We start from the raw sequence: 112672 nt of genomic DNA on the forward strand, positions 1-112672 counted from the left end.
GGCTCGCCCTGACTGAAAACAGAAATGCAAAAAGCCCGCTCGGGTTTCCCTGAGCGGGCTTTTCTAATTCTGGCTCCTCTGACTGGACTCGAACCAGTGACATACGGATTAACAGTCCGCCGTTCTACCGACTGAACTACAGAGGAATCGCTTGAACGGGGCGAATATTAGCGGCGCTAATCCCGCTTGTCAAAGCCCTGTTTACTGAATTGCGTTCAGATGCTCGTAAAAGCAGCGGATTGGTGATTTTTACCTGATTCTGATGGATTTTCAAACTGCCAGCAGGATCTCACTTTGCGGGCATTTCTCAGTAGATGTTAGAGGCATGTCAAAGTTTTGTTATTTGCCGATGTTAAAACAAGCGTTTCAGTGCTTTTATGATAAAAATTTCAAAACGAGATTAGATGGAATAAATAAACTGCTTATCATCACGTTCGTTATCATCGTCCGAAAGTGAAAGCGCATATTGAAACTAACTGTCGGTAGATCAAGTGATTGTGAAAAGGAGTGGTCGATCACAAAAATAGCCAGAACCTGAAGTCTTACCTCAAATTTCCCGAAACAGACGCCAGACAGGCTGGGTGAATGTAAAAGATATTTTTCATTCGCAGTCACAGCCGCTGAGCAAGTTAACAAATAAGAAGGGTCCCTATGAACATTAAAAAAACGATTGTCGCCTCACTGTTAGCCTGCATGTTACCTGCCGCGGTTATGGCAAAAGATATTTCCGTTGGCGTCTCGATGGCGCTGTTTGATGACAACTTCCTCACCATTCTGCGTACTTCAATGCAGAAAGAGATGCAGAAAGATGGCGTCAAAGGACAAGTTGAGGATGCAAAGGGCGACGTTTCACAGCAACTGCAGCAGGTTCAAAACTTCATCGGTCAGGGTGTTGATGCCCTGATCGTCAACCCGGTCGACACCAATGCGGTGAAACCGATTATGGATCAGGCGAGCAAAGCGGGGATTCCGCTGATCTTCGTAAACCGCCGTCCACAGGCTGAACTGACGGGCAAAATGGCCTATGTCGGTTCTGATTCAGAACTGGCCGGGCGCTTACAGATGGAAGCACTGGCTAAAGCAATGAACGGCAAAGGCAACGTTGCGATCCTGATGGGTGACCTGGCGAATGAAGCGACCCGCGACCGTACCAAGGGCGTAGAAGAAGTTGCGGCTAAATTCCCTGGCATCAAAATCGTGCAGAAACAGACTGCCAAATTTACCCGTAACGACGCGGTGGATGTGGTCAGTAACTGGATGACGGCGGGTGATCAGATCAATGCCATTGCCTCAAACAACGATGAAATGGCGATCGGTGCGCTGCAGGCCCTGGGTAAAAACCCGGACAAAATCCTGATCGCTGGCGTCGATGGTACCCCGGATGCGCTGCAGATGCTGAAGCAGGGCAAGATGGTCGCCACGGTATTCCAGGATGCGCAGGGTCAGGGTGAAGGTGCGGTGCAGACGGCAGTAAAACTGGTGAACGGTGAGAAAGTGCAGAAAGTGATCAACATCCCTTACCAGCTGATTACCAAAGATAATATGGAACAGTTTGCTAACCGTAACCTGAAATAATCGTTCCCGACCCAGCTGTACGGAGGTGATGTATGAACGCGTTTGCGCTTGAAGCCGAAGGCATCAGCAAGTTCTTCCCCGGCGTTAAAGCCCTCGACAATGTGTCGTTGCGGGTGCGTCCGGGAACGGTACATGCCTTGATGGGCGAAAATGGCGCGGGCAAATCCACTTTAATGAAGTGCCTGATCGGGATGTATCGTCCCGATCAGGGCACGATTAAAATTAAAGGGGAGCCAGTGCAGTTTCAGGACACGATGGACGCGTTGCGTTCCGGCATTTCAATGATCCACCAGGAACTCAATCTGGTGCCTTACATGACCGTCGCTGAAAATATCTGGCTGGGTCGTGAGCCGATGAGATTTGGTTTTGTCGATCACGCCCGCCTTAATCAGAAAACTCAGGAACTGCTCAACCGCCTGAATATTCGTCTGAAAGCCGAACAGATGGTGGGCGAACTCAGCATCGCGTCACAGCAGATGGTCGAGATTGCCAAAGCGGTCTCCTGGGATTCAGACATCGTCATTATGGATGAACCGACCTCAGCGCTGACGGAAACTGAAGTGGCGCACCTGTTTACTATCATTCGTGACCTGCGGGAGCAGGGCAAAGCGATCATCTACATCAGCCACAAGATGGATGAAATTTTCACCATCACTGATGAAGTCAGTATCTTCCGCGACGGCACCTGGATCGCCAGCGATCAGACGGCGAAATATACCCGCCAGTCGCTGATTACCCAGATGGTAGGGCGCGAACTGACCCAGCTGTTCCCGAAATTCAACAATGCCATCGGGGAAGAGGTGCTGACGGTGCGTAATCTCACCTGTAAGGATCGTTTCACCGATGTCAGCTTCAGTGTGCGCAGGGGGGAGATCCTCGGCGTTGCCGGACTGGTGGGTGCCGGTCGCAGTGAGGTGATGGAGAGCCTGTTCGGCATGGAGAGTTTCGACAGCGGCGAAATCTTAATTGATGGTGTTCCGGTGACGATCGACTCACCTTCAACGGCGATTGAGAAGGGCATGGCGTTCCTCACTGAGGACCGTAAAAAGTCCGGGCTGTTTCTGGTGTTATCGGTGATGGAGAACATGAGCATCGTCAACATGCCGGAGTACAGCGGCAAAAGCGGTTTTGTCAGCCATGTGAAGATGGCGCAGGACTGCATGGACCAAATCCGCCGCCTAAACATCAAAACCCCGACCATGGATCAAATCATCAACAACCTCAGCGGCGGTAATCAGCAGAAAGTCCTGATTGCCCGCTGGCTGCTGGCACAACCCAAGATTCTGATTCTGGACGAACCGACGCGCGGCATTGACGTCGGTGCAAAAGCGGAGATTTACCGCTTAATCAGTGAACTCGCCAACCGTGGCGTGGCTATCATCATGGTCTCTTCTGAATTGCCGGAAATCCTTGGCATGAGCGACCGGGTGATGGTGATGCACGGCGGGCGTATAACCGGCATCCTCAATAAAGAAGAAGCCGATCAGGAAACCATTCTGTCGTTGGCATCCGAGTGAGGCGCGAGAACACTATGAGCAATATGAAAGCCACTGCCACCCCGGCAGCCCCGCAGCAACCCTCTTTTTTTGCCAGCCTGCGTCATAAATTGCCGAAAGACACCGGCATTTTTGTGGTGATGGTGGGGATTGCGTTGATTTTTGAAATGTTCGGCTGGTACGTGCGTGACCAGTCTTTCCTGCTCAATACCAACCGTCTGATCCTGATTGTCCTGCAGGTGGCGATTATCGGGATTATCGCCGTTGGCGTAACGCAGGTTATCATCACTACGGGTATCGATCTCTCCTCGGGTTCCATCATCGCCCTTGCGGCGGTAGTGGCCGCGAGCCTGGCACAGACCTCTGACAGTCTGTCGCCGATGTATCCGTCGCTGGTAAATATGCCTGCGGTGATCCCTATTGCGGCTGGTGTTGGCGTCGGTTTGCTGGCGGGTGTGGTCAATGGTGTGCTGATTACCCGAACCGGTATTCCGCCTTTCATCGCCACGCTGGGCATGATGGTATCGGCACGCGGTCTGGCGCAGTATTACACCCAGGGCAATCCGATCAGCTTCCTTTCCGATGGCTTTACCTCAATCGGACAGGGTGCTATGCCTGTGGTGATTTTCCTGGTGGTGGCGCTGCTGTTCCACATCGCCCTGAAACACACCCGCTACGGTAAATATGTTTACGCCATCGGCGGCAATATGACCTCGGCGAAAGTCTCCGGTATCAACGTTAACAAGTATCTGATCATTGTTTACACCATTGCCGGCGCACTCTCTGGCCTGGCAGGTGTGGTACTGGCGGCGCGTGTCAGCAGTGGCCAGTCGAGTATGGGGATGTCCTACGAGCTGGATGCGATTGCCGCAGCTGTTATCGGCGGTAGCAGCCTGATGGGTGGCGTGGGACGGATCACCGGTACACTTATTGGCGCAGTGATCCTCGGCCTGATCAAAAGCGGCTTCACCTTCGTGGGTGTCGATGCGTATATTCAGGACATCATTAAAGGGATGATCATTGTGGCTGCGGTCTCTATCGACATGCACCGTAACCGTAAAAAACGTTAAGCAGCAGGCGTTGCCTTCTTCCACATGCGGGAGAAGGCAACGTGACTTTTTACCCTTTAGTATTTGTCAGCGATAAGAAATCCCGCTGATAACGGTTACATATTTACCCCCCTTCATCACGCTTCGCTTCAGGCCCCGCAGGCTTTCATCAGGTGCAATGCGTTTCCACTGCACTAAAACTGTACAGACTGTCATCACTTTTCTGCACGTCTGACTCGCAGCAACTGCACTGTCACAGTGCGCCCGACACCGTCACCCAACCTGATGAGGCATTCCTGATGCTTATTAACTCTTAAGAGGTAATCAGAAACGCTTATTTTCCGGGCCGTTAGGAAAAATCTGTCTGGCGAAAAGCGGGTGTCATTTAAACCTGGCCTGCATCTTGCAAAATCTCAGTTATCAGGGCGATGGGATCAGACCCATTTCGCTATTCGGGGTGAGTGACGGAGGCAAGATGAATTTAAGACGACTGAAGTACTTTGTGAAAATCGTCGATATCGGCAGTCTGACGCAGGCGGCAGAAGTGCTGCACATCGCACAGCCTGCACTCAGTCAGCAGGTCGCGACGCTGGAGAATGAGCTGGATCAGCAATTACTGATCCGCACCAAGCGCGGCGTCACGCCAACGGAAGCCGGTAAGATTCTCTATGGCCATGCGCGTACCATTCTGCGTCAGTGCGAGCAGGCCCAGACAGCGGTCATTAACGCCGGTCAGGTGCTGAGTGGTCAGGTATCCATTGGTCTGGCACCGGGCACGGCAGCCTCATCGCTGACTATGCCGCTGCTGCAAACCGTTCGCGATCAGTTTCCTGAAGTGCTGGTCTACCTGCACGAAAACAGCGGCAGCGTGCTGAATGAGAAAGTGATGAACGGTCAGCTGGATATGGCGGTGCTGTACGATCGCGCACCGACTGCCGGCATCAACAGCATGCCGCTGATGAAAGAGGATCTCTTCCTGGTGGGTGCCACCGACTACCCGGGTGCCAGCGTGGATCTGGCCGATGTAGCGCAGATGAGCCTGTTCTTACCGCGCGACTACAGTGCCGTGCGCAAGCGGGTTGATGAGGCGTTTTCTCTGCGTCGCCTGAGTGCGCGAATCATCGGTGAGATCGAATCAATTTCAACCCTGACTTCAGCCATTTCCAGCGGCATGGGTGTCACCGTATTACCTGAATCTGCCGCCCGTTCGCTGGTGGGTTCAACGGATGCCTGGATGTCACGCATCAATAGTCCGTCACTGAGCCTGCCGCTGTCGCTGAATATCTCTGCCCGTTTACCGTTGTCGCCTTCCGCACAGGCAGTAAAAAATATCCTGCTGTCGCTGCTGAATAAACCGCTGAGCGAGGAGCGGGAGTTGATGTTAGTCGGTTAGAGGAGGCGCTTGCAGCGGGCTGGCAACCAGCCGGTTTGGCTTTGCAGCGGGCTGGCAATTAAAAGGTTTCTCATTACAGCGTGTTAGCATTGAGCGGGTTACGCCCGCCAGGCGGTGGGCAGTTTCAGGTCGTCCGTGCAGGCGGACGCGTCAAGGGGCGGACGCCCGCCCCTTAACAATCCCGGCGTCCGGCTGCCTGCGCGCCCCGCTGTGCGGGGTGCCTTCGTCACGTCCTGCGGCCCACGGACCGTCCGGACGCGCCTTCCCTGGCGCGTTCCGTCCTTTCGCCGACGTCCTGTCGGCTCATCCTCGCCTCCGGTTGTTCCTCAGCGCTTCGGATGCCTCTCCCAACCCCCCGTCTGAATTTTCTTTAAGTTTTCTGTCATAAAGAGCTGCCTGCGGGTTCAGTAAGCTAATCCCTGATACTCACAGCGATAAATCACCCAACATAAAAATTAAGAGATAACCACGTGGGGTTCAGGGAGGCCGTCAGAACCGCTGAGCGGATGAGGGATTTCAGGACGAGCGGCAGGGATGGCGCGTCCCGCCGGTCCGTAAGAAATCCGGAAGAGGCGAAGGGACCGCGAAGCGGCGGTGAAGCAGGCCGGAGCGCGGGGTCAAGGGGGCGCGGCGACTGGCGCCCCATTGTTGGTCGCCTGCAGAGGCGTGACTGAAACTGCCCGGCTCACCAGGCGAACGAAACCTTCTCATAGCCCGTTCGCGCAGCGAACACCCGCAGCACCTGCGTGGACCTCAGCCCGTTCGCGCAGCGAACAATCCCACCCATTTATTCCCTAAAGTCATAAAGCCAAATTTTTTAGTATTTCCGGTTATCAATAATAGTTCTTACCATCAGGAAATCAGATTATGTAAAGGGAGGTAAATATCTTGAATTTCCAGCAGCTTAAAATCATCCGCGAGGCGGCCCGCTGTGAGTTTAATTTAACGGAAGTCGCTAACACGCTGTTTACCTCCCAGTCGGGTGTCAGTCGGCACATCCGTGATCTGGAAGATGAGCTGGGCGTGGAAATCTTTATCCGGCGCGGCAAGCGACTGCTGGGGATGACAGAACCAGGCAAAGCGCTGCTGACGATTGCTGAACGTATACTGGACGAAGCGGGGAAAGTGCGACGTCTTGCTGATGTTTTTACCAATGAAACCAGCGGCATCCTGACCATCGCCACCACCCATACTCAGGCACGCTACAGCCTGCCTAAAGTGATCAAAGCGTTCCGTCAGCTCTATCCCAACGTCCGTCTTGAGTTGAATCAGGGATCGCCGCAGGAAATCGTCACCATGCTGCTGGCGGGTGAAGCGGATATCGGCATCGCCAGTGAAATGCTGGTCAATAACAGCAGTCTGGCCGCATTCCCGTGGTTCAGCTGGCATCACGCCCTGCTGGTGCCTAAAGGGCATGAGCTGGTGCAGAACCAGCCGGTCTCGCTCAGCACCCTCGGCCGCTATCCACTTATTACCTACCGGCAGGGCATTACGGGGCGTTCGCGGGTTGACCGCGCCTTCCAGACGGCGGGCTTAAAACCCGATATCGTGCTCAGCGCTCAGGACTCTGACGTGGTGAAAACCTATGTAAAACTTGGTCTGGGCGTCGGGATCCTGGCCGATCAGGCGTGTGAAACCGAAGAGAATGAAGATCTGGAACGCCTGGATGCCACGCATCTGTTCGATGCAAGCACTGTATGGCTTGGCCTCAAACGCGGTCAGCTGCAGCGCAATTACGTCTGGCAGTTCCTGGAGCTCTGCAACGCCAACCTGTCGCTGGAGGAGATCAAACGCCAGGCACTCTCATACGGCAGTGACGATGAACCGGTTATCGACTTCCAGATTTAATTACACTGCGCATCCCGCCGGATGCGCCCCGTTCCCGCACGGCATAAAATTTCAAATCACTGCAAAAAACTCCTTCACGGACCTTTCTCACCCCGCATAACAACATCCTGCGCTGACCCGGCACGATAAAGTGGAATTAACTGACCACAAGGGGATGCTATGTCGCGATTAACACTTACAGACAGTGATCTGCTGCGCCAGCAGGCGCTGTTTGCCGGGCACTGGCAGGATGCGCATCAGGGCGCTACGCTGCCGGTCACCGATCCTGCTACAGGTGAAACGCTGGCCACCATTCCGGCACTTGGCCGGGCGGAGACGGAGCAGGCGATAGCCTATGCGGAAACGGTGCGCATCAGCTGGGGCAAAACCCCCAATGCCAGCCGTGCCGCGCTACTGGAAAAATGGCATCAGCTGATTGTTGAACATGCTGATGATCTGGCGATCATCATGACTGCCGAGCAGGGCAAGCCGCTGGTGGAAGCCAGAGGCGAGGTGCTCTACGGTGCCAGCTTTGTGAAATGGTTCGCAGAAGAGGCGCGTCGCATCTACGGCGACACCATTCCCGCGCCCAGCGAGGACCGCCGCATTCTGGTGCTGAAACAGCCGGTGGGGGTTGCCGCCGCCATCACGCCGTGGAACTTCCCGATTGCAATGATCACCCGCAAAGTTGCGCCAGCGCTCGCCGCCGGATGCCCGATTATTGTTAAACCTTCAGAGTTAACGCCGCTTTCGGCGCTGGCACTGGCAGTGCTGGCAGAGCGTGCGGGTTTTCCGTCAGGCGTGTTGCAGGTGCTGACCGGCCTGCCCACGGAGATTGGTGCGGCGCTGACTGAAAGCCGCACGGTACGTAAAATCTCCTTTACCGGTTCGACCCGCATTGGGCAGCTATTAATGCAGCAAAGTGCTAACAGCATAAAGCGCCTGAGTCTGGAGCTGGGCGGCAACGCGCCGCTGATCGTGTTTGATGACGCCGATATTGAGATTGCGGTCGCCGGCGTCATGCTCAGCAAGTTCCGCAACGCCGGACAGACCTGCGTCTGCGCCAATCGCATTCTGGTGCAGCGGAGTATCTATCCGCGCTTCACTGCCCGACTGCTGGAAGCGGTTGCGACGCTGAAAGTGGGCGATGGCTTTGCGCCGGACAGCACCATTGGTCCGCTGATCAACAGTCGCGCAGTGGAGAAAGTGAATGGTCACATCGACGATGCGCTGAGTCAGGGCGCAACCCTGCTGACGGGCGGCATCAGCCAGGGTAATGGCACGTTCGTAGAGCCCACAGTGCTCGGTGAGGTCACGTCCAGTATGCGGATCGCCCATGAAGAGACGTTCGGCCCGGTCGCGCCGCTGTTTGTCTTTGATGATGAAGAGGAGGCGATCGCGATGGCGAATGACACCCCTTACGGGCTGGGTGCCTATTTCTTTACCGAGAATATCCGGCGGGCATGGCGGGTCGCGGAAGCGCTGGAGTTTGGCATGGTCGGCTTTAATACCGGTGCTATTTCCCTGGAGGTCGCGCCGTTTGGCGGTGTGAAACTCTCTGGTATTGGCCGGGAAGGTTCCCGCTACGGAATGGATGAATATCTGGAACAGAAGACATTTCACATTGGCAGTCTGTAATTAAATAGTAATAGCACGCCAGCCGGGAAAACCGGCTGGCTTTTTTTTGTCTGATGCTCAGGATAAATTCTTCGGCGTCAAATAATAGTCTTAAAAAAAGAAAGAATTTATCAGGGTTGTGATGTGCATCGGTAAAGCGGCGGGGACCTGGCACTGTAATGAGCAGCCTGACCCGGAATATCCGCTGTGGTGCAATTTCCGTGCAGGTTGCACCAGCAGGGCGCATAAATTTTGTGAAGTAAATCATCTGTTTAATTGTTCGGCAATTCCGCAAAAAAACGCCTGACAATACGGCAGAAAATTTTTTTGCGCTGTTTTAAACGCATTTTTATTTTTTGCCCGGCTGGCATACTTTCTGCATTAGCTTATTAACACCGCAGAAACCGGCCGCTGAAAACGCTAATTAGGCAGCAACTTATGGGTGTAACAAATAAGGAATTCTTCCATGTTAAGTTTCGACCCTGAAAAAGTTTCTCTTCCGGCTGGCCATTATATTGGCGGCCAGCACTGCCAGAGCCAGGGCGCAGCCTTTGAGGTTAAACGCCCCTCTGATGGCAGCGTCTATGCCACGCTGCAGGACGCCACGCCGCAGGATGTTGATCGCGCTGTTACCGTCGCGCATCAGGCACTGAAAACCAGCGGCTGGTCCGGCTGTCCGCCGCGCGAACGCGGCCGTGTGTTACGCCGCTGGGCCGATCTGATTGAGCAGGACACCCTGCTGGCACAGCTCGAAGCGCTGGGCTCCACCCGGCCAATCAGCGACGTGGTGCTGCACGAAATTCCGTTTACCGCCGAAGCGATTCGCTTCTATGCCGAATGCGCCGACAAATACAGCGGCGACCTCTTTCCTACCCGCGACAGCAGCCTCGGCATGCTGATTGCCGAACCTTATGGCGTCATCGCCGCGATTACCCCGTGGAATTTCCCGCTGTCGATGGCGTCGTGGAAATGCGGACCGGCGCTGGCGGCGGGTAACGCAGTGGTGCTGAAACCCTCTGAACTGACCCCGTTTTCAACCGTGCGCATGGCCGAACTGGCGATCCAGGCAGGCTTGCCGGCGGGCGTGCTGAACATTGTACAGGGCAGCGGTGCGGTGACCGGCAGCGCGCTGGTGACCCATCCGCTGGTGCGAAAGGTCTCCTTTACCGGCTCGACCGTGACCGGAAAACGCATCATGAGCGATGCCGCGCAGCACGGTATGAAACCGGTGACGCTGGAGCTGGGCGGAAAAAGCCCGCAACTGGTGTTTGATGACGCGGGTGACCTTGAGGTGCTGGCTCAGCGCATCTTGCGCGGCTTTACCGCCAACGGCGGCCAGGCCTGTGTGGCGGGCACCCGTCTTATTGTGCAGCGCAATATTGCCGATCCGCTGGTTGAGCGCCTGGCTCAGCTCTGCCGCGAACTCAAACCGGGCGTCACCTGGCAGGAAGAGAGCCGCTATGCGCCGCTGATCGACGAACGTCAGGGTAACAAAGTCTGCTCGGTGATTGAGGCGGCTAAAGCGCAGGGCGCAGAGGTGCTGGTGGGCGGAGAGCGTTTTGCCCATACCGGTGATGGCTGGTTCTGGCAGCCCACGCTGCTGAGCCACGTGGCGCAGGATAATCCGGCGGTGCAGCAGGAGATTTTTGGTCCGGTGCTGACGGTACAGACGTTTGACGACGAAGAGCAGGGGCTGGCGATGGCCGCCCATGACACTTACGGCCTCTGCGCCGGTGTCCACACGCTGAGCCTGCCACGTGCTATGCGGGCGATGCGGGCCATTGACGCGGGCACCGTCTGGATCAACCGCTATGGCCGCTCCGGTGACTTCATCATTCCGACCGGTGGTTTTCTCGGTTCCGGCATTGGGAAAGATTTAGGGCGTCAGGCGTTTCAGGCCTGCCAGCGCCAGAAAAGTGTACTCATCGATTTCTAAGCGCAACTGACAATGACGAGGGTGTTACATGGCACTGTTTAAACCGAAATTCATCACGTTTGACTGTTACGGCACGCTGATTCGCTTCGATATGGCGGGCGCGGCACAGCGCTGTTTCAGCGACCGCGTCGACCCGGAAGCAATGAACGCCTTTACCACTGATTTTTCCAGCTACCGGCTGGATGAGGTGCTCGGCGCATGGAAACCCTATTACGACGTCGTCAGTAATGCGATTCAGCGCACCTGCAAAAAGTGGGGCGTGAAGTGGGATAAAGCCGACAGCGACTTTATCTACACCGACTGCGCCAGCTGGGGACCGCATCCCGACGTGCCCGCCGGGCTGGCAAAAGTCGCTAAAGAGTTTCCGCTGGTGCTGCTGACCAATTCGATGAAAGACCTGATTCCGCACCACGAACCGCGTCTGGGCGCACCCATTTACCTGACCATCACGGCGGAAGAGGCGGGCGCTTACAAGCCACAGATGAAAGGTTTTGAGTACATGCTCGATAAGCTCGGCTGCGGTCCGGAGGAGATCCTCCATGTCTCCTCCAGCTTCCGCTATGACCTGATGACCGCCCACGATCTCGGCATCAAAAACAAAGTCTGGGTCAATCGCGGTCATGAACCCGCGAATCCGTACTACCAGTACACCGAAATCAAAGATATCGGCGGCCTGCCTGGCGTCGTCGGACTCTGAGGAACACCCCATGAAACTGGAATCGTTCTGGCAGACCACCGCTCCGGCCTTTACCGGTGCCGCCCGCGAGCCGCTGCCCGCCCAGGCGGATGTGGTGGTAATCGGCGGCGGCTTCACCGGCGTCTCAGCGGCCCTTAGCCTGGCGCGTAGCGGCATCAGTGTGGTGCTGCTGGAGAGTAGCGACGTGATGAGCCAGGCCTCAGCGCGCAACGGCGGCCACTGCAACACCGGTGTGGCGCAGAACTTCGCCTCGCTGGTGGCAAGCCAGGGTCTGGAGCAGGCCAGCCGCTTCTACCGGGCATTTGACGATGCGGTGAGCTACGTCCAGCAACTGATCCAGGATGAAGCGATCGACTGTGACTTCCGGCTGTGCGGCAAGCTCAAACTCGCCAGCAAAGCGTCGCACGTGGCGGGGCTGCGGGAGGCGTATGAACTGATGCGCCGCACTGTCGACCCTGAGATTGAACTGCTCGACAAAACGGCGGTGCGCGACGAGATCGCCAGCGACGACTTCCACGGCGGCCTGCTGCAGAAGCGTGGCGGCCAGATGCACATGGGTAAGTTTGGCATCGGGCTGGCGGAAGCCGCCGCCCGCAGCGGCGCGAAGATTTTCCCACATCATGCTGTGACGAAGTTAGACCGCCTGCAGGGCTATCAGCATCGGATACACACCGCGCAGGGTACGATTCTGGCGGATAAAGTGCTGATGGCGACCGGCTGCTCCAATGTCGGTCCTTTTCCCTGGTTCCAGCGCCGCATCGTGCCGGTCGGCAGCTTTATTGTGGTGACCGAAGCCCTCGACCCGGCGTTGCTGCGCCTGGTGCTGCCCAATAATCGGACTTACGTCACCTCGCTGAATATCGGCAACTACTTCCGGACGACGGCTGACAGCCGTCTGGTGTTTGGTGGCCGCGCCCGGTTTGCCGTCAGTAACCCGACATCAGATTCGCGCAGCGGCGAAATTCTGCGCCACGCGATGACGCAGATGCTGCCGCAGCTTGGGCAGGCAAAGGTGGATTACTGCTGGGGCGGCATGGTTGACATGACCGCAGATCGTCTGCCACACGCGGGTGAACAGGATGGCCTGTTCTATTCGCTGGGCTACAGCGGCCACGGCACCCAGATGTCGGTGTGGATGGGGCGGGTGATGGCCGATCTGCTGGCCGAAAAACGCACTGAAAATCCCTGGCAGCGCGACGCATGGCCCGCGCTGCCCGGTTATCACGGCAAGCCCTGGTTTTTACCGCTCGCAGGACTCTATTACAAAGCAAAGGATCGCCTTTCATAACATCCCGTCGGGTGCTGGCCGCCAGATGTCCAGCACTGCCTGAAAAATGATCCCCGGTTCGCCTGACTATTGAGGGTACAGAGATGAGTAAATTTGATAATAACGACGCTGATGCGGTAAATCCGGCACTGACGCGCATGATCACCGAAGGCTCACTGTCACGTCGCAGCCTGATGAAAATCCTCTCCGCAGGCGCGGTGATGAGCAGCGGGATGATCGGTTTTTCCGGGGCGGCACTGGCAGACGACAAGCCGGTCAAAGGCGGTAAACTGCGTGCGGCGATGTCGAATGCTTCAGCCACCGATACGCTCGATCCGGCCAAAAGTAACAACAGCGCGGACTACACCCGGCAGTTCATGTTTTATAGCGGGCTGACCGAACTGGATAAAAACCTGATGGCGCAACCCGCGCTGGCCGAATCGCTGGACTCCAGCGACGGGATCACCTGGCATATCAAGCTGCGTAAAGGGGTGACCTTTCATGACGGCAAACCGCTGACCGCCAAAGATGTCATCTTCTCGCTCAGCCGCCACAAAGATCCGGCCATCGCCTCGATCGCCTTTAAGCTGGCCGATCAGTTCAAAACCTTCAGTGCCGTCAACGATAACGAGGTGCAGCTGGAGCTGAACAGCGCCAATTTCGACGTCCCTTATATGCTGGCGACGCCACCGTTTTTGATCGTGAAGGACGGCACGACCGACTTCAGTAAAGGCATCGGCACCGGTCCGTTTGTCTGCAAAACCTTTATGCCGGGAACGCGCACCATCGGCACCAAAAATCCCAACTACTACAAGTCTGGTCTGCCGCATCTGGATGAGGTGGAGCTGATTGGCGTCACCGACGGCGCAGCACGCGTCAATGCCCTGATGTCGGGCGATCTGCAGATGGTCTCAACCCTGACCGCCGCTGACTGCAAGCGCATTAAAGCCAGCGGTGAGTTTGGGGTGCTGGAGAGTAAATCGGGCATGTATACCAATCTGATTATTCGTACTGACGTGAAGCCAGGTAATAACGAAGATTTTGTGCTGGCGATGAAATACCTGCAGCCGCGCGAAATGCTGGTGAAAACGGTGCTGCAGGGCTACGGCGACGTCAGTAATGACACCCCGGTACCGCCGTGGCATCCGCTCTACAACGCCGACCTCAAACCCCGTCCGCTGGACGTGGAAAAAGCGAAGTTCCACATTAAAAAAGCGGGCATGGCTGGCTCCACAGTAGAGATCATCACCACACCGAATATCGAAGGGGCCAACGAAGGCGGTCAGCTGATCCAGCAGATGGCGCGCGGGGCCGGGCTAAACGTGAAAGTGCGACGCGTACCGTATGATGGTTACTGGTCTTCGCACTGGATGAAAGATCCGGTGGGATACGGCTCGATAAACCCGCGTCCGACGCTCGACATGCTCTTCTCACAGTTTTATCTCTCTACCGCACCAAATAACGAGTCGGGCTGGAAAAATCCCCAGTTTGATCAGCTGGTGGTCGCTGCACGCGGTGAACGCGATCAGGCAAAACGCAAACAGATGTATGGCGACATGCAGACGCTGATTTATGACCACTGCGGCACGATCATCCCGACCTTTATCAGCTCCACCGATGGCTACAGCAAAAAGGTCAAAGGCGTCGAAGCCTGGCCGTCAGGCATGATGATGGGCTATCGCTTCCATGAGTTTGCATGGCTGACCGCCTGATTTTATCTGAGTAAGTCTGAGTAAGGAGTACGCCGATGAACCGATACATGCTGTTCCTGATTGCCCGGCGGATTGGCGCGGGCATCCTGACTTTGCTTATCGTCTCGGCGGTGGTGTTTTTCATCACCAGCCTGCTGCCGGGTGACGCGGCGCAGATGATCCTCGGCCAGAACGCCACGCCGGAAACGGTGGCGGCGTTACGGCAGCAGCTGGGTCTCGATCAGCCTTTGCTGATGCGCTATATCCACTGGCTGACAGGCATGGTGCAGGGTGACTTTGGCACCTCGTTTGCCAGCCATCTGCCCGTCTCGCAGCTGGTGGCGCAGCGTATTCCCGCCACCTTTGAACTGGCGGGTATCACCACGCTGATCTGCGTGCCGATGGCGCTAATCATCGGCATTATCGCGGCAATGCATCGCGGTTCCCGGCTCGATCGGGCGCTGGTCATCGGCACCATGGCGACAGTCGCCGTGCCGGAGTTTCTGGTGGCGACGGTGGCGGTGCTGATTTTCGCCGTGAAGCTGCACTGGGTGTCGGCGATGTCGTTCGGCAGTCCGGATAGCGGCCTGCTGAGCTACCTCAAAGCGTATGCGCTGCCAGTGCTGACCCTCTGTTGCGTCCTGGTCGCGCAGATGGCACGCATGACGCGGGCCGCCATTATCAACCAGCTCGACAGCCCCTATCTGGAGATGGCGTTGCTGAAAGGGGTGTCACCGCTCCGCGCCGTGCTGCGTCACGCCTTGCCCAACGCCGTCGGACCCATCGCCAACGCGATCTCACTCAGCCTCTCCTATCTGTTTGGCGGGGTGATCATCATTGAAACTATCTTCAGCTATCCCGGACTGGCCAGCCAGCTGGTGGATGCGGTCAGTAACCGCGACCTGCCGGTGGTGCAGCTCTGCGTGATGCTGTTTGCCGCCTGCTACCTGGTACTGCTGCTGGCGGCCGACATTCTGACTATTGCCTTTAACCCGAAATGGAGAAGCGCATGAATACTCTCTTGTTGCCCTGGCGTTTCTTACAGTCGCTCTCCTGGTCGGGTCGGCTGGGTCTGATGATGTCGCTGTTCTGGCTGCTGATGGCCGTGTTCGGCACCTCGCTGGCGCCGCACAGCATTGATGACATCGGCGGCGGGCCGCTGATGGGCGGCCTGACGGCGGATAACCTTCTGGGCACCGACTATCTGGGACGCGACATGCTGAGCCGTATCCTTTATGGCGCGAAATTCTCTATCGGCCTGGCACTCAGTGCGGCGCTGCTGGCCAGCCTGATCGGCACGCTGCTGGCCTTGCTGGCGGCGGTGACGGGACGCTGGCTGGAGGAGTTACTCGGTCGCGTCAACGATGCCCTGCTGGTGCTGCCAGGCAAAGTCCTGTCGCTGATGATCGTTGCGGTGTTTGGCTCCTCGCTGCCGATGCTGATCCTGACGGCGGTGTTCACCTACTGGCCGGGCGCATTCCGCATCGCGTTTGCCATGGCCAGTTCGCTGCGCAGCATGGATTATGTTCGCGCTTCACGACTGCGGGGCGAAAGCCGTTGGTATATCGCCATACACGACATCCTGCCCAACATGGTGCATCCGATGCTGACGGACTTCGGCCTGCGCTTTGTCTACATCGTGCTGCTGCTGAGCGGCCTGAGCTTCCTGGGGCTGGGCGTGCAGCCGCCGTATGCCGACTGGGGCACGCTGGTACGTGAAAACATGCAGGGGCTGTTTGACGGTTCGCCTGCGGTACTGATGCCCGCGCTGGCGATTGCCAGCCTGACCATTGGTGCCAACCTGTTTATTGACAGTCTGCAGGCGATGCGTCCGATGACGCTGGCGAGGGAGGGAGCATGAACGTGACACCACATACTGCTATGCCGGTGATTTCGGTCGATAAACTGCGTGTCACCGCGCAGACCGATCGCGGTGAAGAGATCGACCTGGTTTCTGACATTCATTTTACCGTGCAGAAAGGTGAGGTGCTGGCGCTGATAGGCGAATCCGGCTCCGGTAAAACTACCATCGCCATGGCGGTAATGGGCTATGCCCGCAGCGGCTGCCGCATTGCCGAAGGGAATATTCACGTTGCTGGCACGGATGTTAACAGCCTGACGCCGGGCCAGCTGCGCGCCTTTCGCGGCAACAAAGTCGCCTATATCGCCCAGAGTGCGGCGGCGTCCTTTAATCCGGGGATGAAAATTCTCGACCAGGTGATTGAGCCGGTGGTTATTCACGGCACCCTGACGCGCAAAGCGGCGAAAGAGAAGGCGATAGGCCTGTTTCGCGAACTGGCTCTGCCAAACCCCGAGACCATTGGCGATCGTTTCCCGCACCAGGTATCGGGCGGCCAGCTACAGCGTCTGATGACGGCGATGGCGCTGATTGGCGATCCGGATGTGGTGATCCTGGATGAACCGACCACCGCACTGGATGTGACCACGCAGGTAGAAGTGCTGAAAGCGTTTCGACGCGTGGTGGTGCAGCGTGGCGTTACCGCGATTTACGTCAGCCATGACCTGGCCGTGGTGGCACAGATGGCTGATCGGATTCTGGTGCTGTTGCGCGGCAAAATGGCGGAGTATGGCAGCACTGAGCATCTGATTGGCGCCCCAAAGGCGGAGTACACCCGCTTACTGATGGATGCCGCGCGGCAGAAAGAGCGGCCCAGCAACTGGTGCCCGGCCGCTGCCGATATTCAGCCGCTGCTGGAAGTGCGCGACCTCAACGCAGGTTATGGCCCGCGCGACAGCGAAGGCCATTCGAAAGTGCGCATTCTTGAGGAGATTAACCTCAAACTGTGGAAGGGGCAGGCGATTGGCATTATCGGTGAATCAGGCTCGGGCAAAACCACCCTGGCGCACGCCATTGCCGGACTTAACGCCCCCAGTCACGGCCACATCCTGTTTAACGGCCACTACATCGCGGGCGATATGCATAAACGCCCTGACAACGAGCTGCGGCGCATTCAGTATGTGTTCCAGATGGCGGATACCGCACTGAATCCGGCCCACAGTGTTGAACGTATCCTGTCGCGACCGCTGACGCTGTTTCATGGCCTGAGCGGGGCGGCCCGCCAGCAGCGACTTTATCAGTTGCTGGATCTGGTCAAGCTGCCACGCAGTGTGCTGTGGCGACGTCCCTGGGCGCTTTCCGGTGGACAGAAGCAGCGCGTCAATCTGGCGCGTGCGCTGGCGGCAGAACCGGACCTGATTCTGTGTGATGAAGTGACCTCGGCGCTCGATACCGTGGTTGCCGCCGCCGTGCTCGACTTAATCAGCGAACTGCGCCGCGAGCTGGGACTCTCGGTGATCTTCATCAGCCACGACATGCATGCCGTTCGCGCGGTGTGTGACGAAATTGTGGTAATGAAGAGCGGTCGCATCGTCACCCAGCTGGCACGTAACGACTACGACAAGCCGACCAGTGAGTTGTATTTCGAGCGGCTGAAGCGCGCGGTGCCGGAGCTGCGTCAGGGCTGGCTGGATGAGCATGAAGAGATTTTAAAAGCAGAGTGAGTGAGCGCGCTCTGATTTACCCGCCTGAACAGCCTTTATCGCTGTGCAGGCGGCGCGGGTCAGCGTACGGCGGCGATGCCGCTCTGCGCCAGACCAGAGAATGACAACAGAGGTTATTGTGTTATGCCTGCACCGATTCGTTATGTACAGGACAGTGCGAATTTCCCCGAGTCCGCTGATGTGGTGGTGATTGGCGCCGGTATCGCCGGTGCCGCAGCCACCTGGGAGCTGGCGAAGCAGGGATTGAAGGTTGTGCTGATTGAAAAAGGCCTGGTAGGCGCAGAGCAATCAAGCCGCAACTGGGGCTGGTGTCGCCAGCAGAACCGCGATGAGCGTGAACTGCCGTTGATTATCTATGCGCTGCAACGCTGGGGTGAGCTGAACGATGAAACCGGCGAAGAGCTGGGGTTCCGCCGCAGCGGGCTGGTTTATGCCACGCAGGAAGAGTCGGACATCGCGGCCTGGGATAAGTGGATCCAGATGGCAAAAGGCTATGGCGTAAACAGTGCGATTCTCACGGCGGAGCAGGCCAAAGCGATGACGCCCGGCAGCACCACAAACTGGCGGGGCGGTCTCTCAGCGCCGACTGACGGTCATGCTGAGCCACGTCTGGCCGCGCCAGGGCTGGTGGCGGGCGCGCTGAAAAAAGGTGCGCTGCTGTTTCAGCAGTGCGCGGTGCGTGGGCTGGATATCGCTGGCGGCAGAGTCAGTGGCGTCTGGACTGAACGCGGTCTGATCAAAACCAGCCGGGTCATCTGCGCCGCCGGGGCCTGGACCTCGATGTTCTGCCGTCGTCATGGCATCGATCTGCCGCTGGGCAATGTGATTGGCACTGCTTTCCGTACGCAGCCCATTGAGCAGGCGATCGCCATGCCGCTCTACACGCCGGGCTTCGCCTGTCGGCCGCAAATGGACGGCAGTTACACCGTCTCAGTGTCAGGGCGCGGGCGTCTGGAGCCGGGCGCGCAGGGCCTGCGCTATGCCCGTCAGTTCTATCCGACCTTTAAAAGCCGCCGCAAGAATCTCACCCTGAATCTTGGCCTGTCGCCCTTCTTCAACGGCCCGGAAGCGATGGGCGGCTGGGCATTTGACCGCGAGTCGCCGTTTGAGCGCATGCGTATTCTCGATCCGGCTGCCGATGCAAACATCGTGGAAGAGGGCCTGGCGGCGATGCGGCGTGAATATCCGGCACTGGCAAATCTCCGGCTGGCGCAGTCATGGGGCGGCATGATTGACAGCACCCCGGACGCGATTCCGGTGATCTCTACCGTGGCGAAACTGCCGGGGCTGGTGCTCTCGGCGGGTTACAGCGCCCATGGCTTTGGTATTGGACCGGGTGCCGGACGGCTGGCAGCCGACCTTGCCACCGAAGCCACACCGATTGTTGATCCGACACCTTACCGCTACAGCCGTCTGGTTGACGGCAGCGGACTTGAAACGCCAGGCATGATGTAAGGAGACCTGTAATGAGCCTGATAATACGCGCAATGACGCCAGACGATATCGAGCAGTGTTACGCCTTAACGCAGGCGCTGAAATGGCCCCACCGACGCGAAGACTGGCAGCTGGCGCTGCAACTGGGCGAGGGCACGGTAATTGAAGAGCAGGGCAGGCTGATTGGCAGCGCCGTACTCTGGCGCTGGGGAGACAGGGCCGCCACGCTGGGAATGATTATTGTCGATAATCAGCAGCAGGGGCGCGGCCTGGGCAAACAGCTGATGCTAGCGCAACTGGAGAAACTGCCCGACTGTAATGTGCGTCTGCACGCGACTGAAATGGGCAAAGGTTTGTATGAAAAGCTTGGCTTTGTCAGCTGCGGTGAGATTCGCCAGCACCAGACCCGAGCAGTGACCACACTACCGGACATGGTGATCCCGGCGGGAATGCAACTGCGACCCGCGACTCAGGCCGATCACGCCACGCTGGTGACACGGGATCAGCAGGCAAACGGTATGCATCGTCCTGCGCTTATTGCGCATTTACTGCGCGACTGCCAGACGGTGCTTTTAGAGGACGCGGCACAGCAGATTCAGGGCTTCGCCAGCCTGCGCCGCTTTGGTCACGGCTGGGCGATAGGTCCGGTCATCGCGGCGGACTTCCCGACCGCTCAGGCGCTGGTCGCCTCGCTGATGCAATCGCTGCAGGGTGAATTCCTGCGCATCGACACGGATGCAACGCTGCCGATGGCCGCCTGGCTTGAGAGCCTGGGCATCCCTCAGGTCGATGCGCCCCCCACTATGGTGCGCGGCACGCCCTGGACGCCAAAGGGGATGCAGGCGTTTGGACTGATGACGCAGGCAATGGCCTGATGCATATCGTCTATAAATCGGAGCCGGAACGTGGCCGGATCTGGCAGCGCTGGCTGGCAGAGCATGCGCCTGACATTCAGCTGCATATCTGGCCTGAAACCGGCGATCCAGAGCAGGTTGAGGCGCTGGTTGCCTGGCAGCCACCCGCTGACATTCCGGCGCTGTTTCCCCGGCTGAAATTGCTGTTCTCGGTGGGTGCGGGCGCCGATCAGTTTGACTTCAGGGCGCTGCCACCGGACCTGCCAGTGATCAGAATGATCGAGCCTGGCCTGACGCAGGGCATGGTGGAATATGTCACTTTCGCCGTGCTTGGTCTGCATCGCGACATGCCACGCTATTTCCATCAGCAGCGCCAGCAGCAGTGGCTGACCCACGCGGCAAAACCGGCCGCGCAGCGTCGGGTAGGCGTGATGGGCCTGGGTGAACTGGGTCAGGCCGCATTAGCGCAGCTGGTGGCGCTGGGCTTTGACTGCGCAGGCTGGAGCCGCACACCACGCCAGATTCCCGACGTCCACTGCTGGCACGGTAACGACCAACTTGAGGCATTTCTGGCGCACAGCGAGATTCTGGTCTGCCTGCTACCGCTGACTGACACCACACACGGTTTACTTAACCGCAGCCTGTTTAATCAGTTGCCACAGGGCGCGGCGCTGGTGCAGGCCGGGCGCGGCCCGCAACTGAATCATGACGATCTGCTCGACGCGCTGGAGAGCGGTCAACTGAGTGCCGCCGTGATCGATGTGACTGACCCGGAGCCGTTACCGGCGGGTCATCCCTTCTGGCACCATCCCGCCATCTGGCTCACACCGCACATCGCCAGCCAGGCGCAGAACGAGAGCGCCATTGCTGCCCTGCTGGAAAACCTGCGGCGTTACCAGCGTGGCGAGCCGCTGCACGGTGAGATTGATCGTTCGCGAGGATATTAAGATGGAACATTTAGTGGCACTGCGCCGCGATCTGCATGCGCACCCGGAGCTGGGCTTTCAGGAGCAGCGCACCAGCGACATCGTGGCGAATTTCCTGCAACAGCTGGGCATTGAAGTGCATCGCGGTATCGGTAAAACCGGCGTGGTCGGGATACTGAAGAAGGGCAGCAGTGAACGCATGATCGGCCTGCGCGCCGACATGGATGCGCTGCCGATGCAGGATCAGAGCGGCACCGACTGGCAAAGCCAGGCAGAGCAGGTGAGTCACGCCTGCGGCCACGACGGTCACACCGTGATGCTGCTGGGGGCCGCTGAAAAACTGGTGCGCGATGTCAGCTTTGACGGCCGCGTCTGTTTTATCTTCCAGCCCGCCGAAGAGGGTCTGGCAGGCGCGAAAGCGATGATCGATGACGGCCTCTTCAGCCGCTTCCCCTGCGAAGCAGTCTACGCCATTCATAACTGGCCGGAACTGCCGCTCGGGCAGGTACAGACCCGGCCCGGCGCCATCATGGCGGCGGCTGACCGCTTTGATATCCGGGTGCTGGGCGGAGGCGGTCACGCCGCACAGCCTCACCTGACTCACGATACGCTGCTGGCGACCAGTGAGCTGGTGGTGCAGCTGAATACGCTGGTCTCGCGCGCCCTGGATCCGTGCGAAACGGCACTGCTCACCGTCACCCGGATGCAGGGCGGTTTTTCGCACAACATGATCCCGGCAGAGGCAAATATCACCGGCACGGTGCGCACTTTCAGCCCGGCGGCGCAGAATACGATTGAAACGCGGCTGCGCCAGATGGCGGAGCACATCACCGCCGCCCATGGCCTGCGCACAGAAGTGAACTATCTGCGTTACTACCCGGCAACCCTTAACAGCGCGGCGGAAGCGCAGTTTTGCCTGGAGGCGCTGAAGCAGGCGGGCATTCCGGCGGAGGCCGCGCCCAGACCCGCGCTCACGTCGGAAGATTTTGCTTTTATGTTGCAGGCGCGGCCCGGTGCCTATCTGTGGCTGGGATCGGCACCCTGCAAGCCGCTGCACCATGCTGCTTATGACTTCAACGATGCGCTGATCCCGCATGGCATTAACGTTTTTGTCACGCTGATTCGCCAGGCGCTGGCAGAGAAATTTCCCTGCTGAATGCAGCGGGATTTTGACAGGAAATGCCGCTGCCCGGGCAATTACGGCAGCGTGAGAAACCAGCAGATTGCGATACTTGAACCAACCGAACGATACGTGGATGAGGGTTTAAAATGCAGAATGTCATGGCAGAACAGCAAGCATATTCCGATAACAGCCTGTTACTGGATGCACGCGAGCAGAATGTGCCGCGCGGTGTCGTTACCGCCCATCCGCTGGTGATCGAACGCGCCAGAGGCAGTGAAGTGTGGGATGTGGAGGGTAATCGCTATCTCGACTTTGTCGGCGGGATTGGCGTGCTGAACGTCGGCCACAATCACCCGGCGGTGGTCAATGCGGTGACCCGCCAGCTCGGTCTGGTGTCTCACGCCTGTTTTCAGGTGGTGGCTTATCCGGGCTACATCGAGCTGGCGCAGCGGCTGAACAAACTGGTCGGTGGCGATGAAGCGTATAAAAGCGTCTTCTTCACCAGCGGCGCTGAAGCGGTAGAAAACGCGGTGAAGATTGCCCGCTCACACACTCAGCGCCCCGGCATCATTGCTTTTGATGGGGCATTTCATGGACGCACCCTGCTGGGGGTCACCCTGACCGGCATGTCCGCGCCTTACAAACAGAACTTTGGCCCGTTCCCTGGCGATATCTACCGTCTGCCGTTCCCGAACCCGCTGCACGGCATTACCGAAGCAGACTGCCTGAAGGCGATGGATCAGCTGTTCGCGGTGCAGATCCTGCCGGAGCGCGTCGCGGCCATTATCATCGAACCCGTGCAGGGCGATGGCGGCTTCCTGCCCGCCGGGCCAGCCTTTATGCAGGCGTTACGCCGTATCACCAGCCAGCACGGCATTCTGCTGATCTGTGATGAAGTGCAGTCCGGCTTTGGACGCACCGGCACGATGTTCGCCTTCCAGCAACTGGGAATCAAACCGGATTTAATCACCCTGGCGAAAAGCCTGGGTGGCGGGCTGCCGATTTCCGGCGTGGTGGGCCGTGCGGAGATCATGGATGCGCCGACACCCGGCGGGTTAGGCGGCACCTACGGCGGTAATGCGCTGGGCTGTGCGGCGGCGCTGGCGGTACTGGATCTGTTTGAGCATGAGAACCTGCTGCAGCGATCCTGTCAGCTCGGTGAACAGCTCAATGCCCGTCTGCGACAGCTGGCAGATAAATATGCCTGCATTGGTGATGTGCGCGGCGTGGGCTTTATGCAGGCGGTGGAAATTCTCGACTTCGAAACCGGCCGTCCGGATGCGGCGCTGACCCAGAAGATCCTCGACAGTGCCTGTCAGGAAGGATTGCTGCTGATCAAATGCGGCCTGCATCGCAACACCATCCGCTTCCTGGCGCCGCTGGTGACTACCGACTCACAGCTGGAAGAGGCGTTGCATATCTTTGATATTGCGCTGGCGCGAGCCACAGGACGGTTGGGTTAAACCTGTATTCCTCATTGATTTTGTTAAAGTAATTTTAAAACCTCCCGGTGGTATAACCACTGCGAAGCGCTGGCGCGTTTACGGTAAAGCGTGTTATATCTTCGGGAGGTTCTGAACATTTGATTAAGCGCCTGGCCCGACAGGCTCTGACAATGAGGGGGGTGCTATGAACGGCTTAATGAAACTCGACCGCATCGACATCAACATCCTGGTGCAACTCCAGAAAGATGGCCGTATCAGCAATGTTAACCTCGCCGACGCCGTAGGCCTTTCGCCCAGTCCCTGTCTTCAACGGGTCAAACGTCTGGAACAGGCTGGTTTTATCACCGGTTATGAAGCGCACATTAATCTCACCCGCATTACCGATTCGGTGACCGTTTTTACCGAAGTCACCCTGTCCGGCCACCGCCGCGAAGATTTCATGAAATTCGAAAGTGCAATGCGCGACGTTGATGAGCTGATGGAGTGCCATCTGATCACCGGCGGCTATGACTATCTGCTGCGCTTTATTACCCGCAGCATTGAACACTACCAGGAAGTGATTGAGAAGATGCTGGATGCGCAGATCGGCATCGACAAGTACTTCAGTTATATCGTGATTAAATCCCCCATCATGAAAAGCAGCGTGCCGCTGCGATCGTTGATCAGCAAGCACAACTCAGTGGAGTTCGGCGCATAACAGTCGGTCGCCCCTCTTTCACGTTCACCGGAGAGAGGGCCGTCACCGCTGTCCCGCTTTGTCACTGCTTTTTAGCTTTACCCCTTCACCTTGTTTACCGCTTAAATCTGCCCGATTCTCCTCAGCATAAAATTTCTTTCCGCTGCCAAATTCAACGGCTGTGCCAGGTTTTGTGGCGCGCTACAGCCTCAACCGTCGGGCAAACCCTTTTACACTGTTTTCAACCGATACAAGGAGTTGTCATGGACTCATTACAGATTGCTGACCAGCAGTGGCAGCGCGATGCGTTCACTGTCTCGACCGATCGCCAGCGGCTCGACCTGGACTGGATCCATGTCCAGCTGGCGGAAAAGTCTTACTGGGCTAAAGGCCAGCCGCAGGCCAAAACTGTGCGGGCGATTGCCGGTTCGCTGCCGTTTGGCCTCTATCACCAGCAGGCGCAGGTTGGCTTTGCCCGACTGATCACTGACTACACCCGTTTTGGCTGGTTGTGCGACGTGATCATTGATGAACACTGGCGCGGTCACGGGCTGGGCAGCTGGCTGGCGACCTGCGTCCGTGAACATCCGGAGCTGCAAACGGTGCATCGCTGGATGCTGTCAACCCAGGATGCCCATCAGGTCTATCAGCGGCTTGGCTGGCGTGTGGTGCAACATCCCGGAACGCTGATGGAATTTCCCCCTTCCTGACACTGGAGTTAACCCGATATGCGATACCGCGTTGGCGTGGATATTGGCGGATCTTTTACCGATTTCGCCGTGCTCGATCAGCAAACTAACCAGATCCACACACTGAAAGTTCTGTCGCGCCCGGACAAGCCCGGCAGTGAAATCGTGACCGGGCTGGCGCAGTTTCAGCAGCATCAGGGCATCGATCCCGCTGAGATTGGCTACTTCACCCACGGCACCACGGTAGGCATTAACGCCGTGATCCAGCGGCGCGGCGTGCGGCTGGCGCTGTTCGCCACCGAGGGCTTCTGCGATGTGCTGGAGCTGGCCAGGCTGAAAATTCCGCATATCCATGACCTTTTCTCACGGCGTGCCGCACCGCTCATCACCCGCGACAGGGTATTTGCCATCCGTGAACGCAGCGATGCCCACGGCAACGTGCTGCAGCCGGTGGATCGTCAGAGCGTGCTCGACGCCATTGAGCAGGCACGCGCCGCAGGTTGTCAGAGCATTGTCGTGTCGCTGCTGCACAGCTACCGCAACCGGCACAATGAAGCGGCAGTAAAGGCAATTATCGACGAGGTTGCGCCTGAACTGCTGACCTCCTGTTCCGCCGATATCTGGCCAATTATCCGCGAATATGAACGCACCATCACCGCCACCATTAACGCCTACGTGCAGCCGATGGTCATTCACTACCTCGAATCTTTTGAGCAGGCACTGAAACAGCTCGGTGTGAAGCCGCCGCCGCGCATCACCAAATCCAACGGCGGGGTGATGGGCGTTGATCAGGCGAAACGGGAATGCGTGCAGATGGTGCTTTCCGGCACCGCCTCCGGGGTGATTGGCGCCAGCTATCTGGCCAGCGCCTGCGGTTTTGACAAAATTCTCAGCCTGGATATCGGCGGCACCAGCGCCGACGTGGCGGTGATCATCGATGGCAAAGTGGCGCAGGGCAACGGCGAAATTATCGGAGATTTTCCGATCTTCATTCCTTCTGTCGCCGTTACCTCGGTGGGTCAGGGCGGCGGCTCGCTGGCGTGGATTGATGGTCAGGGCGTATTGCAGATGGGGCCGGACAGTGCCGGTTCGCTGCCGGGTCCGGTCTGCTTCCAGCGCGGCGGGACCCAGCCTACCGCCACCGATGCCTTTGCCGCCTGCGGCATGATGGGCCACGGTGCGCTGGGGTATAACGCGGTCACTGTGGATGTCGCCGCAGCCTGTGCGGCCTGGCAGCCGCTGGCCAATGCGCTCGATATTTCCGTAGAGGAAACCGCTGAGACCGCTATCCAGCTGGCGATCTCCAGTATGTACAGCGATACCAGTGGTTTGCTGTCGCGCTTTGGCCTCGATCCGCGTGAATTCTGGTTCCTCGCTTTTGGCGGAGCGGGGCCGATGATGGGCTGTTTTCTCGCCCGCGAGCTGAACATGAAAGGGGTGATTGTGCCGCCGACGCCGGGCGTGCTGTCCGCGCTGGGCGGGCTGGTCGCGGACATCCGTAATGACTTTATTCGCACGCTCTACGGCGACCTGACGCCTGCGTTAGCCGACACCCTGGCCAGTGAAGCCGAAGCCTTGCAGCAGCGCGCCTGCGGCTGGCTGGCGCAGGAGCACGGCAGCGACATGCCCTACAGCCTGCAATTCAGCGCGGATATGCGCTATCGCGGTCAGTCGTTTGAGATCGACGTGACGCTGGAGGCGAGCTGGCTGACGCAGGCGGATTTCCCAGCGCTGCATGACGCTTTTGACCGCCAGCACCAGCAGCTGTTTGGTCACTGCGATCCGCAGGCGCCGGTGCAACTGATCAACCTGCGGCTGGTCATTACCTCACCGACGCCAAAACCGGTGATTAACCGGCTGGATCCGGCCACAGAACCGGTACCGGTACTGAAGCAGACCCGGGCGTGGATGGATGGCGGCTGGCATCAGGTGGATTTAGTGCTGCGTTCGGTACTGCGTGCCGGGCATCAGATTGAGGGTCCGGTCATCATCGCCCAGGATGACTGCACCACCTGTGTGCCGCCCGGTATGGGCGTCACGGTCGATTCATTCGGTAATCTGCTGATCACGGCGAGCGAGGCATAACATGGCGATTGATGGACGTAATTTACAGATCCTGGCGAACTACTGCGCCGCCGCTGCCGATGCGATGGCCTTTACCCTGATGCGCACCGCACACTCGACGTTTGTTAAAGAGACGGAAGATTTCTCCTGCCAGATTGTCAGCCGCAGCGGGCTGGCATTTGCCTCGCCACGCAGCTTCGGCGCGCCCTGGTACAGCGGCATCGACTATGCGCCGGTGCTGGCGCTGATAGAAGAGTACGCCGACGGCGATATCTGCATCACTAACGACGCCTACGCCGGGAACGTCGCGACGCATTCGCCCGACATCCACATCTGGAAACCGGTGTTCCACCAGGGCGAAATCGTCTGCTTCGTGGTCGGTCATATTCATAACACCGACGTCGGCGGCGCGGTGCCTGCCTCGCTGTCGCGCTCGCTGACCGATATCGTGCAGGAGGGGATCCGTATTCCACCGCTGAAGATCATGCGTCAGGGTCAGCTCAACGAAGAGGTCGCCAGTATCATGCGCCTCAATGTGCGGGTGCCGGATCAGAACTGGGGCGATTTCAAGGCACAGCTGGCCTCGGTGAACGTGGGCGAGCGCAAAATTCATGACATCATCGCCCGCTTTGGCATCGATGATTTCCTGCAGGGCATCGAGGGCATTCTCGATTATGCCGAAGCGCAGGCGCGCAGCATTATCAGTACCATTCCCGACGGCGAATACTTTTATGCCGACTACGCCGATGAAGATGGCGAGGGCGGCTATCCCTGTCGTATTGCAATTACTCTGCGGGTGCAGGGGGAGCAACTGGAGCTGGACTACACCGGCAGCGACCCGCAGCTGGCCTCGTCACTTAACATGCCGACCGGCGGCCGTGAACGGCATCCGCTGGCGCTGGTGGGCGTCACTTATGTGCTCTCCACACTTGATCGTTCGCTGCTGCTGAACGCGGGAACACTGCGACCGACCCGGGCGATCCTGCCGCCCGGTACGGTGATGAATTGTGAAGCACCGGCGGCGGTGGGGATGCGCTCGCTGACCTGTGCGCTGTCGCAGATCGCCACTGTCGGCGTCTTCTCGCTGGCGATGCCGGACCGTCTGCCTGCGAATTCACCGGGCGGCAACTCCATCATGAACATTCGTACCCAGACGCAGAACCGGAGTGTGGTCGCCTCGCTGGGCCCGGTGGGCGGTGGCGCGGGCGGCACGCCGCGTCACGACGGGCCTGATGGCTCTGGCGGGCTTTCTGCTTTCCTGAAAAATACCCCGATTGAGATCAACGAAGCGGAAGTGCCGATTCGCTTTCATCGCTACGGACTGGCGCAGGACAGTGCCGGCGCCGGTCGCTATCGCGGCGGCTTAGCGACCGAAATGTCATTCGAGATTTTCTCGCCCAATACCACCATTACCGCGCGCAACCGCAACCGGTCGGTATTTGCCTCGGCGGGTGTGGTGGGCGGACAGAGCGGGGCGCTGTCATATTTCCGGACCCGGCGTGACGGTGAGGTTATCAATCACGGCAACACTGACGTGATCCAATGCCAGCCAGGTGACGTGGTCGACGTGCGCGGACCCGGCGCGGGCGGTTACGGTTTGCCGTCGCAGCGCGAGATTGAGGCGGTCATGCAGGATGTCCGTTGCGGCTATCTCAGCGTCGCGGCAGCCAGGGCGCAGTATGGCGTGGTGGTAACAGATAACCGCGTGGATCAGGCGGCAACAGCGCGCCTGCGCGCCGCCATGCCGCAGCAGGCCGCGCATCATTTTGAGCACGGCGAAGCACGACGTCGCTTCGAAACGCTCTGGACACCACAGCGGTATCACTTACTTACCCTTTTTCTTGCGGAAGCGCCGGTAAGCTGGCGTCACTTCCTGAAAACCCAGATATTCCGGGCGGTGGCGGAGACAGGCGAAACGGCGGATATGAATCAAATATTCAGTGCGTTGCGTCAGCGATATCCGGCAATGTCGAACAATTAAGAGTCCTGGTGCATCGTCTACTACGCTTTAAGTCTGCATGGACTACAAGGGACAACGCGACGATGAGCATGAAAACCAGTGATTTTTTTGTCCAGCGCCTGAAAGAGTGGGGCGTCACACGTATTTACGGCTATCCGGGAGACGGGATCAACGGCGTGCTGGGGGCCATTCAGCGCGCTAACGCCAAAGGCGATGGCATCGAATTTATTCAGGTGCGCCACGAAGAGATGGCTGCCTTTATGGCGGCCGGGCATGCCAAATTCACCGGAGAGCTGGGCGTCTGCCTTTCTACGGGCGGGCCGGGCGCAACCCATCTGCTGACCGGACTCTATGACGCCAAAATGGATCACGCCCCGGTACTGGCGATTGCCGGACAGGCGGAAGCGACCGCACGGGGAGCCAGTTATCAGCAGGAGATGAACCTGGATCGCATCTTCTCGGACGTGGCTAACTTTGTTCAGGAAGCCTCAACCCCGACGCAGGTGCGTCATCTGCTGGACCGTGGCGTGCGCATCGCCAAAGCGCAAAATGGCGTGGCGGTGATCATCATCCCTAAAGATATTCAGGATGAAGAGTGGCAGCCCCCGCAGCATCTGCACGGCTTCACCCATTCCGGCAGCGGCTATCAGCGTCCCAAAGTTATTCCTTACGAGGCGGATCTGCAACGCGCCGCCCAGGTGCTCAACGCCGGCAAAAAAGTGGCGATTCTGATTGGCGCAGGCGCACGCAACGCCGCTGTTGAAGTGGTGCAGGTTGCCAACGTGCTGGGCGCGGGTGTGGCAAAAGCACTGCTCGGCAAAGATGTACTGCCAGACGACGCGCCGTTTGTGACTGGCTCGATCGGTCTGCTGGGGACGAAGCCGTCGTCCGATTTAATGCAGAACTGCGACACCCTGTTAATGATTGGCAGCGGCTTCCCGTGGACGGAATTTCTGCCGGAAGAGGGCAAGGCACGTGCGGTGCAGATAGACATCGACCCCGCCATGCTGGGACTGCGCTATCCCAGCGAAGTGAACCTGCATGGCGATGCGGCAGAAACCCTGCGCGCGCTGCTGCCGCTACTGGAGCACAAAGAGGATCGCAGCTGGCAGGAGGATATTGCGGTTCAGGTACGTGACTGGTGGACGCTGATGGAAGAGCGTGCGATGGCACCGGCTAATCCGGTTAACCCGCAGCGGGTGGTGTGGGAGATGTCGCCACAACTCCCGGACAACGCCATTGTTACCTCGGATTCCGGCTCCTGCGCCAACTGGTTTGCCCGCGACTATCGGGTAAAACAGGGGCAGCGCGCTTCGCTCTCAGGCGGCCTGGCCTGTATGGGCGCGGCGGTGCCCTACGCGATTGCGGCTAAATTTGCGCACCCTGAAAAGCCGGTGGTGGCGCTGGTGGGTGACGGCGCAATGCAGATGAACAACATGGCCGAGCTGATCACCATTCAGAAATACTGGCAGCAGTGGGCCGATCCACGTCTGATCGTTTGCGTGTTCAACAACCAGGATCTTAATCAGGTTACCTGGGAGCAGCGCGTGATGGAGGGTAATCCCCGCTTCGATGCTTCTCAGCAGCTGCCGGACGTAAAGTATGCTGAGTTTGCGCAGTCGCTGGGGATGATCGGCATCTTTGTCGATAAGCCTGACGATCTGGCCGGTGCCTGGCAGCGTGCGCTCAGCGCCGATCGCCCGGTCCTGCTGGAGGTGAAAACCGATCCGGAAGTCGCCCCATTACCGCCACACATCACCTTTAAGCAGGCGAAAGCCTTTATGGCATCAATGGTGAAGGGTGATCGCGGCGCAGCGCAGATTATCAGCGACACCGCCAGCCAGCTGTTTCATAAAAAGCATTAAGGGCTAAGTGGGGCGGTCGCGCCTCGCTAATCTTGATCCCCGGATGCTCTCGCGTCCGGGTCTTATCCCCCTAATCACACTCAACGGGAGTCTTGTTATGACTGCTCATTCCAGCCCTGTCTGGTTAATCTCGGGATGTTCGACCGGTTTTGGTCGTGAACTGGCGCAGCAGACCATCGCGCGTGGCTTTAAGGTCGTCGTCACGGCGCGTGACACTTCGTCCATTGCCGATCTGGTTGAAGGACACGACAACGCACTGGCGGTGGCGCTGGATGTGACCCAGCAGGCGAGCATCGACCAGGCCGTCAAAGCGGCAATTGACACGTTCGGCACCCTTGATGTGCTGGTGAATAATGCCGGTTACGGTTACCAGAGTTCGGTGGAAGAGGGTGTGGAAAGCGAAATCCGCGCGCAGTTCGATGCCAACGTTTTCGGCCTGTTTGCCCTGACCCGCGCCGTGCTGCCCGCCATGAGAAAGGCGCGCAGCGGTCACGTCATCAACATTACCTCGGTGGCAGGCTTAATAGGTTTTGCCAGCTCAGGCTACTACTCTGCCAGCAAACATGCGGTGGAGGGCTGGTCCGATTCGCTGGCGCTGGAAGCCGGTCCGCTGGGTATTCACGTTACCTGTGTCGAACCTGGTCCGTTCCGCACCGACTGGGCCGGACGCTCACTGCATCAGACGCCGAGCACGCTCCCGGACTATGCAGAGACAGCTGCTGCGCGAATGAAAGCAACGTCCGAATACAGTGGCACTCAGAAAGGCGATCCCGCACGGGCTGCCAGAGCAATGATCGCCATCACCGAACATGATAATCCGCCACGCCATCTGGTGATGGGCGCCTGGGGACATGAGGCCGTGACCAGCAAGCTCAAAGAGCGTCTGGCTGAGATCGACGCGTGGAAAAAGACGTCTGTGGAAACGGATTTTCCGGAATAGAGGTGAATGCACTGTGGTGGGCGGAAAGCCGTCTGCAGGTGAGTCTGAAGTTGATAAAAATACGAAAGGCCCGTTTATCGGGCCTTTAAGAGCTAAGCGCTGATTTTAGCTTTCTGCATTTCACGCGCATTCAGCTCTTTCAGCTTGCGGCGTAACAGGGCAGACGACGATCGTTTTTTCGACTGCGCTAGCTGGGCTTTAATGGCGGGCAGATCGGGCCTGGCCAGCCATTCAGCGACCAATAGTGTCCTTAACTCCTTATATCTGGTTTCGACCGGAGCCAAAGGGGTTGTTTCATCGTGTTTATTGTAAAACGACATAGCAAGCTCTCCCTGTAGTCACTACTTTATAAGCCCGGAAACAGTCCGGGATTAAAGGTTGCGGCGCTTTCTTTGGCAACCCTGTCCGGCGATTGTAGCGTAGTTCATTTTTTAACCCAAGCATCGCGTCGTAGATCTCCTCAAGGGGGGTGGGACGATTACGGTCAACAATCTCTCCTGACGCAGGCTGGAAAACAAAACCGCCAATAGAGAAGCTTTCATGGTGTGTTATTAACGCGAGTACTACGCTTTTTAAAACGACAGCACTACCTAATCCGGCAATGTTGATATGGCGGAAATCACCCAGGCATTCCAGGCCATCGAACACGTCAAAACAGACCTCAGCCAGGCCGTTAACCGGAAAGGAAATACCGGGTGGCATCCGGTATCCGATACGGGTAAAGGTCTGTTCATCTATCCGGTCGCCAACGATGACGGTGTAAGCCTCATTACCGACAACAAACACATAGCTGTGATAAACCTGGCGATCGTAAATGAATCTTTTTCGCCTGAACTCGAAGTTTTCAAGATACATATCTTCTTCAATGCGCACTTATCATCCCTGCCGCAGCCTATGAATCCCTGAGACTCGATTTTCAGTGCCTTCTCAGTAACATCAAATATCCATATTAAAAAGGTGGCTATTCATTCCAGCGTTTCAGCCGTTGTTGCTGATTATCGACATTGTTTTGTAAGCCAGCCCGCAAACCATTCAGCTGTTACGCACCCTTATCGCGCAGCCCTGCGCCATCACTGTGCTGAAAAAATAAACAGCGGCCCGCTTCTGACATCATAAGAATTCGATCTTGTATCCCAGCCCGTATTCCACCTGGCATCCCTGTCTCAGACCCGTACTTTGCGGCTATCTGGCACGCTTCATGCACTCGCTGACAGGTACACTTTTGGCGAGGTAATCCATGTTTGACTCCTTATTAGACGAAGATGCCACCACGATGGCCGCGCTGATCCGCAGCGGGGAGGTCTCAGCCTGCGAACTGACCGGGGCGGCGCTGGCGCGGATGGCGCGGCGGGAGCCGGCAATACAGGCCTTTTGTACGCCGACGCCGGAACGGGCGATGGAACAGGCCAGAGCCGTGGATGCCCGACGGGCACGCGGAGAAACACTGGGCGCGCTGGCGGGCGTACCGCTGGCGGTAAAAGATCTCATCTGCACCGCAAACGTCAGAACCACCTCCGGTTCGGCGGCGTACAAAGTGTTCGTCCCGGAAGATGACGACATCACGGTGGAACGCCTGCTGGCCGCAGACGCTATTCTGCTGGGCAAAACCACCGCACCGGAATTTGGCTACAGCGGAGTCGGACACAATCCGCTGTTTCCGTCGCCACGCAATCCCTGGAATCTGGCGATGACGCCAGGCGGGTCCAGCGCCGGATCGGGTGCAGCGGTAGCGGCGCGGCTCTGCCCGATTGCGCTGGGCAGCGACGGCGGCGGCTCGGTACGTATTCCGGCGGCGCACTGCGGTATTTTTGGCTTCAAGGCGTCGATGGGCCGGGTGCCGCTGTGGCCCGGCTGTCGTGATGAACGCTACCCAGGCGTATCAAGCTGGGAGTCGCTGGAGCATATCGGGCCGATGACGCGCAGCGTACGCGATGCCGCGCTGATGATGTCCCTGATGGCGGGGCCAGATATGCGCGACCGCCACTCTATTCCCTGCAGCGACGTTGACTGGCTGGGCGCAACGCAACATCTGCCCGGCAAACTCCGCATCGCCTTCAGCGCCGATTTTGGCTATGTGGCTGTTGACCCGGAAGTACGGGCGGTGGTCACCGCAGCGGTGAAGCATTTCGCCGCTGAAATCGGGGCAGAACTGGCGCTGGCCGATCCTGGCTTTCCCGATCCGGCTGCCGCGTTTGGCGCGCTGGTGGCGATGGAGAGCGATCTCACCGGCATGCGCCAGATGATGGCGGAGCAGGGCAGCGAGATGTCGCCGCATCTGGTCGCCATGCTGCAGCGCGACTGGCGGGCGGAAAACTTCACCGATGCTATCGCCACCCGCAAAGCGGTCAGCAACAGCCTGTGGCGCTTTATGCAGCGCTTTGATCTGTTGATCACCCCCACGCTGGCGGTGCCGCCGTTTCCGCTGGGGATGCAGGGACCGGAGATCATTGATGGCCGTATGGTCCGTAACGATCACTGGCTCTCATTCTGTTACCCGTTCAACTTCACCGGTCAGCCCGCCGCGTCTGTGCCCGCCGGTTTCACCGCCAGCGGCCTGCCTGTCGGTCTGCAGATTGTCGGACGTCATCTTGATGATGCTTTAGTGCTGGCTGCCAGTGCCGCTTTCGAGCGCATTCAGCCGTGGAATCACCTTCAACCCGGAATCGCCCAATGAAAACCTCTGATACACCTGCGCTGGAGCAGGAGTTTGAACATGAGCCGGTGCCGTTGTCGCATCGCCATTCAACCCGCTCCGTCTCGGCGGTCTGGTTTGGATTCCCGATGATCCTCACCAATGCGCTGTTTGGCGGCATCATTACCTGGCATCTGGGCTTCTGGCCCGCGCTGATCGCCATTCTGCTGGGCAACCTGGTGCTGTTCGCCTATGTCGGCGCGCTGAGCTGGTACGCCGGTAACAGCGGGATGAACTTTGCTTTACAGGCCAGACGCACCTTTGGCAGCAAAGGCTACATTCTTGTCTCGGGTTTTCTCTCGACAGTGGTGATCGGCTGGTATGCCTTCCAGACCGGCCTTACCGGCACGGTGATTAATCAGACCTTCGGCTGGAATGCGCTGGCGGTGACGGCCTTTGCCATGATCCTCTACACCGGCATCACGTTTCTGGGCGTGCGGGCGCTGTCGGTGCTGGGGATGATCGCCGCGCCGCTGTTTGTGGTGCTCGGGATGGTGGCACTGTGGCTGATCAGCAAACAGCACGACTTCTCCATCGTGACGCAATGGAAGGGCAGCGCCAGCGCCGCCGGGGCAATGAGTATGGGCACCGCCGTCACCATGGTGGTGGCCGGGTTTGCCGACTCCGGCACCATGACTGCTGACTTTACCCGCTGGTCGAAGAATGGGCGCTCGGCCGTGATCGCGGCGTTCTCTGCCTTCCCGGTCGCTAACGTCATCTCCTATCTGTTTGGCGTGGTGATTGTCGCAGTGGGCGCGGCGGTTGATCCCCTGTCCAGTGGCGGTAACTTCCTGCCGATGCTGATGGGGCACAACGCCTTCCTGTCGGTGGTGGCCTGCCTGTTTGTCTTTATCAATCTGGGGTCGGTTTGCACCCACTGCCTCTACAACGGCGCGGTGGGTTTCAGCCATCTGTTCAGCAGCAAAATGCGGCTCTGGACGCTGATTCTGGGCGCCATTGGCGGCGCGCTGGCGCTAGCGGGCGTCTGGTCTTACTTCCTGGCGTGGCTCAGCCTGCTGGGGATTGTGGTGCCGCCGTTTGGTGCGGTGATGATTGTGGATTTAATCTTTATGGCGCGCATCAGTGAGCAGCGTCCGGCGCAGCGTTTCCGTGGAACCGCGTTTGCGGCCTGGGCGATTGGCAGCCTGTGTGCGGTGATCGCCCATGTGGCTTTCCCGCAGTTCGGTGAAGCAGTGATTGGTCTGGTGACCGCCGCTATCAGCTACAGCGTGATCAGCAAAATGCGCATGCCGCGCCCGGTAATGGAGAACAGCAATGCCCGACTACAGCGTTAATTCAACACCCTACGCCTGGCCGTTTGATGGCCGCTTTACCCCGACTGACACGGCACTGATCGTGATTGATATGCAGACCGACTTCTGTGGCGTCGGCGGCTATGTTGATAGCATGGGTTATGACGTCAGCCTGACCCGCGCACCCATCGCCCCGTTGCAGCAGGTGCTGGCGGCAATGCGCGCCCGGCAGTTTCCAGTTATTCATACCCGCGAAGGGCACCGGCCCGATCTCAGCGATCTGCCCGCCAACAAACGCTGGCGCTCTCGCCGGATGAATGCGGGAATTGGCGATGTCGGACCGTGCGGCCGTATTCTGGTGCGCGGCGAGCCAGGCTGGGAGATTATTCCGGAACTGGCCCCGTTGCCGGGTGAAGTGGTCATTGATAAGCCGGGTAAGGGGTCGTTTTATGCCACCGATCTGGAGTTAATCCTGCGCAGTGGCGGCATCCGTAATCTTATCCTCACCGGTATTACCACCGATGTCTGTGTCCATACCACGCTGCGCGAAGCCAACGATCGCGGCTTTGAGTGCCTGGTGCTGTCCGATTGCTGCGCTGCAACCGAGCGGCGGCATCATGAGGCGGCGCTGAGCATGATTCATATGCAGGGCGGCATCTTTGGCGCGGTTGCCACCTCTGCCGCGTTACTGGATAGCCTGGGCATTTAACCTTTCTGGCGGATAACCTGAGCGTATCACTCCGCTCAGGCTATCCCTTAAGGCGGTGACACCTGTCTCTGTGTTTCCACGCCTTCTGCTGTGACCATCAGGCCCATGACGTGACCCGGCTTCACCACCGATTTAATAATCGCTACGGCGTTTTCCGCTACGCCGGGCGGTATAGTCCGACGGCTCTCTTCGGCAACCGAGGTAAATCCACCGCGTCACCACGCATTTCCAGCCAACTTCGTCGCTATGGTTCATACTCATGGGCGCTAAATGATTTACGAACGGATAACCGTGAAGACAACGGTTACTGAGTTTGTTACTTCGCTGACAGCCTGAGGTTGTCAGCTGACCAGAAGGGAAAATAATGCCATTGTTATTCGGTGAGTTATCTGGCTTCCCGTCATGGGTGCCTGTTGTATTACTCGTCTCGCTTTCGTTTATCCTGGGCTTCCTGGCCCGGCTTATCCTGCTTGCCTTTATCCGCTACTGGCAGATTCGTGACAGAAAGCTGTTCAAATCTCTTGAGAAGCACCTTAGCGGTTCCATGTTCTTTTTCGTTCCGCTATTAATGATCAATGTCGGGATTAACTACATTAACTTTCATCCTGAGTCGCTTGAGTTAATCACGAATATCATCAACGTCTTTATTATTATGTCATTCTGCTCGGTCCTGATACGGCTAACCAATGTGGCGCAGGATATGCTGTATATCCGCTACGACATTAATATCTCTAATAATCTGCGTGCACGTAAAATCCGTACGCAGATTATCTATGTCAAAAAAGTCGTTATTGTCATCCTTGTGCTGTTCTGTGTTTCTCTGATTCTGCTCAGTTTTCCCGGCGTCCGGAAATTCGGCACCACTATTCTGGCCGGTGCGGGTGTTGCCGGTATCATTATCGGGTTTGCCCTCCAGAAATCGCTGGTTAACCTGTTTGCCGGTATTCAGATCGCTTTTACCCAGCCCATCAAAATTGATGATGCGGTTGTGGTGGAAAAAGAGTGGGGCTGGATTGAGGAGATCAACCTGACTTATGTGGTGGTGCGCATCTGGGATCTGCGTCGGCTGGTACTGCCGATCACCTACTTTACGGAGAATCCGTTTCAGAACTGGACACGCAACAACGCCCAGATTTTAGGCTCAGTGTTTCTCTACGTGGATTACTCCATGCCGCTGGAGCCACTGCGCAGGCAGTTTGAAAAAGTCCTCAGTGAAACCAAACTCTGGGATGGGGAAACGTCCGTGCTTCAGGTGACTGACACCACTGAGAAAACAATGACCATCAGGATGCTGATGACCGCGCAGAACTCCCCAATTGCCTTTGATTTACGCTGCTACGTGCGGGAAAAGATGATTGAGTTTATTCAGCAGACTTACCCTGAAAGCCTGCCACAGGTCAGAGCCTCACTGACGGATAGCGGGGGTGAAAAATCAGCAAGGGCAATGGCTGAATAGCGGGGTTTAAGGTGCGGAACGGCAGTGGACTGTTGCAAAAAAGCGTAAAGGTCCGATGCCCGAAAAAAAAGAGGAGCCAGGCTCCTCTTTAGTCATGCATAGGGATATTAACGAACGATATGCAGGAAGTGCAGATGCTTCTCATACTGGTCGAGAATATCGTTGATGATCTGCTCCTGGTTCCAGCCCATCACATCATAATCCTGCCCCCCTTCCTTGAGGTAGACAACCGCACGGTAATATTTCTGCTCTTCAGCTTTATCACTGTCAGACATGCCTGCCAGAGCAAAGGCGGGTTGCAGATAGGCGCGCGCACGAACTTCATAAACAAAGTTGAGTTCTTCACCCAAATCCACCTCAAAGCGCACGCGATCTTCGACCTCATCCTGGGTATGAGACACGGTATTCTGTTTCGCCAGTTCCTGCTCTACCATTTCCATAGCGGGGTAGATGACCTCAGTCATGAAGCGCTTTACCTGCGAGCGTTTCGGGAAGTAGGCAATATTACGCAATCGTCGCTGCCAGGGAATAGGGTTACGCGCTGCTGTGGGTGCGATGGTCGCAATCTGCTTACTGTCGCGCTTCCAGGCGTCAACGCGTAAAGCCTTGAACAAGCCATATATCGACATGAGCAGGATAACCGCGAAGGGCAGCGCACTGGCAATAGTTACCGTTTGCAACGCCTTCATGCCGCCTGCCAGCAGCAGCGTGACCGCCACGACCCCCATCATGGCAGCCCAGAATATGCGCTGCCAGACGGGAGTCTTGTCGGTGCCGCCCGATGCCAGCGTATCGACCACCATAGCGCCTGAGTCCGCAGAGGTGACAAAGAACACGACTACCATCGCCATGGCAATAAAGGAGAGCACCGAGCTGAAGGGGAAGTGCTCAAGGAAGTTGAACAGTGCCAGCGTCTGATCGCTCATGACCGTCTGCGCCAGGTCAGTGGCACCCTGCTGCATAATGAGCCAGATTGCGCTGTTGCCGAAAAAAGTCATCCAGAGCAGTGTAAAGCCTGCAGGCACAAACAGCACGCCCGTCACGAACTCACGGATGGTGCGGCCACGCGAGACGCGGGCGATGAACATACCCACAAAGGGCGACCAGGCCAGCCACCAGCCCCAGTAGAACAGTGTCCAGCCGCCGAGCCACTTACTCGATTTTGGCTCATATGCGTAGAGGTTGAAGGTTTTGGTGACCAGCTCGGAGAGGTAGCCGCCGGTATTTTCCACAAAGGATTTCAGCAGCAGAACGGTTGGACCGAGTGCACCCACCATAATCAGCAGCAGTACTGCCAGACCCAGGTTAATTTCCGAAAGAATACGGATACCTTTATCGAGCCCGGAGACCACGGAAAGTGTCGCCAGCGCGGTGATACCGACAATCAGAATCACCTGCATGGTCTGATTAACCGGCAGGCCAAACAGGTGATTCAGTCCGGCATTAACCTGCAGCACGCCGTAACCCAGCGAGGTCGCCACACCCAGTACTGTACCGATCACGGCAAAAATATCGACGGCATGGCCCATCCAGCCGTAGATGCGGTTACCGATAATAGGGTAGAGCGCCGATCTCAGCGTCAGCGGCAATCCGTGACGGTAGCTGAAGAACGCCAGAATCAGCGCCACAATGGCATAAATTGCCCAGGCATGCAGGCCCCAGTGGAAGAAGGTGATTCGTAGTGCTTCCCGTGCGGCCTCCACGGTCTCCGGCTGGCCGGTAGGGGGGGCCATGTAGTGCATCACGGGTTCCGCGACGCCGAAGAACATCAGTCCAATACCCATGCCAGCCGAAAAGAGCATGGCAAACCAGGAGTGGTAGCTGAAGTCGGGTTCTGCGTGGTCGGGGCCCAGTTTGATATCGCCATAACGGGAGAAACCTAAATAGGCTACCGTCAACAGGATCAATGCCACTGCGAGAATATAAAACCAGCTGGCGTTCGCAAACAGCGCGTTTTGCAGGGCACCGAACTGCTTATCAGCCAGTTCAGGAAAAAGGGCTGCAAAGGCAACAAGAATAAAAATAAGGGCGGCAGAGGTGAAAAATACCGGTGGATTAATCTGGCTTCTTTTGTGTGGCGTTTCGGTTTCTGATGAAGACATAACTATCCTGCTCAACGTGAATGAAGACCAAATGTAACAATCAGTATGGAGGAGTAAAAGCGAAACGACATTGTTTGAGCAAATATCCAGCAATTCATCGCGGTGTGAGGGTATCCGCCTGCCAGCGGGTAACATGCTCCAGAGCAGCCTTGTCCGCTTCACAGGTCATGGCGTGAGTAGCTCGCATCAGCGCAAGCTGTGCGTGGCGTTTTGCATCATTGGCGTAGCGATGAGGGGCAATCATCGCCAGCGCATACAGTGCTTTCTGCAGGCGCAACTGTACTTCAACCAGGGCGGCGCCATCACGTGCAATGCCGGTAAACATATCGTCGAACATATCGCTAATCTGAGCAGGCCGCATAAAGAGCTGAGAATACTGCGTCGTGACAGAATCTGCAGAAAAAGGCGGGCTGAACAACCTGACTGCCCGCCCGATAATATCGATGGCAGTGCCAGGATCGTTAACGGCCGGAGATAAGGCACGAGAAGCAATTTCAGACAGGACACAGAGTCCAAAGCGCGGATCCTGCTCAAAGGAACGCTGTTCACCCAGCGTAAACGCGTTACGTAGTCTCTGCTGCTCATCATCGGAAAGCGGCTGGTTACACCACAGGAGCGGGGCACCACAGTGAACAAAACTGCCTGGCTGTGAAGCAAGATAAAGATTACAACGCTGTTCCTGTGCAAAGTCAGAGAGATGCTGCAGGTCCAGATGCTGCAAATAGCCGGTCTTTAGCGGGTACACGCTTTGCCGTAAAGCCGCTTCCGGCAGGAAGCCGTCCCAGAAAGAACAGCCCATACAGGGTTCCTGCAGGCGATGATGAAGCGCCGCGGTCGTGGCTTCCTCAACGCGACGCGAAGTGTCAGACATACGACCAAACTGTGCCAGATGCTGTATCCAGCGCAGCAAGGTAATAACAATCATCGCAATGACCGCCAGGGTAACAAAAAACAGAACAACCCGCCCCTGTGAGCCATAAGCGCCCATGCCGAGTGCGATAATGCCCACCAGACTGTAAAGAAAGGAGCCGATAAAGGTTGCCAGTACATTCTGCGTCGTCCCATCTTCAAGTAACAATACCGTGGCGCGCGGTGTGACACTGCTGCTGGCAGAATTGTAAGCAGACACCATGATATTGAGCGAAAAGGTGGTCACAGCCAGCATGCTTGAGGCGAGAATGGCCAGTATTTTATCTACTGCGTCACTGCCCACGATGCCTGATACTGAAAGGGGTATGAAGGATTTAATCGCGATAGCCACCAACGCTGTAATAATCGCCAGCCCCGCAAATAACGAACTGCGAAACCAGAGTTGTCGGGTCAGCCGGTGAATCAGCCATTGCGTTTTAGACATCATGTCACCTGTTGTTATGAGCGGGTCAGTTGTAACTCACTAGGGTGCTTAACCCTGCGGCGCAAAACAGCGCGCCAGCACGGCGTCCATACAGAGCTTAACGCCCTGAAAAAAGTTTATTATCAGTGAGTTGAGGAGCAACTGCATAGCATTGCAGAACGTCGTCACATAGACAGTTTCAGTTATCGGCCGCGGCGGGGCTGCCTTCGCGCCTGTTTTCAGGCTTATTCTCCTGTATCTGGCTCAGGAATAAGAGTAGCCCTGCGATACAGTATTAACATCTGCACGCCCTGATAAAATCCTGCCGGACTGAACAAAATGAACGCGCCTGTGACGTATCCAGCGACGCCTCACAGGGCTTTCTTTTGCCCTTCAGCGCGCAGGTCTGGCCGGACAACGATTGAACTCATCGTACTTTCGTTTATAGTTATTTGCCTGTTCTGATCTGTTTTCCGCTGAGATCAGACTTCGCTGCCAGCGTCTATCTCCGCGATGCGCGGGTTAACCTCCGTCCTGAAGGCAGCCTGTTGCCGTAAAGGAGAAATCAAAAAATCATGCGTTTTACGCCACCCTGAGTCGTCACCCTCCTCTGTCGCACTGAGCAATCTCAGTCGCGAATCCGTAAACATCCCCTCTGCGGATGTGCTTTTTCGTCCCTGAAATTTTGTGCCCTGACGGGCTGACTTTATTCACAATCTGAGAAATGACTATGCTGCTGTCCTCGACGCGTAAGGACTGGCTGGGTAACGTCCGTGGTGACGTCCTTGCTGGTATTGTTGTCGCGCTCGCACTTATTCCTGAAGCGATCGCCTTTTCCATCATCGCTGGCGTAGATCCGCAGGTCGGACTCTATTCCGCATTCTGTATCCCCATCATCATGGCCTTCTTTGGCGGCCGTCCGGCGATGATCTCCTCCTCAACCGGCGCGATGGCGCTACTGATGGTCACACTGGTTAAGGACCATGGGCTGCAGTACCTCCTCGCGGCTTCGGTGCTGACCGGCGTATTACAGTTGCTCGCCGGATATCTGAAGCTCGGCAGCCTGATGCGTTACGTGTCCCGTTCGGTCGTGACCGGCTTCGTGAACGCGCTGGCGATACTGATATTTATGGCCCAGCTGCCAGAGTTGACCAACGTCACCTGGCACGTCTATGCGCTCACCGCTGGCGGTCTCGGGATCATTTATCTCTTCCCGTACCTGAATAAAACCATTCCCTCTCCCCTGGTCTGCATCATCGTGCTGACTGCTATTTCGATGTGGCTGCACCTGGACGTGCGCACTGTGGGTGACATGGGCAGGTTGCCGGACAGCCTGCCCGTGTTCCTGATTCCGGATATCCCGCTTAATGTTGATACCCTGCTGATCATTCTGCCGTACTCGGCGGGACTTGCCATCGTGGGACTGCTGGAGTCCATGATGACCGCCACCATCGTAGACGACATGACCGATACGCCAGGCGACAAGAACCGCGAATGTAAGGCGCAGGGTATTGCTAATATCTGTACCGCATTCATAGGCGGGATGGCGGGCTGCGCCATGATTGGTCAGTCGGTCATTAACGTGAAGTCTGGAGGACGGGGGCGGCTTTCCACACTCACGGCGGGCGTGGTGCTGCTGTTAATGGTGATATTTCTGCGCGAGTGGGTGTCGCAGATACCCATGGCGGCGCTGGTTGCAGTGATGATTATGGTTTCTATTGGCACCTTCTCATGGCGGTCCATTGCGAACCTGCGCACCCATCCGGTTTCAACCAGCGTCGTGATGCTGGCGACTGTTGCCGTGGTGGTGGCCACCCACAATCTGGCGTTTGGGGTACTGACCGGCGTGCTGATTGCGTCTCTGAACTTTGCCACCAAAGTGGCCCGCTTTATGACGGTCTCCTCGGTGCTAGAGGGCGAGACACGTACCTATACCGTAACCGGGCAGGTCTTCTTTGCCTCAGCTGACCGGTTTACCCATCATTTCGACTTCCACGAGACGCTGGAGCGCGTAGTCATCGACGTGTCGCTCGCCCATTTCTGGGACATTACGTCGGTCAGCGTGCTGGACCGCATCGTGATTAAGTTCCGCCGCGAGGGCACCGACGTGGACATCAGGGGCATGAACGAGGCGACCCGCACTCTCGTTGACCGCTTTGGTGTGCATGACAAACCCGAAGACGTTGAAAAGCTGATGGGCGGCCATTAATTCAGCGGAGATTCATCATAAATAACAGCGTTATTGCCTGAATTAACGGCTCGCCGTCAACCCGTTCTGTCTGTGAATATGCGGCCTGGGCAGCCGCAAAACCGGATGTGCCGCCAGCCCTGATGCACGAGCTGGAAAAAAAATCCTCCCGCAGGTTCCGGACTGAATGTTAAAGCAGGCCTGTTAATCGTTTTTCATTTACGTAATTGACTGCTTACAAAATCAAGTAACGCGCTGAACTCGCATTCTTATTCTGAAAGACAATAAGGCTGATATGCCCTTTATCCCTATCGTTACGGGAATAAATTTTCAGGTGAGCAGACAAAGCTTAATAAAACCTTAAGATCTGACGGCGATTTATCACTATTTATCCAGCTAACATCCCATTCTATCTCATGGCTTTTTTTTACAACAAAATCAGTATCCTGAGGAATAAGTTGTCGCTTTTCTTCACCAGAGTTATTCAGGGTAGAACCTGAATGATAACCTGGTAAATTATCAGGGGTCTTAATTTACACAGCCAAATGTAAATATTAAAAGAAGTGATCTGCATCAATAAATATCATTATTTAAGGGCGGGTGATGAGGGAGGGTGTAATAAATATCGTTTCTATGCCGATAGGTAATGTAATCCTGAGTAAATGTCAGTCTCAGGTTCTTTTCAATACCAGGGTTATTAAAATGAATATTATAAAAAAAGTGTCGAAATTCAATATAGGCAGAAAACTTACGCTGGGGTTTTTGCTGGTTATACTGGCGTCACTGGCTATATCAGCTCTTGCTGCCCTCTGTTTTTTAAAAATTCAGGATAACTCGGAAAAGCGCGATGTCACGGTACAAATGGTTGATGCACTGGCGAAAGCGAGGCTGAACCGCACGCTATTTCAGTACACCCGCGACACTAAATTCATCGAGCTCAACGGCGAGGCGATGAATCAGTTATCTGCTTTGTACAAAAATCTTGAGAAATATTCCTGGTCAACAGGCGGTCGTGAAAAGCTTTCTGCGCTCAGTACTGTTCTGGCTCAGTATCAGGAAAAGCGTCAGCACTTTCTCGCAAGCAACCACAGTGCAGCTCTTTCTCTGAATGACATTCAGGCTCTCGGACTGACGTCAGTGGCGGAAAAACTGGCTGGCCGTCAGGCTTATGTCCCGGCAGACCTTGCTGCACCCCTGCTGGCTCTCAGCCTCAAAACTGAACAGGCTGCATTTTATGTTCAGGCGTTCATGCAAAAGCCAGATGCTCCCACACTGAATAAGTTTAACGAAATCAAAGACGGTTTTTCACCACTTGTCAGTCAGCTTAGTGGTCTCGCTGACACCTCACTCGGTGCGCTTCTGGCCGATGTGGCGCAAAAAACCACCTCAGGCACCACGCTGTTAAATAATTATCTCCAGTCAGTGCAGGTCGAAAAACGCGCCTCAGATGAAATGACCGAAGCTGCGGGAAAACTGAATCAGTCAATCACAGACCTCGCGTTCTTTCAGTCTGAACAGGCTCAGAAGTATATGCATACCGCACTGTGGCAGATTGGTTTTGCCACCCTTGCCTGTATCACCCTCAGTCTCCTGATTGCCTGGAGAATGACCCGCAGCATCACCGTTCCGCTGAGAGAGACGCTTTCTTCGGCACAGCGTATCGCTGAAGGTGACCTGACCGCTGAAATAACCAGTTCCCGCACTGATGAGCTTGGCGAACTGATGACTGCCATGGGTGCCATGAACCAGAGCCTGCGTAACATCATCTCCCGGGTCCGGGATGGGGTGAATAACGTCGCCCGCGCCTCGTCTGAGATTGCAGCAGGAAACACTGACCTCTCATCACGCACAGAACAGCAGTCGGCTGCCGTGGTTGAGACGGCTGCCAGCATGGAGGAATTAACCTCCACCGTTAAGCTGAATGCGGAGAATGCCCATCACGCCAGTCAGCTGGCCACGGATGCGTCGCACAATGCCAGCTGTGGCGGGGAAATCATCAGTGAGGTGATAACCACAATGGGCGGAATAAGTCAGAGCTCAGGCAAAATCGGCGAAATCATCACTGTTATTAACGGTATCGCTTTCCAGACGAATATTCTGGCGCTGAATGCGGCAGTAGAGGCCGCACGCGCAGGTGAGCAGGGCCGGGGCTTTGCCGTTGTGGCAGGCGAAGTGCGCAATCTTGCACAGCGCAGTTCACTGGCTGCAAAAGAGATAGAGGTGCTGATTCGGGAATCACTGGACAGAGTAAGCAACGGTACTGAGCTGGTAAACCGTGCCGGTGTGACAATGGAGGGTATCGTCAGGTCCGTGACGCAGGTAAGGGACATCATGGGCGAAATTGCCGCTGCATCAGACGAACAGAATCGCGGCATTACCCAGATTGCGCAGGCCATGACGGAAATGGATAGCACAACCCAGCAGAACGCTGCGCTGGTTGAAGAGTCTTCCGCTGCGGCCAGCAGTCTCGAAGAACAGGCACTTGAGCTTGAAAAAACCGTTGCCGTTTTCCGTGTGCCGTCTTCCGGGGCGTTTACACCCAGGGCGCAGACCACCAGGCGCAACGTACAACCGTCAGTATCCCTGATGGCGTCGAAAGCAAACTGGGAAACCTTCTGATCATCGTTGTCCTGCATTCTGAGGGGCCGCCCGACGTCGTTTCTGGCATCCGGTGGTCTCCTTTCCGGGTTTATGTCATCGGAGGTGGTAAATGTGTGACGATAACGCCGTTAATGCAATGCATGTTCACATTGGTAAAGCGGTGGAGGCTCTTTTTTATGATGGCGAGCCAGTCACCCGTGCAAAAGTCATTGCCCAGTTATGTCTGCTGTTAGATGAAGAACCGGATTGCATCCTGCAAAACGAAATAGCAGGCGCAGTCAGCCTTCTCACTTACCCGTTCGCCACAAAGTGAGAGTGAACGGGTTGCTACAATCCCTGGTGACAGAATTTTGTGTGTGATGGGAGGTTGATCTGAAGAGGACGTGGTTAACCTCCGCACTGCATGAATGATCGGGCATATCCGCGTTGCGGTAGTGACAGAGATTCAGATTTATTCCTGTGATCCTCAATCTTCCTGGCAACGTGGCGCGTTCAGACGAGCATAGGGAAAGGGTACTGCTGAACCGGTGGCTGAACGTATTACCCGCTGGACGCTGTATCAGTCCGGATAAGCAAACCTGTGAAATCGCTGACAGATATCAGTAAGTATTCTGATGTATTCAGCAGGTCCGGGGCTGATGCATTCCGTTTTTTACAGTAATTTTATTAATTCAAACAGCCGCTTAAGGAGCAGGTAATTGACCTGCAGGTGAATTTTAGCTTTTTCCGCTCTGGGGTGTCTGGCAGTGATCTGCCAGCGTTTCTCGCTTATTCCCTTCATGGTACCGCGTTATGGACGGGCGTCGCTGGTCGTGCCGCGCCACCGGTTCATTCGAAAAAGGTCATGTTCTGTAATGAGTGAAAATTTTGGCACCTCTCAAAAACATAAAAATAACTGATTAGTTTTACCGTATGACCATAAAGTGTGTTTTAGGATAGCCGATAAACGAAAGGTATCTTGACTTCTCCCTCGGGTAACCTTTCATGACAATTTTAAAGAAACTTACGCTGGTCTTTACCTTTACGCTTCTGGCGCTGCTGTTCCTGGGCATCATCAGTATCCGCTCTCTGGGCGGCGCACAGGATCGGTTCGAGTATGTGGCGACCAACTCCCTGCCCAGCATCAACAAAATCAGTGAAATCTCTCAGCTTCGTGAAGAAGCAAGACGGCAGATTCTGATGGGTCTTCTGGTTACCGATAAAGCGATATTTGAAAAGCATATGGTCACCGCAAAGGAATATCTGACCAAAACGCGCGAGGCAATGGATTATTATAAATCCCACCTGATTACAGACGATAACGACGGCCAGATGATAAGCCAGACTATTCAGAATTTCGGGGTCTATCTTGAGAAAGTGAATAAGATGGCGGGCGTTTATCAGACCGGCGGCATTGATGCGGCCAGGGCTATGGTTTCCGATCAGGGAGAGACAGCGGCGGCTTCGGTTGTGGTGAGCCAGAATCTGAAGGACATCCTGGCTTATAACTATCAGGTTGCCAACAAATTTGCAGCGGAAAACCATGCCGAGTATCTGCATACGTTATGGCTTCTGAGCAGCATTATTGCAGCCGCGGTGTTACTGACAGCCCTTTCTTCGTACTCTGTCCTGAGCTATATCAGAAAAGGCCTGCAGAATTTACAGAGCACCATGAAAACCATCGAGGAAAACCTGGATCTGACTCTTCGGGTAAATCTCAATAAAAAAGATGAACTGGGCGCAACGGCGGGCAGTTTTAATGCCCTTGTGTCTAAGTTCCGGGAGGTTCTGTCAGGCGTCCGGGATGCCAGCAAAGAGGTGGATACGGCGTCAGAGGAAATCGCTCACAGCAATGATGATCTGTCATCACGCTCAGAGTCTCAGGCTTCTTCACTTGAGCAAACCGCAGCCAGTATGAACGAGCTGTCGGCCACCGTGAAACACAATATGGATAACGCGACAGAGGCGAATAACTTCATCGGAAAAGTGCAATCCATCGTCAATCACAGCAACCGTGAGCTGAATGATTTAACAAGTGCCATCAACGATATCTCTGTCTCTTCAAATAAGGTTTCAGAAATTATCTCCATTATTGATGGCATTGCGTTTCAGACCAACATTCTGGCGCTTAACGCCGCTGTAGAAGCGGCCCGTGCCGGTGAGCAGGGCAAGGGGTTTGCCGTGGTCGCCGGCGAGGTCCGCTCTTTGTCACAGCGTTCTTCTGTTGCAGCCCAGGATATCCGGGGCCTGATTGAGGAAGCCATCAAGAATGTGGACAAAGGCGTGGTATACGCAGCGAATGTGTCGTCGCGAATGAATGAAGCGCTGAGTGTTGTTGATGAAACGACGCAATTGATTAATCAGGTCAATACGTCATCTAAAGAGCAGAGTTATGGGATCGACCAGGTGAACATTGCGGTCACGCAGATGGAAAGCAATCTGCAGCAGAATGCCGCAATGGTAGAGCAGATGTCTGCCGCTGCGGGCTCACTGAGTCAGCAGGCGGGCAGACTGCTGACAGAGGTCAGCTCATTTAAGCTTTGATCCAGGCCGGATTCAGCCAGCGTTTTTACCGCACAGGCTAAGAGCATCGCGTGGCTGCCCCTGTTTTACCGGTTTCAATCCCGTGTAGGGCAGGGTGCAGCCTGAATGCCTCAGAACGGAAGGTTCGCTTTGAGAATGTTATCGACGCACGCAGCAGGCGATAATTTTGCGGTATCCAGCTGCAGATGATCCCTTCCCCAGGGTTCATAATCACGATCCATGACGGCCTGCCAGTCAGGCACTTTTAAGCCAGGAATTTCTGAGATTCTGTTCTCTACACGCGCCCGATGCTGTTCCGGATCCGAACAGAGGATTTCGATTTCCAGAAAGGGAACACCTGATGATAGTGCGATATCACGAAAACTATCCCGCACCAGATTAAGATCATTCACCGAGTCAGTGACAACAGGTAGTCCCAGTCTGAGATTCTCCCGCGCAAGCGCATAGAGGATAAAATAGCCTTCAGGGCCAATCTCTGTGAATGCTGCTGATTCATTACGCAGTGCCTGTTCGATCGTATCGACGCGTAAATACACCGCTTTTAATTTTTCAGATAACATTTTAGCGACCGTGCTTTTTCCACAACCGGGAAGGCCACTGAATATGTACAGCATAACGACTCCTGTTTAACTCCGCGCGCCAGCGTTAAATTCTGACCTGTTTGCACAGCATGCTGCGCGCGATTATCCATACACATTACGGGTGCGCATCACCCTTTGCCCGCAGCGAACGTGGGTGATTCTGCACAGCTATTTATCTGGCAAGGCTTCAACATTAGCAGAGAGGATTGCCGGGAGGTTTTGAGTAATCTTCTCCACAGGCCAGTTCCACCAGGCCAGCTTCCCGAGTGTTGATATGGCCTCATCGTTGAAACGCTGCCTGATAACCCTTCGCCAATACACGGGAAGTGATAAAGGACATTGCGCTCGACGTTTTCTGCGCCTTCAGGGTCATCATAATACGTAAAATCACCGATGATGATGTTGGGTTTTTTCACCCTGTTTTTTGTAAAACAAACCTGTGAAAAACTTCAGTTTCCTGATTGGCTGCTTATTAGATCCTGGATAAATAATACGCAAAATTTTCATTCCCTGTTCATCCCTTTATTATCACACATAGAGAATCAGAAACGATTTTATTAATGTCGTTTCGCCCGTGTGAAGCGCCACATGACGCCATTTTCATAGCGGCTGGTTTTAGATTTACCACTCAAAAAATAAAAATATTGCACTTTTGTCAGTTTATGCAAAGGCAAAGGGTTCTGATTCTCAGAATTTATATTCCATTTAAATCAAAGAGTTATTTAAATAATAATTTTAGCTACAGGGAGGGTTTGGTAGGAAAGCGAAACGCTGAGAAACATAACTTTACATTGGTTTTTTTATATCACGCTCAGAAGGCCAGTAAAAGACGTTAATTTAATCAGATTGCTTAAAATTAACAGGGAAAATTTCGCTCGCCGGGCAAATTATCTATATCGCCATATACTGACAGCATATTCGTTGCATGAATATAACCGTCTTTTATTAACGCTAATTCATCGCGGTATGGCTGGCACGATACCGGCGTCTTAGCACAGGAGAGAGTAAAATGGATCAAACCGCATTTATGATTGGGTTTTCGGTCATGGCCATTGCGTCACTGATTATTTACGCCACCGGTGACAAGAAATATCCCTTTGGTCACCATACACTCGTGCACGCGTCAGTGCCGTTTATTGCCGCCACGGCCTATCTGGCGATGGCGTTTGGGTTTGGCAATCTCACGCTGGACAGTGGCACGATAGTGTACCTGGCGCGTTATGCTGACTGGTCCATCACCACGCCTCTCTTACTGGCCGGTCTGGTCATGCTGGCTTTCCATGAACAGGGTAAACCCGGCGAAATGGGTGGCTTTCTGACCGCCATCATTGTGCTGGATGTGATGATGATTATTACCGGTCTGGTCTCTTCGCTGGCGGAAAATTCTGTCGCGAAATGGGTGTGGTATTCATGGTCGTGTGCGGCATTTCTGGGCGTTGTTTATCTGCTCTGGGGGCCACTGCGCGCACTGGCCGCGACCCGAGGCAACGCGCTGGCAGGTGCCTACAACAAGAATGTGGCCTTGCTGACCCTCGTGTGGTTTATCTATCCGATCGTTTTTCTGGTCGGTCCGGAAGGTCTCAGCATCATTACCGATGCGACATCTGTTCAGGCATTCCTGATTCTGGATATTATCGCTAAAGTTTTCTACGCCTTCTACGCTGCCGCTAACATGAAAAAAGCGCTCTCTCATACCACGCCTGTTGGTGCTGTGAGGAGATGACAGGTCCGGTGCGGTTCGGCTGGGCAGGACTCTGGGGGGCAGCGCTGGCTGCCTCTTTCAGCCCCCCTGCGGGGCAGGTGCTGTTTGCGACCCTGGCCATTGGCGTTATCGGTATGGCACACGGTGCCAGCGATCTTGACGTCGTTAAACGCGAGCGTCAGTTCCCGTTTCTTGCCGCCTATGGACTGGTCATCCTGATCTGTCTGTTCTGGTGGCACGGTGCTCCGGCACTGGCATTGCCCGTTTTTCTTCTGGCATCTGCCCTGCATTTTGCGCTTGAAGACGCTCCAGATGGACGCAGCCCCGAACGTCTGGCGCGGGGGATAAGTATGATAGCGGCCCCAGCGACACTGCACCTGCAGGCATTTAGCGCGATTCTGCATGAGGCGGCACCAGGATTTTCAATGCCGGACGCTCTTGCTGTGGGCATTGCCATTATGGGCGGGGCCTGTGCTTCAGGGCTGATTGCCGTGGGTTTAATCCGCCAGGACAGGCGTCTTGTTACGGGTACACTGGCGTTGTTGCTGCTTCCACCTTTCGTCGGTTTTTCAATGGGATTCTTAATTTTGCATGCGCTGCCGCAAACCCTACAGCGGCGCGATCAGCTGAACTGCACCAGCTACCTCCGCTACCTTCAGGCCACCTGGCCGGTACTGACGGCGGCCCTTTTGCTGGCTGCAGGAACCATTGTGGTGATGCATCCTGTGGGCAACGCGGGCATTCAGCCATTGTTTGCTGTACTGGCCGCACTGGCAATCCCGCATATGCTCATTACGCCCCTGTTTGAATCACGGCATCAGGCGTGAATCTGTCCCGCTAACAGGGTAAATGCCCCCCACATTCACCGCTCTTTCACCCGCGCGTCACGGTTCTGTCATCTGATCCCTTCAGGCTAACACCATCCCGCAGCGTCTTATCACTGCGTTCCCACTCTGTAACCCGTGAGGATTTCATCGTGATGGAGTTATCCAGACATCCGACCACTGTCTATCAGGCTGTTGCCGCACAACTGGAGCAGGCGCTGAAAGAGCGCTACCGCTGTGGCGACTATCTTCCTTCTGAGCAACAGCTGGCCGATCACTATGAGGTGAATCGCCACACCCTGCGCCGGGCTGTAGACGAACTGGTGCACAAAGGGCTGCTGCAGCGCCGTCACGGCGTCGGCATCCTGGTGCTGATGCGCCCTTATGACTATCCGCTGCATGCGCAGGCGCGCTTCAGTCAGAACCTGATGGAACAGGGCAGTCACCCGACCAGCGAACGGCTGCTGGCGGTATTACGTCCGGCCAGCAATGACGTCGCCAGTGCGCTGGGCGTCAAAGAGGGCGACAGCGTCATTCATCTGCGCACCCTGCGCCGCGCCAACGGCGTGCCGCTCTGCCTGATCAACCATTTTCTCGCCGACCTCAGCTGGTGGCCCCAGCTTCAGCAATTTAACAGCGGATCGCTGCACGACTTCTTAGTGGAGCACACCGGCAAACAGCTGGTGCGCACCCAAACCCGCATCAGCACCCGTCGGGCGCAGGCCAAAGAGTGCCGACAGCTCGACATCGCCCTGCACGCGCCGCTGCTCTGCGTGCGGACGCTCAACAAAACCCGTGATGGCGCGGTGGCGGAATACTCCGTCAGCCTGACGCGCGGCGACATGATCGAACTGACTCTGGAGCACTAATGGAACAGCAAACGGATCGCCAGCGCTGGCTGTCGGTGCTGGCACACAGCAGCGCCGCGTTACTTGAAGCGCACTGGCAGGCGCTTAACCTCCAGCCAGCCTTCACGCTGGTCCGTCCGGCAGAGATCGGGCTGACGCGGTTACAGGCGCGGATGGGGGCCACGGGCAAACGCTTTGTGATGGGCGACGCCACGGTAACACGCGCGGTGGTGCAGCTGGACGACGGCACGCTGGGTTACAGCTATCTGCTGGGGCGCGACAAAGCCCACGCTGAACGCTGCGCCCTGCTGGACGCGCTGTTACAGCAGCCGGAAACCCGGCAGTTGCTGGAAGAGAAGATTATTACCCCGCTGGCGGCGTGGCGCGATGAGCAGCGACAGCTGCGCGCCCGCGAAATCGTCAGCAGCAAAGTGGATTTCTTTACGCTGGTTCGCGGAGATAACTGATGACTTTACTGGCAAGTTTTAACCATCCGGTCGCGGATGCACAGCGCGCGTTTCGCCGCATTCTGAAAGCGATGAGTGAGCCGGGCGTGATGGTCTCGCTGCCGCTGCAGCAGGGCTGGGGCGCACTGTCACCGGCGGCCACAGCGTTGCTGCTGACGCTGGTCGATCAGGAAAGCCCGGTCTGGCTGGATGCGCAAATCGACAATGAACAGCTGCGTAATAATCTGCGCTTTCATACCGGCGCGCCCATCACCACGCAGCAGGACGCACCATTTGCCCTGAGCCATGCGGCGGCGCAGCCCGATCCGACGCAGTTCGCGGCGGGTGACAATATGTCGCCGGAAAAAAGCACCACGCTGATCATCGAAGTGCCGTCACTGAATGGCGGCCTGACTCTGCGCCTCTCCGGCCCTGGCCTGCGTGAGACACGCGCCATTGCGCCACAGCTGCCGGAGAGCGTACTGGAATATCTGCGTACCCGTCCGCATCCCTTCCCGCAGGGCGTGGATCTGATCTTCACCTGTGGCGAAGCGATCATGGCCGTGCCGCGCACCACCGTTGTGGAGGTGTGCTGATGTATGTCGCGGTGAAAGGGGGCGAAAAGGCCATCTTTAATGCCCACCAGTTGCAGGCCGATCTGCGACGCGGCGATCGGGCGATAGCCGAACTCAGCTGCGATCAGGTGGCGCAACAGCTGGGGCTGGCGGTGGATCGGGTGATGACCGAAGGCGGGATATACGATCCGGAACTGGCGGCGCTGGCGATTAAGCAGGCCAGTGGCGATTTGGTCGAGGCGATCTTTCTGCTGCGTGCCTATCGCACCACGCTGCCACGCCTGGCGGAGAGCACACCGCTGGCGACCGGTTCGATGCGCATCGAACGCCGTATCTCGGCGGTCTATAAAGATCTGCCGGGCGGCCAGGTGCTGGGGCCAACCTATGACTACAGCCACCGTCTTCTCGACTTCACCCTGCTGGCCAATGGCGAAACACCTGCCGCGCCGCGTGACGATCGCTCGGTGCCTGACCAGTGCCCGCACATGTTCAGCATGATGAGTGAGGAAGGTCTGGCTACCGCCGAGAGGGATGACGGCAGCGAGCCGGTTGACATCACCCGCGAGCCAATAAGCTTTCCCGCTTCGCGCGCTGCACGGCTGCAACAGCTGGTGCGTGGCGACGAAGGCTTTCTGCTGGCACTCGGCTACTCAACCCAGCGCGGCTATAGCCGTACCCATCCGTTTGCTGGCGAGATCCGCACCGGCTATCTCAGCGTCAGCATCTGTCCCGAAGAGCTGGGTTTTGAGCTGGAGATCGGGGAACTGCTTGCCACTGAATGCGAAATGGTCAACGGCGTCGCCCACAGTGATGACGCCGCGCCGCAGTTTACCCGTGGCTACGGGCTGGTGTTTGGCCGTGCCGAACGCAAGGCGATGGCGATGGCGCTGGTGGATCGGGCGCTGCAAAGCCGCGAGCAGAATGAGCGCGTGACCAGCCCGGCACAGGATGAAGAGTTTGTGCTGTCGCACGCCGACAATGTCGAAGCGGCGGGCTTTGTCTCGCATCTCAAGCTGCCGCATTACGTCGATTTCCAGGCGGAGCTGGAACTGCTGAAACAGTTGCAGCACGATTATCAGGAGCGCAACCATGGCTGAACTCACCGGCTATAACAACGGCTATCTCGACGAGCAGACCAAACGCACCATCCGTCGCGCCATCCTGAAAGCGGTGGCGATCCCCGGCTATCAGGTGCCTTTCGCCGGACGCGAGATGCCGATGCCCTACGGCTGGGGAACCGGCGGCATCCAGATCACCGCCAGCGTGATTGGCGATCAGGATGTGCTGAAAGTGATCGATCAGGGCGCAGATGACACCACCAATGCGGTGTCGATCCGCCAGTTCTTCAAGCGGGTCAGCGGTGCAGCGACCACCGAACGCACCGCCGATGCCACGCTGATCCAGACCCGTCACCGTATCCCGGAAACGCCGCTGGAAGAAGATCAGATCCTGATTTTCCAGGTGCCGATCCCGGAGCCGCTGCGTTTTATCGAGCCGCGCGAAACCGAGACCCGCACCCTGCATGCGCTGGAGGAGTACGGCATCATGCAGGTGAAGCTGTATGAAGATATCGCCCGCTATGGCCATATCGCCACCACTTACGCCTATCCGGTCCGGGTTAACGATCGCTACGTGATGGATCCGTCGCCCATTCCCAAATTCGACAACCCGAAGATGCACATGATGCCCGCGCTGCAGCTGTTTGGGGCCGGGCGTGAAAAGCGCATCTACGCCTTACCGCCTTATACCCGCGTGGAGAGCCTCGACTTCGACGATCACCCCTTCACCGTACAGCAGTGGGATGAACCCTGCGCGCTGTGCGGATCGCGCCACAGCTACCTCGATGAGGTGGTGATGGACGACCAGGGAACGCGGATGTTTGTCTGCTCCGACACCGACTTTTGCCATCAGCAGCAGGAACAGCAACATGCACAGTGAACAGCCGCTGCTTGCGGTGAACCAGCTCACCCATCTTTATGCGCCGGGCAAAGGGTTTGAGCAGGTCAGTTTTGATCTCTGGTCTGGCGAAGTACTGGGGATTGTCGGCGAGTCCGGCTCCGGTAAAACCACGCTACTGCAGAGCCTGTCGGCCCGTCTGACGCCGCAGCAGGGCAGCATTCACTATCAGAACCGCGACCTCTATGAGATGAGTGAAAGCGACCGCCGTCAGCTGCTGCGCACCGACTGGGGCGTGGTGCATCAGCATCCGATGGACGGGCTGCGTGCGCAGGTCAGCGCGGGCGGTAACATTGGCGAACGGCTGATGGCGACCGGCCAGCGGAACTATGGCGAGATCCGCGCCGAGGCGAGCCGCTGGCTTCAGGCGGTGGAGATTGACGCCGGGCGCATTGACGATCTGCCGACCACCTTTTCCGGCGGGATGCAGCAGCGTCTGCAGATTGCCCGCAACCTGGTGACGCAGCCGCAGCTGATGTTTATGGATGAGCCGACCGGCGGGCTTGACGTCTCGGTGCAGGCGCGATTGCTGGATCTGCTGCGCACGCTGGTGCGCGAGCTGAATCTGGCGGTCGTGATTGTCACCCACGATCTCGGCGTGGCGCGACTGCTGGCGCATCGCCTGCTGGTGATGAAACAGGGGCGGGTGGTGGAGAGCGGTCTGACTGACCGTGTGCTGGACGATCCTCATCATCCCTACACTCAACTGCTGGTCTCTTCGGTGCTCAATTAAATGACGACTCTCACTCCGCGCCTGCGTGTCGAAAATCTGTGTAAAACCTTTGTGCTGCACAACCAGAATGGGGCGGCGCTGCCGGTGCTGCACAATGCCAGCCTGACGGTGGGCGAGGGCGAATGCGTGGTGCTGCACGGTCACTCCGGCAGCGGAAAATCCACGTTGCTGCGCGCGCTTTACGGTAACTATCAGCCTGACAGCGGTCATATCTGGGTTGCACATCAGGGCGAATGGATCGACATGGCGCAGGCTTCAGCGCGGCAGATTATCGCCCTGCGTCGCGACACGCTGGGCTGGGTCAGCCAGTTTCTGCGGGTGATCCCGCGCGTGCCGACGCTGGAGATTGTCATGCAGCCGCTGCTGGAGCGCGGCGTCGGGCGCGAATTCTGCGAAGCGCGGGCCGCCGACCTGCTGACCCGGCTGAATGTGCCGCAGCGTCTCTGGTCACTGGCCCCGTCTACGTTTTCTGGCGGTGAGCAGCAGCGCGTGAATATCGCCCGCGGCTTTATCGCCGACTATCCGGTGCTGCTGCTGGATGAACCCACCGCCTCGCTCGACAGCGTCAACAGCGAGGCGGTCGTGAGCTTAATTGAACAGGCGCGCGCCCGGGGTGCCGCCATCGTCGGTATTTTTCACGATCGGGCGGTACGCGAGCGGGTCGCCGACCGGCTGCACCTGATGCACCCGATCGACACAGGAGTGCAGGCATGATCATCAATAACGTCAGACTGGTGCTGGAAAACGAAGTGGTCAGCGGATCGCTGGAGTTTCGCGATGAGCGCATCAGCAGCTTCAGCGAAACCACCAGCCAGCAGCCCGGTGCACTGGACGGCGAAGGGGCCTGGCTGCTGCCGGGGCTGGTGGAGCTGCACACCGATAACCTCGACAAGTTTTTCACGCCACGACCGAAAGTGGACTGGCCCGCACACTCCGCGATGAGCAGCCACGATGCACTGATGGTCTCCAGCGGCATTACCACCGTGCTGGACGCGATAGGCGTTGGTGATGTGCGCGACGGCGGGCACCGGCTGGATAACCTCAGCAAAATGATCGACGCCATCCGCGACAGCAACCGTAAGGGGCTGAACCGGGCCGAGCATCTGTTGCATCTGCGTTGTGAACTGCCGCATCCCACCACCGCGCCGCTGTTTGAAGCACTGATGGGCACGCCGGAGCTGGCGCTGGTGTCGCTGATGGATCATTCACCCGGCCAGCGTCAGTATGCGTCGCTGACCAAATATCGCGAATATTATCAGGGCAAATATCAGCTCAACAACGCGGAGATGGATCAGTTCGAGCATGACCAGCTCACCCTGGCGGCAGCGTGGTCGCAGCCTAATCGTCAGGCGATTGCCGGACTGTGCCGGGAACATGGCATTGCCATTGCCAGCCACGATGACGCCACGGCGGCGCACGTGGAAGAATCCCATGCGGCAGGCAGCCGCATCGCGGAGTTTCCGACCACGCTGGAAGCCGCGCGTGCCTCACGCTATCGCAACATGCAGGTGCTGATGGGCGCGCCTAACATTGTGCGCGGCGGCTCGCACTCCGGCAACGTTGCCGCCTGGGAGCTGGCATCACACGGCCTGCTGAATATTCTGTCGTCCGATTACTACCCGGCCAGCCTGCTGGATGCGGCGTTCCGGCTGGCAGATGACGAGCGCAACAGCCTCGGCATGGCGCAGGCTATCGCACTGGTGACCTGTAACCCGGCCCGCGCATTAGGATTGGAGGATCGCGGCGTCATCGCCGAAGGCTGCCGCGCCGACCTGGTGCTGGCACACACCGCACATGGCTATCCACACGTGCGGCACGTCTGGAGCAAAGGCCGGCAGGTGTACTGATGGCGCGGCTGATCTGGCTCACCGGCCCCTCCGGCTCAGGCAAGGATAGCCTGCTGGATGCGCTGCGGGCGTCACCGCCACCACGACTGCTGATCGCCCATCGCTACATCACCCGCGCCGCCGATGCGGGCGGTGAAAACCATGTGGCGCTGACCGAGGCAGAGTTTGCCCGTCGCGCCGCACTCGGTCTGTTTGCGGTGAGCTGGGAGGCGCACGGCTTCCGCTATGGCATTGGCTGTGAGACGCAGCAATGGCTGCTGCGCGGACAGAATGTCGTGGTGAACGGTTCGCGGCTGCATCTGGCGCAGGCGCAGGGCCGCTTTGGCTCAAAGCTGCTGCCGGTCTGTCTGCAGGTGTCGCCCGACGTGCTGGCGGCGCGGCTGCGCCAGCGCGGACGGGAGGATGAGGCGGAAATCGCCCGTCGGCTGGCACGCGCCGCCCAGCCGCAGCCCGATGGTTGTCTGATCCTCAATAACGACGGCGCGCTGGCGGAGACCGTCTGCCAGCTACGCCAGATACTGGAGGCGCATCAATGAAACTCACTTTTCTGGGCACCGGCGGGGTCACTGCGGCACCGCTGCCGGGCTGCGACTGTCGCGCCTGTCAGCGGGCGCAGCGCAACAGCGCCCATGTGCGGGCGCCCTGCAGCGCGCTGATTGAGTTTGGCCACGAACGCATCCTGCTGGATGCCGGTCTGCCGCTGCTGGCATCACGCTTTCCGCCCGGCTCGCTGACCCGCATTCTGCTGACCCACTATCACATGGATCATGTGCAGGGCCTGTTTGCGCTGCGCTGGGGAGTGGGCGCACCAATTCCGGTCTGGGGACCGCCCGATCCACGTGGCTGTGACGATCTCTATAAGCATCCCGGCCTGCTCGATTTCCGCCCCGCCTTAACCCCCTTTGTGGCGCACGCCTTTGGTGAGCTGGACGTTACGCCGCTGCCGCTGCAGCACTCGAAGCTGACGCACGGCTATCTGTTTGACTGGCACGGCACCCGGCTCGCCTGGCTGTGTGATACCTGCGGGCTGCCGCCCGACACCGCTGACTTCCTGCGCGGCCAGCCGCTGGATCAACTGGTGATTGACTGCAACGATCCGCCGCGTGCCGAGCCGCGTAATCACAATGATCTGACCCAGGCGCTGGCGATAGCAGAGAGGCTCCAGCCGCGTCAGACATGGCTGACCCACCTCAGTCATGAGATGGATAACTGGTTAGCCGAAAACCCCTTGCCGGAGGGCGTGCTGCCTGCCCGTGACGGCCAGACACTGCTGTGCGGCGCGCACTGGCCTGTCACGGTTTGATCATCTCGCTGTCATCTCGTGTTCATCGCGTCACGCCTTAATAACCGGCAGAACGCAATCAGCGATGACGGAGAACACCATGGCACAGGCACTTCTGAAAACGGTGGTCGATAACGATCTGCCACCGGCCAGCCTCAGCGGACAAAAAGTGTTGTCGGTGCAGAAACTGAGCAAAGCTTACGGCGACACGCAGGTGCTGGATCAGGTCAGTTTTGACCTGCACGCCGGTGAGCTGGTGGCGGTGATTGGCCGCTCTGGCGCAGGTAAATCGACCCTGCTGCACATGCTCAACGGCACGATTAACGCCACGTCCGGCGCGATTATCAGTCTGCATCAGGGCGAAGCGGATCGTAACGTGGTCACGCTCAACAGCCGCCAGCTGCGCGAATGGCGCAGCCAGTGCGGCATGATCTTTCAGGACTTCTGTCTGGTGCCGCGCCTTGATGTGCTGACCAACGTGCTGCTGGGCCGTCTGAGCCAGACCAGCACGCTGAAGTCCTTCTTCAAAATTTTCTCTGACCATGACCGGGCGCACGCCATCGAACTGCTGCAGTGGATGAACATGCTGCCGCAGGCGCTGCAGCGGGCGGAAAACCTCTCTGGCGGACAGATGCAGCGCGTGGCGATCTGCCGTGCCCTGATGCAGAACCCCAAAATCCTGCTGGCCGATGAGCCGGTGGCATCGCTGGACCCTAAAAATACCAAACGCATCATGGATGTGCTGCGTCAGGTCAGCGAGCAGGGCATCAGCGTCATGGTCAATCTGCATTCGATTGAGCTGGTGAAAAGCTACTGCACCCGGGTGATTGGTATTCAGCGCGGCGTGGTGCTGTTTGACGGACATCCTTCCCGACTCACCGACAGCCTGCTGCACCAGCTGTACGGTGATGAACTTAACCAAATCCATTAACGTCCACAGCAAGAGAATAATTCTGAATGAAACTGACTTCTTTAGCACTTCTGACCAGTGTCATGGCGTTTGGTGTCAGCGCAGCGGATGCGCCGAAACAGCTTAATCTGGGGATTCTGGGCGGGCAGAACGCCACCCAGCAGATTGGCGATAATCAGTGTGTGAAAACCTTCTTTGATAAAGAGCTGGGTGTGGATACCCAGATGCGCAACGCCTCAGACTACTCCGGCGTGATTCAGGGCCTGCTGGGCGGGAAGATCGATATGGTGCTGAGCATGTCACCGGCCTCGTTTGCGTCGGTCTACATTCAGGACCCGAAAGCGGTGGATGTGGTCGGCATTGTGGTGGATGACAAAGATCAGTCACGTGGCTATCACTCTGTCGTGATCGTCAAAGCGGACAGCCCGTACAAAAAGCTGGAAGACCTGAAAGGCAAATCATTCGGTATGGCCGATCCCGACTCGACGTCCGGCTTCCTGATGCCGAACCAGGCGTTTAAGAAGATGTTCGGCGGCTCGGTGGATGACAAATATAACAATACCTTCTCCAGCGTCACCTTCTCTGGCGGCCATGAGCAGGACATTCTGGGCGTGCTGAACAACCAGTTTGATGGTGCCGTCACCTGGACCTCACTGGTCGGTGACTACAACAGCGGCTATACCTCTGGCGCATTTGGCCGTCTGATCCGCATGGACCATCCGGACCTGATGAAGCAGATCCGCATCATCTGGCAGTCCCCGCTGATCCCGAACGGCCCGGTGCTGGTCAGCAATAAGCTGCCCGCTGACTTCAAAGCGAAAGTGGTGTCGGCGATTAAAAAGCTGGATAAGGAAGATCACGCCTGCTTCGTGAAAGCGGTGGGCGGTGAGCAGCACATCGGTCATGCGACGGTCGCCGATTATCAGAACATCATTGATATGAAGCGCGACCTGATGAAAGGCAGCCGCGGCTAAGGCTGGCGACGCCCTGACTTTCCCCGCCCAGGCGGGGAGAGCGGGACGCGGCAACCCCGCCTGCGTCCCGCTGCTTTAGCGCCGGAGATCCCCTTTGACCGAATTCGAACACTATTACCAACGCATCCGCCGCCAGCAGAAACGTGACACGCTGCTCTGGTCACTGCTGCTGGTGGCACTCTATCTGGCGGCCGGCAGGGTAGCAGAGTTTAATCTGCTTACCGTCTGGCAGTCGCTGCCGCACTTCTTCGACTATCTGCATGAAATCCTGCCGGTGCTGCATCTGCCGCTGCTGTTTGCCGACGGCAAGACCGAAGGCTCGCTGGCCTACTGGGGCTACCGCCTGCCGATTCAGCTGCCGTTGATCTGGGAAACCTTGCAACTGGCGCTGGCCTCAACGCTGGTCGCGGTGGCCCTGGCCGCGGTGCTGGCCTTTTTCGCTGCCGACAATACCCTGACGCCGGTCAGCGTGCGGATGACGATTCGCGCCTTTGTCGCCTTTCTGCGCACCATGCCGGAACTGGCGTGGGCGGTAATGTTTGTGATGGCGTTTGGCATCGGGGCGATTCCCGGTTTTCTGGCGCTGGCACTGCACACCGTGGGCAGCCTGACCAAGTTGTTTTACGAGGCGATTGAGTCGGCATCAGATAAGCCAGTGCGCGGCCTGGCCGCCTGCGGCGCCAGCAAGCTGCAGCGGATGCGCTTCGCCTTCTGGCCACAGGTTAAGCCGGTTTTTCTCTCCTACAGCTTTATGCGCCTGGAGATTAACTTCCGCTCCTCAACCATCCTCGGACTGGTCGGCGCAGGTGGCATCGGCCAGGAGCTGATGACCAATATCAAACTGGACCGCTACGATCAGGTCAGTATCACACTGCTGCTGATCCTGATTGTGGTGTCGCTGCTGGATACGCTATCCGGCCAGCTTCGTCGCCGTGTGACAGGAGACCGGACATGATCAGCGCCGCACCCGATATCGCGCTAATGAAGCAGCAGCATCGTGAACTGTTTGCCGCGCAGCCGCGCTATCTGCGCCGCATTGGGCTGATGGCGCTGGCGGTGCTGCTCTATTACCTCTACTTCTTCTCGGTATTTGGCCTGGAAGGGTCGCGCCTGCTGATGGGCTGCCAGCAACTGGGGCGCTATTTCCTGCGGATGTTTGTCTGGCATGACTTCCTGAACTGGCCGTTTGGCTACTATTTCTCGCAGGTCGGGATCACCCTTGGGATTGTGTTTGCCGGAACGCTGACCGCCTCACTGCTGGCGCTGCCGCTGTCGTTTCTGGCGGCGCGCAATGTGATGCACGATCGCGCCACGAAACCACTGGCGTTTATGATGCGCCGCGTGTTCGATGTGTTACGTGGTATCGACATGGCGATCTGGGGGCTGATATTCGTGCGTGCGGTAGGCATGGGGCCGCTGGCCGGGGTGCTGGCGATTATCCTGCAGGATGTCGGCCTGCTCGGCAAACTCTACGCCGAAGGACACGAAGCGGTAGAGCGATCTCCGGGGCGCGGGCTGGGCGCCGTGGGTGCCAACAGTTTGCAGAAACACCGCTTCGGCATCTTTACGCAGTCATTCCCGCAGTTCCTGGCGCTGAGCCTTTACCAGATCGAGTCCAACACCCGCTCGGCAGCGGTGCTGGGCTTTGTCGGCGCGGGTGGCGTCGGTCTGGTCTACGCCGAAAACATGCGCCTGTGGAACTGGGATGTCGTGATGTTCCTGACGCTGATTCTGGTGGTGGTGGTGATGGTCATGGATGTCCTCTCCAGCCGCCTGCGTAAGCGCTACATCAGTGGGAAGCCGGTGCCGTTGTGGCAGCCTGCTGCGCGCGATTAAGCCGTTCGCTGCGCTGCCAGGCGCGCTGTAGCGCCTGCACCAGTTGTGCCTGCTGCCAGGGTTTCGCCAGCCGTTCGCACAGCGGCAGCGTCACCGGCTGGTGGCGCAGATCCTGACCGCTGATGAGCAGCGTCGCCAGCTGCGGCCAGTTCTGCTGCGCCTGGCGGATCACCTCCGCGCCGTTGATGTCGCCGGGCAACATCAGGTCGCTGATCAGCAGGTCGATATCCGGTGTCTGGCGCAGCAGCGCCAGTGCCGCTTCACCGTCGCCGCACTCCAGCGTCAGATAACCCAGCTGATGCAGATGTTCACAAAGCGTCTGGCGCACCGCCGGTTCATCATCCAGCACCAGTATCAGCCGGTTACTTGCCGCATCAATGTTCGCTTCAACAGGCGCTTCAACGGGCGGTGGCGGAGCGATGACTGTGGCGGCTTCCGCTGCGCGTGGCAACAGCAGTCGCACCGTAGTGCCCTGACCTGGCGCGGTTTCCAGTTCGATCTGCCCGCCTGACTGACGCACAAAGCCGTAAACCATCGACAGGCCCAGTCCGCTGCCACTGCCGGTCGCTTTGGTGGTGAAGAAAGGCTCGAATACCTGCTCGCGCACCCCGGCGACCATGCCGCAGCCATGGTCAATCACCTCAATTGTGACCCGGTCACGTTTTTCATCGCCCTCAAGACGACGCTGATTCCAGATGCGCAGCCGGATTTCGCCGCTTTGCTGATGCATTGCATCTCGGGCATTCACCACCAGATTCATCAGCGCGTTCTCCAGCTGGCTGGCATCGATCCAGGCGGGCCAGCCGGGACGCTGCGCATCAATAATCAGCTGCTGTCCCGGCAGCAGCGAATGCTGCAGCAGTCCCTGCAGGTTATCTACCAGCGTCACCACCGACACCGCGCGCGGAAAGAGCGCCTGTTTGCGTGAGAAGGCCAGCAGCCGCTGGGTCAGCTGGGCAGCGCGATCGGCCGCCTGCCGCGCCCGCTCAATCCGCGTGGCGAGCGGGCCGGGCATCAGCTGGCCCTCGGTCAGCGCCAGACTGCCGATAATCACCGCCAGCAGATTGTTGAAGTCATGCGCCAGTCCGCCGGTCAGCTGACCGACCGCCTTCATCTTCTGGCTGTGCTGCAGCGCCTCCTCCAGCGTTTTACGTGAGGTCCTGTCCAGCACGGTATTGACCATGCCGCGTCGCGGAATCGGACTGAAGCGCAGCTCCAGCGTGCGGCCATCAGCCAGCCGGATCTCCTGCGGCTCGCCGGGATCGTGCAGATCGACCGCCAGCGGGGCCAGCAGTTGCTGATAATGGACGCCGCGATGGACCTCACGCGGCGCAAGGCCGAGCAGTTCCGCATACTGCGCATTCCACACCACCAACTGACCGTTGTGGTCAAACAGGGCAAAGCCGTCGCGCATCGCCAGGAAGGTGGACTCCAGTTGATTGCTCTTCTCTTTCAGCAGCCGTGAAGTGTGGGCCAGCGAGGCGGTATTACGGGCAAAGACGTTAAAGGCTCGCGCCAGTTCGCCCAGCTCGTCGCGCCGTTGCAGCCCCGGCACGCTGACATTCTGCTCACCCTGCGCCAGCCGCGTCATCGCGCCGGCAATCGCCGTCAGGCTCGATCCGAGATTGCGGTAGATGTAGATCCCGGCATAGCCGGTAATCGCCAGCGCCAGCAGCGCAAACAGCGCGATAAAGCCGATGATGGAGTCGAGTTCGTGGTGGGTGGCCTGGGTGCGCGCCTCGCTCTGCAGCGCCACCTGCTGCACCGACGCATTGATATCGTCGTTCAGCATCGCCACCAGCGCTTTAACCCGGTAGGTGGCGTAGGCGATTGCCAGGTCGCTCTGCTCCAGCGCCTCCGCCAGCGGCAACAGACGCTGCTGGGTGGCCAGCAGTCGCTGCACGTTCTCGCCGGTGACGCCGGTCAGCGGCACAGTGCGCCACTGCGTCATCACCTGCTGAAGCTGCTCAATGACGGCGATGGGCGAGGGCGTGCGGATGGCGATGGTGATTAGCCGTTCGGTCTGCTCGCGCAAAGCAGCATCCGGCTGCGTCCGCTGTTCCCGCTGCACCAGCTGGTCGATATGGCTGAGCAGGATCTGCGCCTGCCACAGGTCACTCAGCATGTTGTTGCGCTGCAGATGTCGCTGATGACTGTTCAGCAGCAGGCTGTTAATCGTCTGTTCCAGCATCAGGCTGCGGGCGCGGATCCGGGCGATGCGTTCCGGCTGACGGGCTGCCAGCGGCGCGCTGGCCAGCAGGCTCAGCGACTGTTGCAACGCCTGCTGATTCTGTTGCAGCCGCTGGGATTCGCTTTGATATTCCAGCGCCCCGACCACCTGCGATAGCCGTACAGCCGCCGTCGCCACATTGGCGGTATCACGCGCCAGCGCCAGGCTGCCGTTCATATCCGCCAGCGTCTGCGCCTGTGCCTGCTCCTGAATCGCCCCGGCATGACGAAAGCCAACGATCGCCACCACGCTCACCATCAGCGTGACCGACACCACCAGCAGATTGAACATCAACAGGCGTCCACGCGCCCCGGCCTGCCACGGATAACTGCGCTGCATCCCACGACCTCTTAATCACTGCAACGATGCGCCGAGTATAGGAGCGCGATGTCAGGCGTTTATGACAAATATGAATGGCCGCTGACATTTTCCATTTATCTGGCGTTGCTTTACTGGCGGCTATCCACAGTCCGCAGGAGCGAGGCGATGACAGCCACACCGATACTGGAAATGCGGGGAATTACCCGACGCTTCGGCAATTTTTATGCCCTGAAGGGCGTTGATCTCACGGTGTATCCCGGTGAGGTTCACGCGCTGATGGGAGAGAACGGCGCGGGTAAAAGCACACTGATGAAGATTCTGGCCGGTGCCTATACCGCCAGCAGCGGGGAAATTCTCATTGAAGGCAAGCCCTACGCCCTCAAAGGGCCGAAAGAAGCGCTGGCCGCCGGGATCACCCTGATTTATCAGGAGATCAACCTGGCACCTAACCTGACGGTGGCGGAGAACATATTTCTGGGCAGCGAAATTGCACCCGGCGGGCTGGTGAAGCGGCGACAGATGGCTGAAGAGGCGCAGCGGGTGATTGACCGGCTCGGCGCGCAGTTCAGCGCATGGGATCTCGTCAGCCGCCTGAGCATTGCCGAGCAGCAACAAGTGGAGATCGCCCGCGCATTGCAACGTAACAGCCGCATTCTGGTGATGGATGAGCCGACTGCTGCGCTCTCCAACCGTGAAACCGAACAGCTCTTTGCGCTGATAAAACGGCTGCGCAGCGAGGGTATGGCGATTATCTACATCAGCCACCGCATGGCGGAGGTCTATGAGCTGTCGGATCGCGTCAGCGTGCTGCGTGACGGAGAGTATGTGGGCAGCCTGACGCGCGACCAGCTCAACGCCAGTGAACTGGTGCGGATGATGGTTGGACGGCCGCTCAGCGATCTGTTTAACAAAGACCGCGCGATTCCTTTAGGTGATATCCGGCTGGCGGTGAATCACCTGACCGATGGCGGCAAAGTGCATCCCAGCAGTCTGGAGGTGCGTGCCGGAGAGATTGTTGGCCTGGCCGGTCTGGTGGGCGCCGGTCGCAGCGAACTGGCGCAGCTGATCTTCGGGGTACACAAGCCGAAAGAGGGCGAAATCTGGATCGATGGCGAAAAAGTCACCATTCATTCGCCGCGCGATGCGATTGCGCGTGGTATCGGCTTCCTCACCGAGAACCGCAAGGAGCAGGGGCTGTTTCTGGAGATGGCCGCGCAGGAGAACATTGTCATGGCGACGCTGGAGCGCGATGCCAGCATGGGGCTGCTTAACCGCCGCAAAGGGCAAACCATCGCCAGTGAGGCGATCGCCTCACTCAATATTCGTGTCCCGCATGCTCAGGTGCGTGCGGGCGGCCTGTCAGGCGGTAACCAGCAGAAGTTGCTGATCTCGCGCTGGGTGGCAATTGGCCCGCGCATCCTGATCCTCGATGAGCCGACGCGCGGTGTCGACGTCGGGGCGAAAAGCGAGATCTACCGCATCATGCAGGAGATGGCGCGACAGGGCGTGGCGATCTTAATGATCTCCAGCGAACTGCCGGAAGTGGTCGGCATGAGCGACCGCGTTTACGTGATGCACGAAGGCACCATCGTCGGTGAGCTGGAGGGCAGCCACATCAGTCAGGAAAATATTATGACGCTGGCAACCGGTGCGCACAGCGCGTCAACAGGCGAAATCTAAGGAGACCACCATGACACAACTGGCCCGCACCAAAGCGCCGACGCTGAAACGCGCCCTGATGGGCGATCTGCTGCAAACAGTAGGTATCCTGCCGATTCTGATCCTGATCGTGGCGGTATTTGGTTTCGTTACGCCAAACTTCTTTACCGAAGCAAACCTGCTCAACATCACCCGTCAGGCCTCAATCAACATCGTGCTGGCGGCAGGCATGACCTTTGTCATTCTCACCGGCGGTATCGATCTGTCGGTGGGGTCGATGCTGGGCACCACGGCGGTAGTGGCGCTGGTGGCGTCGCTGGACCCGATGCTTGCCTCACTGACCATTCCGATGGCGCTGGGCGCGGGTCTGGTGATGGGGCTGTTTAACGGCATTCTGGTTGCCTGGGCCGGATTACCCCCCTTTATCGTCACACTCGGCACCTACACCGCGCTGCGCGGAGCGGCTTATCTGCTGGCGAACGGCACCACGGTGATTAACTCCGATATTAACTTTGAGTGGATCGGCAACGGCTATCTCGGGCCGGTGCCGTGGCTGATTGTGATTGCCTTTGCGGTAATTGCCCTCTGCTGGTTCATCCTGCGTCGCACCACGCTGGGCGTTCATATCTACGCGGTCGGCGGCAATATTCAGGCTGCGCGTCTTACCGGCATCAAGGTGGGCGTCGTGCTGCTGTTTGTCTACGGCATGAGCGGTCTGCTGTCGGGGCTGGCCGGTCTGATGAGCGCCTCGCGGCTCTATAGCGCCAACGGCAACCTCGGCGTCGGCTATGAGCTGGATGCGATTGCCGCGGTGATCCTCGGCGGCACCAGTTTTGTCGGCGGCATCGGCACCATCACCGGCACGCTGATTGGTGCACTGATTATCGCCACGCTGAATAACGGTATGACGCTGATGGGTGTCTCCTATTTCTGGCAGCTGGTGATCAAGGGTGCGGTGATCATCATCGCGGTCCTGATCGACAAATACCGTACCCGTCATCATGTGAGTTGAGGCTTTAAAGGGCGGATGGGTCCTTTAGCCTCCGCTCCCCCAAAAACGCCATTAAGCGGTTGGCACCTTGAAAACAGCAGGAGAAGGTCTATGCGTTTTAATCCGATTGTAACCGGGCTGCTGGCGGCAACGCTGTTCAGCACCGGCCTGGCTCAGGCAAAAGAACTCAAATCTATCGGCGTCACGGTTGGTGATCTGGCTAACCCCTTCTTCGTGCAGATCACCAAAGGCGCAGAGATGAAGGCGCGCCAGCTGGCGGGCGATAAGGTTAACGTCACGCTGGTCTCCAGCGGGTACGATCTCGGTCAGCAGGTCGGCCAGATTGATAACTTTATTGCGGCGAAAGTCGACATGATTATCCTCAACGCCGCCGACTCCAAGGGGATCGCCCCGGCGGTGAAGCGTGCGCGTGACGCCGGTATCGTGGTGGTGGCGGTTGACGTGGCAGCCGATGGTGCGAATGCGACCATCACCTCCGATAACACCGAGGCGGGCGCAATGGCCTGTAAATATATTTCTGACCGCCTGAAGAACAAAGGCAACGTGGTGATCATCAACGGACCGCCCGTCTCAGCCGTGCAGAACCGCGTTGAAGGCTGCATGAACGAGCTGAAAACCCATCCGGACATCAAGCTGCTCTCCTCCAACCAGAACGCCAAAGGCAGTCGTGAAGGCGGACTGGAAGTGATGACCGGTCTGCTCTCGGCTAATCCAAAAATTGATGCGGTATTTGCCATCAATGACCCGACCGCGATTGGCGCCGATTTAGCGGCGAAACAGGCGCAGCGCAGCGAGTTCTTTATCGTAGGTGTCGATGGATCGCCGGATGGGGAAGAGGCACTGAAGCGTAAAAACTCACTGTTCGTCGCAACCCCAGCTCAGGACCCGCAGGTAATGGCGGCCAAAGCGGTCGAGATTGGCTATGACATCCTGCAGGGCAAACCCGCACCGGATAAGCCCGTGCTGATCCCGGTGAAGCTGATCGATCGTAATAATATTGGTAGCTACCAGGGCTGGACGGTGAAATAAGCGTTAATGCGGCACCTTCAGGTGCCGCTTTCAAACTTCTTGCAAACTGAATCTGGCAACAACGCATAATTTTATTGCGCAGGTAACACGGGCAGAGGAGGAAAGCGTCCCGCGCCAGGGACGGCGCGGGTCGAGCGTCCAGGGATGGTTTAAGCGACTTTCCGATCTGACCGTGTTCCCTTCGCAGGCTCGGTCTTACCGCTAACCAGGCCAGACTTTGTTAGCACCTTCGGGTGCCGCTTTCAGGAGGCCACCATGCTACGTTCAGAGGTTAACGACTACCTGCAACATACCCGCGAATTTTTCCGGCAGCAGGATGTCCATCTGCCACCGTGGGCTGATTACAGCGTGAGCCAGTGGCGCGCCCAGGACCGTGAGGCAGCGCAGGAGATTCTGGCACTGCGACTGGGCTGGGATCTCACCAGTTTTGGCTCGGCGGATTTTATGCACACCGGGCTGACGCTGTTTACCCTGCGCAACGGCTCGCCAGGCGGGCAGCCATGGCACAAACCCTACGCCGAAAAGATTATGCACGTGCGTGAAGGGCAGCTGACGCCGATGCACTATCATCCCCGCAAGATGGAAGACATCATCAATCGCGGCGGCGGCAATCTGATTGTCGAACTGCATAACCGCGACGGCGACGGGCTGGCTGACTCGCCGGTGGCGGTGTCGCTGGATGGCCTGCGTCAGACCCATGCCGCCGGAACACAACTGCGGCTCTCTCCGGGTGAAAGTGTGACGCTGGAAGCGGGCATCTGGCACAGTTTCTGGGGCGAAAACGGCTTCGGCGACGTGCTGGTAGGCGAAGTGTCGATGCCCAACGATGATGAAAACGACAATGTATTTTTGACGCCGCTGGCCCGTTTCAACCCGCTGGATGAGGATGAAGCGCCGCGCTGGCTGCTGTGTAATGACTATCCGAACGGCTTTTTCTGAAACGGTGTGCAGGTCCGCCGCCATCACAGCGTCGGGCCACCCCGATCTTCGCTCAGCTGCAACAATTCCGCACGGTGTTCAGCACCGTTCTGCCTGAGTTTTTTGATGCTGCGGGCGGGCGGCTCACCGAACAGCCGCGCATAGTCGCGGGTAAACTGCGTCAGACTCTCGTAGCCGACATCCGCCGCGACGGCGGCGACATTACCGGGCCGCAGCGCCAGCCTTTTGCGCGCCGCGTAAAGCCGCAGATGTTTCTGATACTGCAGCGGGGAAAGCCCGGTGCAGGCCCGGAAGCCCCGATGAAAAGCTGACAGACTCATGCCCGCAATCGTCGCCAGCGCCTGAATACGAAACGCGGCAGTATAGTGCGTGCGAAGCCAGACCAGCGCCTTTCTGATCTTCGCGAAATGCCCGTTCACTTCCGCCGCCTGACGCAGCACGCCGCCCTGTGGGCCCTGCAACAGCCGGTAAAGAATCTCGCGCTCCACTAACGGTGCCATCACTCCGATCTCCTCCGGCTTTTCCAGCAGGCGCACCATCCGCAGCCACGCATCCGCCAGCGCATCATCGACCCTGTTAACTGACAGGCCACTCTTCGTCGCAGAAAAATCGGTAACGGGCATCTGATGTAGCAGATCGCTGATGGCCGCGTAATCGAGCGTCAGAAGCACGGCCAGATAGGGCGAGGCTTCGCTGGCATGGGTAATGTCACCCGTGGCGGGCAGGTCGAACGACGCCGTAAACATCTCTCCAGCGGAATAGCGTATAGCGCGGTCGCCCACCTGCAGCCTTTTTTCTCCCTGCAGGATCAGGCTGACGAACGGCGAGTAGATTTCCGGCGGCAGGGCCATCGGCTGGCTGACGCGATACAAATCCACGCGCGGAATCGCCGTCGCGGTGAGTGCGTCCGCCGCGCACGCCAGTATTTCCTCTCTTAACGCTTCAATACCCTTCATGCCACGTGTCTCCGGCGGTTATCACGCCTGTCAGGAGAAAAGCAGGAACAGGCAAATTTTAGGCAGGATCGCAGCCGCCGCGCAATCGGCTGAGGATTATTCTCGCTGTCTGATCGTTTTACAGGAAAAAATTAAATGAGAATTGAAGACGCAGTGATCATGATTACCGGCGCATCGTCGGGAATTGGTGAGGCTACGGCGCGTGCGGCGCTGCAGGCGGGGGCGCGGGTTATCCTGCTGGCGCGGCGCAAACAGCGTATTGACGCTCTGGCTGAGACGTCTGTCAATGCGCTGGCGGTAGCCTGTGATGTCACCCAGGCTGACCAGATTGAACACGCCGTCAGACTCGGAATGGCACGCTTTGGCCGGATTGATGTGCTTATCAACAATGCCGGGCAGGGGTTATTCGCGGCGATTGAGGAGATTGATGTAGCGGAATTCAGGTCGCTGCTCGACCTTAACCTGATTGCGCCGCTGATGATGATGCAGGCGGTGATCCCGCAGATGCGGCAGCAGGGCGCTGGGCGCATTATCAACATCAGTTCCGGGGCAACGCTGGCGACGTATCCGGGATCGGCGGCCTACACCAGTTCCAAGGCGGGGCTGAATAAGCTCTCCGGCGTGGCGCGGCTGGAGCTGGCTGATACCGGAATTACGGTCTCTGTTGTTCATCCTTTTATGACCGCCACGGAATTTTATCAGTCGGTGAAATCGGGACAGGACGTAGCGACTGAGCAGTCGCAGCAGAGCGCCGCGTTCGCTCACACTCCTGAACGCGTGGCCGAAACGATTCTCGCCGTCATCCGAAGCGGGGAAGCGCAGGTCGATCTGGTGCCGCGCGCCTATGGCGGGAGTTACGAGGGATAAGAGCGGGCCGCTGTTCACCGGCCCGGCAAGATGATTCAGGCGATCTGGCTGGTGCGCGGCGCGGTTTCGGGTTTCATCACGTCTGCCGAAAAGACGTAACCCAGACCGCGAATCGTGCGGATCAGGTCGGGCTGATGTGGGTTGGTTTCGATTTTACGGCGCAGGCGCATGATCAGCACGTCAATGGTGCGGTCAAACACATCGAGACTTTCGCTGTGCGTCAGTTCAAGCAGCTGATCGCGGGTCAGAACTTTGCGGGCATGACGCACCAGCGCACGCAGCAGGGTATATTCTCCCTGCGTCAGTGGCACCAGCTCGCGCTGCGGATTAAACAGCTGACAGCGGCCATCGTCCAGTTGCCAGCCGCCAAAACGCCAGCCCGCCTGTTCTGGATCGGGCTGCGTAATGCGTCCGCTGCGACGCAGGGCCGCCCGGGCGCGCGCCACGACCACGCGGGGATTAAAGGGTTTGGCGATGTAGTCGTCTGCGCCCATCTCCAGGCCCACTACCATCTCCGCTTCCGAACCCATGCCGGTCAGCATAATCACCAGCACGTCCGGGCGCTGCCGCTGAAGCTGCTGCAACACCAGTAGTCCATTGGTATCGGGCAGCATCATATCCAGCATCACCAGCGAAATTTCCGGGTGCTCGCTAAGCATGGAGAGCGCCTCGCGTCCCTGATGGCAGCTGTAGACCGTTAACAGATGTTCACTTAACGCATCCTGCAGGACGTCGCAGACAGCAGGATCATCATCCACCACCAAAATCGCTGGCTTCATGGCGCGGCCTCAATGTTACGAAAGAGTTAATTCTGGAGTCTACACAGGCCATAAAAGGTTGCTGAGGCGACGTGCTGAAACGTGACCCGCTTCGCCTCTGAGAGTACGGAAGCGTGCGCTGGCGCAGAGTTTTTCGGGGTTGCCTGTTTACAACAGGAAAACGATTGCGCGGGATCGGTGCATTGCACCATAATCGCGCCCTGTTTTGATTCGGAATCTTCTTAGGCGCGTCCGGCGCTGCCAGGTAATCGATTGCGTCGGTAGATGGCATGGCAATTGCTTTGGGCAGTGGGTAAGACAGGGAATTCAGGCGATTCTGGCACGCACTCAGGCGGCAGCCGTTATCAACGTCCCAAAAACAGAATAAATCAGCATGCAAACCCCTTTGGCAAGTGAGACTGATGTCTCCTGTATCGAGAGATGATGATGTTAGAAAAACTATTCAAACTCAAAGCGCATAACACCACGGTTCGTACCGAGATTATCGCCGGGATCACCACCTTCCTGGCGATGGCGTATATTCTGTTTGTGAACCCGAGCATTCTGGGCGCGACCGGCATGGACAAGGGCGCGGTGTTTGTCGCCACCTGTCTGGCGGCGGCGATTGGTTGCGCGCTGATGGGGCTGATCGCCAACTACCCGATTGCACTGGCACCGGGCATGGGGCTTAACGCCTTCTTCACTTACACCGTCGTGCTGCACATGGGCTACACGTGGCAGATTGCGCTGGGCGCGGTGTTTCTCTCGGCGGTGATTTTCTTCGCGATGTCACTGTTTAAAATCCGTGAGTGGATTATTGCCAGTATCCCGCTGCCGCTGCGCGCCGGGATTGGTGCCGGTATCGGGCTGTTCCTGGCGATCATTGCACTGGAAGGGGCGGGCATTGTGGTCGCTAACCCGGCGACGCTGGTGGGGATTGGCGATCTGACCAAACCTGGCCCGCTGCTGGCGATGCTGGGCTTTGTGGTGATCGTGGTACTGGAAGCGCGTCGCGTAACCGGTGCGGTGCTGATCGGCATTCTGCTGGTGACCTTTATCTCCATGGGCATTGGCCTGTCGCCGTTTGCGGGTGTCTTCTCTGCGCCGCCGTCGATTGCACCGACCTTTATGCAGCTGGATATCGCCGGGGCGTTTAACGTTGGCCTGATCAGCGTGATTTTTGCCTTCCTGTTTGTCGATGTGTTTGATAACACCGGCACGCTGCTGGGCGTGACCAAACGTGCCGGTCTGGCGGATGAGCAGGGCAACGTGCCGAAGATGGGCCGTGCACTGATTGCTGACAGTGCGGCTGCGCTGTTTGGTTCACTGCTCGGCACCTCGACCACGACCAGTTATGTGGAGTCTGCGGCGGGCGTGAGTGCTGGTGGCCGTACCGGACTGACCGCGATTGTGGTCGGTGTGCTGTTCCTGCTGGCGCTGTTCTTCTCGCCGCTGGCCTCCAGTGTGCCAGTTTATGCGACTGCGCCTGCGCTGCTGTTTGTGGCGGTGCTGATGGCCTCCGGTCTGGCTGATATTGACTGGAAAGATATTACAACTGCCGCACCAGTCACCGTGACCGCGCTGACTATGCCGCTGACCTATTCGATCGCTAACGGCATCGCGTTTGGTTTTATTACCTGGACGCTGGTGAAACTGCTCAGCGGTCGTGTGAAAGAGGTGAATGCGGCGCTGGTGATTCTGTCGATTCTGTTTGTAATTAAGCTGGGATGGCTGAGTGCTTAGCTGTTGCCTGGCGGCAGGGATGTTACGCCTTGCGGCGGGCCTGGTAAGAGTGGATTTCGCTTAGCAGCGGGCTGAGACTGAGCAGGTTACGCCCGCCAGGCGGTGGGCAGTTTCAGGTCGCCCGTGCAGGCGGACGCGTCAAGGGGCGGACGCCCGCCCCTTAACAATCCTGGCGTCCGGCTGCCTGCGCGCCCCGCTGTGCGGGGTGCCTTCGTCACGCCCTGCGGCCCACGGACCGTCCGGACGCGCCATCCCTGGCGCGAACCGTCCTTTCGCCGACGTCCTGTCGGCTCATCCTCGCCTCCGGTTGTTCCTCAGCGCTTCGGACGCCTCTTACAAACCCCCGCCTGTGAGTTTTTTGAGCTGTCTGCTGCCTGAAGACCTTTTCTGAGACATAAAGCGATAACGTACTCAACACAAAAAGAAGAGATAAAAGCGGGGGAGAGAGGCCGTCAGAGCCGCTGAGCGGATGAGGGATTTCAGGACGAGCGGCAGGGATGCCGCGAAGAGGCGGGTTCGCGCCAGGGATGGCGCGTCCCGGCGGTCCGTAAGAAATCCGGAAGACGCGAAGGAACCGCGAAGCGGCGGTGAAGCAGGCCGGAGCGCGGGGTCAAGGGGGCGCGGCGACTGGCGCCCCCTTGTGGGTCGCCTGCAGAGGCGTGTCTGAAACTGCCCGGCTCACCAGGCGAACGAAACCTTCTCATAGCCCGTTCGCGCAGCGAACACCAGGGCCATGCCAGCCCGCCACGCGACGAAACCTTCTCATATCCCGTTCGCGCAGCGAACAAACACCAGCTTCAGCGCCGCAGCAAGCCCGTTCGCGCAGCGAACACCACCCTCGCCAGCAGCGAAAAACTTACCTGAAAGGCGGCTCATTAAACGTCCGCAGCTTCCGCGAATGCAGCTTATCGCCTTCGGCGCGCAGCAGCTCAACCGCGTGGATACCAATCTGCAGATGCTCTGAAATCGCCCCCTCATAGAAGCGGTTTGCCTGACCCGGCAGCTTGATCTCGCCGTGCAGCGGCTTGTCGGAAACGCACAGCAGCGTACCGTAGGGCACCCGGAAGCGATAACCCTGCGCGGCAATGGTGGCGCTCTCCATATCGACCGCGACGGCGCGGCTCAGGTTAAAGCGCAGGGCTGACGCAGAGTAGCGCAGTTCCCAGTTGCGATCGTCCGTGGTGACCACGGTGCCGGTGCGCAGTCGCTGCTTCACTTCTTCACCTGGCATATTACTGACGGCTTTCGTGGCGTCATACAGCGCACGCTGGACTTCGGCAATGCTTGGCACCGGAATGTCGGGCGGCAGGACGCTATCGAGCACGTGATCGTCACGAAGATAAGCATGGGCCAGCACGTAATCGCCAATTCGCTGGCTTTCACGCAGACCGCCACAGTGACCAATCATCAGCCAGGCGTGGGGTCGCATTACTGCCAGGTGATCGCAGATGGTTTTGGCATTCGACGGGCCAACACCGATATTGATCAGTGTAATGCCGCGACGATTCGGTGAGGTGAGGTGCCAGGCTGGCATCTGGTGCTTCTTCCACGCCAGGTCAGAGAGCATCGACTCGCTATCGGCGGTGTCGGCGGTCAGCACCACATCACCGGCGCAGGCCAGGCTGTCATAAGGGGTATTGGGATCGCGCACCTGCTCGATCGCCCAGCGCACAAACTCATCCACATAGCGGGTGTAGTTGGTGAACAGCACAAACGGCTGGAAGTGCTCCACGCTGGTGCCGGTGTAGTGACGCAGACGGGCCAGTGAAAAGTCGGTACGCAGCGCGTCAAAGTGCGACAGCGGGAATTTGGCGTCGGCGTGGAACAGACCATCGGTGGTCTCATCGCCAATCTGCGACAGCTCAGTGGTGGGGAAGTGGCGCGCGATACCGGCGCTCATGGTGCGATCCAGTGACAGGTCAGAGCCGTCGATCACGTAAGGATAGGGGATCTCCTGGCTGGACGGCCCCACGTCGATCTCCAACTTATATTCCTTCTCCAGCATCTGAAGCTGTTCCGAAATGTAGTGACGCAGCAACGCCGGACGGGTAACCGTGGTGCTGTAGCTACCGGTGTGGGTGAAACGTCCCCAGGCACGCGTGCGGTTCTGCTGTGGACCTTCACCGAGCCAGGTAATGCGCAGCTCCGGGTAGACAAACAGTCCCCTGGCGCGATCGGCCTCGTCGGGCAGCGTGCCGTTTTCGGTAAAGACTTTAATCGCCGCGCGCAGCGCATCAACGGCACCGTCGTACAGGCGTTCAAGTTCATCCAGCGCCTGCTGGCTGGTCAGGTTTTTCCGTAATGTCGGCATGGTTTCTCCTTCCATTTTTTTCCGCAATTTGCCCCAAGCTTAGCGGGTTTGTTGCAGAGATTGGTGAAGAATCTGTGATCGCCTTTTTTTTGCACTAACGGCGAAGGTAATCTGAGCAGTGCTGTTTTAAGAAAGAATCCGGCGCCCTTGAATCCATTAAGAAAATCTTTACTATTTCAGAAAAGAATCGTCACATTCAGATGCGATTCAGATAACAAAACAGTGGCAAAGCAGGCAGCGGCAAAGCATTAACATCGGGTCATAACGTCAGGCAAATAATCAGGTTTGCTACAGCGGACGGGGCAGTGAGGCAGAATCTGCCGTAACGGGATTAAAAAGTTTGTAACCATGATTAATTTGCACCGGAAAGACTTTGCATATTTCTCTGCCCCCTATCATCATTAGATCTCGTCTGTCACTTCTGATTTGGTAATCCTTTGCAAAATCCTGGCGTAGCAGTGATGCAGGCGATCAAACGCACGGCGTGGTATCCGAAACGCCGCTCGTATCGCACGCTCTACTGGCGTGAAATATCGCCATTAGCAGTGCCTATCTTCTTCGAGAACGCCTGTGTGCTGTTGATGGGCGTACTGAGCACCTTCCTGGTCAGCTGGCTGGGTAAAGAGGCGATGGCGGGTGTTGGCCTTGCCGACAGCTTCAACATGGTGATCATCTCGTTCTTTGCTGCCATCGATCTCGGTACCACGGTAGTGGTGGCGTTCAGCCTGGCAAAACGCAACGGCAAGCGCGCTCGCGCCGCCACGCGTCAGTCGCTGGCCATGATGACGATACTCGCCTTTGTGCTGGTGATCGCCATTGAGTTCTGGGGCCACCTGATTGTCGATGCAATCGCTGGTGCGGCCGATCCTAAAGTGAAAGCGCTGGCGCTAAGCTATCTGCAGACCTCTGCCTGGAGCTATCCGGCTGCCGCCATTACGCTGATCGGCAGCGGGGCGCTGCGCGGTGCAGGCAACACCAAGATTCCGATGCTGATTAACGGCGGCATGAACATCCTGAACATCATCATCAGTAGCGTGCTGATTTATGGCTGCTTCTCGTGGGAGGGATTAGGGTTTGTCGGAGCCGGACTCGGGCTGACCATCACCCGCTACATCGGGGCGATCGCGGTGATTTACGTGCTGATGATCGGCTTCAACGCCTCACTGAAAATCACGCTGTCGAGCTATTTCCGGCGCTGGAATAGCAGCATTCTGATGGAAGTTTTAGGTATCGGTGTGCCAGCCAGCATCGAGTCTGTGCTGTTCAACGGCGGTAAACTGCTGACCCAGGTGTTTGTGGCTGGCATGGGCACCAGTGAGATTGCGGGTAACTTTATCGCGTTCTCGGTAGCGTCCCTGATTAACCTGCCGGGCAATGCGCTGGGTTCCGCATCCACCATTATTACCGGCACCCGTCTGGGCAGAAATCAGGTGTTTCAGGCTGAGCGTCAGGTGCGCCATGTCTTCTGGCTGGCGACGTTGTGTCTGAGCGCAATAGCGCTGCTGACGGTCCCCCTGGCCGGGTTGCTGGCGCGTTTCTACACCAGCGATCCCGAGGTGATCAATGTGACGAAGCACCTGCTCTGGCTTAACGCGCTGTTTATGCCGCTGTGGGCAGCGTCATGGGTGCTGCCCGCCGGACTTAAGGGCGCGCGTGATGCACGCTACACCATGTATGTCTCGATGTTCAGCATGTGGTGCGCCCGTGTGGTGGTCGGTTATCTGCTTGGCATTGTGCTGGGGATGGGCGTCACTGGTGTCTGGCTGGGGATGTTCCTGGATTGGACGGTGCGCGGCATCTTCTTCTGGTGGCGGCTCAACAGTGGTAAGTGGCTCAATCGCTACCGGAAGATGATCGCCAAAACCGGTTAGCGTTCTGCTTACGCCTTCCCTGATCCTGGGGAAGGCGTCAACTCTCATTCCCGCCCAAAAAAATAACATCTCCGTCACATCTCCAGACTTCCGGTCCTAAATTCAGACAGTTGCACAAAGCCAGCCTCGCCGGACAGGGTTAGCGTAATGCCTGCTGCGCACTGACGCAGAGACTACTTATCAAGGTGACCCTATGATCCGTCCTAAAACGGCGCTGGCGCTCCTGCCGCTGCTGTGTAGCTGCCCGCTGTGGGCGACAACCTTTGTCTATGTATCGAATGCTGAATCCGGCACCGTTTCCCGCTATCAGCTCAGTGAGGCGAACGGCAGCCTGCAATGGCGGGGCGATACGCCGGCCGGAAAAAAAATCATGCCGCTGGCGGCCAGCCCGGATGGTAAACATCTCTATGGTGCGCTGCGCAGTCCGCCTTATTCGATCATCAGCTGGCGCGTCACCGGCCCGCACGGCGATCTGAAGAAACTGGCGGTAACGCCGGTTGCAGCCAGCTTTCCGTGGATCACCACTGATAAGAGCGGGCGCTATCTGCTGGCCGCCTCCTATGACAGCGATATCGTCACCAGCAACCGGATTGATGACAAAGGGATTGTGACCGCTCAGGTCACGGGCGAGGTGAAAACCGGGCCACATGCTCATTCCGTCATCACCGACGTCACTAACCATTCACTCTACGTTGGCAATCTTGGCGCGGATCGGGTGCTGCAATATACCTTTGCCAGTGATGGAGCCATCACGCCGCTGGGCACCGGTTTTGTTCAGGGTGAGAAGAACAGCGGTGCGCGGCATTCGGTGATCTCGCCGGATAATCGTTTTCTCTATAACCTCGCGGAAATGAGCGGCACCATCACCCAGTTCCGGCGCGCGGCGGATGGCTCGCTGACGGAGCTGAAACGCTGGCCGAATGCGGTGGCGAAGAAATATAACCTGCAGCATGGCGAGCAGCGCCCGGCGGGTTACAGCGATCCGACGCCGCGCATCTGGGCGGCAGACATCAAAATTACGCCGGATGGACAATTTATTTACGTAACCGAGCGCACCTCCAGTACCGTCAGCGGTTACCGGGTAGATAAACAGTCGGGCGAGTTAACGCTCATCGGCAGCTGGCCAGTGGAAAAACAGCCGCGCAGTATAGCTATTGATGCGCAGGGCAAATGGCTGATCGCCAGCGGAGAGAAGAGTGCCGTGATTGGCAGCTACGCTATCGATCCTGCCAGCGGCGAACTCAAACGGGTCGCTGAAGCGCCAGCCGGTAAAGGCGCGAACTGGGTGACGCTGATAAAGCAGTAACAGGCCAGTGTCTGGTGCTGGCTAATCAGCCGGACAGGCTGCTTATGCCATCTCCGGCATAAGCAGCGCAGAAATTTTTGCTTCAGATTGCGTGCACAAGCAGGTTTACTCAGGGCATCAACTGATGCGGAGAGCCTGAGATGAAACAGAAACTGATAGCCTGGTTTGAACAGCTGCTGAACGGCTCTGCCGGGAATGCGCATAGCCATGACATTCACGTGGAGCTTCTGTTGCCGCTGAGTCAGCTGTATGGACTGGAATATTATCCGGCAGTGCATCGCTACCATGAAAAGTAGCGATCGGGTATAAAGCAAAAAACCCGCTCAGGTTTCCCTGAGCGGGTTTTTCTAATCTGGCTCCTCTGACTGGACTCGAACCAGTGACATACGGATTAACAGTCCGCCGTTCTACCGACTGAACTACAGAGGAATCGTTTGAACGAGGCGAATATTAACGGCGTCGCTCTAAGGTGTCAACAGCAAAAAATACATTATCATTCAACTGGCTAGCTTTAACGCAAAGCGATCGTGATTTAAGCAGTCTGAGCCGTATCAGCAGCCATTCGGGTGAGCGGATCCTGCTGGTAAAACTGGCGCAGATGCTGATACATGGCGGGAAAGCGTTCGGCCAGCAAAACCGGAGCCGTAAAGAAATATTCAGAGAGCACGGCGAAGCATTCAGCCGGATCGCTGGCAGCGTAAGGATCAATCGTAGCAGCCTGTTCGCCCACCAGTTCAACCTCACTCTCAATCTCTTCCATTGCGGCACGCAAATCCTTTTCCCACTGCGCCACGTCACGCAACGGTATCACCGGAACGCCGCTGGTATAACCGCTGCCGCGCGCATCCAGCTTATGTGCGACTTCATGAATGACCAGATTAAAGCCGGAGAGATCGAAAGAGTCCTGAATATCAAGCCAGTTGAGCACCACCGGCCCCTGGGTCCAGCTCTGCCCCGAGTGAACAGCAGGCGTGCTGTGAACCAGCCCATCTTCATCCTGCCAGTGGTCGTCAACTTCGAACGGTTCGGGATAGATCAGCACATCGTGAAAACCGTCCAGCCATTCCAGACCCAGTTTCAGCACCGGCAAAGAGAAGAGCAGGGCGATGCGCACGCTGCGCAGTTCATCCAGTTGTGCACCTTCAAGGGGAACCAGTTTTTTCTGTTGCAGAAAGCGCTTCGCAAGCTCAACGAGCGCCTGTTGTTCGGCATCACTGAGCGGGCTGAATACCGGCTGGGCAAGGCCCCGCTGCCACGGCAGCGCAGCCAGCATGTCGTCATGCGTTTTCCAGGGCCATTTAAACATCGCAACTCCCGCACAGAACCGGACTATTTCGCTATCCTGACGCGCCAGACATAAAAATGCCAGCATCGAATGCTGGCATCAACTATCTGAATACAGGGCTGAAGACTGTCTATTCAACCCGTTAGCGCGACCATTGTCTGTGATTCAACCCGCAAAGCGCAGGGCTGAGGCATCAGTTGCGTTCGATGCGCTGAAATTCAATGACCCAGACCCAGGGATTCACTTCCCAGCTGGTCGCACCGTACTGTTTTTCCCAGGCTTTGCGATACGCCTCTTTGGGGGATTCAGAGTTGGCTTTTATGGTGAAGAAGTTATTCAGGAAATGCGAGTCGGTTTGTACGCCCTCGGCCCGGATGTCATCTTCACTGATGTCCTGAATCTTCTCTGCGCGGACGCCGGTAATTTCAAGATTGATGCGGCTGGCCCAGCGCGGCATATGAATGGCAGTCTGCCAGCCAAACTCTTCGGCTTCCGGGGTGCTCAGTGCATGCTGTCCCAGCTCATTGCTGTCGGCACGATACTGACAATATTCTGGCAGGCGAAACGGTGTCGGGTCACGTTCATACTCGGCCAGATCGCGCTCAGGCACCATCGGGCCACGCCAGGTTTCACGCACCCAGAGTATGTCACCTGGTTTGCCATAGGGGCATTGATAGCTGATGTCGGTCATCGACATCATTTTGTAGCCATGCAGATGGTTAGCACTCACATCGAAGGCGTGTACGCCCTCGTGATGATCCTGTCCCGGACCGAAAGCCTGAGTTTTCATAATGCGCCGGGTTTGCGTTTGCTGGCCAACCAACAGGGCACGAACACGCTGTTCGGAAAAAAGAATCGGCCGTTCTTTCATTGATTACCTCTTTTTATTAGTAGAACCCGGTTACTGCTGTATAAGTCCATTTGCTTCACATCTGGTAGTTAGCATAAAAGCTTTAAATCATTTTGCTTAATAATTTTTCGCCTGATAGTCGCCTGGAAATTGTCACGTTGGGTATCAAAAACCAGCAAAATGCAAAAAGCGCACCAACGCTTTTTTCACAATGGGCTGATCGCGACGAACAGCACGGATACAGTACGTTATAACGATAAAAATAGGAACCTTTTCAGACTTTCTCGCCTGTCATTGCGCACACTTTTACAATTAATTGCGTGACAAAAAAATGTTCAGCAGGGTCTGTATAATGGGTTAAGCACTTACAAAACATTACTGCTGTTAAACTAATTTTCTTAGCAGAAATTGACTGAGTAAAGGCTGAAAACGGCCAAAATTGCGGTTATTGTGTAACAGAGATGCTATACAGATGATCCAGATCTCATTTTCCTGCCCGAAAACACTGGCAGCGCCGCTCTTTTCAACACCACTGTAAGAAAAGTGTCATTAGCCAGTCGCTATGATGGCTTGCCGTTCGCGCACTGGCGCAACGAATCTGCGGTCGATCACTACAGGGAGAAAGTTTATGTCACTCACACTCTGGCAATCTCGCTATGAAAGCTGGTTTCAGGCGAACTGGATCCACGACGACGGCGCGCACGATATCGCCCATTTACGGCGCGTCTGGATGAGCGCACAGCGCGTCATGTCCGGTACGCCCGCTGATCCGCTGGTGGTGCTGACCGCCTGCTATTTTCACGATGTGGTGAATCTGCCGAAGAACCATCCGGAACGCCATCTCGCCTCGACCTATGCCGCAGCGGAAACCCAGCGCATTCTGCAGCAGGATTTCCTCGATTTCCCTGCTGATAAGATTGATGCGGTGATGCATGCCGTTAAAACCCACAGTTTCAGCGCCGGGATACCGCCGCAAACGCTGGAAGCCAAAATTGTGCAGGATGCTGACCGGCTGGAGTCGCTGGGCGCAATCGGGCTGGCGCGTGTCTTCTACACCGCTGGTGCACTGAATCGCCCCTTGTTCGATAGTCAGGACCCACTGGGTAAAAATCGCGAGTTGAACGATGTTAAGTGGACTCTGGACCATTTTCAGAAGAAGCTGCTCCGGCTGCCAGAAACCATGCACACCGAAACCGGTCGCCTGCTGGCTGAGCATAACGCCGACTTCCTGGTACGCTATATGGCAAAGCTTTATGCCGAGCTTCAGGGCAATCTGGTGGGAATGGATGAAGGCGTGCTGCGGGACTTCACCCCTTTGCAAACCGAATATTAAATTTTTATGACAGTATGTTAATCGAAACGGTCATCCGGTAGCGTGTAGCGATAACAAAAAGGAGCTGCCCGATGACCGAAACTGTTAATTTAACGATTAAAATTGATCCCGAGCTTAAAGAAACGATTAAGCAGCTGGCGCTGGAAAACCAGATTTCAATGAGCCAGGAAATCGTTCAGCGTTTGCAGGCGAGCCTGGAAACGCATCCCCATCCGGCAATTGATAATCAGGACATCACTGAAGAGGGGACGGAGGGAGCCGGTGCCACGGATGCGAAGACCGATGGATTAAGCGCCTCTGAGTTGAAGCAGATCCGCCTGCTGCTGAAGAAGCAGACCAAGAAGAAGAAATAAAACAAAAACCCGTCTCAGGACGGGTTTTTTCATTTCAGAGCATTGACGACTTCAGCTGGCGAATATGGGGCAGCAGCAGCTGTGCGACCGCAGCAAATACCGGCACGACCACCGAGTTACCAAACTGTTTATACGCCTGGGTATCCGAGACCGGAATGCGGAACGGCTCACGGCCTGGCACATCAAAGCCCATCAGGCGCGCGCACTCGCGTGGGGAGAGACGGCGTGGCCGCCGCGCCATATTATCCGCATCCTGAAACGCCGCTTCACCCAATGCGCTATCCCAGCCGCGATCGATCAGAATCTCTGAGCCATCTTTATAGTAACGCGCCGACAGCGTACGCACGCAGCAGTCAGGATTGCGCGGATCGTTGAGGCCAAAGCCAAACCCATTGCCTTTCGCTTTATGTTTTTTTGCATACTGATAGAGGTAGCGCCACAGCACTGGCGACAGAGTATATTTGTCGTCAGGCGCGCTTTCCAGCAGGCTTTGCAGGCTGGGCACCTGCGCCGGATAGAAACGACGGATATCGCGCAGGGTGAAATCCTGCTTTTTCAGGTCACGGCGAATACCCACCAGCACAATGCGTTCGCGATGCTGCGGCAGAAAGTGACGCGCATCGATCACTTTGGCATCCGGGCTGCTGGCTCCGGCATCCGCCACGTCATAGCCCAGCTCATCCAGCGTCTCCATGATAATGGCAAAGGTGCGGCCTTTATCGTGGCTCTTGAGGTTTTTCACATTCTCCAGCACAAAGAAGGGCGGCTTCTTGGCAGCCAGAATGCGGGCGACATCAAAAAACAGCGTGCCCTGTACCTGACACTCAAAACCGTGCGCGCGGCCCAGCGCATTTTTCTTGCTGACGCCCGCCAGCGAAAAGGGCTGGCAGGGAAAACCGGCCAGTAACACCTGATGATCGGGAATCGCGGCATCAATCGCGCGGTATATCTCGTCATCGTCAGTCAGACCTTCCGGCTGGGTCACCTGACGGATGTCGGTATTGAAGTGATGCTCCAGTGGATCGCTGTAGTGGTTGGCTTTGTAAGTGCGCACGGCTTCTTTATTCCATTCACTGGTAAAGACGCACTTGCCGCCAATCGCTTCGAATCCTTTGCGAATACCACCAATCCCGGCAAAGAGATCGATAAAACGAAACTCAGGATGATCATAATGGGCCGGTCGGGTCGGCAGCAGACCCTGTAACAGCGACAGCTCCGCCTCACACAGCGGTGGCAGGGCGCTTTTACCCTGCCGAATCCGGTTCAGCAGGGCCGGCGTCCAGCAGGAAAATCCCGCCTGCTGCAGGCGGGTCGTGAGATCACGAACCGAATAGATTGCCAGCACCTGCTGAAAAAGTTCAGACGCATCAGCAGATGAAAGTGCAGCAGAGAGTGGTTCAGCGAGGGCGGCGGGATGCATGCGTTTTTCCTTAACAGTAAGGTGCCTATGCTATCACTCCAGACGCTGTGTGGAAATTGCCGGGATGTGCCCTGTACCCGCGCCCCGGAAAGTTCTGTTTTTGCGGCGCTTGTTCCGAAGTCGTCTGGCGACAGCTTTCGCTTTTCGTGGCGCAGACTAAAGTTACTGAACCAGCAAAAAAGGAGAGGTTATGGCTGATGTTCACTCCAGCGAAACACGCAGCAAAAATATGCGTGCCATTCGCGCTCAGGATACGGCCATTGAGCAACGTATTGCGCTGTTGCTGAAAGACCGGGGGTTTAGCTTTCGCGTACAGGATAAAAATCTGCCGGGACGGCCCGATTTCGTTCTGACAGAACAACAGGCGATCATCTTTGTTCATGGCTGCTTCTGGCATCGTCATCACTGCTATCTGTTTAAAATGCCGGCGACACGCACAGAGTTCTGGACCGGCAAAATCAACAGTAATGTTGAACGCGACCGGCGCTATGTGCGCCAGCTGCAGGAAGCCGGCTGGAAAGTGCTGATCATCTGGGAGTGCGCGCTTCGCGGCAAACTGCGCCTGGGAGATCAGGACCTGCTGGAGCGGCTGGAGGAGTGGCTGATGGCGATGTCGGAGAGTGCCGAGGTCGACCATCAGGGCATCCATCATTACAACGCCGATTGCTAATCAGGGACATAATTGGTTAGATCTGCGCTTTCTCCGTGGCCAGGAGCCTTAATGAGCAGCATAAAACTGACGGTAAAACGCCTTTACCAGATTCGTGACGAGCGAATGGTGAATACCAAAGCGACCGCGCGGGTCTACTGCGGCGACAGGCTTATCGCCACGGAGGAGATCACTGGCATGACCGAAAGCCCGGTCAGCAAATATTTGCACGCTGAAGGAGCAGCAGGCGAGACGGTGCGGGTAGAGTGGGATTGTGAGGGCATCGCCGAGATGACTGTGACGGAAATTGAGCGCTGCCCATGTTGTCAACATAACGAACCAGACTAAGGATAAGATTTTGGCAGGCACCAGTTTACTGACTTTACTTGATGATATTGCAACACTTCTGGACGATATTTCCGTCATGGGAAAAGTGGCGGCGAAAAAGACCGCTGGCGTACTGGGCGACGATTTGTCGCTGAATGCACAGCAGGTCACCGGCGTAAAAGCCAACCGTGAACTGCCGGTCGTATGGGGCGTGGCCAAGGGATCGTTTCTCAACAAACTGATTCTGGTGCCACTGGCGCTGATTATCTCCGCGTTTGCCCCCTGGCTGATTACGCCACTGCTGATGATCGGCGGTGCCTATCTCTGCTACGAAGGCGTTGAGAAGGTGATGCACACGCTGCAGCAGGACAAACAGAGCAAATCACCGGAAGCGCGTAAGCAGCGACTCGATTCGCTGGCGAACCAGAATGCGGCTGAGTTTGAGAAGAAGAAGATCAAAGGCGCAGTGCGCACCGATTTTATTCTGTCAGCAGAAATTGTCGCGATTACCTTAGGCATCGTGTCGGAGGCGCCGCTGCTCAACCAGGTGATTATTCTGGCGGGCATCGCGATTCTGGTCACCATCGGCGTTTACGGCATTGTGGCGGCCATTGTAAAAATTGATGACCTCGGCTTCTGGCTGCGTGAAAAAACGTCACGCATCGCGCAGGGCATTGGTAGCGTGCTGCTGGCTGCCGCACCCTGGCTGATGAAGATTCTTTCGGTCGTCGGCACCATCGCGATGTTCCTGGTCGGCGGCGGTATCGTGGTTCATGGCATTGCGCCGCTGCATCATCTTATCGAGGAAGTCAGCGGCGGCTTCAGCGGCTGGATCGCGATGCTGCTGAGCAACGGCGCCAACCTGGTGCTCGGTTTTATCATTGGGTCGATCGTGCTGTTAGTGGTCAACCTTATTGCCAGAGTGCGCGGAAAATCGGTATAAAGCGCACTGTGATTTACGGTCAGGAGAATGACGATGAACGACGACATGTTTGAATTTGATATCGACGCACAGCTTGAGCAGGCTGAAGCGAAAGCAGAGAAAAAAGCCAGCGAAGTGCCGGATGATTTTGGCGACGAAGCCGATTGTGAAGGCTGTAAAATCTGACGTCAGCGTCAATGCTTCATCAAAGCGGATAAGTTTTCTTATCCGCTTTTTTTATTCTCCGCATATACAGCTGATTAATTCCGAATTTGCCCGTTTTTGCTTGCCTTAACAGGCAGGTGTCGGCTTTGCCTGCTATAAAGATAATAATCACTCAGGTTAGTAACATCCATTTAAGGAGCGCAACATGGTTTTCGCAATCAGTGAAGAAGTGCAGCACAAGGAACAGGGTCAGACGATGGTCGTGACCGGCTTCGCGAGTGGCATGGTGGAGTGCCGCTGGTATGACGGCTATGCCGTGCGCAGCGAAGCGTTTCGCAGCGATGAGCTGAGCGCACTGAATGCTGAGCAACTGGCGAGCTGATAAGATCAGGCCTGGGGGTCCTGCGACCCGTCAGGCCCGCTTTCTGCTTATTGAAGGCCCGGCACGCTCCCTGTGCCGCCCTGTTTCAAACGTTACCGTCGTTATCCTCTTCCACGGCCTGATAGATGCGCTGCAATACGTCCGGGAAAGCGGACTGCACGCGACTCCAGCTCGGTATAAACGGCTTGTCGTTAGGACGCTCAATAAAGGCCTGTCCCGCTTCAAGAATCGACTGGGTAAACATTTCTACCGCTGCCTCTTCTACGTGCTGATCAAACTTCAGCCCGTTCATCGCCGCCTCATGGTTATAGGTCTCCATCATATCCAGCGCATTACGATAATAGGTGGCTTTCAGAACACGGAACGAGTCGCTGGTCAGTGGCACACCCATGGTGGCGAGCTTACGCAGCAGTGACTGGACGATATCGCTGCTCATGCGCTTCAGGCCGCCGGTGCCATCATCTTCCGCCAGAGGCTGGTGTTTGTGATCGTAATTGTCGGCGATCTCAACCTGACATGACTGACGGGTGGTGTAGTTACGGTAAATCTCCGACAGCACGCCAATCTCCAGACCCCAGTCGCCAGGAATTTTGATGCCGTTCAGCACATGCGTCCGCATGGCGAACTCCCCGGAAAGCGGATAGCGGAAACTCGACAGGTAATCCAGGTACTCTGAGTGACCATAAACTTTCTGCAGCGAGCGCAGCAGCGGCCCGACCAGCAGACGACCTACGCGGCCATTAAGCTTGCCATCCGCGACGCGCGCATAGAAGCCCTTACAGAACTCATACTGAAATGACGGGTTGGCCAGCGGGTAGAGCAGACGGGCGAGCATGCCGCGCTCGTAGGTCACGATATCGCAGTCATGCAGCGCGACACAGCTGGTGCGGTCCGACGCCAGCGTATAGCCGGTACAGAACCAGACATTACGGCCTTTGCCAGGATTAGTGGGCGACAGACCTTCTTTATCCAGCTCTGCATCAATCGCCTTCAGACGCGGGCCATCGTTCCACAGAATGCGATGGCGTTGCGGCAGGCGGGAAAAGAACTCGCGGGCAAACAGGAACTGGTCGCGGTCGGCCCGATCCAGTCCGATGACGATCTCATCCAGATAGGGCACTTTCGCCAGCTCATCGACGATCTTTGTCAGCGCCGGGCCTTCAAGTTCGGAAAAAAGCGATGGCAGGATCAGCCCCATTTTGCGTTTGCGGGCAAAGCGAACCATCTCTTTTTCCAGCGACTCCACGCTACGGTGGGTAAGGTTGTGGAAGTTGGTGATTACGCCATTCTGATAAAAGTCACTCATCGCATCATCCTTTTAATGCCCGTGGGCAGCTTATTGAGGTTGAGTCAAAAAATAGTCCAGCCCTTCACGCCAGCCTTCAGGGCCATGATGGGCGGTGTGATAAACCTGCTGCTGGTCGGTCCGGCTGAGTGTGACCGGTGTTTTACTGTAGCCCCTGATGACCACGGCAAAATCAACCGCATCCAGCATTGGGGCATCGTTGGGTCCGTCACCCAGACCGATGGTCGTGCGCGCCTCACCGGGCGAGTGGTCCAGTAGCCAGCGCAGCGCTTCGCCTTTGCCACTGCCCGCCGGCATCACATGCCAGAAACGACCGCCCTGCGTCAGTGCCAGACCTTCTGCGCGCAGCGCGTCATGGAACCGGTCAAAGGCTTCATCACTGTCGCGCCAGACAATCACTTCTGACGCGTCGCGCTGACGGGACAGCGCCGATTCCGCCTCGCTCAGACCAGTCATTGAGGCCACTTCCGGATCAGAGAAGTCATGGAAGCCGGTAAAACGGTAGTCGGTTTTCAAAGTAGCAAGACGCTGGCAGAGGGTGTCATAGGTCAGCGTGTTGTCGGGCAGGCGGATTTGCCGCTGATCGAGCGTCTGCACCACGGCCCCGTTTTCAGCAATGAAGGGTGAACCACTGATGCCGAGCCTTTTTTGCAGCGGAATAATCTCAGCTGCCGTTTTGCTGGAACAGATCACCAGCGGAACGTCGTGTTGCTTCAGTGTGGTGAGCCACTCGGTGGCCGCATCCCAGCGATAGGTATGATGGTCAAGTAATGAACCATCCAGATCGGTAATAATCATTAACGGCTGGTGGAGATCGGGCATTGACAGGCTCCTTTCATCACGTTCGCGGCTAAAGCAGCGGATTTTCAATATTATAGTTGAATATGGCTCACACTTTTTTTCCTGCCACGCTGTCGCGAAATCCAGGATAATTCTTAAAAACAGAGGACTGAAAAAAGGGAATGCATGAAGTGTGCGGGGCTAAGTCACTGACTGGTGCGATATTTTGATTACAGTAGCGCTAAAATTACCTGGCAGGTTGCAGAAACGTGCATATCTGATGCTTGTTTCGAAATCGGGATCGCGTAATCTGCAAGGGTGTTAAGAATTCCCTGGTGTAACGAATTGAATTTTTTACCCGGCCATCCCGCCGGGTATTTTTTTGAAATCGATTTCATCGGCTGATTTATCAGGCGCGATAGTTAGAAATGTCAATTTCAAACGCCTCCGCCAGTTCGGTATAGGAAGAGTAAATGTGTCCTTCAACTTCCAGCCGTGGCGTCTGACCCTGATCCATGTACTCTCGTATTTCTCCTGACGTTCTGGCCTGAATCGCCGCCAGTAAACTCTCGACATCAACCTGCAAATCCGACGGCTGACCCTCGCTGTACTGTTTTTCGTCTGTCATTTTCTTACTCCTGAGAGCAAACAGAATATTCAGTATAGAACGCGATACCGAAAGGCGGGGGCGGGCAGATCGCAGGCAAAAAAAGCCCGCGCTGCGCGGGCAAAATCCTTGTTACTTTCAGGTTGTGGCTGCACCTATGGGGTGGTGCAGTAGAGAGAAGTTTAAAGGGCAGACGCGTAAGAAGTCTTGCAGTGAAATGTTAAGACATTGCAAAAGTCCCTCCTTACTCAGATTTACCTGACTTTAATCCTCAACAGAGCAGATTCAGCTATAGTTAAAAATAAAGCTGATTTTTATCAATACCTAAAGGAATGGTTATGGACATTTTAAGAATTATTATTGCGATTTTGCTGCCACCGCTGGGCGTGTTTATGCAGGTCGGTTTTGGCGGTGCCTTCTGGCTGAACATCCTGCTGACGATCTGTGGGTATATCCCTGGTATTATTCACGCCGTCTGGGTTATTGCCCGCCGCTAACGCGCTGCATTGGCACGGTTCTTCGTTTAGACTGTACTCAGTGAATAATCAGGAGAACCGAAATGAAGGTAAATGACCGCGTCAGCGTCAAAACCGATGGCGGCCCGCGTCGCATTGGCACCATTCTGGCAATGGAGCCGTTTAATGAAGGCACCATGTTTCTGGTGGCGCTGGAGGATTATCCGCTAGGCATCTGGTTTTTTAATGAGACACACCAGCCGGATGGCATCTTCGTGGAGCCCTGCCAGGACGCCTGAGTCTGACACGCATGAAAAAGCCGCCTTTCCGACTGCCGGAAAGGCGGCTTTTTGCTCTGGGTGATTCCTCGACTGATGTCAGTCGATGAATATCACCCGGTATACCCTTAGAAGGTTTCCCAGTTATCCGTGCCAGAGGCCAGCGCTGGGCGGGGTGCCAGAGCCGGTGTTTTTAACGGGGAAGAGGCACGAGGCGCCACGCCTGCGGTGGCGGGTAAATCCTGCAGGCGGAATGCTGCTACCGCCTGCGTTAGTTTGCCCGCCTGATCTTCCAGCGAGGCCGCTGCTGCGGAAGCTTCTTCCACCAGTGAGGCGTTCTGCTGAGTAACATTATCCATCTCAGTGACGGCCTGGCTCACCTGCTGAATACCGCGGCTCTGCTCGTCCGAGGCGGCTGCAATTTCCGACATAATATCGGTAACGCGACGAACCGCTTCTACAATCTCGCCCATGGTGCTGCCCGCTTCACCAACCTGATGCGATCCATCCTTGATCAGCGTGACCGACTCAGCAATCAGGGATTCAATCTCTTTAGCCGCCTGCGCACTGCGCTGGGCCAGACTGCGTACTTCGCTGGCCACCACCGCAAAACCTCGACCCTGTTCACCGGCACGCGCCGCTTCTACCGCTGCGTTCAAGGCCAGGATGTTGGTCTGGAATGCAATGCTATTAATGACGTTGGTGATTTCAGCAATCTTCTTCGAGCTGCCGGAGATGTTGGTCATGGTTTTCACCACGCTATTGACCAGATCGCCACCGCTGCGTGCTTTGCCGGAAGCATCCGCAGCCAGCTGGCTGGCGTGATGGGCATTCTCGGCGTTCTGTTTCACTGTTGCAGTCAGCTGTTCCATGCTGGCTGCCGTCTGCTCCAGCGCTGCCGCCTGCTGCTCGGTACGGGAAGAGAGATCGGTGTTACCGGCGGAAATCTCACTGGAGCCCTGATAAATCGCCACAGCGCCTTCGCGCACCGTTCCGACTGTGGTTACAAGCGACTGCTGCATCAGTTGCAGATTATGGATCAGTGTACCAATCTCACTGCGACCAAAGGGCAGGGGAGCGGAGGTCAGATCGCCCTGTGCAATACGTTCGATACGCATCACCGACTGACGCAGCGGATTAATGACCACCCGGCGCAGGAAGACAAAGGTCAGCAGCACCAGCACCAGAGCGGCACTGAACGCCACGGCCATGGCGATAAAGCCGATACGGGACTGGTGATCGGCTTCGACGGTAATGGCATTGGCGCGGTCAGTACGGATCCTGATGGCCTTCAGTAACACCGCATTATAGTCTTCATCCAGCTTGCGGGTTACGTCCGTTTCCTGCGCGATGATGCCCTCAAAGCTGCCCTGTTTACCGGCGTCGATCATCGGTATCAGGCCTTTATTAATGTAATCGTTAAAGCGTGCCTGCAGCGTGGCATCCAGGTCAGTGTCAGCAGGGGTCTTCACTTCACGTGCCTGATAGACAGCGAAGCCATCTTTTGCCTGCTGAATACGTTTTTCAGCCGCAGCCACGTTGGCGCGAAACTCATCCATGTCACCAATACGTGCGGCGGCACCGGCCTGAATGATCGTCAGACGCGCAGTGCGCAGGTGGTTTGAACTGTTAGAGAGGCCCATGCGAACCTGAATTTCGTCCGTGGCATCACTGAGAGAATGATTACCTAAAATCAGAAAGTAACTGGCGACACCAATACAGAGTGCGAACAGCAGCAAAATGCCGCCGAAGATCAGGCTAAACAGTGGTACCAGGCGGAGATTCTGCCAGATGCCAGCGCTCTTATGTCCATCATTATCTAATGCAGTGTTCATATCCTTGCTCTCTTGAGGCTGTTGTTATAGGGCATAACATCGGCAAAAGAGCGTAAAAGCTTAGCGGTAAGAATGAGACATAGATCGCAATTCAGCGCAAAAAAAAACCGGCCATAATGGCCGGTTCTTCAGGTTTTACGATCAGCGAATATTAACGTAAATACCCGAGGTCACATTATCGGTTAAACGCACCACATGATAAATAACCTGCTTATTATGTGTTTTAATTTTGCGTTTAATATTACCTTTGTGTGACGATACCGTTTTGGCCTTAATTTGCATTTTATCTGAGATCTGGATGGTATCATGACCTGACATCCACATTTTCAGCATGTTTGACTCAGTCTGGCTCAGTGTTAATGGATGAACATCCATGCCCGAAGAGATACGTGCAGACTGGTTAAGCTTCTTCTGCAAATAGGTACCAAGTAAAGAGTCCAGGGTCGATGTCTTCATCGATTTTGACGTAATAATCAGGTTCTTACGAACGTAGAGATATTCCTCAAAATGGATATTGCTAATCGCCATGAATATAAAAAACAGTGTATCGGGATGCTGCGTAATAATAGTGCGGATACGTTCACTGGAATCTGACTCATGAATGAAACAATCTTCATTAATAAAGACGACACCAGGGTTTAATTGCTCACATTTTTGCTGTAGTTGCTCAATATCGGAGACAGAAGAGATATTTTTCTTCTTAACTCCTTTTAAAGACATATAGTCTGATAATCCCAGGCGTGTGTAGTTGCAGGAATCCATAATAATAGTTGGCATAATAGCGACCCTCACCAATTTGTTATCCGTTTAAATCAACGATGAATACGCGTTGCGGTACGAGAGAGATTTCTTAGATACTTTTTTATTCTGCTCGTGCAGTGTGGTAACGGACAAACGCCCGTAAAAGTCTTCATCCCTGACCCGTTCTGCAAAAAATTTGTGCTGCCATAACGTCACATATCCTCCGGCAATGGCGGGGAATGCCAGTGAAGTGCCGGAGATTCAGTAAAGCTCATTTTTTTGAGAGCTGTGTCACTATCCCTGAAAACAGGATGTTTTCTGATAGGACAATTCTCAAAAACATTTGTTTTACGAAAGTGTGATGTCTCAGCGTGCGGTGACAATGCCGGAAAAAACATTTTTTAACAAGAAAAATTACTTAAAGATTTTTTTCCTGTAAATACAATGCATTGCCGATTTTGCCTGCACATTCACAGTCTGACAGCTTCTGTGAACCACCCCACTAAAATACGCGAAGCCAGGTTTAATAAGAATTATTTTCAGACTCTCTGCACATTTATCAGAATTTCCTTAGTTGCATTCTGGAAAACATGGTTCTGAAAATGCATGGATGGTTTTGCGATACTTAAGTGTCTATGTACGAAGATAGTTAGAAACTTAATGTTCAGGGACGGGATAGTTCGGTCAGAAACAGGGCGAGTAAATCAAATATTTCACCGAACAAACGCTCACAGAACGGGGCTAGCAGGGGCATCAGCAAGCTGATGGTTAAAATTCCGACTGATAAGGTAATCGGGAAGCCAATTGCGAAGATTGATAACTGTGGTGAAACACGGTTTAACAAACCCAGTACCAGATTTACCATGAGTAACAAAACGATTAACGGCAGTGCTAACATCATGCCATTAAGGAAAATTAATCCGCCTGACTTCACCAGCGCCATAAACGCATTGGCATTTATCGGCTCACCGCCAATCGGCAGTGTATGAAAACTGTCCACCAGCAACGAAATCAGCCACAAGTGTCCGTTAAAGGTCAGGAACAGCAGCATCGCCAGCATGTCGAGAAAACGGGCCAGTACCGGCATGTTAAGACGGCTTCCTGGATCGAAAAAGGTGGCAAACGAGATGCCCATCTGCAACCCAATCACTTCACCGGCAAGGCGCACAGCAGCAAAAGCGAACTGCATAGTGAAGCCGAGCGCAATACCAATCAGCATCTGCTGAATCAGCAGCAAAAAGCCGGGCGGTGAGAACAGGGTGACGTTAACAGCCGGTAACAGCGGCATTACCAGCCAGGTGATCATCACCGCCAGACCGATTTTGACACGCTTGCTGATAGATCGTTCATTGAGGATCGGTGCGGTGGCGAACAACGCCATGATGCGCACCAGAGGCCAGAAGAACTGACTGACCCATTGAACCAGCTGGCTGCTATCGAGAGTAATCATCAGCCGATGATGTAAGGCAGGTTGGTAAAGACGGTACGGATATAGTCCAGCAGCAGATTCAGCATCCACGGGCCGGCAATGATACCGGTAGTCGCTACCGCCAGGATCTTAGGAATAAAGGATAAGGTCTGTTCGTTGACCTGGGTCGCAGCCTGGATAAGGCTGATCAGCAGACCGCTGACCAGGGCTGCCAGCAGCAGCGGGGCGGCCAGCATCAGGGCGACGCGCATCGCTTCCTGTCCCATTACCATTACTGATTCGGGTGTCATGTGTTGCTCCGGTAAGAAAAGGGGGATCAGGAGTAGAAGCTTTGTGCCAGTGAACCGACCAGCAGTTGCCAGCCATCGACCAGAACAAACAGCATCAGTTTAAACGGCAGCGCGATAGACGCTGGCGGGACCATCATCATCCCCAGTGCCATCAGCACGCTGGCAACGACCAGGTCAATAATCAGGAACGGGATAAACACGGTAAAGCCAATCTGGAACGCGGTCTTCAGCTCGCTGGTTACATAAGCAGGCAGCAGAATACGCATTGGCACCGCTTCAGGACCCGCAATCGGGGCGGTATTCGCCAGACGTGCAAACAAGGCTAAATCCGCTTCGCGGGTCTGGCGCAGCATAAACTCGCGCAGCGGCTGAGCACCCTTATCAATCGCCACCTCCATGCTGATCTTGTCCTGACTGAACGGCAGGTAGGCGTCCTGATAAATTTTGTCGAAGGTCGGCGCCATAATAAAGAAGGTCAGAAACAATGACAGTCCGAGCAGCACCTGGTTAGGCGGCGCTGATGGCGTGCCCAGGGCGTTACGCAACAGACCAAACACAATGATGATACGGGTGAAACTGGTCATCATCAGCAGCACGGCCGGAATAAAAGTCAGCGCAGTGATAAAGACCAGCGTCTGTACCGGCAGTGACCAGCTCTGACCGCCATTCGGCAGTGAGTGACTCACCAGGCCCGGCAGCTGGGCATGGGCAACCGGTGCCAGTAACAGCAGTGGCAATAAAGGAAGCAGTCGACGCATCATTGTGGTTTTCCGGGACGTTTAACCAGATTCTGTAACAGCTGACGAAAATCCTGTGGCGCACTGTTTACTGGCGTCACAGAGACCGGTTCACCCGGCGGCAGCGTATGCAGATGGGTAATCTGCTGTGCGGTGACGCCCAGCACCAGACGGGCATCGGGGGTATCGATAATCACCACCCGCTCACGCTGGCCTACAGAGACGCTGGCGGTGAGTTTAAGCTCCTGGCTGCTGACCTTTTTCGGCGCGAAGCCGACACGGCGCGCCAGCCAGGCGCAGGCCAGAATCAATAAGATAATCACGGCTAACACGCTGCTGACCTGAGCCAGCATAGAGCCGGTCGAGATCGCCTGAGCGTGCGGTGCAGCCGGTTGCAGTGTTTGATTCTGGCTATTCATAATGTGACTCTTAGCGACTCAGACGACGCATACGTTCAGAAGGGGTGATGATGTCAGTGATGCGAACGCCATATTTGTCGTTCACAACCACGACTTCACCCTGCGCAATCAGGTAGCCGTTGATCAGTATATCCAGCGGTTCACCCGCCAGGCCATCCAGTGACACCACGGAACCCTGCGCGAGACGCAGCAGCTCTTTGATGGTCATTTTGGTGCGACCCAGTTCCACGGTAAGTTTTACCGGGATATCCATAATCAGATCGATATCCTGCAGCGATCCAGCGACATTGCCGCTGTCGAATGATTTGAAGACGTCTTCGGTCTGCGGCGCACTGCTGCTGCCGACCTGCTCATTCATCGCTTCAGCCCACAGATCGTCCGCAGAGACATCGTCAGACGGTTTATTACTGTCAGTCATGGGGCTGTTCCTCGTTCAGCGAATTCAAAATCGGGTTAATCAGGTGTTCAACACGAAGTGCGTACTGACCATTCATCGTGCCATATTGGCTGGTTAATACCGGGACACTATCGACATGCGCGATAATACGTTCCGGCTTCTCAATCGGCAGCACATCACCGGGTTTCAGCTGCAAAATCCGTGACAGACGCAGTGAGGTTTCGGCAAAGTGAGCAATCAGTTCCAGCTCAGAGTGCTGCACCTGTTTGACCAGGTTGTCGCGCCAGTGGTTATCTTCCTGACGGGAGTTTTCGAGCGGTGGGTTCACCAGCAGCTCGCGCAGCGGTTCAATCATTGAAAACGGGATGCAGATATTAAACTCACCCACCAGGTTACCAATCTCCACCTGGAACGGCGTGTTAACCACGATGTCGTTCGGTGAAGTGGTGATGTTGGTGAACTTAACCTGCATCTCTGAACGTACATACTCGACGTCCAGAGGATAAATGGCCTTCCATGCATCGCTGTAACCATCCAGCGCCAGCTTCAGCATGCGGCGAATCACGCGCTGCTCGGTATGGGTGAACTCACGGCCTTCGACTTTAGTCGGAAAACGTCCGTCACCACCAAACAGGTTGTCGACAGCGATAAACACCAGGCTCGGTGAAAACACCACCAGCGCGGTGCCGCGCAGCGGCTTCAGGTGGATTAGATTCAGGTTGGTTGGCACCGGCAGATTGCGGGCAAACTCATGATACGGCTGAATCTTGATCGCCCCGACGCTGATATCCGGGCTACGGCGCAGCAGGTTAAACAGCGCCATACGGAAACTACGGGCAAAACGCTCATTAATAATCTCCAGCGCCTGCAAACGCTCGCGAACCACACGGCGCTGGGTATTCGGATCGTAAGGACGTATATCGCCTTCCGGTCCGTTTTGTTTCTTTTCTTCTTCCGCGCTGCCGCTGTCGCCGTTTAAAAGGGCGTCAATTTCAGCCTGGGAGAGAATGCTATCGCCCATTGATTCACCTCAAAATGAAGGCAGTAAACAGCACGTCGTTTACAGCCTGCGGAGGTTGACCTTTTACCAGCGGGGGTGTCAGCGCCTGTTTGATTTGTTCAACAAGCGCCTGCTTTCCTTGCTCTGTCGCCAGCGCCGCAGCACTCTGACGCGAGAGCAGCAGCAGCAAACGGCTGCGCACCTCAGGCAGATAGTCATTCATCCGACGTCGGGTATCCTCATCGGCCAGACGCAGGGTAAAGCCTACGTAGAGCACGCGGTCAGGATCGTTATCGGGATTGACCAGGTTAACCGTAAATGTATCAAGTGCAAAAAAGACCGGAGCGGGAGGCGGTTCAACTTTCGCCACCTCAGGCTTATCGCCCTCATGTTTATTCATCATTCGCCAGACTGCATAGCCTGCCACGCTGCAAGCGGCCAGCGTCAAAATGAGCAACACTGGTATTAAGAGTTTACGTTTGCTGCCTTTTGCTTTCGCGTTATCAGACATGGTGCAGTTACTTCCTGTGAATTATAGGCAAGCCTCTCGGCTCACGAGACAGATTATCCGCGTCTTAAGTCAAACCAATGGGTAGATAAGACGCGGGTTTTACGCTTACCTTCAGCGTTTGCCGCTGTCAGGCGAAAGTATCGACGGCGCTATTGCCGCTAACGCGAGCCTGAAGGGCAGCGGGAACGGCGATCGGCGTAATGTCGGTGTCACTGTCCTGGGTGAGGGAGAAGCGGCCATGCTGTCCATCGCGGCGCGCCTCCTGTTGCTGCTGGAATTGCTGGCCCTGCGCGGAACTGTCACTGCTCACCTGACTCTCGCCCAGGTTGATACCGCTTTCTGCCAGCGCGCTGCGCAGCTGCGGTATCGCGGCTTCCAGTGCCGCTCTGACGTGGCTATGGCCGGAAACCAGATTAATTTGTGCCTGATCGTTATCCAGTTTCAGGCTGATCTGGATAGCGCCAAGGTCTGCCGGATGTAAACGCAACTCCGCGTTCTGCTGGCCGTTGCGACTGAACATCACAATCTGCTGACTCAGCGCCTGCTGCCACTCGTCGCTGCCCAGCTGTGAGTTCAGCGTCGGCGTTGACGGGGTGCTGATGGTCGCGGAGGCGGTCACCGGAGCAGGCAGGCTGCTGGCGGTGGCGACGGGCATCGCGTTGATCGTGCTGTCGCTGGTACTGGCTTTAATCGCACCCTGATCATCCTGCTTAACCATGTTGCTCAGTGCCTGCTGGAAACTGCTATCAAGCGTCAGGCCATTGCTGGTTGCACTCTGCGCGGCAGTGTTGCTCTGGCTGGCGGCAGCCGTGACGCCAGGTTTGCTGTCGCTGGCGGCAGTGGTGACGGCAGGTTTGCTCTGTGCATCGCTTCTGACTTCAGCCTTCTCATCATCACCTTCTGCGTGGCCTGGCTGTGCGCTGGTCAGCAGTTGTGTCAGCGAAGTCTGACTTTTCCGGCCGGTGTCAGTCTGGGCAATCAGCTCGCCCGCCTCACTGCTGACCGGGGTCGAAGGCGGCGCTGTCGGCATCACTGCACCGGGTAACATGGCGAACAACGCCTGCACATTCTGCATGTCGGTGGCGCTTAAGGGTGCCACGTCCGGCTTGTCTTTATCATCGGCTGATTTTGACCCAGCTTTAATATTTTCAGGTTTAAACAGGGCGGTCAGCGCAGCTGGATTATCAAGCGCCGCCATCAGCGCATTAAGGGGCGCCTTAGGGCGGGCATCATCGACAGTTTCTGCTTTAGGGTCAGCGGTTTGTGCCACTTTCCCATGCTGTTTTGCCAGGCCGATCAGCTGGTTTCCCAGCGCAGTCAGAAAGTCCTCAGGCAGGGCATTTTCACCCACAGCAAGGTCGGTTGAGACTGATGGTTCCGCGTTAGTTTTAACCGACGCTTTCATGGCAATGTTTGGCAGCGTAATCATTCGCCTCTCCTCGATGCGGCCCGTTGGGCAAATTCATCCATCCGTTTCTGATCGAGACGGTTTTCCTGTCGTAATGCATTTTCCGCTGCCCGCGTAATCAGAGTCTGATAGGCGTTGAGCCGTTGCTGTTTGTCGCGCCAGTTAATCAGTGCCTGCTCCAGCCGCTGATTCCAGTTATTAAGCTGGTTGCGGTGCTGCTCAATCGCTTTTTCCAGCGTCTGAATAAACTGGTGGTAGTTCGTCCAGCGGGTGCTGGCGATACCGGATGACATATCATCGTTGAGCTTATTGCGATACTCGTCCTGATAATCGAGCAGCATCGTCAGCTGCTCGTTAGCGGCGTGCTGGCCGCGACGCATATCGCCTAAATAGATGGCGGCACGTTCGAGATCCTGCTCCGCTAAGTCGCGCAGCGTATCAATGGCATTTGCAGTTTTCATTGCCGTTACCTCGTGTTAATTCGTGTGACTAGCCAAACAGCGCATGCAGATGCAGGCTGGCGTCGTCGTAATCGCTGCGCTCAAAGATGCCCTGTTGCAGGAAGGCTTCCATCTGTGGATAGAGCGTGATCGCTTTATCGAGCATCGGATCGCTGCCGGCTGCATAGGCCCCGACGCTGACCAGATCGCGGTTACGCTGGAAGCTGGAGAGCAACTGCTTGAACTGGCGCACCTGCGCATAATGGTTCTCATCGATCAGCGAGGTCATCGCACGGCTGATCGAGGCTTCAATATCAATGGCCGGATAGTGGCCGGCTTCGCCCAGACGACGCGACAGCACAATGTGGCCGTCGAGAATGGCGCGCGCGGAGTCCGCAATCGGGTCCTGCTGATCATCGCCTTCGGTCAGTACGGTATAAAAGGCGGTAATCGAGCCGCCGCCGTCGATGCCGTTACCGGCACGCTCAACCAGCGCAGGCAGTTTGGCGAACACGGAAGGCGGATAGCCTTTGGTTGCTGGCGGTTCACCGATGGCCAGGGCGATCTCACGCTGCGCCATGGCGTAGCGGGTCAGGGAATCCATAATCAGCAACACATGCTTGCCGCGGTCGCGAAAATCTTCTGCAATACGGGTGGCGTAAGCCGCACCCTGCATACGCAGCAGCGGCGACACGTCAGCCGGCGCGGCGATGACCACCGAACGGGCGCGGCCTTCAGCACCGAGAATGTTCTCGATAAAATCTTTTACTTCACGGCCACGTTCGCCAATCAGACCGACCACAATCACGTCGGCTTTGGTGTAACGCGCCATCATGCCCAGCAAAACACTTTTACCCACGCCGGAACCGGCGAACAAGCCCATACGCTGCCCGCGACCCACCGTCAGCAGGGCGTTGATCGCCCGCACGCCGGTATCCAGCACGTCGGTAATCGGCGTACGCTGCAGCGGGTTAAACGGCGGGGTGTTCAGCGGTGCGCGATAGCCGGTATCCGGTGACGGCAGACCATCCAGCGGTCGGCCGCTGCCATCGAGTACGCGGCCCAGCAGTTCCGGGCCCAGCATCATCTGTTTACCCGCCTGCGGGTTCTCACCATTCTGGCGCGCATAGACCCGCGCACCCGGTAAGATGCCGTCCACTTCTTCCAGTGGCATCATCAGCAGCTTCTGACCATTGAATCCCACCACTTCGCTTTCGATTTCGCTGATGGTTTTGCCATCGTTGCGTTCGATCACGCAGGTCGCACCCAGCGGCAGCTGTAAGCCGGTCGCTTCCAGCACCAGGCCGGTGGCGCGGGTCAGGCGGCCATAGCGGCGCACCGGCTGCACCTGGGCGATACGTTTCTCAAAGGCGTCGAGCGAGCCAAGCCAGCGATTCAGACGGGTGGTCATTAAATTTCTCCAGGTGCAGCAAGACGGCAGAGTTCCTGCCAGCGCGTCGCGACGCTGGCATCCAGGTCGCCATCTTCTGCGCTGAGTTTGCAGCCGCCAGGATGGAGGGTGCTGTCAGCGATCAGGCGCCAGCCGTGCAGATCCAGCGTTGGCCCCAGGGTCTGCTCAATGCGCTGTAAATCATCCGGGTGAACACGCAGTTGCGGTTTGCCGCTGAACATCGGTTCCTGCTGCAGTAAACCCTGAATCTGGCGCAGCAGGGCGGTGCCATCTACTGTGGTCGCCTGGCCAATGACCGAGCGAGCCGCTTCCAGCGCCAGCTGCATCAGACGGGCAGCGATGACGCTGTCCAGCGATTCCAGCGTGTTCTGGAATTCCGTTACCAGCTGCTGCATCCGCGCCTGAAGGGGCGCCTGCTGCTGCTGGGCATCAGCCAGACCCTGCTGAAAACCGGCGTCATAACCTGCTTTCTGACCTTCGGTTACACCCTGCTGATAGCCTTCGTTGTAACCCTGGCTCTGTGCCTCTTTGCGCATCTGCTGCTGCAGGCGTTCGAGCTGCTGTTGCTGCTCATCAACGCCCTCCTGAGGTTCGTAAATTTCGGGTTGCAGCTCCGGTTCAGCAGGCTCGTCGAAACGGCCTAAATCAGTGGGCTGCCACAGCTGCCAGGGGCGCGCAGAAAATGCATCAGACATAAGTTTCCTCGCCACCACCAATCACCATCTCGCCAGATTCGGCCAGGCGGCGTACCACCAGCAGGATCGCTTTCTGTTCGTTTTCCACTGCGGACATACGCACCGGACCGCGGTTGGCCAGATCGTCGCGCAGGATGTCGGCCGCACGGGCTGACATGTTTTTGAGGAACTTCTCGCGCAATGGCTGTTCGGCACCTTTCAGTGCGACCAGCAGCTGCTCGGACTCCACTTCCTGCAACAGACGCTGGATGCTGCGGTCGTCCACGGCCACCAGGTTTTCGAACAGGAACATCTCGTCGATAATTTTCTGTGCCAGTTCGCCATCGAAGTCGCGTACCGCTTCGATAACGGCTTCTTCCTGCTGCGTTTTCATCAGGTTGATGATCTCGGCTGCCGTTCTCACGCCGCCCATCTTCGCGCGCTTGAGGTTGGTGCCATCCAGCAGGCCGTTCAGTACTTCGGTCAGTTCGGCCAGCGCGGCTGGCTGCACACCCCCGAAGGTCGCGATACGCAGCATCACATCGTGACGCAGACGTTCGTCGAACAGCGCCACGATATCGGCCGCCTGGGCACGTTTGAGGTGCACCAGGATGGTCGCGATAATCTGTGGATGCTCGTCGCGAATAAGGTCGGCGGCGGCCTGCGGTTCCATAAAGTTGAGCGTTTCCATACCGCTGGTGGTTTCGCGTGTTTCGAGAATGTCCTCCAGCAGGCTGGAGGCGCGCTCTTCGCCCAGGGCACGAGTCAGCACTGAACGCAGGTATTCGTTCGAGTTCAGACTCAACGCCGCGAACTGTTCAGCATCCGCTTCGAACTCGCGCAGTACTTCGGTCAGCTGTTTATGGGACACCTGACGCATGTTGGCCATCGAGGCGCTCAGATGTTGCACTTCACGCTGGTTCAGGTGTTTGAAAACTTCCGCGGCGCGCTCTTCGCCAATGGTCATCATGAGGATGGCGCTTTTTTCGGTTCCGGTCAGACTCATAGCTCTTTACTCATCCATTCGCGAATTACCAGCGCTACAACGCGCGGATCGTTTTCTGACATGTCGCGGATGCGTTGACTCATCACTTCTGCGCTCATGCGGTTGTTAGACTTACGTTCCTGATCCAGCTCATCTTTGCTGAGCTGCACATTAAAGGCTTCTTCTTCCGGCTGCTCTGTCGCACGAGCGGCAATGGCTTCAGCAGCGGCTTTCTCTGCGGCCTGTTTGCGAACCAGGTGCGGACGAACCAGTTTGCGGTAGAGGATGAAGGCTACCAGGGCAATCAACAGCCACTTACCGGCGTTCATCAGCTGATCAAAGAAGGACTGCTGTTGCCAGAAGGGCAGGTCTGCGGTCACTGGCTCAGTCGTATTGAACTGCGAGTTCACCACGTTGATGCTGTCGCCACGCGTCTGGGAGTAGCCCATCGCTTCGCGGGTCAGGTCCTCAATCTGCTTCAGCTGCTGTTCGTTCAGCGCAACGGCTTTGCCTTTATCATCTGCACGGAAGTTCACCACCACCGCCACCGACAGACGCTGTACGTCGCCGACATTGACCTTGGTATGACGGATGCTGCGATCCAGCTCGTAGTTCACCGTGTCATCACGACGCGAGTTAGTGGGTCCTGAGCTGGCCGGTGCAGTGCTGGTGGTCTGGTTAGCGTTGTTCGCTGCGTTGTTCTGACCATTCGCGGCCTGACCGTTGGCTGCATTGTTGTTAGGCGTCGTCACCGCCGCGGTGTTGGCTGGCGCAGGCTGGTTAGACAGTGCGCCCGGTACGCCGCCCGGATAAGGGCTGCCTGACTGATCGCTGGTGCTGGTCTGACGCGAACGAATCGCTGAGTTCGACGGGTTCGCGTTAGGCTGATATTTCTCGTCAGTCTGCTCGCTGGTGTCGAAGTTAATCTGCGCGGTAACCTGCGCATGCACATTGCCCTGGCCAAGAATCGGATTCAGGATTGCTTCGATACGTTGCTGGTAACGCGCTTCAACTTCAGAAGAGTACTTCAGCTGCGCATCATTCAGATCGCGACCGGCAGAATCAGAGCGGGTGAGCAGACGACCGGTCTGATCGACGACCGTCACGTTGCCCGGTGGTAAACCGGCGACGCTGCTTGAAACCATGTGAGCGATGGCCTGAATCTGGCCTTCATCCAGCGCACGGCCAGGCTGCAGCGTTAAGGTGACAGAGGCGGATGGCGCTTTCTGCTCACGAACAAATAAGGTCGGTTTTGGCATCGCCAGATGAACGCGGGCGCTTTTGACCGGGCCGAGCGATTCGATGGTGCGGGCCAGTTCGCCTTCCAGCGCACGCTGGTAGTTAACCTGCTCGCTGAACTGGCTGATACCGAACTTCTCTTTATCCAGCAGCTCAAAGCCAACTGAACCGCCTTTCGGCAGACCCTGCTGAGCCAGACGCAGACGCAGCTCATGCACGTTGGCTTCAGGCACCATTAATGCGCCGCCGTTTTCGGCGAAGCGATAGGGGATGTTCATCGCTGTCAGCTGCGTGACGATGGCACCGCCATCCTCATCAGTGAGGTTGTTATAAAGGACGCTATACGATGGCTGTTTCGCCCAGAGCACCATCGCGACCACAATTGCCATGACGGCAGCAGCGGCGATGATTAAAGGAATACGCGGATTTGCGCGCAGGCTAGCAAACAGGTCACCGAAGCCTTTCTTTTCTTGTTCTGTTGTGGCGGCTGTACTCGCATTCATGACCGTTTCCTGCCTGACGTAATTGACCGGGTAAGTTGAGATGGCAAAACAGACTCCCTGACCTGCGTAGATAAAATTTCCACTTCAATGCCAGGCATTATTAAGTGATAACCAAAATTCGATGGCTGGATAAGGTAGGGTTTTTGATGTCATTTAGCGGCTTTGTCTCATTGACAACGTGCTAACTTTTGCTCACATCAAAAATATCACCCTCTTTATAAGGTATCGTTCATGTCCATTCAGGCAATTGATGGCGTACTGCAGCAGCTACAGGCGACCTCACTGCAGGCCAGTAACCGCAGCAGTGAATCCCCTAATCAGATCGATTTCGGTGCAACCATGAAAGCTGCGCTGGATAAGATCAGCGAGACGCAGACCACCGCACGCACCCAGGCGCAGGATTTTGAGATGGGGAAACCCGGTATCGCCCTGAATGATGTGATGGTCGATCTGCAGAAATCTTCAATCTCAATGCAGATGGGGATTCAGGTCAGGAACAAGCTGGTGTCGGCGTACAGTGAAATTATGAATATGCAGGTTTAGTGAGCAAGTCACGCTGATCTAAGTCCATCAGCGTAGTCGCGGATTAGGGTGTGTAATGGCAGCATAAAAGCCGATCCCTTAATTGAGTCTATGACCCTGTACTGCTTATGATGCAGGCGTCATTGACTATACTGCTTTTTATTACGAGTCGTGCAGCAGGGAACTCACTCTTCGGCGCAGCCGGCTCATCACCCACCAGCAGGACGCCACCCCATGATTAAAAAACTCATCCTTATCGCATCGTTCATTAGCTTAACAGTTCCAGCCTTTGCCGCGACGCAATGCGGGCCGTTCTACCTTAAGGCAGACAAAAGCGGCTGGTTCTCCGTGAACGGGGAGCGGGCAAAAACGCAGAAGGTGACGTTTGCGAAAGAGAAGGGTGATTACGACAATGCCACGGTCAAACTGCGGGTTAAAAACAGCAAAGCGCCGGGTATGGTGGAAATGGAGCAGACGACACGGAATGGCAAAGGATTATTGAGAGCGGAAATCGTTCGCACCAGCCAGAGTCAGATCCGTATTCGGGGTGACTATGATTGCGAACCGGCAAAATAGGTCATGCACACTTCTGCGCGTGTCAGAAACCTGAAGTGGGCCTGATTAAAATTTTCGTTGAGATGAGTGATTGAGGTTGTCAGGCAAGCACTGTTATTCCTGCTGACCTGACAACTGAGCTCAATATTTAAGCGGCTTACCATGCCATTCTTACATTGCCACTAAAGCGATGTTTTACACGCCGCGATAATGGCTGAAACGGAGGCGCTTATCTCCGGTGCTTTTGGGTCATAGTAAAACGTCGCGCTGGTCTGATGATGACTGAACTTTGACATTTCAACCCAGGCGACTGTTTCATTATCCTGCACCAGGTTAAACCGCTTCTCACCAGTAGGCAGCGGATCATCCTGCTCAAGATAGAGTCTCCGATCCTGTGCCGCTACGGTAAGGCAGGATTCAACCTGATAAGGATGACCGTCGAAATAAGCGATTTTCGTTTCCGGGTGTAACCCAACCCGTCCCATATCCACGCATCCACCCAGCAGAGTCAGGCTCAGGGCAATAATTATCTTCTTCATCGGCTAAACCAACATGATTATTTTGTCGAATGATAATATCCGGAATTCGTCTGCTCCGCTCTTTTTCAATCAAAAAATGCGCTTAATATTGCTAGCGTTGCTGAGTAAATGTAACATCCGGCCTGATAAATAAAGCAGCGAATAAGCCTGAGCCTCAATATCATTTTTTTTATTGCTATATTGTTAGCCTGCTTACTATAAACACGGAAAGTTTAATGCACTAAATGACTCCATCCATCAGGCTTACCTGAATCAGGCTCATAAACAGGTCATTTCACCACTGTTATGCTTGATGTACAGAGGTCTGCCAATGAAATTTTTCTTCTTAAGTACCTCTGATTATTATGATTTATGACTGTTTCTTATACTATGACGAAGATATCCTGCTTGAAATGCGTCTGAACACGCTTGAGCATGTTGTTGACCGGTTTGTGATTGTGGAATCACGCTATACCTTTACCGGAAAACGTCGGGAAAAGCTTCATTTTGATATTGAGAAGTTCGATCGTTTTCGCGACAAAATTATTTATGTCGTTAACGATATTGCGCCTGTGTTTTATCAACAGGCGTTTAAATCGAATAGCTCTCTGGTTAAAGCGGGCGAGACAGACCCCTGGGAAAATGAATCCACTGCACGCAATCAGATTATGCAGGGACTGGCTGGCGCGCAGGATGATGATATTATTATTGTATCAGACGTCGATGAAATTCCCCGGCCCGAAGCGATTAAAGCCTTCAGCAGACGTCATCTTTGCACAACGTTGCATCAGCAATATTTTAATTTTAAATTTAATGTCCGGGTTTTAAATGACGATGGCACACCGCGCTGTGCCACACTGGCAAAAATGGTGACCTTTAAAACCCTGCGTACCTTTTTTATGGGGCAACCGGAATTGCTGCGTAACGTTAAGCGCCGGGGTACCCCAATACGCGAAAGCTGGTGGCGCCGGAAGTGGCTCAATGTCCGGACAAAGGTCATTAAAGAGGGAGGATGGCATTTTTCCTGGGTCATGAGCGATGAGCGCATCAGTGAAAAAATGGCGTCGATTTCTCATACCGAACATAACTGCCCTGAATTCAACAACCCGGATCACATCCGGCGGTGCGTTGAGAACAATATTGATATCTGGAACCGTCCGCGAAAGATGGAGATAGTGCCGGTCACATCAGAATATTTTCCTGCCTGGCTGGTTGAACATCAGCATCAGCTTACAGACCTCATTAAATCATCACACTGACCAGCGCGCCCATCGGGCGCGCCTCTCGCACATCAGCTTGCTTTGTAGGGATCTTTTTTGTCATCCTGGCTGTCATCATTTTTCCGCGGCACTTCGCCATGATCCTTTGGGGCATCAGTGGCGGGGTGATCATCTTCCTCATAAGCATTACCGGCATGTGGCGCGGCTTCCGGCAAGCTTTTGCTGACATCACCTTCTTTCTTACGTTCTTCATTCGTATTGTGCTTAAACATACTTCACTCCTTTTAATCCAGTCCCTTAAGTCTAGACCAGCACTGGCATCCCGCATGCGCAACGGATTAAAGATGAAAAAAAAGCCCGCCAGAGGCGGGCTAATCGGAGTTTCTCTCATACTGAACACGTCATTTTTCGATGTTTGGGTGTGTACAGCAGGTTCATGCTAACCGGGAATCACTGATGCAGTAATGGACAAACCTGTCATGTCGCTTGCGGCAGGTCACATTCCCGTCGATAACTACATCGATAAATAAATTCGATTGAACGGATTAGCAAAAGGAATATAGTGACCAGCGTTACCAGGAGATAGAAATTATGTTAAGAGACCATTTAAAGATTGAAGCTGAAGATCAGTTAATTGAACAACGCTCGCTGAGCCTGAGAAATCGTGGTCAGGAAGAGGTCACCGAATGGATTATTGTAAACCGCCAGGGTGTTAAAAAAGGCGGTGTAACCCTGTTCGATAAACTGAGTACCCGCCGCTCATGGCCGGTTAATTACCGCATTATGCAGACCGATCTGCAGGGCAAAGTCGTGGTGGATCAACTGACCGACGCCCTGTAACTGTTCGGCCAGGCCACTGTTGTACAATGAAAAAGTGAACCCGCGTCCGGCGGGTTTTTTTATGGCTGGCGATAGCGGCGTAGCTCTACCAGCGTACCCAGCAGCTTCAGGCTATCCCGGCTTGAATGTAGCTCAGGGAAATTGATATTGACCGGTGCAAGTTCAAACTGCATGACGCCATTTTCGCTGCCGCGCTGACGCCAGGTGCGAAGCAGTACGACCTGTTGCTGCAATGCCAGCACGCAGTCGCCGGGCTGAGGTGCCTGCCTGGGATCGATAATCACCACATCGTTACGCAGAATCGCGGGCGTCATCGCCTGTTCTTCTACCCGGAATGCAAAGCTCTGCTGCGAAAGCGCCATGTCGTTGTGCATCAGCAGTTCATGCCGGACGGAACTGGCTTCACTCAGCCATTGCGGCACGTCGCGCTGTGCAAGCAGTGGGATCTGGTGCATGCCACTCCAGGCGCTTTCGCTGAAAACAGGTCCATCCCCATCTATCAGAAAAGCCGGTGTGCATCCCAGCGCTTCGGCGAGCCGCAGCAGGTTCTCACCACGCGGCAGCGTCTCCTCTTTTTCCCATTGAGAAATGGCCACATGGGACACTTTTACCTGTTGTGCCAATTGCTTCTGCGTTAACTGCAGTGATTTACGTCGGAGTCGGATGCGGTCACCCAGCGTTTCGTTTTTCATAAGCTTGACTTTTTGGTTGAGAATGACTTAAGTATACTTAAGCCTGGTATTTAAGCAATCTTAAATTTCATGCGGGGGACGTGGCTAAGCAGCACGCAGTAAGTTCCAGAGACCTTACCGTAAAAAGGGGTGTGGCATGGAAAGTAGTCTGATTACCAGTATGGGTGCGTTAGTTCTGGGTGGGGGGGCAGCAGCACTGTTCTGGAAACCATTATTGGCGGGAATCGCGTCAATCGTGACCAGTAATCGAGCCGGCGGCGAAATTATTACCAGCTACAAAGAGCAGGTGGTGTTGCTGAAAGAGAGCAACCTCATGATACGGGAGGAGAACGATGAATTACGCGAACGGCACGACAAGAACCTGCGTCGTATTTCGACACTGGAAACCGATCTTCGGTTAATCAAGAATGCGGTAGGGATTTTACTGGCAATGACAGAAACCGATCAGAACGATAAATTTCGTAATGAAGTCGATCGGCTTATCTCAACTCTGGAGGATCGCAGCAATGGTAATGATTAATAGCGGCAAAGAATCCCTGCCATACCGGCGCAAAGTGATCATCGGCTGCATTATGCTGAGTTGTTCGATGATTTGTATCCTGATGACAATTATTTTTCTTTATGTCAGTAACACCGCAAACAAGCGGGTTGAGGAGATTCGTGCGGATTACCGGGCAATAGCGGCACGACGTGATGAAAGGGTTGATGTGCTGACAGAAAAAGTCACCACACTGCAGCATAAGCTTGATGTGATACCGGATAGTACCGCCGATAAAACGCTGAATAAAGTTAAAGAGGTAGTCATCGAAGGCAGGCAGACGGCGGCAAAACCCGGCCAGAAACCGTAACTTCCGATTATTCTTAGTGCGGCTTCGCTATTATCGACTAGTTTTAAATCTCCGGGCAACATTTTGTACCTGAATGCAGGCCCGCTGATTGGCCGGTTGATGAACCGCTAAGCCTACTCACTTTGGATAAATGACCAGAAGGAAATTTAGCATGAGCGATTCAACAGAAACCAAGACCAAAACTGAATATCTGCGTGACGTGACTTCTCAGCTAAAAGAGATGCGTCACTATGCTCAGACCAACACCGAAACCCTTTCCAGCCAGTGGTTGGCGTTTGATGCCGGTGAGTATAAAGATAAGACCAATGCCGACCGAATCGATGCATTGCTTAATAAGCAGGGTAAGCTGCTGGAAGATCTGGATGCCGCGATTCAGGACATCGAGATTGAAATTAATCACAGTGAGCAGGAGAGTTAAGTCATCTCCCGCTAACTGATGTGGTGGCCGTTAAGGGATTAATCGGCCACCAGCCACATCTCCGCTTCGTCGAACATCTCTTCAACAATCCGCGCAACTGTCGCTTTATCGTTCTTACTCAGATCCGTATCTATCGCGTTACGTTCCATCGGCTTAACCTTAACTTCAATGTCAGGAAACACCCGATGCACCCGTTTTTCCAGTTCCTCACGAATCATCTCGCGCGCACCTGGTAAACCGGCAACGTTGCGCTTGTCATAAATTAACTCAACAAACATGATGGCAATCCATTCAGGGCAAAATCGCTGAGATATAATACTGTAAATAAAAACAGTAGCAAGGTGGCGCGCCTGATTTCGCGTAAAATTTTATGTCGCGTAAACCGCGATCTTCGACTAGCAAAATATGCATGCATCGCGACATAATGGCGGCTTACTTTTCAGGAGGTCCGCGATGCGACAACTGGTAATTGATATTCTGCTAAAACTGGCAAAGATGGACGTCGATGCGAAAGAATTGACGGCGCAGTTAGAAGCGCAATCCCTGCTGGTTGCAGCGCTGCTGGTGCAGGCGAAACAGGACAACTCACTGACCATTTCAGAAACGGTGCAGGATGCCATTGTGACCGCTTCGCAATCATCCACTGAGTTTTTACAATCTGATGTTGACCTGCTGCTGACGCACATTAATCGTCTGCTGGCCGTCGCAAGTTATGTCGAAGTGAAGGGTAAAGCTACGGAAGAAAGAGAGTAGAGCAGGGAAAAAATTCGCCTCTGGAGGTGGAAATCCAGCAACATCTCCAGAGGCAGTGCAAGCGCACTATTCGTTCAGGAAAATCACGACCTGAGTCGTGATCTGAATTTATACAGTTTTCTGTATTTTGTACAATTTTATCCGCCATGTTAAGACTGGCAGAAGGTGTTTGTAACAGGCACCTTCTGCCCTGTGCGGATTACAGCTCATTTTTGATGCAAAACTCTTCCCAGCTCATCCCCAGCGACTCAGCATGAGATTTGAGATAGGTCTCAATTGCGTCAGCCGCCACCGCTTTATCCGGCTCAGCCAGCTGAATAGAGAAAATCATCCCATCCAGATTTTTCTGCCGCAAAAAAGCCGCATAGATGCGTTCGGCATGCCATTCGCGCAGCTGTCGCAGGGACAGGTTGGCGGCACGGGCATCACTTTCGGTTAATTCATCCAGTGCAGACTGAAAGTCGGGATGCGCGGTAAAAAACATCTCGCGAGCCTGGGCATAGTACGCTTCTGGCGTTTTCATATTCATATTCCTTAAAGTCTGTTGCAGCGCGCCAGTGTAACGGGTTGTCTTCCGCTTGTCAGGCGTGGCAAAGAACCTAAACCGCCAGCCATTTGCCGTTCAGAACCGTTACCGCTGATTTCGCTGCCGGTTAAAATCTGCTGCAATCAGATTCTCCCGGGTGTTTAACACCCGGATATCTTGCGTAACGCGGTGGAAAAATTATAACGTAGCCGCCATTGACGTGATCTTAG

The 112672-nt window shown here is 56.3% G+C and carries 109 protein-coding genes, 2 tRNA genes and 1 pseudogene; 74 read left to right on the forward strand and 38 right to left on the reverse strand.

All coding sequences use genetic code 11. The features are described 5' to 3' along the window. Window positions 1–70: 70 nt before the first annotated feature. Window positions 71–146: transfer RNA gene (locus ACR8BF_RS07270), tRNA-Asn, on the reverse strand. Window positions 147–651: 505 nt separating this feature from the next. On the opposite strand from ACR8BF_RS07270, the gene ACR8BF_RS07275 reads away from it, so the two are divergent. From ACR8BF_RS07275 to ACR8BF_RS07390, 24 genes are all read left to right on the forward strand, one after another. Then, window positions 652–1575, forward strand: coding sequence for a sugar ABC transporter substrate-binding protein (locus ACR8BF_RS07275; RefSeq protein ID WP_179895379.1), 924 nt, complete (start codon window positions 652–654; stop codon window positions 1573–1575). Window positions 1576–1607: 32 nt separating this feature from the next. Next, window positions 1608–3092: a sugar ABC transporter ATP-binding protein gene (locus ACR8BF_RS07280; RefSeq protein ID WP_179895380.1), complete on the forward strand. Its 1485-nt coding sequence runs from the start codon at window positions 1608–1610 to the stop codon at window positions 3090–3092. A 23-nt stretch (window positions 3093–3115) separates the two neighbouring features. Further along, entirely contained in the window at window positions 3116–4141 is a 1026-nt protein-coding gene (locus ACR8BF_RS07285; RefSeq protein WP_175501452.1) for an ABC transporter permease, read from the forward strand. Window positions 4142–4595: 454 nt separating this feature from the next. Beyond that, a complete protein-coding gene (nac, locus tag ACR8BF_RS07290) occupies window positions 4596–5513 on the forward strand; it encodes a nitrogen assimilation transcriptional regulator NAC (protein WP_090959775.1) in 918 nt (305 codons plus the stop codon). An 888-nt stretch (window positions 5514–6401) separates the two neighbouring features. Next, window positions 6402–7361: an HTH-type transcriptional regulator Cbl gene (gene cbl, locus ACR8BF_RS07295; protein WP_434745793.1), complete on the forward strand. Its 960-nt coding sequence runs from the start codon at window positions 6402–6404 to the stop codon at window positions 7359–7361. A gap of 159 nt (window positions 7362–7520) precedes the next feature. Continuing rightward, window positions 7521–8978, forward strand: coding sequence for an NAD-dependent succinate-semialdehyde dehydrogenase (locus ACR8BF_RS07300; protein WP_434745794.1), 1458 nt, complete (start codon window positions 7521–7523; stop codon window positions 8976–8978). Window positions 8979–9423: 445 nt separating this feature from the next. Further along, entirely contained in the window at window positions 9424–10893 is a 1470-nt protein-coding gene (locus ACR8BF_RS07305) for an aldehyde dehydrogenase family protein (RefSeq protein ID WP_179895383.1), read from the forward strand. A 28-nt stretch (window positions 10894–10921) separates the two neighbouring features. Continuing rightward, complete coding sequence (locus ACR8BF_RS07310) at window positions 10922–11590, forward strand: haloacid dehalogenase type II (protein ID WP_292992220.1); 669 nt, start codon at window positions 10922–10924, stop codon at window positions 11588–11590. 10 nt (window positions 11591–11600) lie between these two features. After that, a complete protein-coding gene (locus ACR8BF_RS07315; RefSeq protein ID WP_434745795.1) occupies window positions 11601–12878 on the forward strand; it encodes an NAD(P)/FAD-dependent oxidoreductase in 1278 nt (425 codons plus the stop codon). Window positions 12879–12961: 83 nt separating this feature from the next. Then, window positions 12962–14569: an ABC transporter substrate-binding protein gene (locus ACR8BF_RS07320; RefSeq protein WP_434745796.1), complete on the forward strand. Its 1608-nt coding sequence runs from the start codon at window positions 12962–12964 to the stop codon at window positions 14567–14569. 35 nt (window positions 14570–14604) lie between these two features. Beyond that, a complete protein-coding gene (locus tag ACR8BF_RS07325; RefSeq protein ID WP_179895387.1) occupies window positions 14605–15561 on the forward strand; it encodes an ABC transporter permease in 957 nt (318 codons plus the stop codon). Next, window positions 15558–16409, forward strand: a complete 852-nt coding sequence (locus tag ACR8BF_RS07330) for an ABC transporter permease (protein WP_434745797.1) — start codon at window positions 15558–15560, stop codon at window positions 16407–16409. Before ACR8BF_RS07325 ends, ACR8BF_RS07330 begins: the two co-directional genes overlap by 4 nt. After that, on the forward strand, window positions 16406–18070 hold the full coding sequence (locus tag ACR8BF_RS07335) for an ABC transporter ATP-binding protein (protein ID WP_434745798.1): 1665 nt from the start codon (window positions 16406–16408) through the stop codon (window positions 18068–18070). Before ACR8BF_RS07330 ends, ACR8BF_RS07335 begins: the two co-directional genes overlap by 4 nt. Window positions 18071–18193: 123 nt before the next feature. Further along, window positions 18194–19525 carry an NAD(P)/FAD-dependent oxidoreductase gene (locus ACR8BF_RS07340; protein WP_292992224.1) on the forward strand — a complete coding sequence of 444 codons (1332 nt, stop codon included), beginning with the start codon at window positions 18194–18196 and terminating at the stop codon, window positions 19523–19525. An 11-nt stretch (window positions 19526–19536) separates the two neighbouring features. Beyond that, window positions 19537–20379: a GNAT family N-acetyltransferase gene (locus tag ACR8BF_RS07345; RefSeq protein ID WP_434745799.1), complete on the forward strand. Its 843-nt coding sequence runs from the start codon at window positions 19537–19539 to the stop codon at window positions 20377–20379. Further along, complete coding sequence (locus tag ACR8BF_RS07350; protein ID WP_434745800.1) at window positions 20379–21305, forward strand: 2-hydroxyacid dehydrogenase; 927 nt, start codon at window positions 20379–20381, stop codon at window positions 21303–21305. Before ACR8BF_RS07345 ends, ACR8BF_RS07350 begins: the two co-directional genes overlap by 1 nt. A gap of 1 nt (window position 21306) precedes the next feature. Continuing rightward, window positions 21307–22440, forward strand: coding sequence for a M20 aminoacylase family protein (locus tag ACR8BF_RS07355; RefSeq protein ID WP_434745801.1), 1134 nt, complete (start codon window positions 21307–21309; stop codon window positions 22438–22440). A gap of 113 nt (window positions 22441–22553) precedes the next feature. Then, entirely contained in the window at window positions 22554–23870 is a 1317-nt protein-coding gene (gene gabT, locus ACR8BF_RS07360) for a 4-aminobutyrate--2-oxoglutarate transaminase (RefSeq protein WP_003852389.1), read from the forward strand. 166 nt (window positions 23871–24036) lie between these two features. Next, complete coding sequence (locus tag ACR8BF_RS07365; protein WP_090959808.1) at window positions 24037–24549, forward strand: Lrp/AsnC family transcriptional regulator; 513 nt, start codon at window positions 24037–24039, stop codon at window positions 24547–24549. Window positions 24550–24791: 242 nt separating this feature from the next. Beyond that, complete coding sequence (locus ACR8BF_RS07370) at window positions 24792–25238, forward strand: GNAT family N-acetyltransferase (RefSeq protein ID WP_292992227.1); 447 nt, start codon at window positions 24792–24794, stop codon at window positions 25236–25238. A gap of 18 nt (window positions 25239–25256) precedes the next feature. After that, on the forward strand, window positions 25257–27302 hold the full coding sequence (locus ACR8BF_RS07375) for a hydantoinase/oxoprolinase family protein (RefSeq protein WP_434745802.1): 2046 nt from the start codon (window positions 25257–25259) through the stop codon (window positions 27300–27302). Between the two features lies 1 nt (window position 27303). Beyond that, a complete protein-coding gene (locus tag ACR8BF_RS07380) occupies window positions 27304–29262 on the forward strand; it encodes a hydantoinase B/oxoprolinase family protein (protein ID WP_434745803.1) in 1959 nt (652 codons plus the stop codon). A gap of 62 nt (window positions 29263–29324) precedes the next feature. Further along, a complete protein-coding gene (locus tag ACR8BF_RS07385) occupies window positions 29325–31106 on the forward strand; it encodes a thiamine pyrophosphate-requiring protein (protein WP_434745804.1) in 1782 nt (593 codons plus the stop codon). Window positions 31107–31203: 97 nt separating this feature from the next. Beyond that, window positions 31204–32046, forward strand: a complete 843-nt coding sequence (locus ACR8BF_RS07390) for an oxidoreductase (protein WP_179895398.1) — start codon at window positions 31204–31206, stop codon at window positions 32044–32046. Window positions 32047–32138: 92 nt separating this feature from the next. On the opposite strand, the gene ACR8BF_RS07395 is transcribed toward ACR8BF_RS07390, so the two are convergent. Together ACR8BF_RS07395 and ACR8BF_RS07400 are read right to left on the reverse strand one after the other, a co-directional pair. Further along, complete coding sequence (locus ACR8BF_RS07395; RefSeq protein ID WP_090959819.1) at window positions 32139–32366, reverse strand: hypothetical protein; 228 nt, start codon at window positions 32364–32366, stop codon at window positions 32139–32141. Next, window positions 32350–32919, reverse strand: coding sequence for a hypothetical protein (locus ACR8BF_RS07400; RefSeq protein WP_434745805.1), 570 nt, complete (start codon window positions 32917–32919; stop codon window positions 32350–32352). Before ACR8BF_RS07400 ends, ACR8BF_RS07395 begins: the two co-directional genes overlap by 17 nt. Before the next feature lie 364 nt (window positions 32920–33283). Between ACR8BF_RS07400 and ACR8BF_RS07405 the strand changes: the two genes are divergently transcribed. From ACR8BF_RS07405 to ACR8BF_RS07420, 4 genes are all read left to right on the forward strand, one after another. Then, complete coding sequence (locus ACR8BF_RS07405) at window positions 33284–34720, forward strand: amidase (protein ID WP_434745806.1); 1437 nt, start codon at window positions 33284–33286, stop codon at window positions 34718–34720. Beyond that, entirely contained in the window at window positions 34717–36033 is a 1317-nt protein-coding gene (locus tag ACR8BF_RS07410) for a purine-cytosine permease family protein (protein WP_179895402.1), read from the forward strand. Before ACR8BF_RS07405 ends, ACR8BF_RS07410 begins: the two co-directional genes overlap by 4 nt. Beyond that, a complete protein-coding gene (gene biuH, locus ACR8BF_RS07415) occupies window positions 36014–36700 on the forward strand; it encodes a biuret amidohydrolase (protein WP_434745807.1) in 687 nt (228 codons plus the stop codon). Before ACR8BF_RS07410 ends, biuH begins: the two co-directional genes overlap by 20 nt. Window positions 36701–37064: 364 nt before the next feature. Continuing rightward, window positions 37065–38156 carry a mechanosensitive ion channel family protein gene (locus ACR8BF_RS07420; protein ID WP_179895405.1) on the forward strand — a complete coding sequence of 364 codons (1092 nt, stop codon included), beginning with the start codon at window positions 37065–37067 and terminating at the stop codon, window positions 38154–38156. A gap of 107 nt (window positions 38157–38263) precedes the next feature. Here the strand turns inward: ACR8BF_RS07420 and ACR8BF_RS07425 are convergent, their stop codons facing one another. Both ACR8BF_RS07425 and ACR8BF_RS07430 read right to left on the reverse strand, forming a co-directional pair. Further along, a complete protein-coding gene (locus ACR8BF_RS07425; protein WP_179895406.1) occupies window positions 38264–40258 on the reverse strand; it encodes a BCCT family transporter in 1995 nt (664 codons plus the stop codon). 94 nt (window positions 40259–40352) lie between these two features. Continuing rightward, window positions 40353–41615: a DUF2254 domain-containing protein gene (locus tag ACR8BF_RS07430; protein ID WP_314984304.1), complete on the reverse strand. Its 1263-nt coding sequence runs from the start codon at window positions 41613–41615 to the stop codon at window positions 40353–40355. A 706-nt stretch (window positions 41616–42321) separates the two neighbouring features. On the opposite strand from ACR8BF_RS07430, the gene ACR8BF_RS07435 reads away from it, so the two are divergent. From ACR8BF_RS07435 to ACR8BF_RS07450, 4 genes are all read left to right on the forward strand, one after another. Further along, the gene (locus ACR8BF_RS07435; protein ID WP_314984302.1) at window positions 42322–43800 is read left to right on the forward strand and encodes a SulP family inorganic anion transporter; all 1479 of its coding nucleotides are present in this window, start codon (window positions 42322–42324) and stop codon (window positions 43798–43800) included. Between the two features lie 681 nt (window positions 43801–44481). Further along, a complete protein-coding gene (locus ACR8BF_RS07440; protein ID WP_314984300.1) occupies window positions 44482–46398 on the forward strand; it encodes a methyl-accepting chemotaxis protein in 1917 nt (638 codons plus the stop codon). Window positions 46399–46489: 91 nt separating this feature from the next. Further along, a complete protein-coding gene (locus ACR8BF_RS07445) occupies window positions 46490–46693 on the forward strand; it encodes a hypothetical protein (RefSeq protein ID WP_179895409.1) in 204 nt (67 codons plus the stop codon). Window positions 46694–47364: 671 nt separating this feature from the next. Further along, window positions 47365–48903 carry a methyl-accepting chemotaxis protein gene (locus tag ACR8BF_RS07450; RefSeq protein WP_434745808.1) on the forward strand — a complete coding sequence of 513 codons (1539 nt, stop codon included), beginning with the start codon at window positions 47365–47367 and terminating at the stop codon, window positions 48901–48903. Window positions 48904–49013: 110 nt separating this feature from the next. On the opposite strand, the gene ACR8BF_RS07455 is transcribed toward ACR8BF_RS07450, so the two are convergent. After that, entirely contained in the window at window positions 49014–49517 is a 504-nt protein-coding gene (locus tag ACR8BF_RS07455; protein WP_314984298.1) for an AAA family ATPase, read from the reverse strand. A 269-nt stretch (window positions 49518–49786) separates the two neighbouring features. Continuing rightward, window positions 49787–49930, reverse strand: a pseudogene (locus ACR8BF_RS07460) (chloramphenicol acetyltransferase); the annotation flags it as partial. Window positions 49931–50493: 563 nt separating this feature from the next. Between ACR8BF_RS07460 and ACR8BF_RS07465 the strand changes: the two are divergent. The 16 genes from ACR8BF_RS07465 (at window position 50494) to phnE (ACR8BF_RS07540) (ending at window position 63417) form a co-directional block, all read left to right on the forward strand. Beyond that, window positions 50494–51207, forward strand: coding sequence for a bacteriorhodopsin (locus tag ACR8BF_RS07465; protein WP_179895412.1), 714 nt, complete (start codon window positions 50494–50496; stop codon window positions 51205–51207). After that, window positions 51204–52013 (forward strand): Brp/Blh family beta-carotene 15,15'-dioxygenase, encoded by an 810-nt coding sequence (locus tag ACR8BF_RS07470; RefSeq protein WP_434745809.1) that lies wholly within the window; start codon window positions 51204–51206, stop codon window positions 52011–52013. The genes ACR8BF_RS07465 and ACR8BF_RS07470 overlap by 4 nt, the downstream gene beginning before the upstream one ends. Window positions 52014–52165: 152 nt before the next feature. Then, complete coding sequence (gene phnF, locus ACR8BF_RS07475; protein WP_179897028.1) at window positions 52166–52879, forward strand: phosphonate metabolism transcriptional regulator PhnF; 714 nt, start codon at window positions 52166–52168, stop codon at window positions 52877–52879. Then, on the forward strand, window positions 52879–53325 hold the full coding sequence (phnG, locus tag ACR8BF_RS07480) for a phosphonate C-P lyase system protein PhnG (protein WP_314984294.1): 447 nt from the start codon (window positions 52879–52881) through the stop codon (window positions 53323–53325). Before phnF ends, phnG begins: the two co-directional genes overlap by 1 nt. Beyond that, entirely contained in the window at window positions 53325–53900 is a 576-nt protein-coding gene (phnH, locus tag ACR8BF_RS07485) for a phosphonate C-P lyase system protein PhnH (protein WP_090959849.1), read from the forward strand. The genes phnG and phnH overlap by 1 nt, the downstream gene beginning before the upstream one ends. Next, a complete protein-coding gene (locus ACR8BF_RS07490) occupies window positions 53900–54976 on the forward strand; it encodes a carbon-phosphorus lyase complex subunit PhnI (protein WP_434745810.1) in 1077 nt (358 codons plus the stop codon). Before phnH ends, ACR8BF_RS07490 begins: the two co-directional genes overlap by 1 nt. Then, window positions 54969–55817 carry an alpha-D-ribose 1-methylphosphonate 5-phosphate C-P-lyase PhnJ gene (locus ACR8BF_RS07495; RefSeq protein ID WP_179895416.1) on the forward strand — a complete coding sequence of 283 codons (849 nt, stop codon included), beginning with the start codon at window positions 54969–54971 and terminating at the stop codon, window positions 55815–55817. The genes ACR8BF_RS07490 and ACR8BF_RS07495 overlap by 8 nt, the downstream gene beginning before the upstream one ends. Then, the gene (gene phnK / locus ACR8BF_RS07500; protein WP_434745811.1) at window positions 55807–56568 is read left to right on the forward strand and encodes a phosphonate C-P lyase system protein PhnK; all 762 of its coding nucleotides are present in this window, start codon (window positions 55807–55809) and stop codon (window positions 56566–56568) included. Before ACR8BF_RS07495 ends, phnK begins: the two co-directional genes overlap by 11 nt. Beyond that, a complete protein-coding gene (phnL, locus tag ACR8BF_RS07505; protein WP_434745812.1) occupies window positions 56569–57282 on the forward strand; it encodes a phosphonate C-P lyase system protein PhnL in 714 nt (237 codons plus the stop codon). It begins immediately after the preceding gene. Further along, on the forward strand, window positions 57279–58415 hold the full coding sequence (gene phnM, locus ACR8BF_RS07510; RefSeq protein ID WP_434745813.1) for an alpha-D-ribose 1-methylphosphonate 5-triphosphate diphosphatase: 1137 nt from the start codon (window positions 57279–57281) through the stop codon (window positions 58413–58415). Before phnL ends, phnM begins: the two co-directional genes overlap by 4 nt. Then, window positions 58415–58951 carry a ribose 1,5-bisphosphokinase gene (gene phnN / locus ACR8BF_RS07515; protein ID WP_434745814.1) on the forward strand — a complete coding sequence of 179 codons (537 nt, stop codon included), beginning with the start codon at window positions 58415–58417 and terminating at the stop codon, window positions 58949–58951. The genes phnM and phnN overlap by 1 nt, the downstream gene beginning before the upstream one ends. Then, window positions 58948–59718 (forward strand): phosphonate metabolism protein PhnP, encoded by a 771-nt coding sequence (gene phnP / locus ACR8BF_RS07520; RefSeq protein WP_434745815.1) that lies wholly within the window; start codon window positions 58948–58950, stop codon window positions 59716–59718. The genes phnN and phnP overlap by 4 nt, the downstream gene beginning before the upstream one ends. A gap of 79 nt (window positions 59719–59797) precedes the next feature. Beyond that, window positions 59798–60628, forward strand: coding sequence for a phosphonate ABC transporter ATP-binding protein (gene phnC, locus ACR8BF_RS07525; protein WP_434745816.1), 831 nt, complete (start codon window positions 59798–59800; stop codon window positions 60626–60628). Window positions 60629–60654: 26 nt separating this feature from the next. After that, window positions 60655–61581, forward strand: a complete 927-nt coding sequence (phnD, locus tag ACR8BF_RS07530) for a phosphonate ABC transporter substrate-binding protein (protein ID WP_179895421.1) — start codon at window positions 60655–60657, stop codon at window positions 61579–61581. A 94-nt stretch (window positions 61582–61675) separates the two neighbouring features. Continuing rightward, window positions 61676–62536 carry a phosphonate ABC transporter, permease protein PhnE gene (gene phnE / locus ACR8BF_RS07535; protein ID WP_313700224.1) on the forward strand — a complete coding sequence of 287 codons (861 nt, stop codon included), beginning with the start codon at window positions 61676–61678 and terminating at the stop codon, window positions 62534–62536. After that, a complete protein-coding gene (phnE, locus tag ACR8BF_RS07540; RefSeq protein ID WP_179895423.1) occupies window positions 62533–63417 on the forward strand; it encodes a phosphonate ABC transporter, permease protein PhnE in 885 nt (294 codons plus the stop codon). Before phnE (ACR8BF_RS07535) ends, phnE (ACR8BF_RS07540) begins: the two co-directional genes overlap by 4 nt. Here phnE (ACR8BF_RS07540) and ACR8BF_RS07545 read toward each other — a convergent pair. After that, window positions 63371–65986: an ATP-binding protein gene (locus ACR8BF_RS07545; RefSeq protein WP_434745817.1), complete on the reverse strand. Its 2616-nt coding sequence runs from the start codon at window positions 65984–65986 to the stop codon at window positions 63371–63373. The two genes, phnE (ACR8BF_RS07540) and ACR8BF_RS07545, sit on opposite strands and share 47 nt — an antisense overlap. A gap of 147 nt (window positions 65987–66133) precedes the next feature. Between ACR8BF_RS07545 and ACR8BF_RS07550 the strand changes: the two genes are divergently transcribed. From ACR8BF_RS07550 to ACR8BF_RS07565, 4 genes are all read left to right on the forward strand, one after another. Next, window positions 66134–67648 carry a sugar ABC transporter ATP-binding protein gene (locus ACR8BF_RS07550; RefSeq protein WP_179895425.1) on the forward strand — a complete coding sequence of 505 codons (1515 nt, stop codon included), beginning with the start codon at window positions 66134–66136 and terminating at the stop codon, window positions 67646–67648. A gap of 10 nt (window positions 67649–67658) precedes the next feature. Then, entirely contained in the window at window positions 67659–68639 is a 981-nt protein-coding gene (locus tag ACR8BF_RS07555) for an ABC transporter permease subunit (RefSeq protein WP_179895426.1), read from the forward strand. A 90-nt stretch (window positions 68640–68729) separates the two neighbouring features. Further along, window positions 68730–69668 carry an ABC transporter substrate-binding protein gene (locus tag ACR8BF_RS07560; protein ID WP_090959892.1) on the forward strand — a complete coding sequence of 313 codons (939 nt, stop codon included), beginning with the start codon at window positions 68730–68732 and terminating at the stop codon, window positions 69666–69668. Window positions 69669–69923: 255 nt separating this feature from the next. Further along, window positions 69924–70607: a D-lyxose/D-mannose isomerase gene (locus tag ACR8BF_RS07565; RefSeq protein WP_434745818.1), complete on the forward strand. Its 684-nt coding sequence runs from the start codon at window positions 69924–69926 to the stop codon at window positions 70605–70607. A gap of 23 nt (window positions 70608–70630) precedes the next feature. Here ACR8BF_RS07565 and ACR8BF_RS07570 read toward each other — a convergent pair whose 3' ends face one another. Beyond that, window positions 70631–71563, reverse strand: coding sequence for an AraC family transcriptional regulator N-terminal domain-containing protein (locus ACR8BF_RS07570; RefSeq protein WP_434745819.1), 933 nt, complete (start codon window positions 71561–71563; stop codon window positions 70631–70633). A 135-nt stretch (window positions 71564–71698) separates the two neighbouring features. Between ACR8BF_RS07570 and ACR8BF_RS07575 the strand changes: the two genes are divergently transcribed. Further along, window positions 71699–72430, forward strand: coding sequence for an SDR family oxidoreductase (locus ACR8BF_RS07575; RefSeq protein ID WP_434745820.1), 732 nt, complete (start codon window positions 71699–71701; stop codon window positions 72428–72430). A gap of 35 nt (window positions 72431–72465) precedes the next feature. Here the strand turns inward: ACR8BF_RS07575 and ACR8BF_RS07580 are convergent, their stop codons facing one another. Further along, on the reverse strand, window positions 72466–73209 hold the full coding sequence (locus ACR8BF_RS07580; protein ID WP_179895430.1) for a response regulator: 744 nt from the start codon (window positions 73207–73209) through the stop codon (window positions 72466–72468). 423 nt (window positions 73210–73632) lie between these two features. Between ACR8BF_RS07580 and ACR8BF_RS07585 the strand changes: the two genes are divergently transcribed. Continuing rightward, window positions 73633–74931, forward strand: a complete 1299-nt coding sequence (locus ACR8BF_RS07585) for an NCS2 family permease (RefSeq protein WP_218928096.1) — start codon at window positions 73633–73635, stop codon at window positions 74929–74931. 856 nt (window positions 74932–75787) lie between these two features. On the opposite strand, the gene ACR8BF_RS07590 is transcribed toward ACR8BF_RS07585, so the two are convergent. After that, on the reverse strand, window positions 75788–77242 hold the full coding sequence (locus ACR8BF_RS07590; RefSeq protein ID WP_434745821.1) for an AMP nucleosidase: 1455 nt from the start codon (window positions 77240–77242) through the stop codon (window positions 75788–75790). A gap of 461 nt (window positions 77243–77703) precedes the next feature. Here ACR8BF_RS07590 and ACR8BF_RS07595 point away from each other — a divergent pair, with 461 nt between their 5' ends. The 3 genes from ACR8BF_RS07595 to ACR8BF_RS07605 all read left to right on the forward strand — a co-directional run bounded on the left by ACR8BF_RS07595 (window position 77704) and on the right by ACR8BF_RS07605 (window position 80715). Further along, the gene (locus tag ACR8BF_RS07595) at window positions 77704–79113 is read left to right on the forward strand and encodes an EmmdR/YeeO family multidrug/toxin efflux MATE transporter (RefSeq protein WP_314984276.1); all 1410 of its coding nucleotides are present in this window, start codon (window positions 77704–77706) and stop codon (window positions 79111–79113) included. A gap of 193 nt (window positions 79114–79306) precedes the next feature. Beyond that, a complete protein-coding gene (locus ACR8BF_RS07600) occupies window positions 79307–80419 on the forward strand; it encodes a lactonase family protein (protein ID WP_292992254.1) in 1113 nt (370 codons plus the stop codon). A 140-nt stretch (window positions 80420–80559) separates the two neighbouring features. Then, the gene (locus tag ACR8BF_RS07605; protein WP_179895434.1) at window positions 80560–80715 is read left to right on the forward strand and encodes a hypothetical protein; all 156 of its coding nucleotides are present in this window, start codon (window positions 80560–80562) and stop codon (window positions 80713–80715) included. A 57-nt stretch (window positions 80716–80772) separates the two neighbouring features. Here ACR8BF_RS07605 and ACR8BF_RS07610 read toward each other — a convergent pair. The 3 genes from ACR8BF_RS07610 to ACR8BF_RS07620 form a co-directional block, all read right to left on the reverse strand. Further along, a tRNA-Asn gene (locus tag ACR8BF_RS07610) sits at window positions 80773–80848 on the reverse strand. A gap of 103 nt (window positions 80849–80951) precedes the next feature. Then, window positions 80952–81725, reverse strand: a complete 774-nt coding sequence (gene mtfA / locus ACR8BF_RS07615) for a DgsA anti-repressor MtfA (protein WP_313700257.1) — start codon at window positions 81723–81725, stop codon at window positions 80952–80954. A gap of 172 nt (window positions 81726–81897) precedes the next feature. Beyond that, on the reverse strand, window positions 81898–82575 hold the full coding sequence (locus ACR8BF_RS07620) for a hypothetical protein (protein WP_179895436.1): 678 nt from the start codon (window positions 82573–82575) through the stop codon (window positions 81898–81900). A 607-nt stretch (window positions 82576–83182) separates the two neighbouring features. Between ACR8BF_RS07620 and ACR8BF_RS07625 the strand changes: the two genes are divergently transcribed. Continuing rightward, a complete protein-coding gene (locus ACR8BF_RS07625; RefSeq protein WP_434745822.1) occupies window positions 83183–83887 on the forward strand; it encodes a phosphohydrolase in 705 nt (234 codons plus the stop codon). 71 nt (window positions 83888–83958) lie between these two features. Further along, window positions 83959–84240 carry an Arc family DNA-binding protein gene (locus tag ACR8BF_RS07630; RefSeq protein ID WP_179895438.1) on the forward strand — a complete coding sequence of 94 codons (282 nt, stop codon included), beginning with the start codon at window positions 83959–83961 and terminating at the stop codon, window positions 84238–84240. Window positions 84241–84274: 34 nt separating this feature from the next. On the opposite strand, the gene dcm is transcribed toward ACR8BF_RS07630, so the two are convergent. Further along, entirely contained in the window at window positions 84275–85660 is a 1386-nt protein-coding gene (gene dcm, locus ACR8BF_RS07635; RefSeq protein WP_434745823.1) for a DNA (cytosine-5-)-methyltransferase, read from the reverse strand. 190 nt (window positions 85661–85850) lie between these two features. Between dcm and ACR8BF_RS07640 the strand changes: the two genes are divergently transcribed. The 5 genes from ACR8BF_RS07640 to ACR8BF_RS07660 all read left to right on the forward strand — a co-directional run bounded on the left by ACR8BF_RS07640 (window position 85851) and on the right by ACR8BF_RS07660 (window position 88105). Continuing rightward, on the forward strand, window positions 85851–86330 hold the full coding sequence (locus ACR8BF_RS07640) for a very short patch repair endonuclease (RefSeq protein ID WP_313700265.1): 480 nt from the start codon (window positions 85851–85853) through the stop codon (window positions 86328–86330). 51 nt (window positions 86331–86381) lie between these two features. After that, window positions 86382–86657 (forward strand): hypothetical protein, encoded by a 276-nt coding sequence (locus ACR8BF_RS07645; protein WP_090959971.1) that lies wholly within the window; start codon window positions 86382–86384, stop codon window positions 86655–86657. Between the two features lie 10 nt (window positions 86658–86667). Then, window positions 86668–87579 (forward strand): DUF808 domain-containing protein, encoded by a 912-nt coding sequence (locus ACR8BF_RS07650; protein ID WP_179895441.1) that lies wholly within the window; start codon window positions 86668–86670, stop codon window positions 87577–87579. A 33-nt stretch (window positions 87580–87612) separates the two neighbouring features. After that, the gene (locus ACR8BF_RS07655; RefSeq protein ID WP_314984254.1) at window positions 87613–87744 is read left to right on the forward strand and encodes a hypothetical protein; all 132 of its coding nucleotides are present in this window, start codon (window positions 87613–87615) and stop codon (window positions 87742–87744) included. A 184-nt stretch (window positions 87745–87928) separates the two neighbouring features. Further along, window positions 87929–88105, forward strand: a complete 177-nt coding sequence (locus ACR8BF_RS07660; protein ID WP_179895442.1) for a YodC family protein — start codon at window positions 87929–87931, stop codon at window positions 88103–88105. A gap of 85 nt (window positions 88106–88190) precedes the next feature. Here ACR8BF_RS07660 and ACR8BF_RS07665 read toward each other — a convergent pair whose 3' ends face one another. The 3 genes from ACR8BF_RS07665 to ACR8BF_RS07675 form a co-directional block, all read right to left on the reverse strand. Further along, complete coding sequence (locus ACR8BF_RS07665) at window positions 88191–89411, reverse strand: glycosyl transferase (RefSeq protein ID WP_090959981.1); 1221 nt, start codon at window positions 89409–89411, stop codon at window positions 88191–88193. Window positions 89412–89441: 30 nt separating this feature from the next. Continuing rightward, the gene (locus tag ACR8BF_RS07670) at window positions 89442–90233 is read right to left on the reverse strand and encodes a mannosyl-3-phosphoglycerate phosphatase-related protein (RefSeq protein ID WP_434745824.1); all 792 of its coding nucleotides are present in this window, start codon (window positions 90231–90233) and stop codon (window positions 89442–89444) included. A gap of 367 nt (window positions 90234–90600) precedes the next feature. Continuing rightward, window positions 90601–90819, reverse strand: a complete 219-nt coding sequence (locus ACR8BF_RS07675; RefSeq protein WP_434745825.1) for a DUF2525 domain-containing protein — start codon at window positions 90817–90819, stop codon at window positions 90601–90603. A gap of 317 nt (window positions 90820–91136) precedes the next feature. Here ACR8BF_RS07675 and ACR8BF_RS07680 point away from each other — a divergent pair, with 317 nt between their 5' ends. Next, on the forward strand, window positions 91137–91295 hold the full coding sequence (locus ACR8BF_RS07680; RefSeq protein ID WP_003854456.1) for a YqaE/Pmp3 family membrane protein: 159 nt from the start codon (window positions 91137–91139) through the stop codon (window positions 91293–91295). Between the two features lie 62 nt (window positions 91296–91357). Next, window positions 91358–91552, forward strand: a complete 195-nt coding sequence (gene dsrB, locus ACR8BF_RS07685; RefSeq protein WP_313700272.1) for a protein DsrB — start codon at window positions 91358–91360, stop codon at window positions 91550–91552. Window positions 91553–91659: 107 nt separating this feature from the next. On the opposite strand, the gene ACR8BF_RS07690 is transcribed toward dsrB, so the two are convergent. The 15 genes from ACR8BF_RS07690 to fliF form a co-directional block, all read right to left on the reverse strand. Continuing rightward, window positions 91660–93366 (reverse strand): methyl-accepting chemotaxis protein, encoded by a 1707-nt coding sequence (locus ACR8BF_RS07690; protein WP_434745826.1) that lies wholly within the window; start codon window positions 93364–93366, stop codon window positions 91660–91662. Between the two features lie 141 nt (window positions 93367–93507). Further along, window positions 93508–94143 (reverse strand): transcriptional regulator RcsA, encoded by a 636-nt coding sequence (gene rcsA / locus ACR8BF_RS07695; RefSeq protein WP_179895447.1) that lies wholly within the window; start codon window positions 94141–94143, stop codon window positions 93508–93510. A gap of 628 nt (window positions 94144–94771) precedes the next feature. Then, window positions 94772–95557, reverse strand: coding sequence for a flagellar biosynthetic protein FliR (gene fliR, locus ACR8BF_RS07700; protein ID WP_179895448.1), 786 nt, complete (start codon window positions 95555–95557; stop codon window positions 94772–94774). Beyond that, window positions 95557–95826, reverse strand: a complete 270-nt coding sequence (gene fliQ, locus ACR8BF_RS07705; protein ID WP_003854466.1) for a flagellar biosynthesis protein FliQ — start codon at window positions 95824–95826, stop codon at window positions 95557–95559. Before fliQ ends, fliR begins: the two co-directional genes overlap by 1 nt. A gap of 26 nt (window positions 95827–95852) precedes the next feature. After that, window positions 95853–96584: a flagellar type III secretion system pore protein FliP gene (gene fliP, locus ACR8BF_RS07710; protein WP_010247675.1), complete on the reverse strand. Its 732-nt coding sequence runs from the start codon at window positions 96582–96584 to the stop codon at window positions 95853–95855. Continuing rightward, window positions 96584–96982 (reverse strand): flagellar biosynthetic protein FliO, encoded by a 399-nt coding sequence (fliO, locus tag ACR8BF_RS07715; RefSeq protein WP_090960002.1) that lies wholly within the window; start codon window positions 96980–96982, stop codon window positions 96584–96586. The genes fliP and fliO overlap by 1 nt, the downstream gene beginning before the upstream one ends. A gap of 10 nt (window positions 96983–96992) precedes the next feature. Then, complete coding sequence (fliN, locus tag ACR8BF_RS07720; protein ID WP_179895449.1) at window positions 96993–97400, reverse strand: flagellar motor switch protein FliN; 408 nt, start codon at window positions 97398–97400, stop codon at window positions 96993–96995. After that, entirely contained in the window at window positions 97393–98400 is a 1008-nt protein-coding gene (gene fliM, locus ACR8BF_RS07725) for a flagellar motor switch protein FliM (protein WP_003854473.1), read from the reverse strand. Before fliM ends, fliN begins: the two co-directional genes overlap by 8 nt. Window positions 98401–98404: 4 nt before the next feature. After that, window positions 98405–98890, reverse strand: a complete 486-nt coding sequence (fliL, locus tag ACR8BF_RS07730) for a flagellar basal body-associated protein FliL (protein WP_090960008.1) — start codon at window positions 98888–98890, stop codon at window positions 98405–98407. Between the two features lie 127 nt (window positions 98891–99017). Beyond that, complete coding sequence (locus tag ACR8BF_RS07735) at window positions 99018–100319, reverse strand: flagellar hook-length control protein FliK (RefSeq protein ID WP_434745827.1); 1302 nt, start codon at window positions 100317–100319, stop codon at window positions 99018–99020. Continuing rightward, complete coding sequence (fliJ, locus tag ACR8BF_RS07740) at window positions 100316–100759, reverse strand: flagellar export protein FliJ (RefSeq protein WP_003854478.1); 444 nt, start codon at window positions 100757–100759, stop codon at window positions 100316–100318. The genes ACR8BF_RS07735 and fliJ overlap by 4 nt, the downstream gene beginning before the upstream one ends. 28 nt (window positions 100760–100787) lie before the next feature. Beyond that, window positions 100788–102149: a flagellar protein export ATPase FliI gene (fliI, locus tag ACR8BF_RS07745; RefSeq protein ID WP_136198748.1), complete on the reverse strand. Its 1362-nt coding sequence runs from the start codon at window positions 102147–102149 to the stop codon at window positions 100788–100790. Continuing rightward, window positions 102149–102844, reverse strand: coding sequence for a flagellar assembly protein FliH (fliH, locus tag ACR8BF_RS07750; protein WP_179895451.1), 696 nt, complete (start codon window positions 102842–102844; stop codon window positions 102149–102151). Before fliH ends, fliI begins: the two co-directional genes overlap by 1 nt. Then, window positions 102837–103829, reverse strand: a complete 993-nt coding sequence (gene fliG, locus ACR8BF_RS07755) for a flagellar motor switch protein FliG (RefSeq protein WP_179895452.1) — start codon at window positions 103827–103829, stop codon at window positions 102837–102839. Before fliG ends, fliH begins: the two co-directional genes overlap by 8 nt. After that, window positions 103826–105550 (reverse strand): flagellar basal-body MS-ring/collar protein FliF, encoded by a 1725-nt coding sequence (gene fliF, locus ACR8BF_RS07760; protein WP_434745828.1) that lies wholly within the window; start codon window positions 105548–105550, stop codon window positions 103826–103828. The genes fliG and fliF overlap by 4 nt, the downstream gene beginning before the upstream one ends. A 231-nt stretch (window positions 105551–105781) precedes the next feature. Between fliF and fliE the strand changes: the two genes are divergently transcribed. Further along, window positions 105782–106093: a flagellar hook-basal body complex protein FliE gene (gene fliE, locus ACR8BF_RS07765; protein WP_090960026.1), complete on the forward strand. Its 312-nt coding sequence runs from the start codon at window positions 105782–105784 to the stop codon at window positions 106091–106093. A 213-nt stretch (window positions 106094–106306) separates the two neighbouring features. Next, on the forward strand, window positions 106307–106648 hold the full coding sequence (locus tag ACR8BF_RS07770; RefSeq protein ID WP_434745829.1) for a hypothetical protein: 342 nt from the start codon (window positions 106307–106309) through the stop codon (window positions 106646–106648). A gap of 161 nt (window positions 106649–106809) precedes the next feature. On the opposite strand, the gene ACR8BF_RS07775 is transcribed toward ACR8BF_RS07770, so the two are convergent. Beyond that, a complete protein-coding gene (locus ACR8BF_RS07775; protein WP_434745830.1) occupies window positions 106810–107166 on the reverse strand; it encodes a hypothetical protein in 357 nt (118 codons plus the stop codon). Window positions 107167–107510: 344 nt separating this feature from the next. Here ACR8BF_RS07775 and ACR8BF_RS07780 point away from each other — a divergent pair, with 344 nt between their 5' ends. Continuing rightward, window positions 107511–108404: a benzoate transporter gene (locus ACR8BF_RS07780; RefSeq protein ID WP_314984237.1), complete on the forward strand. Its 894-nt coding sequence runs from the start codon at window positions 107511–107513 to the stop codon at window positions 108402–108404. Window positions 108405–108436: 32 nt separating this feature from the next. Here the strand turns inward: ACR8BF_RS07780 and ACR8BF_RS07785 are convergent, their stop codons facing one another. Further along, on the reverse strand, window positions 108437–108637 hold the full coding sequence (locus ACR8BF_RS07785; protein ID WP_090960039.1) for a hypothetical protein: 201 nt from the start codon (window positions 108635–108637) through the stop codon (window positions 108437–108439). A gap of 319 nt (window positions 108638–108956) precedes the next feature. On the opposite strand from ACR8BF_RS07785, the gene ACR8BF_RS07790 reads away from it, so the two are divergent. Continuing rightward, complete coding sequence (locus ACR8BF_RS07790) at window positions 108957–109205, forward strand: hypothetical protein (RefSeq protein ID WP_179895459.1); 249 nt, start codon at window positions 108957–108959, stop codon at window positions 109203–109205. Window positions 109206–109264: 59 nt separating this feature from the next. On the opposite strand, the gene ACR8BF_RS07795 is transcribed toward ACR8BF_RS07790, so the two are convergent. Continuing rightward, window positions 109265–109897, reverse strand: coding sequence for a helix-turn-helix domain-containing protein (locus ACR8BF_RS07795; RefSeq protein ID WP_179895460.1), 633 nt, complete (start codon window positions 109895–109897; stop codon window positions 109265–109267). 136 nt (window positions 109898–110033) lie between these two features. Here ACR8BF_RS07795 and ACR8BF_RS07800 point away from each other — a divergent pair, with 136 nt between their 5' ends. The 3 genes from ACR8BF_RS07800 (at window position 110034) to ACR8BF_RS07810 (ending at window position 111163) form a co-directional block, all read left to right on the forward strand. Then, entirely contained in the window at window positions 110034–110417 is a 384-nt protein-coding gene (locus tag ACR8BF_RS07800) for a hypothetical protein (protein ID WP_179895461.1), read from the forward strand. Continuing rightward, window positions 110404–110745 carry a hypothetical protein gene (locus ACR8BF_RS07805; protein ID WP_179895462.1) on the forward strand — a complete coding sequence of 114 codons (342 nt, stop codon included), beginning with the start codon at window positions 110404–110406 and terminating at the stop codon, window positions 110743–110745. Before ACR8BF_RS07800 ends, ACR8BF_RS07805 begins: the two co-directional genes overlap by 14 nt. A gap of 151 nt (window positions 110746–110896) precedes the next feature. Continuing rightward, on the forward strand, window positions 110897–111163 hold the full coding sequence (locus ACR8BF_RS07810; RefSeq protein ID WP_031593418.1) for a hypothetical protein: 267 nt from the start codon (window positions 110897–110899) through the stop codon (window positions 111161–111163). A 38-nt stretch (window positions 111164–111201) separates the two neighbouring features. On the opposite strand, the gene ACR8BF_RS07815 is transcribed toward ACR8BF_RS07810, so the two are convergent. Continuing rightward, a complete protein-coding gene (locus ACR8BF_RS07815; RefSeq protein WP_003854508.1) occupies window positions 111202–111441 on the reverse strand; it encodes a DinI-like family protein in 240 nt (79 codons plus the stop codon). A gap of 175 nt (window positions 111442–111616) precedes the next feature. Here ACR8BF_RS07815 and iraP point away from each other — a divergent pair, with 175 nt between their 5' ends. Further along, on the forward strand, window positions 111617–111916 hold the full coding sequence (iraP, locus tag ACR8BF_RS07820) for an anti-adapter protein IraP (RefSeq protein ID WP_179895463.1): 300 nt from the start codon (window positions 111617–111619) through the stop codon (window positions 111914–111916). A gap of 199 nt (window positions 111917–112115) precedes the next feature. Here iraP and ACR8BF_RS07825 read toward each other — a convergent pair whose 3' ends face one another. Then, a complete protein-coding gene (locus tag ACR8BF_RS07825) occupies window positions 112116–112439 on the reverse strand; it encodes a DUF6388 family protein (RefSeq protein ID WP_179895464.1) in 324 nt (107 codons plus the stop codon). Between the last annotated feature and the right edge of the window lie 233 nt (window positions 112440–112672).

Source organism: Candidatus Pantoea rara, assembly GCF_051136265.1.
GTDB classification, from domain to species: domain Bacteria; phylum Pseudomonadota; class Gammaproteobacteria; order Enterobacterales; family Enterobacteriaceae; genus Pantoea; species Pantoea rara.

What these genes read in the sequence shown, in the direction of transcription:
- ACR8BF_RS07620 (WP_179895436.1), bottom strand. Translation starts at nt 82,575, where the DNA reads ATGAAAGAACGGCCGATTCTTTTTTCCGAACAGCGTGTTCGTGCCCTG.
- ACR8BF_RS07560 (WP_090959892.1), top strand. Translation starts at nt 68,730, where the DNA reads ATGCGTTTTAATCCGATTGTAACCGGGCTGCTGGCGGCAACGCTGTTC.
- ACR8BF_RS07665 (WP_090959981.1), bottom strand. Translation starts at nt 89,411, where the DNA reads ATGAGTGACTTTTATCAGAATGGCGTAATCACCAACTTCCACAACCTT.
- ACR8BF_RS07310 (WP_292992220.1), top strand. Translation starts at nt 10,922, where the DNA reads ATGGCACTGTTTAAACCGAAATTCATCACGTTTGACTGTTACGGCACG.
- ACR8BF_RS07345 (WP_434745799.1), top strand. Translation starts at nt 19,537, where the DNA reads ATGAGCCTGATAATACGCGCAATGACGCCAGACGATATCGAGCAGTGT.
- phnP (WP_434745815.1), top strand. Translation starts at nt 58,948, where the DNA reads ATGAAACTCACTTTTCTGGGCACCGGCGGGGTCACTGCGGCACCGCTG.
- ACR8BF_RS07605 (WP_179895434.1), top strand. Translation starts at nt 80,560, where the DNA reads ATGAAACAGAAACTGATAGCCTGGTTTGAACAGCTGCTGAACGGCTCT.
- ACR8BF_RS07795 (WP_179895460.1), bottom strand. Translation starts at nt 109,897, where the DNA reads ATGAAAAACGAAACGCTGGGTGACCGCATCCGACTCCGACGTAAATCA.
- phnC (WP_434745816.1), top strand. Translation starts at nt 59,798, where the DNA reads ATGGCACAGGCACTTCTGAAAACGGTGGTCGATAACGATCTGCCACCG.
- ACR8BF_RS07680 (WP_003854456.1), top strand. Translation starts at nt 91,137, where the DNA reads ATGGACATTTTAAGAATTATTATTGCGATTTTGCTGCCACCGCTGGGC.
- phnE (WP_179895423.1), top strand. Translation starts at nt 62,533, where the DNA reads ATGATCAGCGCCGCACCCGATATCGCGCTAATGAAGCAGCAGCATCGT.
- dsrB (WP_313700272.1), top strand. Translation starts at nt 91,358, where the DNA reads ATGAAGGTAAATGACCGCGTCAGCGTCAAAACCGATGGCGGCCCGCGT.
- ACR8BF_RS07580 (WP_179895430.1), bottom strand. Translation starts at nt 73,209, where the DNA reads ATGAAGCCAGCGATTTTGGTGGTGGATGATGATCCTGCTGTCTGCGAC.
- ACR8BF_RS07495 (WP_179895416.1), top strand. Translation starts at nt 54,969, where the DNA reads ATGGCTGAACTCACCGGCTATAACAACGGCTATCTCGACGAGCAGACC.
- ACR8BF_RS07600 (WP_292992254.1), top strand. Translation starts at nt 79,307, where the DNA reads ATGATCCGTCCTAAAACGGCGCTGGCGCTCCTGCCGCTGCTGTGTAGC.
- ACR8BF_RS07365 (WP_090959808.1), top strand. Translation starts at nt 24,037, where the DNA reads ATGAACGGCTTAATGAAACTCGACCGCATCGACATCAACATCCTGGTG.
- ACR8BF_RS07420 (WP_179895405.1), top strand. Translation starts at nt 37,065, where the DNA reads ATGCCATTGTTATTCGGTGAGTTATCTGGCTTCCCGTCATGGGTGCCT.
- ACR8BF_RS07320 (WP_434745796.1), top strand. Translation starts at nt 12,962, where the DNA reads ATGAGTAAATTTGATAATAACGACGCTGATGCGGTAAATCCGGCACTG.
- ACR8BF_RS07675 (WP_434745825.1), bottom strand. Translation starts at nt 90,819, where the DNA reads ATGACAGACGAAAAACAGTACAGCGAGGGTCAGCCGTCGGATTTGCAG.
- ACR8BF_RS07815 (WP_003854508.1), bottom strand. Translation starts at nt 111,441, where the DNA reads ATGTTTGTTGAGTTAATTTATGACAAGCGCAACGTTGCCGGTTTACCA.
- ACR8BF_RS07545 (WP_434745817.1), bottom strand. Translation starts at nt 65,986, where the DNA reads ATGCAGCGCAGTTATCCGTGGCAGGCCGGGGCGCGTGGACGCCTGTTG.
- ACR8BF_RS07810 (WP_031593418.1), top strand. Translation starts at nt 110,897, where the DNA reads ATGAGCGATTCAACAGAAACCAAGACCAAAACTGAATATCTGCGTGAC.
- ACR8BF_RS07625 (WP_434745822.1), top strand. Translation starts at nt 83,183, where the DNA reads ATGTCACTCACACTCTGGCAATCTCGCTATGAAAGCTGGTTTCAGGCG.
- ACR8BF_RS07670 (WP_434745824.1), bottom strand. Translation starts at nt 90,233, where the DNA reads ATGCCCGATCTCCACCAGCCGTTAATGATTATTACCGATCTGGATGGT.
- gabT (WP_003852389.1), top strand. Translation starts at nt 22,554, where the DNA reads ATGCAGAATGTCATGGCAGAACAGCAAGCATATTCCGATAACAGCCTG.
- iraP (WP_179895463.1), top strand. Translation starts at nt 111,617, where the DNA reads ATGCGACAACTGGTAATTGATATTCTGCTAAAACTGGCAAAGATGGAC.
- ACR8BF_RS07595 (WP_314984276.1), top strand. Translation starts at nt 77,704, where the DNA reads ATGCAGGCGATCAAACGCACGGCGTGGTATCCGAAACGCCGCTCGTAT.
- ACR8BF_RS07640 (WP_313700265.1), top strand. Translation starts at nt 85,851, where the DNA reads ATGGCTGATGTTCACTCCAGCGAAACACGCAGCAAAAATATGCGTGCC.
- ACR8BF_RS07630 (WP_179895438.1), top strand. Translation starts at nt 83,959, where the DNA reads ATGACCGAAACTGTTAATTTAACGATTAAAATTGATCCCGAGCTTAAA.
- fliE (WP_090960026.1), top strand. Translation starts at nt 105,782, where the DNA reads ATGTCCATTCAGGCAATTGATGGCGTACTGCAGCAGCTACAGGCGACC.
- ACR8BF_RS07275 (WP_179895379.1), top strand. Translation starts at nt 652, where the DNA reads ATGAACATTAAAAAAACGATTGTCGCCTCACTGTTAGCCTGCATGTTA.
- ACR8BF_RS07575 (WP_434745820.1), top strand. Translation starts at nt 71,699, where the DNA reads ATGAGAATTGAAGACGCAGTGATCATGATTACCGGCGCATCGTCGGGA.
- rcsA (WP_179895447.1), bottom strand. Translation starts at nt 94,143, where the DNA reads ATGCCAACTATTATTATGGATTCCTGCAACTACACACGCCTGGGATTA.
- biuH (WP_434745807.1), top strand. Translation starts at nt 36,014, where the DNA reads ATGCCCGACTACAGCGTTAATTCAACACCCTACGCCTGGCCGTTTGAT.
- ACR8BF_RS07655 (WP_314984254.1), top strand. Translation starts at nt 87,613, where the DNA reads ATGAACGACGACATGTTTGAATTTGATATCGACGCACAGCTTGAGCAG.
- fliR (WP_179895448.1), bottom strand. Translation starts at nt 95,557, where the DNA reads ATGATTACTCTCGATAGCAGCCAGCTGGTTCAATGGGTCAGTCAGTTC.
- fliL (WP_090960008.1), bottom strand. Translation starts at nt 98,890, where the DNA reads ATGTCTGATAACGCGAAAGCAAAAGGCAGCAAACGTAAACTCTTAATA.
- ACR8BF_RS07300 (WP_434745794.1), top strand. Translation starts at nt 7,521, where the DNA reads ATGTCGCGATTAACACTTACAGACAGTGATCTGCTGCGCCAGCAGGCG.
- ACR8BF_RS07350 (WP_434745800.1), top strand. Translation starts at nt 20,379, where the DNA reads ATGCATATCGTCTATAAATCGGAGCCGGAACGTGGCCGGATCTGGCAG.
- ACR8BF_RS07280 (WP_179895380.1), top strand. Translation starts at nt 1,608, where the DNA reads ATGAACGCGTTTGCGCTTGAAGCCGAAGGCATCAGCAAGTTCTTCCCC.
- ACR8BF_RS07775 (WP_434745830.1), bottom strand. Translation starts at nt 107,166, where the DNA reads ATGAAGAAGATAATTATTGCCCTGAGCCTGACTCTGCTGGGTGGATGC.
- ACR8BF_RS07305 (WP_179895383.1), top strand. Translation starts at nt 9,424, where the DNA reads ATGTTAAGTTTCGACCCTGAAAAAGTTTCTCTTCCGGCTGGCCATTAT.
- ACR8BF_RS07590 (WP_434745821.1), bottom strand. Translation starts at nt 77,242, where the DNA reads ATGCCGACATTACGGAAAAACCTGACCAGCCAGCAGGCGCTGGATGAA.
- fliO (WP_090960002.1), bottom strand. Translation starts at nt 96,982, where the DNA reads ATGAATAGCCAGAATCAAACACTGCAACCGGCTGCACCGCACGCTCAG.
- ACR8BF_RS07565 (WP_434745818.1), top strand. Translation starts at nt 69,924, where the DNA reads ATGCTACGTTCAGAGGTTAACGACTACCTGCAACATACCCGCGAATTT.
- ACR8BF_RS07790 (WP_179895459.1), top strand. Translation starts at nt 108,957, where the DNA reads ATGTTAAGAGACCATTTAAAGATTGAAGCTGAAGATCAGTTAATTGAA.
- ACR8BF_RS07465 (WP_179895412.1), top strand. Translation starts at nt 50,494, where the DNA reads ATGGATCAAACCGCATTTATGATTGGGTTTTCGGTCATGGCCATTGCG.
- ACR8BF_RS07335 (WP_434745798.1), top strand. Translation starts at nt 16,406, where the DNA reads ATGAACGTGACACCACATACTGCTATGCCGGTGATTTCGGTCGATAAA.
- phnG (WP_314984294.1), top strand. Translation starts at nt 52,879, where the DNA reads ATGGAACAGCAAACGGATCGCCAGCGCTGGCTGTCGGTGCTGGCACAC.
- fliJ (WP_003854478.1), bottom strand. Translation starts at nt 100,759, where the DNA reads ATGAAAACTGCAAATGCCATTGATACGCTGCGCGACTTAGCGGAGCAG.
- ACR8BF_RS07645 (WP_090959971.1), top strand. Translation starts at nt 86,382, where the DNA reads ATGAGCAGCATAAAACTGACGGTAAAACGCCTTTACCAGATTCGTGAC.
- fliI (WP_136198748.1), bottom strand. Translation starts at nt 102,149, where the DNA reads ATGACCACCCGTCTGAATCGCTGGCTTGGCTCGCTCGACGCCTTTGAG.
- ACR8BF_RS07325 (WP_179895387.1), top strand. Translation starts at nt 14,605, where the DNA reads ATGAACCGATACATGCTGTTCCTGATTGCCCGGCGGATTGGCGCGGGC.
- ACR8BF_RS07425 (WP_179895406.1), bottom strand. Translation starts at nt 40,258, where the DNA reads ATGTCTTCATCAGAAACCGAAACGCCACACAAAAGAAGCCAGATTAAT.
- ACR8BF_RS07735 (WP_434745827.1), bottom strand. Translation starts at nt 100,319, where the DNA reads ATGATTACGCTGCCAAACATTGCCATGAAAGCGTCGGTTAAAACTAAC.
- ACR8BF_RS07455 (WP_314984298.1), bottom strand. Translation starts at nt 49,517, where the DNA reads ATGCTGTACATATTCAGTGGCCTTCCCGGTTGTGGAAAAAGCACGGTC.
- ACR8BF_RS07405 (WP_434745806.1), top strand. Translation starts at nt 33,284, where the DNA reads ATGTTTGACTCCTTATTAGACGAAGATGCCACCACGATGGCCGCGCTG.
- fliG (WP_179895452.1), bottom strand. Translation starts at nt 103,829, where the DNA reads ATGAGTCTGACCGGAACCGAAAAAAGCGCCATCCTCATGATGACCATT.
- ACR8BF_RS07660 (WP_179895442.1), top strand. Translation starts at nt 87,929, where the DNA reads ATGGTTTTCGCAATCAGTGAAGAAGTGCAGCACAAGGAACAGGGTCAG.
- ACR8BF_RS07470 (WP_434745809.1), top strand. Translation starts at nt 51,204, where the DNA reads ATGACAGGTCCGGTGCGGTTCGGCTGGGCAGGACTCTGGGGGGCAGCG.
- ACR8BF_RS07430 (WP_314984304.1), bottom strand. Translation starts at nt 41,615, where the DNA reads ATGATGTCTAAAACGCAATGGCTGATTCACCGGCTGACCCGACAACTC.
- ACR8BF_RS07375 (WP_434745802.1), top strand. Translation starts at nt 25,257, where the DNA reads ATGCGATACCGCGTTGGCGTGGATATTGGCGGATCTTTTACCGATTTC.
- fliH (WP_179895451.1), bottom strand. Translation starts at nt 102,844, where the DNA reads ATGTCTGATGCATTTTCTGCGCGCCCCTGGCAGCTGTGGCAGCCCACT.
- dcm (WP_434745823.1), bottom strand. Translation starts at nt 85,660, where the DNA reads ATGCATCCCGCCGCCCTCGCTGAACCACTCTCTGCTGCACTTTCATCT.
- ACR8BF_RS07555 (WP_179895426.1), top strand. Translation starts at nt 67,659, where the DNA reads ATGACACAACTGGCCCGCACCAAAGCGCCGACGCTGAAACGCGCCCTG.
- ACR8BF_RS07370 (WP_292992227.1), top strand. Translation starts at nt 24,792, where the DNA reads ATGGACTCATTACAGATTGCTGACCAGCAGTGGCAGCGCGATGCGTTC.
- fliP (WP_010247675.1), bottom strand. Translation starts at nt 96,584, where the DNA reads ATGCGTCGACTGCTTCCTTTATTGCCACTGCTGTTACTGGCACCGGTT.
- fliQ (WP_003854466.1), bottom strand. Translation starts at nt 95,826, where the DNA reads ATGACACCCGAATCAGTAATGGTAATGGGACAGGAAGCGATGCGCGTC.
- ACR8BF_RS07440 (WP_314984300.1), top strand. Translation starts at nt 44,482, where the DNA reads ATGAATATTATAAAAAAAGTGTCGAAATTCAATATAGGCAGAAAACTT.
- ACR8BF_RS07770 (WP_434745829.1), top strand. Translation starts at nt 106,307, where the DNA reads ATGATTAAAAAACTCATCCTTATCGCATCGTTCATTAGCTTAACAGTT.
- ACR8BF_RS07385 (WP_434745804.1), top strand. Translation starts at nt 29,325, where the DNA reads ATGAGCATGAAAACCAGTGATTTTTTTGTCCAGCGCCTGAAAGAGTGG.
- ACR8BF_RS07450 (WP_434745808.1), top strand. Translation starts at nt 47,365, where the DNA reads ATGACAATTTTAAAGAAACTTACGCTGGTCTTTACCTTTACGCTTCTG.
- ACR8BF_RS07785 (WP_090960039.1), bottom strand. Translation starts at nt 108,637, where the DNA reads ATGTTTAAGCACAATACGAATGAAGAACGTAAGAAAGAAGGTGATGTC.
- ACR8BF_RS07395 (WP_090959819.1), bottom strand. Translation starts at nt 32,366, where the DNA reads ATGTCGTTTTACAATAAACACGATGAAACAACCCCTTTGGCTCCGGTC.
- ACR8BF_RS07690 (WP_434745826.1), bottom strand. Translation starts at nt 93,366, where the DNA reads ATGAACACTGCATTAGATAATGATGGACATAAGAGCGCTGGCATCTGG.
- phnF (WP_179897028.1), top strand. Translation starts at nt 52,166, where the DNA reads ATGGAGTTATCCAGACATCCGACCACTGTCTATCAGGCTGTTGCCGCA.
- ACR8BF_RS07585 (WP_218928096.1), top strand. Translation starts at nt 73,633, where the DNA reads ATGATGTTAGAAAAACTATTCAAACTCAAAGCGCATAACACCACGGTT.
- ACR8BF_RS07390 (WP_179895398.1), top strand. Translation starts at nt 31,204, where the DNA reads ATGACTGCTCATTCCAGCCCTGTCTGGTTAATCTCGGGATGTTCGACC.
- nac (WP_090959775.1), top strand. Translation starts at nt 4,596, where the DNA reads ATGAATTTAAGACGACTGAAGTACTTTGTGAAAATCGTCGATATCGGC.
- ACR8BF_RS07805 (WP_179895462.1), top strand. Translation starts at nt 110,404, where the DNA reads ATGGTAATGATTAATAGCGGCAAAGAATCCCTGCCATACCGGCGCAAA.
- ACR8BF_RS07355 (WP_434745801.1), top strand. Translation starts at nt 21,307, where the DNA reads ATGGAACATTTAGTGGCACTGCGCCGCGATCTGCATGCGCACCCGGAG.
- fliN (WP_179895449.1), bottom strand. Translation starts at nt 97,400, where the DNA reads ATGACTGACAGTAATAAACCGTCTGACGATGTCTCTGCGGACGATCTG.
- ACR8BF_RS07315 (WP_434745795.1), top strand. Translation starts at nt 11,601, where the DNA reads ATGAAACTGGAATCGTTCTGGCAGACCACCGCTCCGGCCTTTACCGGT.
- phnH (WP_090959849.1), top strand. Translation starts at nt 53,325, where the DNA reads ATGACTTTACTGGCAAGTTTTAACCATCCGGTCGCGGATGCACAGCGC.
- phnL (WP_434745812.1), top strand. Translation starts at nt 56,569, where the DNA reads ATGACGACTCTCACTCCGCGCCTGCGTGTCGAAAATCTGTGTAAAACC.
- phnN (WP_434745814.1), top strand. Translation starts at nt 58,415, where the DNA reads ATGGCGCGGCTGATCTGGCTCACCGGCCCCTCCGGCTCAGGCAAGGAT.
- ACR8BF_RS07435 (WP_314984302.1), top strand. Translation starts at nt 42,322, where the DNA reads ATGCTGCTGTCCTCGACGCGTAAGGACTGGCTGGGTAACGTCCGTGGT.
- ACR8BF_RS07800 (WP_179895461.1), top strand. Translation starts at nt 110,034, where the DNA reads ATGGAAAGTAGTCTGATTACCAGTATGGGTGCGTTAGTTCTGGGTGGG.
- ACR8BF_RS07330 (WP_434745797.1), top strand. Translation starts at nt 15,558, where the DNA reads ATGAATACTCTCTTGTTGCCCTGGCGTTTCTTACAGTCGCTCTCCTGG.
- ACR8BF_RS07570 (WP_434745819.1), bottom strand. Translation starts at nt 71,563, where the DNA reads ATGAAGGGTATTGAAGCGTTAAGAGAGGAAATACTGGCGTGCGCGGCG.
- phnM (WP_434745813.1), top strand. Translation starts at nt 57,279, where the DNA reads ATGATCATCAATAACGTCAGACTGGTGCTGGAAAACGAAGTGGTCAGC.
- ACR8BF_RS07780 (WP_314984237.1), top strand. Translation starts at nt 107,511, where the DNA reads ATGATTTATGACTGTTTCTTATACTATGACGAAGATATCCTGCTTGAA.
- fliF (WP_434745828.1), bottom strand. Translation starts at nt 105,550, where the DNA reads ATGAATGCGAGTACAGCCGCCACAACAGAACAAGAAAAGAAAGGCTTC.
- ACR8BF_RS07410 (WP_179895402.1), top strand. Translation starts at nt 34,717, where the DNA reads ATGAAAACCTCTGATACACCTGCGCTGGAGCAGGAGTTTGAACATGAG.
- ACR8BF_RS07340 (WP_292992224.1), top strand. Translation starts at nt 18,194, where the DNA reads ATGCCTGCACCGATTCGTTATGTACAGGACAGTGCGAATTTCCCCGAG.
- fliM (WP_003854473.1), bottom strand. Translation starts at nt 98,400, where the DNA reads ATGGGCGATAGCATTCTCTCCCAGGCTGAAATTGACGCCCTTTTAAAC.
- ACR8BF_RS07445 (WP_179895409.1), top strand. Translation starts at nt 46,490, where the DNA reads ATGTGTGACGATAACGCCGTTAATGCAATGCATGTTCACATTGGTAAA.
- ACR8BF_RS07825 (WP_179895464.1), bottom strand. Translation starts at nt 112,439, where the DNA reads ATGAAAACGCCAGAAGCGTACTATGCCCAGGCTCGCGAGATGTTTTTT.
- ACR8BF_RS07285 (WP_175501452.1), top strand. Translation starts at nt 3,116, where the DNA reads ATGAAAGCCACTGCCACCCCGGCAGCCCCGCAGCAACCCTCTTTTTTT.
- ACR8BF_RS07380 (WP_434745803.1), top strand. Translation starts at nt 27,304, where the DNA reads ATGGCGATTGATGGACGTAATTTACAGATCCTGGCGAACTACTGCGCC.
- phnK (WP_434745811.1), top strand. Translation starts at nt 55,807, where the DNA reads ATGCACAGTGAACAGCCGCTGCTTGCGGTGAACCAGCTCACCCATCTT.
- mtfA (WP_313700257.1), bottom strand. Translation starts at nt 81,725, where the DNA reads ATGTTTAAATGGCCCTGGAAAACGCATGACGACATGCTGGCTGCGCTG.
- ACR8BF_RS07490 (WP_434745810.1), top strand. Translation starts at nt 53,900, where the DNA reads ATGTATGTCGCGGTGAAAGGGGGCGAAAAGGCCATCTTTAATGCCCAC.
- phnD (WP_179895421.1), top strand. Translation starts at nt 60,655, where the DNA reads ATGAAACTGACTTCTTTAGCACTTCTGACCAGTGTCATGGCGTTTGGT.
- ACR8BF_RS07550 (WP_179895425.1), top strand. Translation starts at nt 66,134, where the DNA reads ATGACAGCCACACCGATACTGGAAATGCGGGGAATTACCCGACGCTTC.